This is a genomic window from Thioclava sp. F42-5, assembly GCF_002213195.1.
GTDB lineage: Bacteria > Pseudomonadota > Alphaproteobacteria > Rhodobacterales > Rhodobacteraceae > Thioclava > Thioclava nitratireducens.
In genome coordinates, this window is the sequence record NZ_NBNZ01000002.1 from 1 (window position 1) to 111,278 (window position 111,278).

Consider the following 111,278-nt stretch of genomic DNA (forward strand, 5'->3'; position numbering starts at 1 on the left):
GCCGTCGCCTTCATGACCGGCGCCAAAACGCCCGACGGCGCGACAGAGGCGGCCTGAGCGATGAGCACGACCGAGGCGCCCGGTCGGAATGGCCGGGCGTTTTCGTTTGGGGTTGCGTCCTTGACTTGGGGCGACCACCCCGGGCCTCGCCCGCCCCTTCCCCGGGAGGGCGCATTGGCGAGGACAGAGCGGACACGAGTGACCGACGGGTTTGCAAGATAAAGCGCCCGGGCACCGGCCGGACGAAGCGCCCACCCAAGGCTCTGACGCACCCGGAAGACCCCACACCAGAACACCCGCGCCCCTCGCGAGCGCGGGTTTCTCGTGAAACATAAATGGGTCGTCAGTCGCGGCGGCCCGCTTCCAGCGCATCCTCGAAGGTGCGCAAACCGGTTCTCGGAGCCTGAACCAGCACCGCCATATTGCCCGGCTTATGCTCGTTGCGCAGCATCTTGGTATGGGCCTGCGGGATCTGATCCCACGGGAAGACTTCGGACATGCAGGGGTCCAGACGCCGCTCTACCATCAGCTTGTTGGCCGAGGCCGCCTGCTTGAGGTTAGCGAAGTGCGAGCCCTGCAGACGCTTCTGGTGCATCCACATGTAACGCACGTCGAAGGTGCAGTTGAAGCCGGAGGTGCCGGCGCAGATCACGACCATGCCGCCCTTCTTCACCACCAGCGTCGAGACCGGGAAGGTCGCCTCGCCAGGGTGTTCGAAGACCATGTCCACGTTCACGCCCTTGCCGGTGATGTCCCAGATCGCCTTGCCGAACTTGCGAGCCTCTTTCAGCCATTCGTTATATTCCGGCGTGTTGACCGTGGGCAGCTGCCCCCAGCAATTGAACTCCTTGCGGTTGATCACGCCCTTGGCGCCCTGATCCATCACGAACTGGCGCTTGCTCTCGTCCGAGATCACGCCGATCGCATTTGCGCCCGCGGTGTTCGCGAGCTGGATCGCGTAGGAGCCGAGACCGCCAGAGGCACCCCAGACCAACACGTTCTGGCCGGGCTTGAGCTCATGCGGGTGGTGACCGAACAGCATCCGGTAGGCGGTGGCCAGCGTCAGCGTGTAGCAGGCGGCCTCTTCCCAGGTCAGGTGTTTCGGGCGCGGCATCAGCTGTTGCGCCTGCACGCGGGTGAATTGCGAGAACGAGCCGTCATGCGTCTCGTAGCCCCAGATCCGCTGGCTGGGCGAGAACATCGGATCGCCACCGTTGCATTCCTCGTCGTCGCCGTCGTCCTGGTTGCAGTGAATCACGACCTCGTCGCCGACCTTCCAGCGTTTGACCTTGTCGCCCACCTTCCAGACGATGCCCGAAGCGTCCGAGCCCGCGATGTGATAGGGCTGCTTGTGCCCGTCGAAGGGCGAGATCGGCACGCCGAGGCCTGCCCAGACGCCGTTATAGTTCACGCCAGCGGCCATCACGAGCACCAGCACTTCGTGGCTGTCGATCTCCCAGGTGTCGACGACTTCCTGCTGGAACGACTGCTCGGGCTCGCCATGGCGTTCGCGGCGGATCGCCCACGCGTACATTTTCGGGGGGACGTAGCCGAGGGGCGGCATCTCGCCGATCTCGTAAAGGTCCTTCTCCGGCGCGTCGTAGGGCGCGATCCCGGTTTCCTGATCAAGGGCCATGGCTCTCTCCTGTCAAAATCTCGCCGCGCCGCAGAATCGGGGCGGGTTGAGTAGGAGAGTTACGCATGGCCGAGTAACTTTGCAATAGTTGTAATGTATAGTTTTGAAATAATATGTCCCTGCCGTTTCGCGCGGCGCGGATCATAGATCAAAGTTCGGGGCAGCTGTAACTCCCGTCCTTGGCTCTTTTCGCTTTGACGAAACTGCCATCGCCGACGCTGCAGAGAAGCGCCCCGTCGGGGAAAGCTTCGCCTTCCTGGTTGCGCGCGTTCCTCACTGCGCCATAGGCTGCCTTGCCCCCTTCATAGGCAAGGTTTGTTGCTCCAACGGCGGTGTTGACCACCACCCGACCGCCGAGCTTGGCAGCATCCCTGGAGTTGTCGGTGACCTGCTCTCGGGTGCAGGCGGGCAGAGTGGCAGCAAGGGCGAGGGCGGGAACGATCAGCAGTTTCAAAGGGCTCTCCTAAGGTGGTCTCCCCGTCAAAACCCCGCCCTGCTACGATGCGTTCCCTTGGGGCCGCCGCCTCGCCGCGACGCAGCGAATTGACAGGATCACAAAATTGAATTTAAACCATCCCAACGCGCAACAATATTGCGCAGACAAGATTCGCACCCCGATGGAGGCCGCAATGACCGACACGATGCCCGCCAAAGACCGCCCCTGGCTGTTTCGCACCTATGCGGGCCATTCCACGGCTGCCGCCTCGAACGCGCTCTATCGCAACAACCTCGCCAAAGGACAGACGGGGCTCTCCGTGGCTTTCGATCTGCCGACCCAGACCGGCTATGACAGCGACCATGTCCTGTCGCGCGGGGAGGTGGGCAAGGTCGGTGTGCCGGTCTGCCATCTGGGCGACATGCGCGCGCTGTTCGATGAGATCCCTCTCGAGCAGATGAACACCTCGATGACGATCAACGCGACCGCGCCGTGGCTCTTGTCGCTCTATATCGCTGTGGCCGAGGAGCAGGGCGCGGATGTCTCGAAGCTGCAGGGCACGGTGCAGAACGATCTGGTGAAAGAATACCTGTCGCGCGGCACCTATATCTGCCCGCCGAAGCCGAGCCTCGCGATGATCACCGATGTCGCGGCCTATACCCGCGAGCACCTGCCGAAATGGAACCCGATGAATGTGTGCTCCTATCACCTGCAGGAAGCCGGGGCGACGCCGCAGCAGGAACTGGCCTTCGCGCTGGCGACGGCGATTGCAGTGCTCGACGATCTGAAAACCAAAGTACCGGAAGAGGCCTTCCCGGCGATGGTCGGCCGCATCTCCTTCTTCGTGAATGCGGGCATCCGCTTTGTCACCGAGATGTGCAAAATGCGCGCATTCACAGAGCTTTGGGACGAAATCTGCCGTGACCGCTACGGCGTCGAGGATGAGAAATTCCGCCGTTTCCGCTATGGTGTGCAGGTGAACTCCCTGGGCCTGACGGAGCAGCAGCCGGAGAACAACGTCTACCGTATCCTGATCGAGATGCTGGCCGTGACGCTGTCGAAGAACGCGCGCGCCCGCGCGGTGCAGTTGCCTGCGTGGAACGAGGCGCTGGGTCTACCGCGCCCGTGGGATCAGCAATGGTCGCTCAGGATGCAGCAGATCATGGCCTATGAGACCGACCTGCTGGAATATGGCGACCTCTTCGACGGTAATCCGGCGGTGACCGCCAAGGTCGAGGCACTGAAAGATGGCGCCCGCGCCGAACTCGAAACGCTCGACGGGATGGGCGGGGCGATCGCCGCGATCGACTACATGAAGTCGCGTCTGGTGGAATCGAACGCCGCCCGGATCAACCGCATCGAGGCCGAGGAGACCATCGTCGTCGGCGTGAACCGCTGGCAGCAGGGCGAGCCCTCTCCGCTGACCGCAGGCGATGGCGGGATCATGGTCGTCGACCCGGCGGTGGAGCAGGAGCAGATCGACCGGCTGAATGCATGGCGGGCCGAGCGCGACGAGGCTGCGGTGCAGGCTGCGCTGGCCCAGCTCAAGGCGGACGCGAAAGCCGGCAAGAACGTCATGGAAGCCTCGATTGCTGCCGCGAAAGCGGGCGCGACTACCGGCGAATGGGCGGGCGTGATGCGTGCGGTTCACGGCGAGTATCGCGGTCCGACGGGCGTCTCGCGTTCGCCCTCGAACCAGACCGAAGGGCTCGACGATATCCGCGAAGCCGTGGACGCGGTCAGCTCGCAGCTGGGCCGCCGCCTGAAATTCCTCGTCGGCAAGCCGGGCCTCGACGGCCACTCGAACGGCGCCGAGCAGATCGCCTTCCGTGCCCGCGATTGCGGCATGGACATCACCTATGACGGCATCCGCCTGACGCCGGAACAGATCGTCGCGAAAGCCATCGAGGACGAGGCGCATGTGGTGGGGCTGTCGATCCTGTCCGGCTCGCATATGCCGCTGATCGAGGAACTGATGGAGCGGATGCGCGCGGCGGGCCTCGACCATGTCCCGGTCGTCGTGGGCGGGATCATCCCGGATGAGGACGCGAAGAAGCTACTCAGCTTCGGCGTCGCCCGCGTCTACACGCCCAAAGATTTCGAGCTGAACCGGATCATGATGGATATCGTGACGCTCGCGACCCCGGCCGAGAAGGCGGCCTGAACGCGCAAGCCAATTGGGATCGGGAAGGGGCAGGCGTCTTCTTCTCGACCCAAATATCCCCGCCGGAGGCTCCCGGTGGCGGACCCCGCGAAAACCGCGCCCTTTCTCCCTTCCGCCCGCCAATGTGCGCGGGTAAGGTCGCGCCATGACGACCCCGATGATCCAGTTTTCCGAGGACCAGGCCGAGGCTTGGGATGCCGTTGCTTCCGCGCTCGAGGCGGCGGGGGTCGATATTCTCGAAGGCGCGATGACGCCTGAAAGCGGCAGCAAACGCGTGCTGTCGGTGATCGGCAAGGCGGGGTCGGGCAAGACGCTGCTTCTGGCGGAACTCTACAAGGCGCTGGAGGCGGCAGGGGTCGATCTGGTCTCGGGCGATTTCGAGGGCAAGCGGCGCAAGGAGAAGCGCACGCTGGCGATCCTCGCGCCGACGAACAAGGCGGCGAGCGTGTTGCGCTCGCGCGGGGTGCCCGCGACGACGATCCACCGCATTCTCTACACCCCCGTCTACGACCCGGAATACGAACGGATCGCGGAATGGCTCACCGGTCAGGGCGAGCGTCCGAAGCCTGAATTGCTGATCGAGATGGGGCTCACCGAAGAGACGCTCGACCGGGCGAAGGCCTTCTACGATCTGCACAAATCGATCCCGGCGGCGCTGGCTTCGGCGGGGTTGCGCGGCTCGGATTTCATCAATGGCTGGAAACGTCGCGAAGACCCGCTCGATATCGGTTTTGTCGACGAAGCCTCGATGCTCGACGAGCGGCAGTTCGACGATCTGCGCGAGATTTTCCCGACGCTGGTTCTGTTTGGCGACCCGGCGCAGCTCGCTCCGGTGAACCAGTCGGGCGAGATGGTGTTCGAACGGCTGCCCGACGAGCGCAAACACATTCTGCACCGCATCCACCGGCAGGCCGAGGATAACCCGATCCTCGATCTGGCGCATATGCTGGGCGACGACAGCCTGACCTTCGAGCAGTTCGAGCGCGAGATCGAGAAGGCGGCGGCGAAGGATGACCGCGTCGTCTGGGCCGAGCGGGTGGAGAGCGATCTGATGGCGCGCTCGCCGGTGCTCGTCTGGCGCAACGCGACGCGCATCCGGTTGATCCATGCCTTCCGCGCGGCCCATTCCGCGCCCGCCGACATGATGCTGCCGGGCGAGCCCTTGATCTGCGACGGGATCGAACTGCCGGTGAAGCATCGCAAGAAGCGGATCGATCTGGAGGCGCGCGGCCTGATCAAGGGTGCGCAGGTGATCTATCTCGGCCCCGGCAAGAAGCCCGGTTTTTCGCGGCTGCACGTGATGGGGGCGGAAGATCCGCGGCTTTCGGCGGCCTCGATCGTGAAGATCGAGATGCCGGACGAGGAAGAGCCGTTCATTCCGTTCGCGGCCCGGATGGGCGCCACCTTCCTGCATGGGGCGGCAGTGACCATCCACAAGGCGCAAGGCTCGCAATGGGAGGATGTGCAGGTTTTCGCGCCGGATATCTACGCGGCTTACAGGGCAGGGCGCATCGAGGCGGGTATCCCGCTGTGGAAGCGGCTGGCCTATGTCGCGATCACCCGGGCGCAGCATCGCCTGCTCTGGGTGGTGCGGGCGCGGCTGGCACGGCCCTCGGCGCCGCTGACAATTGACGACCTGCCGAAAGGCGGCGGTAAGCTGGAACTGAAAGCCGAACCGCAGGACGGATAGGGCAGGAGCCTCCGGCGGGGATATTTGAGCCAAGGCGAAGGAGGGGTGACATGGGCGTTATGATGGTGACCGGGGCGAGTGCCGGGATCGGGCGCGCGGTGGCAGAGGCCGCGCTGGCCGAGGGCTGGCAGGTCGCCTGTCTGGCACGTTCGGAAGACAAGCTGGCGGAGGTCGCCGCGAAGGGCGACGGGCTGGCGGTGGCCTGCGACGTGAGCGATGCGCAAGCGGTGGAGCGTGCCTTTGCCGAGGTGGTCGCCAGGTTCGGCCGGATCGACGTGCTGTTCAACAATGCCGGGATGTTCCCGCCTGCGGCCTTGCCCGACGAGGTTACGCTCGAGGATTGGGATGCCTGTATCGCGGTGAACCTGACGGGGATGTTTCTTTGCGCCCGCGCCGCTTTCGCGCAGATGCGCAGGCAGGCCCCGCGCGGCGGACGGATCATCAATAACGGCTCGATCTCGGGGCAGGTGCCGCGCGCGAAATCGCTCGCCTATACGACCACGAAACACGCGATCAACGGCATGACCAAGCAGATCGCGCTGGACGGGCGCGACTTCGACATCGCCTGCGGGCAGATCGACGTGGGCAACGCGCGCACCGGGCTTCTGGCGAATATGGATGCGGCGGCGGCGAAGACGGCGGAGCCTACGATGGATGTGGCGAATGTCGCGCGCTCGGTGCTGTACATGGCGTCGCTGCCGCTGGATGCGAATGTGCTCAACATGACGGTGATGGCGAGCGGAATGCCCTTCGTCGGGCGTGGTTAACGCACGAAGCGGAAGATCGCAGCGGCGGCCCAGCCAGCGAAGACCGCAAGCGCCAGTGACAAAAGCCCGTAGAGCGGCGCGTTCTCATGGGCGAGCGAGTAGAGCCACCGCTCAAGCCCGACTTTGCGCACTTCGATCGCCGATTGGTATTTGTCCACCAGCTTGCCGCCGCGCAGTAGGAAGATGCGGGTCTTGTAATCGCCCTCGATGAGGTTCGCCGGCAGCGCGAAGTCGGCGCGGAACAGTGTGTCGTCGACGATATGCACGCCGCCCGACTCCATCTTGTAGAGGCCTTGCTGCTTGCGGATATCGACCATCGCCTCGGTGAAGGGGATCGAATCCTCGACCGTGATCGGCCCGGAGAAGGCCCGCATCGCGAGCGGGATCGAGATGCGCTGCTGGATATCGGTGCGCCGCGAGAGGATGTCCTCCATCGGACCGGAGGTGGCGACGGCGTAATAACTGGGCGCGGCGGCCACGCCGACGGAGGCCGTGTTCACCCAGATGCCGAATTCGCGCGATTTGCGGCGGATCGTGACCGGGCCGAGCGGACCTTCCAGCGTCACGATCACCGCGAGTTTCTGCCCGTCGGGCTGCGGGGCCTCGCGCTTGATGGCGCCGTAGATCAGGATTTGTGACCCGTCGAAGGACGTTGTGATGCCGATATTGTCACGGCTCAGTCCCGCGACGATCTGCTCGTCTGGCTCGGGGCGATTGGTGATCGGCATCCCGGGGCGCGCGGGGAGTACTTGCCGGGTCTGCGCCAAAGCGGGCAGGGCGGCTGCGCAAAGGCCGAGGACGAGAAGAGCGGCACGGATCATCATTCGCCCCCCGATGCTATGGAGTAGAGATTGGCCGGATGCAGCACGAGGTCGAGGCCGAGCTTGCCTGCGACGATGATCACGAGAAGCGCCAGCAAAATACGAAGCTGTTCTGCCTTCAGCCGCGCGCCCAGACGCGAGCCGATCTGTGCGCCGATCACGCCGCCGACGATCAGCAGCAGCGCCAGCATCACGTCGACCGTCTGATTGGTGATCGCGTGCATCAGCGTCGTGAAGGCCGAGACGAATAGAATCTGAAACAGCGAGGTGCCGATCACGACCTTGGTCGGCATGTTCAGCAGGTAGATCATCGCCGGAACCATGATGAAACCGCCGCCGACGCCCATGATCGCCGCGAGAATCCCGACCAAGGTGCCGACCAGCAGCGGCGGGATCACCGAGATATACAGGCCCGAGGCCCGGAACTTGAACTTGAAGGGCAGCTTGTGGACCCAGGTGTGCTGCACGCGTTTCTTGCGCGCGCCACCGCCCTTGCGCTGCTTTTGCAGAGTGCGGATGCCCTCCTGCAGCATAAGTAGTCCGATCAGGCCGAGAAAGACGACGTAGCAAAGCTGCACCGCGAGGTCGATCTGGCCGAGCGCGGTGAGCAGGTTGAAGACGTAGATACCGCTTGCCGAGCCAAGAAGGCCGCCCACCAGCAGCACGAGCCCCATCGGGATGTCGACCGCCTTGCGTTTGAGCTGCGCAAGAACCCCCGAGACCGAGGAGGCGACGACCTGGTTGGCGCCGGTCGCCACCGCGACGGAAGGCGGGATGCCGATGAAGAACAGAAGCGGCGTGATCAGGAAGCCGCCGCCCACGCCGAACAGGCCTGAGAGCAGCCCCACGATGCCGCCGAGCCCCAGCAGGGTGAAGATATTGACCGAGACTTCGGCGATGGGCAGGTAGATCTGCATGGACTGCACCCGCTGAGGAGGTTGCATCGTTAGTGTCCCCGAAGGACAGGCGAAGTCAAACCCCGCCGTGCCGCAGGGTTACAACTGTTGCAGATATCGTCGCAAAACCTGCTCGAGCTTGGCTGCGCCCATGGGGGCGATCGCCTTGGTCTGCTCGTGGCTGATATTCTCCTGCGCCATGCCCGCCCCCATATTGGTGATGACGGAGACGGCGGCGACGCGCAGCCCGAGGAAACGCGCAAGGATCACTTCCGGCACGGTCGACATGCCCACCGCATCGGCGCCGAAGATCTTGGCGGCGCGGATTTCGGCGGGGGTCTCGAAGGTCGGGCCGGAGAACCAGCAATAGACGCCTTCGGGCAGTTCGATCCCTTCGGCCCGGGCCGCGGCTTTGAGCCCGGCACGGATGTTCGGGTCGTGCGCCTCGGTCAGCGGCACGAAACGCGCATCCGAAGGCTCGCCGATCAGGGGGTTGTTGCCCGAGAAGTTGATATGATCGTTCAGCATCATCAGCCCGCCGGGCTGGATGTCCTCACGCAGGCTTCCGGCCGCATTGGTCAGCAGCAGGCTTTCGCAACCGAGCTCATTGAGGATCTCCAGCGGGAGGCGCATCTCGGCGGGGTTGCCGTGTTCATAATAGTGAACCCGACCGCCGAAGACCGCGACGCGGACGCCTTCGAGCGTGCCGATCACCAGCTTCGGATTGTGGCCCGAGACGCCCGCATGGGGAAAGCCCGGAAGCTCCGAATAGGGGATCGCGACACCCTCGACCTCCTCGGCCAGATGGCCGAGGCCGGAGCCGAGGATCAGGCCGAGGCGCGGGGCCTCGTCGCCCGCGCGTTCGCGGATCAGTTGCGCGAGTTCAGCGCTCTTTGACATAGGGCTGCCCCCCTGCACGCGGCGGGATCGCCTTGCCGATGAAGCCGGCGAGGATGATCACGGTGAGGATGTAGGGCACCGCCTGCATGAACTGGATCGGCAGCGTGATTACGCCCAGATCGATGTTCGGATAGCGGTTCGAGATCGCTTCCAGCAGGCCGAAGAGCATCGTCGCGCCAAGCGCCGGAACCGGCCGCCATTTCGCGAAAATCAGAGCGGCCAGAGCGATATAGCCGCGGCCGGCGGTCATTTCCTTCACGAAGCCAGCCGCCAGACCGGTTGCCAGATAGACGCCACCCAGGCCCGCCAGAACGCCGGTGATGGCGACGGCGGTGTAGCGCATCCGGATGACCGAGATGCCCGCGGTGTCGACCGATTCCGGGTTCTCGCCGACCGCGCGCAGGCGCAGGCCGAAGCGGGTGCGGAACAGCACCCACCAGGTGATCGGCACCATCGCGAAGGCGACATAGACGAGGATCGAGTGGCCCGAGATCAGGTTCGAGTAGATCGGCCCGAAGAAGGGAACATCCTTTATCGCGTCCGCACCGGGCAGGGTGATCGGATCGAAGCGCCCGTTGCCCGAAAGCTGCGGCGTGCGGCCGCCCTGCTGGAACCAGCTTTGTGCGATCAGAACGGTAAAGCCCGAGGCAAGGAAGTTTACTGCGACGCCGGAGATCAGCTGATTGCCGCGGAAGGTGATCGAGGCGAGGCCGTGCACGAAGGCGAGGCTCATCGAGCCCGCGACACCCGCCAGAAGACCGAGCCACGCATTGCCCGTCACCGCCGCGACCGCGCCGGAGAAGAAGGCGGCCATCAACATCTTGCCTTCGAGGCCGATGTCGAAGATGCCTGCGCGTTCCGAGAACAGGCCTGCGAGGCAGGCCAGCAGCAGCGGCGTGCCGAGACGAACGGCGCTATCGAGAATTTCGATGATCGTTCCGAAATCCATCTCAGGCCTCCTTCCGGGCGTTGGCGCGCGCGACGAAGAAGCTCTCGATCGGTGCGCGCAGCATGTTGTCGAAGGCCCCGGTGAACAGGATCACCAGCGCCTGGATCACGGTAATCAGCTCGCGCGGGATCGTGGTTTCCAGCGCCAGCTCGCCGCCGCCTTGGTAGAGAAAGCCGAAGAGAAGTGCTGCAAGGAACACGCCGAACGGGTGGTTGCGGCCCATCAGCGCGACGGCGATCCCGATGAAGCCTGCGCCCTCGACCGAATTCAGCACGAGACGATGCGCTTCGCCCATCACGTTGTTGATCGCCATCAGCCCGGCGAGAGCGCCAGAGATCAGCATCGCGGCCATCACGATCTTCACCGGCGAAATGCCTGCATAGCGCGCCGCGCTTTCCGACCGCCCGAAGGCGCGAATCTCGAAGCCCAGCTTCGTGCGCCAGATCAGCACCCAGACGAGGTAGCAGGCGAGGATCGCCACGAAGAACGACACGTTCGCCGGGACCGATTTCGAGAAGAACTGTCCGACCAACGGGAAATCATGGAAGGTCGGCAGATGGGTTGCGGGCCCGAAGCGCGCGGTGGCCGGGTCCATCGAGCCGCGCGGACGCAGCACGTTGACCAGCATGTAGTTCAGCACCGCAGCGCCGATAAAGTTGAACATGATCGTGGTGATCACGATATGGCTGCCGCGCCTGGCCTGCAGATAGGCCGGGATCGCCGCCCAGGCCGCACCGAAGATCGCGCCGCCCGCCATCGCCGCGATCAGCGCGATGGTCCAATGTGGCCACGGGAAGGCCAGCAGCACCAGCGCAACGCCAAGCCCGCCCAGCGTCGCCTGCCCCTCGCCGCCGATATTGAACTGGCTGGCGTGATAGGCGACCGCGACGGCGAGGCCGGTGAAGATGAAGTTCGTGGCGTAATATAGCGTGTAGCCCCAGCCATAGGGCGAGCCGAGCGCGCCCGAGACCATGACCTTGATCGCCTTGATCGGGTCTTCACCGATCAGCAGCACCACGATCCCCGAGATCACGAAGGCGATCAGCAGGTTGAGGAGCGGGATCAGGGCCACGTCGACCCATTTCGGTGTCTTTTCCATTATTGGCTCTCCTCGGGCGCGGCGATGGTCCAGCCGTCCATGCCGCGCACGTCCTCGCCGCCCATGCCCGCCATCAGGCAGCCCATGCCGGTCTGCGTGGCGGTCTCGACGGGGCCGATGCCCATGATCTGCCCGTCGAACATGACCGCGACCCGGTCCGAGAGCGCCCGGATCTCGTCAAGCTCGACCGAGACCAGCAGGATCGCAGCGCCTTGGTCGCGCAGTTCGATGATGCGTTTGTGGATGAATTCGATCGCGCCGATATCGACGCCGCGGGTCGGTTGCCCCACCAGCAGCAGGGCCGGATCTCTTTCGATCTCTCGCGCCAGCACGATTTTCTGCTGGTTGCCGCCCGAGAAGCTTTTTGCCGGAAGGGTCGGGATCGGCGGGCGCACGTCGAAACGCTCCATCGCCTCGGCGGTGTGGGCGACGATCCCCGTATTGTCCATCACGAAGCGGTTCTTCTGATAGGCCGGATCCGAGTGATAGCCGAAGATCATGTTCTCCCACGCGGCAAAATCGAGGATCAGCCCGAGACTGTGGCGATCTTCGGGAACGTGCGAGATGCCCCGACGCCGCCGCGACTGGCCGTCGCTATGCTTGCCGGTGAGGTCGATCTCTTCGCCGTTGATGCGGATGTTGCCGGTGCCCTTGGCGAAACCGCCGAGGATTTCCAGCAGTTCGGACTGGCCATTGCCCGCCACGCCCGCAATGCCGAGGATCTCGCCCGCGCGGATTTCGAGATTGATGCCCTTGAGGCGTTCGATCCCGTCTTCGTCCTTCACGCGGAGGTTCTCGATCTCCAGTACGGTCTTGCCGGGCTGGGCTGCCGTCTTGTCGACGTTCAGCAGAACCTTGCGGCCCACCATCAGCTCGGCGAGTTGCTCGGGCGAGGTCTCGGCGGTCTTCACGGTCGCCGTCATCTCGCCGCGGCGCATCACAGAAACAGTGTCGGTGATCTCCATGATCTCGCGCAGCTTGTGCGTGATCAGAATGATCGTCTTTCCTTCCTTGCGCAGGAAATCGAGAATGCGGAACAGGTGGTCGGCCTCGGCGGGCGTCAGCACCCCGGTCGGCTCGTCGAGGATCAGGATATCCGCCTGACGATACAGCGCCTTGAGGATTTCCACGCGCTGCTGGTGGCCGACGGAAAGCTCTTCGATCTTCTCGTCGGGATCGACGTTGAGCTCGTATTCCTCGGCGAGGCGCTTGAGTTCCTTGCGCGCCTTCGACAGCGAGGGGCGCAGAAGCGCGCCATCCTCGGCGCCAAGGATGATGTTCTCGAGCACGGTGAAATTCTGCACCAGCTTGAAATGCTGGAAGACCATGCCGATGCCGGCGCTGATCGCAGCCTGGCTGTCGGGGATATGAGTGTGCTTGCCCTTGATCCAGATCTCGCCCGCATCCGCCTTGTAGAAGCCGTAGAGGATCGACATCAGCGTGGATTTCCCCGCGCCGTTCTCGCCGATGATGCCGTGGATCGTGCCGGGCATGACCCGGATCGAAATGTCCTTGTTGGCCTGCACCGTGCCGAAGGCTTTCGAGATGCCTTTAAGCTCGATCGCGGGCGCGCCCGTGGGCGTTGCGGCAGCGTGGGCCGCCTCGGCCGCATCGCTGGCGTTTTCAGTGGCAAGGGCGGCAGTTGCCTGCCGCCCCGCGTTGTTCGACTCTGTTCCGTTCATCACTCGACCGGGCAGCTGTCATCCGACATGTAGTCATGCACTTCGATCTTGCCCGAAGCGATGTCGGCTTTCGCCTGCTCCACCGCTTTTTCCATCTCGGGGGTGACGAGCGACTTGTTGTTGTCGTCCATTGCGACGCCAACGCCGTTATCGGCGAGACCCATCACCTTAATGCCCGGCTTCAGATCGGGACCGGCCGAGAACGCGTCATAGACGGCGTTGTCGACGCGCTTGAGCATCGAGGTCAGAACCTTGCCCGGGTGCAGATAGTTCTGGTTGCTGTCCACGCCGATCGACAGGACGTCGGCGTCGGCAGCCGCTTGCAGAACACCGATGCCGGTGCCGCCGGCAGCGGCGTAGATCACGTCGGCGCCTTGGCTGATCTGGGCCTTGGCGATCTCGCCGCCCTTCACGGGGTCGTTCCAAGCCGCCGGGGTGGTGCCGGTCATGTTCTGGATGACTTTCGCGTCCGGATTGGCCGCTTTCACGCCCTGCACGTAGCCGCAGGCGAACTTGCGGATCAGCGGGATGTCCATGCCGCCGACGAAACCGACGGTACCGGTTTTCGAGGCCATGCCAGCCATCAGGCCGACGAGATACGAGCCTTGCTCTTCCTTGAAGACGATCGACTCGACATTGGGCTGGTCGACGACCATGTCGACGATCGCGAATTTCGTGTCGGGATAGTCGGGGGCGACGGTGTTGAGCGTGTCGCCGAAGGCGAAGCCGGTCATCACGATCGGATTGGCACCCGACTCGGCGAGTTTGCGCAGGGCCTGCTCACGCTGAGCTTCCGACTGCATTTCCAGTTCCTTGTAGGAGCCGCCGGTCTCTTCCGCCCAACGCTTCGCGCCGTTGAAGGCGGCTTCGTTGAAGCTCTTGTCGAACTTGCCGCCCAGATCATAAATGATCGCGGGATCGGCCAGCGCGGCCCCGGCGCTCAGCGCGAGCGCGGTCGCGGCGCCGAGGAACTTGGTGAAATAGGTCATGGATTACTCCCGAGTCGTTATGGCCCTGTTGGAAAAGCCTGTTGGCGCGCTCTGTTCGGCGCGCGGACACAGCGATTTGGGCAGAGCTTGCCGAGGGGGTCAAGCGTCAAGTTGCGGATGACGCGAGGTCGCGAGACAAATTTGATTGAACGGTCAGCTTCCCGCTCTAGAGAGTGGCAGCGTAAGAACCAGCGCGTCGATGCGTTCGCCCTCCGGACCGCGGTAATAGCCCTTGCGACGGCCTGATTCCTTCCAGCCGGTCGCTGCGTAAAGCGCGCGTGCAGCATCATTCTCGGCGGAGACTTCTAGGAAGGCGCTCTCGGCCCCCAGCTCTGCGGCTTCTTGCGCGAAACGCTCGACCAACGCGCGTCCCGTGCCGTTGCGTCGCGCTTTCGGGTCGACGGCGAGGGTCAGAAGCTCGGCTTCGCCCGCGATGACGCGTCCCAGCAGGAAGCCTCGGTTCTCGTTTAGCAGAAAGGTGCCGGGACCGCGCATCAGATCCCGGAACTCAGCTTCGTTCCAAGGGCGTGGCGTGGTGAAACAGGCGGCGTGCAGTTCGGCAAGAGCTTCGGCGCGCATCAGTCGAGGATCCTTGGCGGCGGATCGGAGGGCGGGGCGGCATCTGCGGCACGCAGGTAGAGCGGCGCGGGCCGTTCGCCGGCAACCACTTCGCGCTTCGCCGCGATGCGTGCGATCGCTTCGGCCGGCGAAAAAGCCGCAGGCGCGACAGCGGCGCCGATCCGTTGGGCGACCGCTTCGGCTGCGGAGCCGATGCACGTCAGCGCGGGTTCGGTCAGCCCTTCGGGCAGCGCATCGAGATCGTGCAGATCGAGCGAAACGGGCCGGGCCATGCGAAATCCTTCGAGATAGACACGCTCGCGCGGGGCTGCGACCGCCGCAAGCACCGGGCCCTTACTACCGAATTGTGTGGCCTCGGTGATCGAGACGCCCAGAGCCGGGGCCCTCAGGCTCAGTGAAAGCCCGCGTGCGGCGGATACGGCGATACGGACGCCGGTGAAATTTCCCGGTCCGATCCCGACGCCGATTCGCGTCACGTCGCGCCAGCAAACGTCCGCCTCGGCGAGGAGTTCTTCCAGAAGCGGCACAAGCCGTTCCGCCTGACCACGTCCCATCTCTTCGTGGCGGGAAGCGAGGCAGTCTTCACCCGACAGCAAAGCGGCCGCGCAATGCGCGGCCGATGTGTCGAAGCCTAACGTCAGATCAGGCATTGACCGGACGCACCTCTGAAACCTCGGGGATGTAATGTCTGAGCAGGTTCTCGATCCCCATCTTGAGCGTCAGCGTCGACGACGGGCAGCCTGCGCAGGCGCCCTGCATGTGCAGGTAGACCACGCCACGCTCGAAGCCGTGGAAGGTGATGTCGCCACCGTCCTGCGCCACGGCCGGGCGCACGCGGGTGTCGAGCAACTCCTTGATCTGCGAGACGATCGCACCGTCCTCGCCGTCATGCTCGGCATGGCCCGAGGGCGCAGCTTCGCCTTCAATCACCGGGGCGCCGGACTGGAAATGCTCCATGATCGCGCCGAGGATCGCCGGTTTCGCATGATCCCAGCTGGTCGTGTCATCCTTCGTCACGGTCACGAAATCCGAACCGAAGAACACTCCGGTCACGCCGGGTACTGCGAAAACGCGCTTGGCCAGCGGCGATTTGGCCGCCGTCTCGGCGGAGGGGAAATCAGCGGTGCCGCTCTCCAGCACGGTCTGGCCGGGCAGGAATTTCAGCGTCGCGGGGTTCGGGGTCGTCTCGGTCTGAATAAACATCGCGTGCCTCCTTGGCTTGCCGCTGATATGCGCCTTCCGACTGAATTAATCAAGTAATCGCGGCTATGCGCTAGATGATGCGCGGCGCGATCTCGGCGGGATCGGCCACCTCCGGGCGCCAGAATGCTTCCGCTTCCGGCCCGATCCGCGCGAGAGCGGCCCCGAAGTCACGATGATTGACATGGCGCCAGAGCGCAAAGGCGGTGGCCTCGATGGCGTTATCGGGGGTCAGGTTGTGATGTGGGCGCAACGCCTGCGCTTCGCGCGTCATCTCGGTCCGGCTGCCGAACGGGCGCGGCGCTGCCATCACATCCCAGTGATACAGGAAAACCGCACGTACCACCGCAGGCAGGCAATCGGCGAAGGCGATGGCCTCGACAGGGCGCAGCCGCGCGCGGAAGGTCACGAAAACCCCCTCGATCGCCGTGTAGGTCATGTTGTCGGAATCGAGGCCCATCCGATCGCGCGCATCTGCGAGGAAAGAGGCGAACTCCTTCTGCGCATGGCGATAGGTCCAGGGCATCGGCATCGGTCAGGTGATCTGTTCGAGCTTTTCCTTCGACATCTCGCCCGGCACGATCGTCAACGGGCAGGGCAGCGTCCCCGCCTGCTTGACCATCTGCGTCACTAGCGGACCCGCGCCGCCCTTGCCTGAGCCCGCGCCGAGTACCAGAACGCCGATCTCGGGATGCTCGTCCATCACGGCGATGATCTCGGGCACCGGCTCGCCTTCGCGGATCACCAGTTCCGGCTCTACGCCCTGCCGGTCGCGCATCCATTTCGCGAAAACCTCGAAATGCGCCTCGATCCGCTCGCGGGCTTCGTCGCGCATGATCTCGGCTACGCCGATCCAATGCTGATACTCGTCGGGTGGAATCACCGAAAGGATGATCACGCCGCCGCCGGTATGGTTCGCGCGCATCGCCGCGAACCGCATCGCGTTGAGGCATTCGCGGGTATCGTCGAGCACAACCAGAAACTTGCGCATGGCTCCTCCGGGACGGGGTGTCTGCGGATCATCGCCCGGCGAGGGGCCTTTGGCAACCGCAGGGGTGTCGAGGCTCAAAGCGGCGAGCCTTGCGCCCAGTCCATATAGGCTTCGCGCGCCCGCTGTGTGCCCTTGCCGGGCGTGTAGCTGACATCGTCGAAGCCCGCGACCGGGGTGACCTTGGCGAAGTTGCCGGTCAGGAAGACCTCGTCGGCATTGCGGAAATCGTCGAGGGTCAGCACCGCTTCATGCACCGTCTCGCCGCCCTCGCGCAGAAGGCCCATGATCCGCTTGCGCGTGAGGCCTGCGAGGAAGGTGCCGTTCGGCATCGGCGTGAAATACTCGCCATCCTTTACCATCCAGACATTCGCGGTCGCGCTTTCGGCGACGTTACCCATGGCGTCCTGCACCAGCGCATTGCCGAAGCCCTTGCGCTGCGCCTCGACCAGCATTCGGGCGTTGTTCGGATAGAGGCAGCCCGCCTTCGCGTCGGTGACGTTGTCGGCAAGAACGGGACGGCGGAACTGCGTCGTGGTCAGCGTCGTCGACTTGCCGGGGTCGGGCATTGCCACCTCTTCGAGGCACAGCGCGAATCCGGTTTCGCCGGGCTTCGGCGCGACGCCCAGATCCGAGCCCGCGATCGCCCAGTACATAGGGCGCACGTAGACAGCAGCACCCTTGTCATATTTCCGCAGCCCCTCGCGCGCGATTTCGACCATCTCCTCGGGTGCGATGGTCGGTGTGATCATCAGCGCCTCGGCGGAGCGGTTGGTGCGTGCGCAATGCAGGTCTAGATCGGGCACGACCCCGTCGAAAAGTCGCGCCCCGTCAAAGACCGAGCTGCCCTGCCAAAGCCCGTGATCGGCGGCGTGCATCACGGCGATATCGCCCTCGTGCCATGCGCCTTCGAACCATGTGCGGATGTTTTTGCCGAATGCCATCGGTGCCTCCTTCGTATCGGGCGCGATCCAACCACTGGCGTCCGGCGAAGTCCATACAGCCGATTGTATCGGTGTCAGGTGCCGTGAGGTCCGGTCACATCTCATGACGGTTTGGCGTTAACCGCATCGCAACTGGAAGAGGCATAGGCTCGCGAAGGTTTCGTTTCTTCGGTGATGATCCACAGCAGGAGAATTGGCATGATCCAGGTCCGGCGCAGGCGTAAACGTCTCTTCGATCTGACACTGGCGATGCTCGCGCTACCCATGGTGGTGCCGCTGATCGCGCTGGTCTGGCTGGTCATCGCGATGGTGCAGGGGCGACCGTGGTTCCACGGGGGTGAGCGGATGCACAGTCCCACGCGTAGCTTCCGCATGTGGAAGTTTCGCACGATGGCGGCGGATCCCGGCGATTACGGCGTCTCCGGCGGACATAAAGCCGGACGGATTACGCCGCTTGGCCGGCTGTTGCGCCGCTGCCACGCGGATGAATTGCCGCAAATATGGAACGTGCTGCGCGGCGACATGAGCTTCGTCGGACCGCGCCCGCCGCTGCGCGAGGTGGTGGAGCGATTTCCCGAGCTTTACGCACAGGTGCTTACAAGTCCGCCGGGGATCACCGGGCTTGCGAGCGTGCAGTTCGCCGCGAAAGAGGCGCGGCTGATGGCATCTTGTCGTTCCGCGGAGGAGGCGCGGCGGATCTATGACCGCGTCTGCGTTCCACAGAAAGCGCGGCTTGATCTGCTGTACCAACGTCGGGCCTCGTGCTGGCTCGATCTCGCGCTGATCTGGCAAACCCTGCGCGGAGCGCGCGCATGAGTTCGGTGCTCACCGACAAGATCGCGACGCGGCTGATCGCATTGTCGCGCCCGCGAAAGGCGGCTGTCATCGCGGCGCTCGATGCGCTTCTGGCGATAGGATGCCTTGCCGCAGCAATACATTTCGCAACCACGTCGCCGGGATGGAGCCTTGGGCTCCCTTCGCCGATCTTTCTGACGGTGGGGGGTATTGTCGCCGCATCAGTGAGCCTCGGCACCGGTCTTGCCCGCTTGCCCCTGAAGGACTTCGCAAGGGACGGGGCGGGGAAGGCATTGGGTGTCTCCTGCCTTCTGGTATTTGCCCTCTGGATCAGTCCTGGATGGCGAGGTGGCGCGACCGCATTCTTCTTCGGGGGCGTGTTCCTGTCTGGCCTCGTGGCTCAACGCTGGGCTCTTCTGGGGCTGACCGCAGTGCTGTATCGCCGCTCGTACGTCGTCTCGCGCATCGCAATCTACGGCGCGACCCCGGAGGGGCTCGCGCTGGCGCGGGCGTTGCGCGATCGATCCGGTTTCCTGACCTGCGCGTTTCTCGATGACAGCCCGGTTCTGCGCGGTGCGACCTTGGACGGGGTTCCGGTTCTCGGCCACGTGACGCGCGAGGCATTGATCCGCAAGTTCAACGTCGATCGCGTCGTTCTCGCCGACCCGCTCCTGTCCACGCCGCGCAAGGCCGCGCTGGCGCGAGACATCTCGGCCCTCGGACTGCGCTGCGAGGCATTGCCGGATTTCGCGCTTCTGGTCGGTGGCGCCGATCTCGCCGCGCGGCTGCAGCCGGTGCGCTCCGAACGGTGGCTTGGTCGTTCCGAGATCACGGAAGACGATCCGCCCGACGCGGAGTTCTACTGCGGCAAAACCATGCTCATCTCGGGGGCGGGCGGTTCCATCGGGGCGGAGCTTTGCCACCAGATACTCGCCTGTCGTCCGGCGAAACTGGTCCTTCTCGAGCTATCGGAAAAGGCGCTCTTCACAATCCTCTCCGACCTGAGCCCGCTGGCGGAGCGCGCGGGCACCGAACTTGTCACGCGGCTCGGCTCTGCAGCGGATGCGGCGCTGGTGCATGAGATATTCGCGCGCGAAACGATCGACGTCGTATTCCACGCCGCCGCCTACAAACATGTCGTTCTGGTCGAGCAGAATCCCTTCTCGGGATGCGCGAATAACGTCGCCGCCACGGTCTGTCTCGCGCGCGCCGCCCGCGCCGCGAAAGTTGCGCGTTTCGTGCTGATTTCGAGCGACAAGGCGATCGCGCCCCGCTCGGTCATGGGGGCGTCTAAACGAATGGCCGAATTGGTCGTGCAGGATCTTGCGCGCCGTGCGGGCGCGACCGTCTTCTCCATCGTGCGCTTCGGGAATGTGCTCGGCTCATCCGGGTCGGTCGTGCCGATATTCGAGCAACAGATCGCGCAGGGCGGGCCGATCACGCTCACCGATCCCGAGGCCACGCGCTACTTCATGACGATCGCCGAGGCCGCGCGGCTTGTGCTGATCGCAGGGCGTTGGGAGGGCGCAGGACGGGTCTATGCACTCGACATGGGCGCGCCGATCCGGATCGGCGATCTCGCCCGGCAGATGGTCGAAGCGCGCGGGTTGCGCCTTCGCGGACCGGACTGTCCAGAAGGCGATATCGAGCTTTTGCCTATCGGCCTGCGTCCGGGCGAGAAATTGCATGAAGCTCCGGTGACCGGCGCGCGTAGCCAAGCGACCGCACATCCGAAGATTCGAGATGTCCCCGTCCCCCATCTCTCGAGACGCGAGACCGCCATGTTTCTGCGCTATCTCGACGCTGCCTTGGGGCAGCGTTGCGCGGCGCGGCTGGATGAGATCATCTCGCGTCTGCAACGGTTGGAGGGCGACGACCCTGCTTCGCCTGTCGTTCAGGTGCCCGGAGGGCCTGACGCTGATATTCAAAAAGCGCGGAATTTCGAGATCACGCCGCGCAGGCGAAGCGGAGCAATGGCAAGCCAGGTCACGCGCGCGATGAAGGAAAGTCGGAGCTTCGCCCCGATGGAAAAGCGCAAGACCTCGCTTCCAACTCAGCTGCCGATGCCGCGCGCCCCGGCCGGGGGCCAGACCGTGTCAGCCGAAGGGATCGCGGGGATAGCCGACGGCGCTTAGATAGAGGCCCTGCGGCGGACAGACCGGACCGCATGCGGCGCGGTCGCGGGCGACGAGCGCTTCGGCGACGCGCTCGGCCGGCCAAGATCCAGCACCGACCCGCTCCAGCGTGCCGACGATCGAACGGACCTGATTGTGCAGGAAGCTGCGAGCGCGCAAATGAAACCGTACCTCGCGCCCATGCAGAATATCATGTTCTTCGATCCGGATCTCGTCGAGCGTTTTGACCGGCGATTTCGATTGGCACATGGTCGAACGAAACGTCGTGAAATCATGGTGCCCGATCAGATACGACGCGCCTTCGCGCATCGCCTCCACGTCCAGCGGGTTCTGCACGCGCCAGACCAGACCGCGGTCATGGGTCGTCGGCGCACGACGTTGCACGAGCCGGAACAGGTAGCGCCGCTCCTGCGCCGAGAACCGGGCGTGGAACTCGTCGTCGACCCGGGCACAGGCGAGTATCGCCACCGGCGCGGGACGGAGATGATAATTCAGCGCTTCCGAAAGTCGGAACGGGTCCCAGTCCTTCTTCAGATCGGCATGGGCCACCTGCCCGGTCGCATGTACGCCCGCATCGGTGCGTCCCGCCGCGGCGATCGTGTGGGGGCCGGGTTCGAGCTTCGCCAAAGCGTCCTCGATCGCGCCTTGTACCGAAGGCTGATCGGCCTGACGTTGCCACCCGGCAAAGGGGCCCCCGTCATATTCGATTTTCAAGGCGAATCTGGGCATGGATCGCCCATAGCCCGAGTGCGCTGCGTTCCGCAATCCCTTCGCGCGCCCCTTCTTGCAACCTGGGAGTTCGGCGGACGGCACCGCTTTCCAGACCCGCGGCGGGGTTGCCGCCTTGGGACGAAGTATCCGATTCACTGTATCATTCGGTCGCATTCCTCGCATGTCGGTTGACTCGAGAGCGCCGTAGCCCCTTCCCCAGTTTCTTCGTGCGCCCCGCGCGGAGAGAAGCCGTTGCGGCGAGGCCAGACATCTCAGCACGGTGCGAGGCCGCTTGCCCTTGTCGTGGCCCGGAGCTACCGATTGTCGGTCGGGCAGGGAAGGGCGCGGAAATGAGTTTGACGATCATGGCGGCGGTGCTGGGCGCGGCCTTTCTGCACGCCCTGTGGAACGCGCTGATCCGGCTTGGTGGCTCGAAAATCCGTGCGATGGTGATGCTGTCGATTGCCGAGGCGGTGATCGGCCTGGCGGTCGCCCTGTCGCGACCGCTGCCGGACAGTGCCGCGCTGGGCTGGATCCTCGCCGCGGGCGTCATCCATTTTGGCTACAAGTTCTTCCTCGCCCATGCCTATGAGCAGGGCGACCTGAGCCGGGTCTATCCGATCGCGCGTGGAACCGCGCCGATGATGGTGGCGGTCGTCTCCGCCGCCTTGGCGATCGACGCGATGAGCGGGCTCGAATATGCCGGGATCGCGGTGCTGGGCCTCGGCATCGCCTTGATGGCGCGCGGCGTGTTCACCGATGGCGAGAGTCGCCGTCTGCTGCCCTACGCGATGGGCTCGGCACTCGCGACCGCGACCTACACGCTGGTCGACGGGATGGGCGCGCGCATATCGGGCGAGCCGGTGGGCTACGTCGGGTGGATAATGGTGCTGGGCGGCGTGTTCTTCGTCTCAGGTATGCTGGCGCAGCGCGGCACCGCGATGCTGCGCGCCGTGCCGCGCGAATGGGGAATCGCGACGCTCGGGGCTGCGGCGTCTTACGGGGCTTACGCGATCTCGATCTGGGCGATGACCCGCGCGCCGATCGCGCTGGTCGCGACGCTGCGCGAGACCTCGATCCTGTTCGCGGTGCTCATCGGTTGGCTCGTTTTCGGCGAGAAGATGCGGGTTACGAAGGCGCTTGCCGCGCTGCTGATCGTCTCGGGCGTGGTGCTGACGCGGGTCTGAGTGCTTAGAACCGCGGTCGACCGTCGGCGTCGCAGCTTGCGGGCATGGCCTCGTCCGAAGATCGCGCCATGAGGTGCCCGTCCGTGATCTGCAGCGGCGTGAAGGGCGGTTCCTGGATCGCGGGTTGAATCTGGCGCACCACGTAACAGCCCCCGAAGCTCTCGGTCTTTCCGTCACGTGTCCGGGCGGTCACCGTCACCGCGAGAGTCGTGTAGATAGAGCCGGCAGCGCCTTCCGACGTCATGGGGCCGACCGTGACCGAGGCCTCCGCCGTGTCGGCGTAGCCTCTCGCGAAATCCGCATAATCGCCATCCTCTTCCGGATCGGCGTAATAGCTCCAGGCGCGGGCGTATTGATGCAGCGAGATCGCATTGTAGAGCGAGCGGACCAGCGCAGCGGGGGTGGAGCGGTCGTCGAGATAGCGCGGCGCGGCGATGGCCGACTGCGCCGAGAACACGACGGCAATGAGCGCGAAAGCGTGACGCATGAGGCCTCCTGAAAACTGTTGCCGCGGACCGCCGGAGCGGCCGTCGCAGGTCAACGCCGTTCAGGGACGATTTGTTGCACGATGCCGACGAGCAGCAGGTAGAACGAGGTCACGACCAGCCCCCAATGCGCCCAGCTCGCCGGGTCGAAATCGACCCATGCGGCCCAGCCCGCGAAGAAGGTCCACAGAAGCGCCACAGGCAGAGAGACCACGCGCCAGCGCTTCGTGCGCACGGGGTGGATGAACTTCAGCGGCAGGAACATCGCGATGGCAAGCGCCACGACCACCACGAGGATCGTCCAATAGCCGGGCTTCAGCGCGAACAGCACCAGCACCAGCATGTTCCACGCGCCCGGAAAACCCTGAAACGAGTTGTCCTTCGTCTTCATCCGGGTGTCGGAGAAATAGACCACGCTGCCATATGTGATCGCGATGATCGCGAGCCAGCCCGTCCATCCCGGTAGCAGGCTCGACTGGAACAGCGCGAAGGCAGGGATGAAGACATAGGTCAGGTAGTCGATGATCAGGTCCATCAGGACGCCGTCATAGAGCGGAAAATTCGCCTTCACATCGTAGCGCCGCGCGAGCGGACCATCGATCCCGTCAACGAAGAACGCGGTGACGAGCCAAAGGAACATCATCGACCATTGGCCTTCCGCAGCCGCGAGAAGCGCGAGCATCGACAACACCGCGCCGGTGGCGGTCAGAAGGTGGACGAAAAGGGCTTTGATGCGGATATCCATTTGTCCGTGATGCCGGATTTGCGACGCAGGGGCAAGCGAACTTCAGGCGCGCGGATGGCTCTTGTCGTAGATTTCCATAAGTCGCGCCGCGTCGACGGCAGTGTAGATCTGGGTGGTGCCGAGGCTCGCATGGCCCAGCAGTTCCTGAATGGCGCGCAGATCGCCGCCAGCGGCCAGCAAATGCGTGGCAAAGCTGTGGCGCATCGCATGTGGCGTCGCGGTCGAAGGCAGGCCAAGCGACATGCGCGCCCGCTCCATCGCCTTGGAAATCATCCGCGGATTGAGCGGCTTTCCGCGTGCGCCGTAGAACAAGGGGGCGTCCGGCTCGGCCGGGTAGGGGCACAGGCGTATGTATTCGGCCACCGCCTCGCGGGCGGCGGGGACGACCGGGACCAGCCGTTCTTTGTCGCCCTTGCCGCGGATGCGCAGCACCTCTGGCAGCGGATGGGCGTCGGCGCGCAGCGCGAGCGCCTCGGATATCCGCAGCCCGCAGCCATAAAGCAGCGTCAGCACGGCGGCATCGCGCGCGGCGATCCACGGCTCCATCGCTTGCGTGTCGACCTGTTCGATCATCTCGGCGGCGGCGTCTTCGTTCAGCGGTCGCGGCAGCTTGCGTTGATATTTCGGGCTGCGGGTCGAGAGGATATGGCTCGCGTCGAACCCGTCGCGATCGGCGAGCCAGCGGATGAAGCTTTTGACCGAGGACAGAGCGCGGGCGAGCGAGCGCGACGAGACCTCGCGCGACCGCTCATGCGCCATCCATGCCCGCATGTCGGAAGGGCCGAGCTGCGCGATCCGGGCGGTGCCGAGGCTCTCGCCATGATGATTTTGCAGAAATCCCAGGAAGACCGCCACGTCGCGCCGATAGGCGGTGATCGTATGCTCGGACGCGTCGCGTAAACCGCGCAGATGGCTCAGCCACTCGGCGAGCGCGTCTTGCAGCCCTGCGGACGGCTCCGCCATCAATCCAGCCAGCGGCGCATCGTGCGTTCGAATACGCCTGCGAAGAAGGCCAGAAGATCGGTGCCCTGCGAGGGTTTGAACTGATGCGGATCCTCGGCGGCCATGACCAGCATGCCCGGCAGCCGGCCCTCGCCCAGATCGAGCTGCATCAGCGCCTCGGAGCGCACCCAGTTCGCGGCCTCGCCGAAGATCGCCTCGGAGCCGGGAACGGTCTGGCGCAGCACGACCTGTCGCGGCTGCCCGCCGCGCCCGCCGCGCATGTATTCGGTGATGAAGCCGGGTTCGGCCACGCAAAGCACCTCACCCAGCTGGCGAAGTGCCGGGTCGTCCTCGTTCTGGTGGCTCTCGAGCACCAGACGCACCGCATCGACGCGCAGGATCTCGGCCACTTCGGAAGCCAAATTCGACAGGAAGGACTGAAAGTCATGCGGGTCGAGCATCCGCAGAACCGCGCGGTGAATCTGGTTGGTACCTGCGAGGTTCTCATAGGCGGCGGCGATGACAGACCGGTGGGTGTCTTCCAGCCGGTCGAGCCGCGCCTCCAGCCGGGACATGGCCGCGCCGCGCAGATCGACGATATTGCCGCCCATCGCCGCTTCGTTCGCGGCGATCAGCGCCCGCATCAGGTCGCGGTCCTCGAGAATCACGTCAGGGTCGGAAATGATCTTGTCGCGGAGTTGCTCCACGAGGGCCGGTTCGGTCATGCCTGTCTCGTCGCTCATCGATGCGTCATTTTTTCCGAGCATACACGATGCGCATCGCGACGCAGTCCAAAAATCGGCCCCCGCGACGAAAAAGGCCCGCCGGATAGGCGGGCCTGTGCCGTTTCGGACTCACGCCGGAAGATCAGATCTTCTGGCCGGTCGCTTCCCAATCCTTGAGGAACTGGGCCAGACCCTTGTCGGTCAGCGGATGGTTCGCCATCGACTTGATAACCGCCGGCGGGGCGGTGATCACGTCGGCGCCGATGCGCGCGGCGTCGCTGATGTGGTTCACCGAGCGGATCGAGGCGGCGAGGATCTGGGTCGAGAAATCGTAGTTGTCATAGACCGTGCGGATGTCTTCGATCAGATCCATCCCGTCGAGGTTGATGTCGTCGAGGCGGCCGATGAAGGGCGAGATGAAGGTCGCGCCCGCCTTCGCGGCGAGGATCGCCTGCGCGGTCGAGAAGCACAGCGTGACATTGACCATGTGGCCTTCGGATGCGAAAGCCTTGCAAGCGGTCAGGCCGTCCCAGGTCAGCGGCACCTTGATCGCGATATTGGGGGCGATCTTGGCGAGCTTCATACCTTCTTCGATCATGTCCTTGGCTTCGGTGGCCACGACTTCGGCCGAGACCGGCCCGTGGACCATGTCGCAGATTTCCTTGGTGACTTCGAGAATGTTGCGGCCCGATTTCAGGATCAGCGACGGGTTGGTGGTCACGCCATCGACCATACCCAGATCGTTGAGTTCCTTGATCGCGGCGGTGTCAGCGGTATCGACGAAGAATTTCATGGCAGCTCTCCTTGGCGGCAGTCGCGAGCGTGTTAGCGCAAAAGCGGCGAGGGTGAAAGAGGTCGCAACGCCAGAGGGGCTCAGCCCCGCGGCTTCGCCGCTCCCGGGAATATTTAGTGCAGTTGGAAGGCATGGCGATGTCTGAACCCGGTTGGTTCGAAGAGGGCGCGCGGGTCGCGGTGCTGACAGCGGAGCCGATCGGGCGGCCGCTCGATTACCGCGCGCCGGAGGGCGGCTGCTACAACGGCGCTTTCGTCGAGGTGCCGCTGGGGCCGCGCAAGGTGCTGGGTGTGGTCTGGGGGCCAGGAGAGGGCGGCTTCGACGCGGCCAAGCTGCGCGCGGTGAACCGGGTCTTCGACGTGCCGCCGATGCGCGACGAACTGCGCGTTTTTCTGGAGCGGATGGCGGAGTACACGATGACGCCCCTGCCGCAGGTTTTGCGCCTCGCGACGCGGGCGCCGGGCTTGGGCGATCCGCCGGGGATGCGCAAGATCTACCGCTTGGGCGATCGTGAGCCGTCGCGGATGACCGATGCGCGGGCGCGGGTGCTCGAGGTGCTGGAAGAGCATGGCGGCGCGGGGTTTTACCTGAGCGAGTTGGCGCATCTGGCGGGGGTGACGACGCAGGTGGTGAAAGGGCTGGTGAAGACCGGTGCGCTGATCGAGGCGGAGGTCCCGCGCGATCAGCCCTTCCCGCGGCTCGATCCGGCGCGGCCCGGCAAGGCGCTGTCGGAGGCGCAGGCCGCCGCGGCGGAGGCGTTGCGGGCAGGCTCCGGCGCGTATTCGACGACGCTGCTTAAGGGCGTGACCGGATCGGGCAAGACGGAGGTTTATCTCGAGGCCGTCGCGGAATGTCTGCGCAAGGGGCGGCAGGCCTTGGTGCTGTTGCCCGAGATCGCTCTGAGTTCCGAGTTCCTTTCGCGGGTCGAGGCGCGGTTCGGCGCGCGCCCCGGCGAGTGGCATTCCGGCGTCACGCAGAGCGAGCGGCGCAGGCTGTGGAAGGCCTGCGGTGCGGGCGAGGTGCAGCTTGTCGTCGGCGCGCGCTCTGCGCTGTTCCTGCCGTTCCGCGATCTGGGGCTGATCGTCGTCGATGAGGAGCATGACAGCTCCTACAAGCAGGAGGAAGGCGTTCTCTATAATGCGCGCGATATGGCGGTGCTGCGCGCCTCGGGTTGTTCGGCGCAGGTGGTGCTGGCCTCGGCGACGCCGAGTCTCGAGACATGGGCCAACGCGGAGGCGGGGAAGTATCAGCGGCTCGATCTGGGCGCACGGTTCGGCACGGCGGAACTGCCCGAGATGGGCACGATCGACATGCGTGACGAGGCGATCGAGAGCGCGCATTGGATCGGGCCGACGCTGGTGAAGGAGGTGCTGGCGCGGGTGGCCGAGGGGCAGCAGGCGATGCTGTTTCTCAACCGTCGCGGCTATGCGCCGGTCACGATCTGCCGCGCCTGCGGGCATCAGATCGGCTGCGATCACTGCGACGCGCGGATGGTCGAGCACCGTTTCCTGAAGCGCCTCGTCTGCCACCAATGCGGCGAGACGAAGCCGATCCCGGTGAAATGCCCGAGCTGCGAAGTGGAAGGGAAGCTTGCGCCGGTCGGGCCGGGGGTCGAGCGGCTGGCCGAGGAGGTTGCGGAGCGCTTCCCCGACGCGCGCCTGGCGGTGCTGTCTTCTGACCTGTTCGGTTCAGCCCGCGCGCTGAAGGAGAAGATCGCCGAGATCGCACAGGGCGAGGCGGATATCATCATCGGCACCCAGATCGTGGCGAAGGGGCATAACTTCCCACGGCTGACCTTGGTGGGCGTGATCGACGCGGATCTGGGCCTGCAGGGCTCGGACCTGCGCGCGGCGGAGAAGACATTCCAACTGATGCGGCAGGTGGCGGGCCGGGCGGGCCGCGCCGAGGAGAAGGGCGCTGCGCTGTTGCAGACCTATCAGCCCGAGCACCCGGTGATCCGGGCGATTCTGGGCGGCGACGAGGAGGCGTTCTGGGCGCAGGAGGCGGCCGCGCGGCAGGCGCAGGGCGTACCGCCTTACGGGCGGATGGCCGGGATCATCCTGTCGGGGCCGGACCTGCAGCCGCTTTTCGAGATCGGCAATCACCTGGCGCGCAACGACGCCGCGCTGCGCCGGATCGGCGCGCAGGTCTTCGGGCCCGCGCCTGCGCCGATCGCGCGGGTGCGCGGGCGGCATCGGGTGCGGATGCTGGTGAAGGCAGAGAAAAGCGCGCCGCTGCAGGGCGCGCTCAAGGCTTGGCTCAAGGGGCTGAAGCTGCCGACGAATGCGCGGCTCGCAGTCGATATCGATCCGCAGAGCTTCCTTTGAGCGCGCCTAGCGGCTGCCTCTTCCCTTCGCCGGTGGTTTCTGGAAGCTCCGCCACTGCCTTCGTTAGCGGTTCGCTCCGGGAACCCATAACACATCATCCTTGCCATCGTTATTCGCGATCCGGGCTGCGACGAAGAACCAGTCGGACAGGCGGTTTAGATATTTCACTGCCCATTCGTTGACGCCTTCGATCGCGGCGAGGGACACGGCTTCGCGCTCGGCACGACGCGCGACGGTGCGCGACATGTGAAGGTGCGCCGCGAGCGCTGTGCCGCCCGGCAGGATGAAGCTGCGCAGCGGCTCGAGCTTCTTGTTCATCGCGTCGATCTCGGTCTCGAGCCGGGTCACTTGGGACTCGACCATGCGCAGGACCGGGTAGCCCGCCTCGTCGTCATGTTCCATGTCCGGGCGCGCCAGATCGGCGCCCAGATCGAAGAGGTCGTTCTGGATCACGGAAAGCTGCTTTTGCAGCGCCTCGTCGGCATGCAGGCGCGCGATACCCACGGTCGCGTTCAGCTCGTCCACCGTGCCATAGGCGGTCACGCGCGCGGAATGTTTGGCGACGCGCACCCCGTTCGAGAGCGCGGTTTCCCCGGTGTCGCCGGTGCGCGTGTAGATGCGATTGAGAACGACCATCAGCCACCCTTTCTGAGATAAACGAACAACAGGATCAACGCGATCGCGACCGCCTGGGCGGCAATGCGCAACCGCATCAGCTTGTTGGCATGTTTCTTGTTGAAATCGCCCCCGCGTCCGAAGCCCGCGATGCCGATCATCAAGATCACCAGAACCGCCAGACTTGCCACGGCGACGATGTAGAATAACGGGTCGTTGCGCATGTAGTCTCTCTCCCTCTGGGCTCAAGACATAGCTGGAGATCACGAAAATGCGAAAGGATTTTCAGCCCTTGGCCAGCACCCAGTCGAGCATCCGGTCCGGCAGGAAGCGGCGCACGACACTGATCGTCTTCGTGGGCGTGGTGATCTTGTAGCGCGGCTTCGGGTTCGGGGCCTCGAGCGCCTTGAGGATCGCCTTCGTCACCTCGGAGGGCGGCAGTTCGAACGTGTCGGGCTTGCCGCGGCCTTGGTAGAGACGCTTTAGCAAGCTGCCCTCGTATTGCGCGCGGCGGGCGGAGTTCTCCCAATCCACCCATTTCTCGAAAGGCGGGATCGAATTGACCCGGATTTTCGAGGTGATAGGGCCCGGCTGGATCAGCACGATCTTGATGTCCGTATCTGCCATCTCGAGCCGCATCACGTCGGTCAGCCCTTCCAGCGCGAATTTCGTCGAGGCGTAGGCTGCGCGCCATTTCAGACCGACGAAGCCCAGCACCGAGGAGCATTGCAGGATGCGTCCTTCGCCGTTGTCGCCCTGTGCGCGCATCACCTTGATCGCGCGGGTCGTCAGGTCGTGCAGGCCAAACAGGTTGGTCTCGAAAATCTCGCGCAGCGCGCCGGGCGGAATGTCCTCGGCAGCGCCGGGGCAGGCGAAGGCGGCGTTGTTGTAGAGCGCATCAAGCCGGCCATGCCCGCGCGCGAGCGCCTCGTTGAAGCCAGCCTCGATGCTTTCGGGATCGGCCACGTCGAGTTGGAACGAGACCAAGCCCTCGGAGCGCAGACGTTCGCAATCCTCTTCGCGGCGGCAGGTGGCGAAGACTTTCCAGCCCGCGGCCTTCAGCCCGTGGGCCGCGTCGTAGCCGATGCCCGAGGAGCATCCGGTGATCAGAATCGTCTTGGCCATGCGCGCGCCTTCCCTCTGATCCGGCGAGGCAAAGAAAAACCCGCCGGAGATATGCCTCCGGCGGGAATATTTTGACCCGGGTGGAAAAACAAGAATTTAGCGGTGCACCGCCTGTGAAAGCTCAGTTCGCCGGGCGCAGATATTTCTTCGAGACCCAGCCTTCGGTGCCGCCGCCTTCGATCTTCACATGCGCCCAACCGCCGCTCTCGGCCACAACGAGCACTTGATCGCCTTTGCGGACGCTGTCGATCGCGGCATTGCTGGTCGAGGGGCCCGAGCGCACGTTGAGGGCATTGGCCGAGACGCTCCAGAGCGTGCCGCCGTCGACTTCCGGCGCAGCGTTCTTGCGATGTTCGGGCGAGGGTTTGAGCTCAGGGCCCGGCATCCGCGTGTTCGGCGTGATGCGCGTGATCAGCGACGCCTTCTCGACTTTCGGCGTATCGGTCGGCGATGTGGCGGCCGCCTTCGCGACAATTTGAGGCGCTTCGCTGGCCGAAAGTTCTTGACTGTCGGTCGCGGCGCGTGACACCTGTACCGTGTCATTTGACGTAGCCGCAGAGGCCTGTTCGACGTCCCCGGGGACGTCGCGACCGGCGATGGCCATAACGGCGTAAATACCCGCCAAAGTGGTCAGCAACAACTTACCCATGTTCAACCCCCTGATTCCGAATTGGCAGCTGGGGAATCATTGAAATGTTAACACGATTCCGCCTGCTCTACGTCGGTGAAATTCCGCCGACGGGGGAAAAGTTCCTTGGAAATTCTTATTCCTGCTTTTCCCGCTGGACCGGGATCGGGCTCGGCTTTAGTAAATCGGCATGAGCAGTGACGAAGAAAATCCCCTCTCCACCAGTTCCGAACCGCTGAGCCGCGCGATTGGCGAGCGCTATCTGACCTATGCGCTCTCGACGATCATGCACCGGGCGCTGCCCGATGCGCGCGACGGGTTGAAGCCGGTGCATCGGCGCATCCTCTTCGCGATGCGCGAACTGAAGCTGTCGCCCACGGGCGGCTTTCGGAAATCCGCGAAGATCTCGGGTGACGTGATGGGGAACTACCACCCCCATGGCGACGCCGCGATCTACGACGCGATGGCGCGTCTCGCGCAGGATTTCGCGATGCGCTACAAGCTCGTCGACGGGCAGGGCAACTTCGGCAATATCGACGGCGATAACCCGGCAGCCTCGCGTTACACCGAGGCACGTCTGGCCTCACCGTCCGAGTCGCTTCTGGAAGGTCTGGCCGAGAACGCGGTCGATTACCGCCCGAACTACGACGGCACGCTGACCGAGCCGGTCGTGCTGCCCGCCGCCTTTCCGAACCTGCTGGCCAATGGCGCGAGCGGCATCGCGGTCGGCATGGCGACGAACATCCCCCCGCATAACCTCGGTGAGTTGGTCGAGGCGCTCTTGGAGATGATCAAGCGCCCCGCCATCACTGATGACGAGCTGGTCGAGCATATCCCCGGCCCCGACTTCCCGACCGGCGGCGTGCTGGTCGAGCCGCCCGAGAATATCCGCGACGCCTATCGCACCGGGCGCGGTGCGTTCCGTCTGCGGGCGCGCTGGGAGAAAGAGGATCTGGGTCGCGGCCAGTGGCAGATCGTCGTCACCGAGATCCCGTATCAGGTGCAGAAATCGAAGCTGATCGAGCGTCTGGCCGAGGTCATCCAGACCCGCAAAGTGCCCGCGCTGGCCGATGTGCGCGACGAGAGTGCCGACGATATCCGCATCGTGCTGGAGCCGAAATCGCGCACCGTCGAGCCCGAGATGCTGATGGGGATGCTGTTCAAGAACTCCGATCTGGAGGTCCGCTTCTCGCTCAACATGAACGTGCTGATCGACGGGCGGGTGCCGAAGGTCTGCTCGCTCAAGGAGGTGCTGCGCGCCTTCCTCGATCACCGGCGCGAGGTGCTGTTGCGCCGTTCGCAGCATCGGATGGACAAGATCGACGCGCGTCTGGAAGTGCTCGAAGGCTACATTATCGCCTTCCTGAACCTCGACCGGGTGATCGAGATCATTCGCTACGAGGACGAACCCAAAGCGATGCTGATGGCCGAGTTCGAGCTGTCGGACGTGCAGGCCGAAGCTATCCTAAACATGCGCCTGCGCAGTCTGCGCAAGCTCGAGGAGATGGAGCTCAAGCGCGAGCGTGATGCACTGATCGAAGAGCGCTCGGGACTGGAAGACCTTCTCGCCTCCGAAAAGCTGCAATGGAAGACGATCGGCGGTGAGCTGAAAGAGATCGACAAGAAATTCGGCCGCAACGCCGAGGGCGGCGCGCGACGCACCGGCTTCGCCGAGGCCGGTGAGGTCGAGGAAGTGCCGATCGAGGCGATGATCGAACGCGAACCGATTACCGTGATCCTGTCGAAGATGGGCTGGATCCGGGCGATGAAGGGCCACAACGCGCTCGACGCCGAGGTGAAGTTCAAGGATGGCGACGGGCCGATGTTCGCCATGCATGCCGAGACCACGGACCGGATCGTCGCGATGGGCTCCAACGGGCGCGCCTATACGGTGCTCGGGGCGAATCTGCCCGGCGGGCGCGGCATGGGCGAGCCGCTGCGGCTGATGGTCGACCTGCCCAACGAGGCGGAGGTGACGCATCTGCTGCTGCCGAAGGCGGGCGAGAAATACCTTCTAGCCTCCTCGGATGGCGACGGGTTCGTCTGCCCGGGCGAAGAGCTCGTGGCGCAGACCAAATCGGGCAAGCAGGTTCTGAACATGAAGGGGGCGGCGAAAACCACCGTCTGTTCGAAGATCGACGGCGACACGGTTGCCTGCGTCGGTCAGAACCGCAAGCTGCTGGTATTCCCGCTGGAAGAGCTGCCCGAAATGGCGCGCGGCAAAGGCGTCCGTTTGCAGAAATACAAGGACGGGGGGCTGAGCGACGCGAAGACCTTCACCTTGGCCGATGGTCTGAGCTGGAAGGATCCGGCGGGCCGCACGCGGACCGAGACCGATCTCGCCGAATGGACCGGCAAGCGCGCCTCGGCGGGCCGCATGGCCCCGCGTGGCTTCCCGCGGGACAACAGGTTCACCTGAGGCTTTACCTGAGGGATCGTCCGGACAGGCCCGGGCGATCCGGCAGGGGGCGCTGCCCCCTCTTGCCCTGTCGGGCAATTCACCCCCGGGATATTTTCGCCAAGGCGAAGCATGAGTGTTCGCTCTCGCCCGTTACGCGTGCTCTACCGTCAGCCAGATACCGCCCTTTGGGCGTGTGGTCAGGATCATCTCCGGCACAGGCTCGCGGCCCGGCACGGCGGTGAAGCGGAACCGGGCGAGGAGCGTGGCGAGGATGATCTGTGCTTCCTGCATCGCGAAGCCCGCGCCGATGCAAATGCGTGGCCCAGCCCCGAAGGGCAGGAAGGCGAAGCGGTCATGCGTCGGATCGGCGAAACGATCCGGGCGGAAAGCATGCGGGTTGTCCCAGAGCGCGTGGTGACGGTGGAGCGCGTAGATCGGCAGCATCACCGTGTCGCCTGCGCGCACCTCGCGGCCCAGAAGCGTGTCGGGTTTGCGCGCCGTGCGCGACAGGAAACCCGCAGGCGGGTAGAGCCGCAGGCTCTCGTTCACGATCTGCGCGACGAGGGGCATTTTCGGCAGGTCATCGACGGTCGCCGCATGCGCGCCGAGCGTGGCCTGCGCCTCGCTGCGAGCGGCCTCCTGCACCTGCGGATCGAAGGCGCAGAGGTAGAGCGCCCAGGCGAGCGTCAGGGCGGTCGTCTCGTGGCCTGCGACGATGAAGGTCAGCAGGTTGTCGCGTAGCTCGGCCGGGCTCATCTCGCGGCCGGTTTCGGGGTCCTGCGCGCCGTCGAGTAGGTCCAGAAGGTCGGGCACCGCCTTCGCCTCGCTCGCGCGCCGTGCCTCGATCGCGCGGTCCGCATGGCGCTTGAGGTCGCGCACGACGCCCGAGGAGATCACCCGATGCGGGCGCGGCACCCAGGCAGGCAGGGCGAAAAGATCCAGAAGCGAGACCTTTGCCGTCTGCGCGATATAGGCGTCGATCGCCCGATGGATCGCGGCGCGGTCGAAGCCTTCGTCGCCCGAGAAGGTCACGTCCGAGATCACCTCGAAGGTCGCGGCCACCATTTCCTGATGCAGATCCACGGCGCGACCGGTATCGGCGGCGGTGCTGATGCGCGCGGCAGAGGCCTCCGCTGCGGCCCCCATGACGGGGGCGAGCGCCTCCATGTTGCGCGCGGCGAAGACCGGCGAGGCGGCGCGACGCTGCCAGCGCCATTCGGCTCCTTCGGCGACGAACAGACCTTCCCCAACGGCAGGGCCGAGAATGAGCTTGGTCACCACCGATTTCGGATAATCCTCGACGCGCGTCTTGAGGATGTGACGCAGGCTGTCAGGGTCCATGACCATATGCCAGCGCGCGCCTGTATTGCCCGAGATGATCGGTGCATGCGTCGCCAGTTCCGGTATGATTTCCAACAGGTTGCGCCGCGCAGCCCGGAAGCTCGCGAGGATCCCCAGCGGGTGCTCGGCAAGCGGTGCGCGGGCGGGAAGGCGGTGGGTGTCGTCTGTCGCAGCGTAATCCATGACGGGATGGTAGTGCGGAGCGGGTCGCTGCCCAAGCGAAACCGCGAACACAGACAGGGGAAACCCTGCATTCCGGGCTTGATTTTTCCCCGCCAGGGCAATAGGTAGCGCGCGATATTGACTCGGGCTCGCTGCTAGCGGCCCCCTAACCAGAGGCGCCCCGCGAGATGGCAAAGGAAAAGTTTGAACGTAACAAACCGCACGTCAACATCGGCACGATTGGCCACGTTGACCACGGCAAGACGACGCTGACGGCTGCGATCACGAAGTATTTCGGTGATTTCCGCGCGTATGACCAGATCGACGGCGCGCCGGAAGAGAAAGCCCGCGGCATCACGATCTCGACCGCGCACGTGGAGTACGAGACCGAGTCGCGTCACTACGCGCACGTCGACTGCCCCGGCCACGCCGACTACGTGAAGAACATGATCACGGGTGCCGCGCAGATGGACGGCGCGATCCTGGTCGTGAACGCAGCTGACGGCCCGATGCCGCAGACGCGCGAGCACATCCTGCTCGGCCGTCAGGTCGGCATCCCGGCGATGGTCGTGTACCTGAACAAGGTTGACCAGGTCGACGACGAGGAGCTGCTCGAGCTCGTGGAAATGGAAGTTCGCGAACTTCTGTCGTCCTACGACTTCCCCGGCGACGATATCCCGATCATCAAGGGTTCGGCTCTGGCCGCGATGGAAGGCCGTGATCCGGAAATCGGCGAGAACTCGATCCGTGCTCTGATGGAAGCTGTCGACAGCTACATCCCGACGCCGGAGCGCGCCGTGGACCAGCCCTTCCTGATGCCGATCGAAGACGTGTTCTCGATCTCGGGTCGTGGTACGGTTGTGACCGGCCGCGTCGAGCGTGGCGTGATCAACGTCGGCGACGAGCTGGAAATCGTGGGCATCCGCGACACCTCGAAGACGACCTGCACGGGCGTCGAGATGTTCCGCAAGCTGCTGGACCGTGGTGAAGCTGGCGACAACATCGGCGCGCTGCTGCGCGGCATCGACCGTGACGGCGTCGAGCGTGGTCAGGTTCTGTGCAAGCCGGGTTCGGTGAAGCCGCACACGAAGTTCGAAGCTGAAGCCTACATCCTCACCAAAGAGGAAGGTGGCCGTCACACCCCGTTCTTCGCGAACTACCGTCCGCAGTTCTACTTCCGCACGACGGACGTGACCGGCACCGTGACGCTGCCCGAGGGCACCGAGATGGTGATGCCGGGCGACAACCTGAAGTTCGAAGTCGAACTGATCGCTCCGATCGCGATGGAAGACGGTCTGCGCTTCGCAATCCGCGAAGGCGGCCGCACTGTCGGCGCCGGCGTGGTGTCGAAAATCATCGAGTGATCTTCGGATCATTTGGACTTGCGAAGGGCCGCCCGCTTGGGCGGCCCTTTTGCTTTGCGTGAAAGACGCGGTGCCGGTGGTCGCAATCGCGGGTGTCTCGCGCTAGATCTTCTGCGGATCGGGTGGCGCGGGAGGACAAGACATGGTGGAGACGAACGGTGCGCGTGAGCGGCACTGGGACGTGGACGGGCTACGGATCGCCGGGCTCGAATGGGGCTCCGAGGAGGGGCTGCCGGTCTTGGCGCTGCATGGTTGGATGGATCATGCAGCAAGCTTTGCCGAGCTCGCGCCGCGGCTGAATGGCTGCCATGTCGTCGCGCTCGATTTGAGCGGGCAGGGGCTGAGCGGGCATCGCGCGGCCCATGCGAGCTACAATATCTGGGACGACTTGCCGCAGATCCTGCGGGTGCTCGACGCTCTGGGCTGGAAGGAGTGCGTGCTGCTGGGCCATTCGCGCGGCGCCAATATCTCGGCGTTGCTGGCGGCGGCGATGCCGGAGCGGGTGCGGGGTTTCATCGCGCTCGATTCGCTGGCCCCCGAGCCGGTGGCGCAGGATTTCGTCACAACTCTGCGCGCCTATCTGACCGAAGTGCCAACGCAGGCGGCGCGACCTCCGCGCCGTTTCCCGACGCGCGAGGCCTATATCGCGCGCCGCGCGGGGCAGGGCAATGCGCGCGCGGTGGCCGAGGCGCTGGCGGAGCGTGCGCTGGAAGACGGCCCGGAGGGCTGGCATCTGCGCGGCGACCGGCGGCTGTTCGCAAGCTCTGCAGCGAAACTCGATCGCGACGATGTGGAGGCGGTGCTGCGGGCGATCCGGGCACCGGTGCTCAATATCTGGGCTGCGGACGGGATCCGGGCGCGGCGCGAGGGCACGGCGGAGCTGGCGCGATGGGGGGCCGAGCTGATCGCCGATTATGAGAGCGTGGAGATCGCAGGCGACCACCATTTCCACCTCGACCCTGACGCGGCGGAGCAGATCGCGAAGGCGATGACGGAGTGGCGCGCGCGTAAGCTGTGACCGGACGGCTGGCGCGGACCCGTCGCTTGCGCTAGACTGGACGAGCACGCAATGGAGGCGCCGATGGACAAGACCCTTTTCTGATCCCGTTTCCCTGAAACTCTGATCGAGAGAGGTCTCTCCATGTCTGCCCATCCGCTGCCGCGGCGCTTTCCTGCGCCCGATACCCGCAATCCTGTACTGCTGCCCGATGGCATGCCGCATGAACCCACCGTGTTCCTGCAGGCGGTGATCGATCATCCCAATATCGAGGTCGGGCGCTATGCTTATTACAGTCCTCTCGTTCCCGTGCCGGACGCGGCGGCGGAGCTGGCGCCGTATCTGTTTCCCGGCTGCCCCGAGCGGCTGGTGATCGGCCCCTTCGCGCAGATCGCTCATGGGGTGCGCTTCATCACCGCCTCCGCAAATCACCCGATGGGCGGGATTACGACCTATCCGTTCCGGATTTTCGACATGGAGACAGCGGGGAAATATCTCGAGGAGAACGCCGCGACTGGGGACACTGTCATCGGGCCGGATGTCTGGCTAGGCTTCAATGCAATGGCGATGCCCGGGGTGCGCATCAGCGCGGGGGCGATCGTGGCGGCTGGCTCGGTTGTGGCGCAGGACGTGCCGCCCTTTGCCATCGTTGCTGGCAATCCGGCGCGGGTGGTGCGGTTCCGGTTCAGCCCGGGGGAGGTCGCGCGGCTGCTCGATCTCGCATGGTGGGATTGGCCCGTGGAAGCGATCCGCGCCGCGCTTCCGGCGCTGGAAGCAGGGGATGTCGCGACGCTGGCCGAACACGCGCCTTGAGCGAGAGGCTTGCCGCTGCGCGCAACGACGCTAGGCTCTGGGCAACGCTACGATTTCGCCCGGAGCCCGGATGACCAACAGCCCGATCCTCTTCTCGCATATCCTCTCGGGCGCGCCCGATCCTGACGGGCCTGCCGATATCGTCGAGGCGCTACGGGACGAACGGCTCGCCTGGGCGCATCTGGACGGGACGCACCCGCAGGCGCAGCGCTGGATTCGCGAGGAGCTGGATTACCTCGACCCGCAGGCGGTGGAGGCGTTGCTAGATGTCGATACGCGCCCGCGCATGAGCCAGATCGGCGAGGGGCTTCTGGTGATCCTGCGCGCGATCAACTTCAACGAGGGCGAAGACCCCGAGGATATGGTCTCGCTGCGGATGTATCTCGACCGGCAGCGCATCCTGACGATCTCGCGCAAGCGCGTGCGCGCGATCGAGCACATGAACACGGCGATCCGCGACGGCCAAGGGCCCAGCGACGCGGGCAGCTTCCTCGTGCAACTCACCGAGGATATCGTCGGCAATATCGGAGTGTTCCAGAGCGAATTGGACGAACGGGCCGAAACGCTAGAGGATCAGGTCTATGGCGGGCACGCCGATCACATGCGCCGCGACGTTCTCGACCTGCGGCTGCAGGTGATCGCGGCGCGGCGTTACCTCGCGCCGCAACGCGAAGCCCTGATCCGTCTGACGCAGGCGGAGAGCCCGATCATCGACGAGGTCACGCGGCGCGAGATCGAGGAAGAAGCGTTGAAGATGACGCGGATTTCGGAAGATATGGACGAGCTGCGCGATCAGGCGCAGGTGCTCCGCGAGGAACTCTCGAGCCAGCTGTCGGATCGGGTGAACCGCAACACCTTCGTGCTGTCGGTGGTCTCCACGATCTTCCTGCCGCTCGGGTTTCTTACCGGCCTCTTCGGGGTCAACATCGGCGGGATGCCGGGGCTGAATTCCGACAATGCGTTCAATTATCTGGTGATCGTCTGCGTGGTGATCGTCGCCGTGCAGTTGATGGTCATGGGCCTCCTGCGCCTCTATTCGAAGCGCAGGAAGCGGTAATTCACGCGATCAGGCGGCGTCGCGCATGTGGCGACCTTCCTGCACCTCCTCGATGATCTTTGCGACGAAATCGTCGAGATCCTTCGGGTTGCGCGAGGTGACGACGCCATTGTCGGAAACCACGGATTCGTTGACCCATTCGCCACCGGCGTTTTCGACATCGGTGCGCACCGAGTGATACGAGGTCATCTTGCGCCCCTTGGCGATCCCGGTTTCGATCAGAAGCCAAGGTGCGTGGCAAACCGCGGCTACAACCTTCCCCTGGTCATAGAAATTGCGCAGCAGGTCCAGCGCGCTTTTCTCGACACGAAGAAGGTCGGGGTTGATCTGACCGCCGGGTAGAACGATCGCATCGTAATTTGACGCATCGACATCGGAGATCTTGCGCTGCACCGAAACGGTTTCGCCCCAGTCGGTTTCGTCCCAACCGCAGATATCTTCGCCGTCGAGCGAGGCGATGTCGATCTGCGCGCCTGCTTCGATCAGCTTGTCGCGCGGAACGGTCAATTCGGCCTGCTCGAAACCATCGGTGGCCATGATCAGAATGCGGGCTTCGGTAATCTTTGGCATATGCTTTCCTTTCCAGAGGCGCAGCTTGCGCGGGTTCGGAGGAAAAACGATCTGTGCTCGGCTTGCGTTCCACGGCGATTTCTTCGGCGGGGAAATGCGAGAGATCGATGGAAAGGTACTTGATTTCGGTCGCGCGAGACTTTAGCACCCACGCCACGGCCTAGGGGTATAGCTCAGTTGGTAGAGCATCGGTCTCCAAAACCGAGGGTCGCGGGTTCGAGTCCCTCTGCCCCTGCCAGCCGTTTCCTGAAAATTTACGTTCGTTCGCGTAACGTTCCGAAAGATGGCGTCACCTGACGCCGATTTCGGACGCTATCGCGAGGAATCGTTGTGCTGGGCAGAATTTTCCGGGTCTTTCATCGATATGCCGACGCGAATCTCCGAATCTCTCGGACTGTGGGCGGTTTAGGCGCGCGCGCGGAAGCTTGGGGCCTGCATGTCACGCGATATGAGTATAGCGGAAACCGTCTTCGGCTGGAGGGGCGAATCGCCGCTCCGGAGCTGGTCTTGCGGTTGGACAGCGTGACGCAACGATGCGCCCTTGAACCCGACGCTTCAGGGGTGGCGAAATTCGCCTTCGATCTGCCGTTTTGGCCCGCTCGGGTAGAACTGGCCATTCCCGGTAAAGGAGCTGAAGGGCAAGGAAACGAAAGCTGGACCTTGCCGCCGATCGGACGCCTTCGTCTCACTTTCGGGCAGCTGCGTATTGCGCCGATATTTCTTTGGCGGCTCGCCTCTCATGCCGGCGACATCTGGCGATGGCGAAGCCGCGGCGACAGTTCCGCGGGGATGAGGGTGAAGTCGGCACTGGGGTTTGTGGCGCAATCGCGAGGTGCGCTTCTACCGTCCGACTTGTTGCGCACCGGACCGCCTGACGAACCGCCGGCTTCCCCCGCGATCGTGATTGTCTTGCCAGTTTTCAACGCGCGGAATCTGCTGCGCGAGACGCTCGATCGCATCGTTCGGCATACGGATCTCGATTGGCACATGATCGTGGTCGAAGATCGCTCGACCGATCCCGAGATGCGGCCGTTTTTGCGCGATTGGTGTAAGGCCAAAGCCAACGTGACGCTTCTGGAAAATGCAGCGAATCTGGGCTTCGTCGCCTCCGTCAATCGCGGGTATGAGGAGGTCCTGAATCGCTTCCCAGACCGTCCCGTGGTCTTGCTGAATTCGGATGTCTTCGTGCCTGCGGGCTGGGCGTCGCGGCTTGTGGAGCCGCTCACCGACCCTGAGGTGGCAAGCGTGACGCCAATGTCGAATGACGCGCAGATATTGTCGGTGCCGTTGCCTGGTACGCGGAGCGATCTGCCGCCCGGGGCCGTCGATCAGATCGATGCCGTCGCCGCGAAGTTGGAACCTTCGCAAGCGCGCGCCGATCTGCCCACCGGGATCGGTTTTTGCATGGCGCTCGCACCCCGCTTTCTTTCCCAACTCCCGTGCTTCGATCCGGGGTTCGGGCGCGGCTACGGAGAGGAGACGGATTGGTGCCAAAGGGTACGGCGGCTCGGGGGGCGCCATGTCGGGATAAGCTCGCTTTTCGTCGAGCATCGGGGCAGTGCCTCCTTCGGTCCGTCGGCGCGCCAGAAACTGGTGGAACGCAATCACGCGAAGATCGAGCGGCGCTATCCGAGCTATCCGCGCGCGGTCGATCGGTTTCTTGGCCGCGACCCGCTCGCAGCTCCTCGTTTTGTGCTTGCCTTGGCGCGTGCGGGCGCATTGCAGGCCGCGCCGCTCAAAATCTGGCTCGGGCATTCCCTTGGTGGCGGCGCAGAGATTCGGCTGCGTGAGGAAATCGCCGCGGAGCTTCGCGCCGGGCGGCGCGGCGTCGTTCTGCGTGTCGGCGGTACGGCTCGCTGGTCCATCGAGCTTCACGACCCGCTCGGCCCATGCATCACAGAGACAGCGGATCGGGCAGCGATCCTTTCTCTGCTGCAGGTCCTTCCAGAACGCCACGTAATCTATTCCTGCGGCGTCGGTCATTCGACGCCGCTCGAAATCCCAGAGCTGTTAGTCGATCTGTCTCGGGGACACCAACTCGACATTCTTTTCCACGACTATTTCCCTCTCAGTGAGGCATACACCCTCCTGGAAGAGGGGCCCAGTCTGCGCGACATCCCGGCGCGTATCGATCTGCGCCCCGGATTCCGAAAGCCGCCTCGCGTGCATTCAAGCGGCGACCGATCGGAATGGGAAGATGCATGGGGTGCGGCAATGACCGCCGCGACGTGCTTGCGAGTTTTCTCGCGCAGTTCCGCTAGCATCGTTGCGTCGGTTCGCCCCGACCTTGCGGATAAGATCGACTGCAAGCCGCATGACAGGAGGCGACCTGCACGTCTGACCTATCCGCATCACAGGCAACTGGCGAACTCCGGCACCTCCTCGAATGCTGACAGATCTGCGCAGCCCGTTATTGGCGTGCTTGGCCATATCGGCCTGCACAAGGGAGCCTCGGTCGTGGAAGCCGTAGGCGATGCGTGCATCGCTGACGGGCGCGCGCGGCTCGTGCTACTGGGGACTCTCGATCCGCGGTTTCATCTCGACGCGCCGAACCACATCCATGGGCCGTTCGAGCGGTCTGACTTGCCGATACTGGTTGCGCATCACGGAATCGATCGGTGGTTGATCCCGTCGCTCTGGCCGGAGACCTTTTCGTTCACGACGCACGAGGCCCTCGGCACCGGCCTGCCGGTGACCTGTTTCGATCTAGGCGCACAGGCTGAGGCGGTCAGGGCTGCGGGCAGACAGGGATGCGTTTTGCCACTGCCACGGTATCCATCGGATGTCGACATGGGTCGCCTGCTCGGACAGCCCGACTGCGAAAGGTGGGTGGCGTGACATTCGAGGACAGTCTTGCCGTCTTCCACGTCGGCGCTCCGAAATGCGGCAGTTCGGCCCTTCAATCGGCATGGAGCGTACACCCGGACAGGGCGTCACGCACCGGACATCGCGTGCGCTATATCGGCGCGGCGAAGGTCAGGGGATTGGTGATGCCGCTGCGCGGCAGGGCCGTGTCACATGCCGCGGCGCTTTCTCCTTACGGATATGTCTCGATGCCAGATCCGGGTCGCGAGGTCGGGGCAAGACCCTTCGCCGCTTTCCTCCAGAGAGAAATGGCGCGCGCCCACAGAGGCGGCTACATCCCGTTTTTCTCTAATGAGGGATGGATTCGGCGCCCCGAAATTTTTGCGTCGCTGCTCGCCGACCTTGGCCATCCGCCCGTCACCGTGTTGGCCTTCCTGCGGCCGCCTTTGACATGGATGAATGCGGCGTTCTGGCAGTGGGGCGTCTGGAGCCGTCCCTGCTTTGACGATTGGCTGCGCGCCTGGCGGTGTCCTTATAGCTTCGGTGCCGATCTCGCGGCTTGGGTGCGTATTCCCAATGTTCGCTTGCAGGTCGCCCCAGCAGGGCATGACGCGGTCGCTTGCACCGATGCTCTCTTTCAAACATCGAGCCAGCCGTCCCGGCAGCGTCACAGAACTGGCAGCGCGGCGCAGATTGGTTTCCTACTGCGCAATCGGCGCTTCCGCCCAGATACCCATCGCGCCGAAATCGAGTTCCTGTTGCAGAGGCGTTTGGCGGCGGGGCCTATGCTTCGCCGCGGGTGGGCAATCGCGCCGCATCATGTGGAGATGCTGCAGGAGATCGCGCAGACCCAGCGCCAAAAGCTCGAGCGCGTGTTACCCGCTAACCAGGCGGAGGCCATATGCGACGATCCGTTCTGGGCTTCACCCTATCCCTATCATCCCGAAATAGAGAAAGGTCCTGCACAGCTAGACGATCTCGACGAATTGCGCGTCTTTGCGGGGCGGCTCCTCTCTGGGTCAGGGCCAGCGGACGCAACGCTTGGAGAACTCGATCGGTTGATCGCAAAGCGTCTCGATACCCTTCTGCACAAGGACCGTTGTGGTCGGTGGCGCGCCGCGCTGTTCGGTGCGCCTTCGCGCCGGTCCGCAACGCTCACCTTGCGAGGAGATCCCGGTAACGCGTCCTGAGCGCCAGAAGGCCGATGGCCAGCGCTACGAGTGATACGCCGATGACCCAAGGCGCGGAAAGATGATCGGGCTCGTAGGTCGGGAAGAACCCGTGCCTCAGATAGCCGATGACATGTACGAGCGGGTTGAACCACAGGACGTCTGCGGCCCACGTCGGCAGGTGATCGGTGAGGAAAAACACACCGGATATCAGGAACATAGGTCGCATCAGGATCGACCATATCTGCTGCCAGACAGGGATACGCAGGAAGAGAAAACAGTTGAGCGTTCCGATGCCGAAGGACAACAGCACGGCAAGACTCGCCGCCTCGAATATCCGCAGCGGATCAGGGCTCGCGCGGGAGTCGAAGATCAGCAGGCAGCCCTGAAGAACTAGGTAAGAGACGATGAGTTTCGTGAGTGCATTCAAAACGAGTCGCGCGATGAGTGCATCGAGAAAGCTCACCGTTGGATAGGCCAGAAGGGCGCGCGAGTAGGTGAGCGCGTTGGCGACTTTCGATTGGACCTCCGAAAACAGCATGAAGGGCAGTAGCCCTGTCGCATAGAAAAGCTCGAAACTGGCTCCGAGCGGCGGAGCATGGAAGGTCAACGAAAAGAAAAGAGTGAGCAAGGCGATGCCGCCGACCGGCTCGAGGAGAGCCCAGAGATAGCCCCCCGGCGAGCGGCCGTAGCTGGCGGACATCTCGCGCAAGATGAGCGCGCCGATCGCACGAAGAGCCGGGAAGGACCGGTTCGGGGGACTGGGCGCATGTGAGAAAAACATTTCGAGCCTCGTTTACCGGTTTTCAATTCGGATCGTGTTCGCTGGGATCCGATGCGATCAATAGTGGAGCCAATTGTGAAACACGCGGTTAACGAGCCTGCGCGGGCCGCGCCCGTTCTCGCGACGGGGGCGGGGTTGCACGAAGTCTCCCAGCCGCTACGACCAGTGCCGAGCGCTTACGCCCCCCCTGCCCGCAAGGCGCGTTGGCGGCGGCGCCATCATGCGGTGGGGTTGAGCTTCGTGGCGCTGGTGGTCGCGCCGGTTCTGGCCGCTGCCTGTTTTCTTTACGCGCAGGCTGCAGATCAGTTCGTCTCCCGCGTCGGCTTTACGGTTCAGCGCAAGGAGGCCGGCCCGGCATTCGATATTTTCGGCGGGCTATCCAGCCTGTCGGGGGCGTCTTCGGACGATACGGATATTCTGTATGAGTTTATTCAAAGCCCCAGCCTTGTCGCCGAGATCGACGATGCGCTCGATCTGAGAGCGATTTGGTCGCGCAAGCGATCAGATCCGGTGTTCGGGCTGTCGACCGACGCCAATCTGGAGGATCTTGTCGCCCATTGGCGGCGCATGGTCCATGTGCGGCACGGCGCGGGTGCCGGGCTGCTCGACATCGAGGTGCGGGCTTTCGACCCGGTCTCAGCGCAGCGGATCGCGCAGACCTTGATGGCCCGCAGCTCGACGATGATTAATCGGCTCAGCAACGCGGCGCGCGAAGACGCGATCCGCCATGCGCGCGGCGAGTTGCGGCGCGCGGAGGGGCGACTGAAGGCGGCGCGCATGGCACTCACCACCTTCCGCAATCGCCATCAACTGATCAGCCCGGAGATGGATTTGCAAAGCCAAGCTGGGGTTCTGGGATCGCTGCTCGAGCAGCAGGCGCATGTGATGATCGAGAGCGATCTACTACGCGGCACCGTGCGCAGCGGTACGGATCCGCGGTTGAAGCAGGCCGAGCGGCGGCTGGCGGTGATCGAGAAACGGATCGTGGCGGAACGGCGCAAGCTTGGCATCGAGGGCGGCACGAAGGACGAAGCCTATGCAAGCATCGTGGGCGAATTCGAGCGGCTCATGACGGAGCGCGAATTCGCAGAGCGTGCCTATGCGGCAACGCGTGCGAGCTTTGAGGCGGCGGAGGCCGAGGCGCGCCGCAAGAGCCGTTTTCTCGCGACATTCATGGCGCCGACCCTCGCTGAGAGCGCCGAATATCCACGCCGCGAAACGCTTCTTGCGCTGATCGCGGGCAGCTTGATTTTGCTTTGGGCGATTGGCGTGCTGGCGGGCTATGCGATCCGGGACCGTCGGTAACGGCGATGATCCGGCTGCAAAATCTCGGCAAGAGCTTCCGCGTTCCCGGTGGCGAGAAAATCGTGGCGCTCGATATCTGCGCGAGCTTTCCCAGCGGGCGATCCGTCGCACTGCTGGGGCGCAACGGGGCGGGGAAATCAACGCTTCTGCAAATGATAGCGGGGACCGCACGGCCCGATCGGGGCCGGGTGATCACGCGGGGCAGCGTCTCCTTTCCTGTCGGCTTCGCAGGGTCGTTTCACAATGACCTGACAGGCGCGCAGAATTGCCGCTTCATCGCGAGGATCTACGGGGTGGATACGGATGAGATGGTGGCCTTCGTGGAGGAGACTGCAGAGCTCGGGCTGCATTTCCGAATGCCGCTGCGCAGCTATTCTTCCGGGATGCGCGCGCGATTGGCCTTTGCGGCGTCGATGGCGATCAGTTTTGACACCTATCTCGTCGACGAGATCACGGCGGTCGGCGATGCGGCGTTTCGCAAGAAGAGCGCAGCCCTGTTTCGCGACCGGCTGAAAGAAGCCGGAGCGATTGTGGTCAGCCACTCGATGAACCAGTTGCGCGAGATTTGCGATTGCGGCGCGGTGCTCGAGCGTGGACGGCTTGAGTTTTTCGACGATCTCAATGCCGCGATTGCCTGCCACGAACGCAATATGCTTTGAGTTGGGCGATGTCAGCCGTTGAATTCTATTAAAATATTGAGAAAAAACCATTTTCGGGCCGCTTTCCCTCCGCGCTCTGAGCCCAGCCGCGCCTCATGCTTGAGACAGTGAGAACGTTGAAAGCAGGGGTGGCTATGCCTCAATTGACGCCGGTCGCGACCGTAACGAATGGTGCGGAAAATTTCATGACGTCGATCACCGACCTGCTTCTCGTGCAGGGTGAGACGGGGCCAACGCTTTACTCGATTTCCAATGCGCCGGGCGGCATCGCGCAGCTTCCGCTGAGCGCGCAGCTGAATTCGAGCGATCTGGCTTATCTGAGCGAAAGTGCGGGACTGGATGCAGCCGGGACGCTGACCGAGATCTCGATCGACGGCAGTCCTGCCTTGATGGCGACCGGTTCGGCATCGGGCGCGTTTCAAGCGGTCTGGCTAAACCAGAATGACGGTGGAATCAGCGATGTGTTTACGCTGCCGGGGGCGGTTGCGCCGGGTGCGGTGCTTGCGATCGCGCCGCTGCAACTCGACGCGCAGAGCTTTTTCGTCGGCGCCCTGGCGCATGGGAGCGGGCTGCATGTCTGGCAGATGGGTGCCGGAGGCCGGATGACAGAGATCGCGCAGGGCACTGCGGGCGCCACTTGGTCAGCGAATGATGTCCATACTCTCGGCACGGTCGAGATCGACGGGGCGCAATACGTTCTGGCCGCCTCGGCTACGGATAATTCGCTGACCACGCTCGCGCTCGATACGCAGGGACAGCTGAAGATCGCCAGTCAGATCGATGCGCGCGACGGCCTCTTCATCAACACCCCTAATTCGATCGAGACGGTCCATGTGGGCGGTCAGGCTTATGCGCTTCTGGGAGCGGCGGGCACAAGCTCGATCTCTGTCGTGGCGCTTGGTCCGGGCGGGCGGATGGAGGTCACCGATCAGATCAATGACGACCTCGGCACGCGGTTCGAGGGCGTGACGACGCTCGAAACCGTGACGATGGGCGATCAGGTCTATGTGCTGGCCGGAGGCGCCGATGACGGGGTCAGCCTGCTTACGCTGCTGCCCGGCGGCAAACTGGTCCAGATCGGGACCTTGGCGGACGAGATCGAAACCGCGCTGACCGATCCGGCGGCGGCGGCGATGATCGCGGATGCGACCGGGCTCGATATTTTCGTGGCGGGCGACGTGTCAGCGAGCGCGAGCGATCAGGGGATGGGGATCAGCCATATCAAGGTAGAGTTGGGCCCTGCCGGTCTGGCGCTGAAGCTTGGCGATGGCGGCGATACCGTGAAAGGTGGGGCGGGAAACGATCAGATTTCCGGCGGCGCAGGCGATGACGAAATCCACGGTGGGGCAGGGGCGGACATCGTGCAAGACGGCGGCGGTGTGGATACGCTTTGGGGGGGCGAAGGGGGGGACGTCTTCGTGCTCGATGCGGATGGGCGCACGGATTTCATCATGGATTACGAGCCCGGCATCGATCGGCTCGACCTCTCGAGCATGGCCTGGTTCTACACCAAGGAGGCTTTGGACATTACCCCGACCGCGACGGGGGCGGATATTCGGATCGGCGACGAACGTGTGATCGTGAATACCGCGAATGGCTCAAGCCTGAGCGCCGCGGATTTCGAAACCTCGGAGCTGCGCGATCTGTGGCATTCCGCGATCAACCCGCTCGAGGTCGGCGATATCCACAAAGAAGGTACAGCGCAGGGCGATATCATAGATGGGCGCGGCGGGGACGATCTGCTGGTCGGCAATGACGGGGCGGATATCCTGCAAGGCATGGGCGGGGATGACCTGCTAAATGGCGGACGGATCGATCGCAGCTACGATCCGTTCGCGGCACAGGTGTTCCGGGTCTATCAGGCGACGCTTGACCGGGCGCCCGATGGAAATGGTCTGCACTATTGGACGGACCTTCTGTCGAGTGGCGCGATCGATCTGCAGGAAGTCGCGGACCGATTCATCAACTCGCCGGAATTCCAGTCGAACTACGCGCAGACGAGCGACGCGGAGTTTCTGACGCTACTGTACCAGAACGTGCTGGATCGAAACCCCGATAGCGGGGGGCTGAGCTATTGGCTCGACCAGCTCGATCGGGGGGAACGAAGCCGGGAGGAGGTTGTCTTGGGATTTTCGGAAAGCCCGGAATTTCGGAAGGCGACGGAAATCGATACGCTTCTCCTGAGCCAGGCCAGCACTCAGACGGATTTCACCGACGACGTGTTTCGCCTGTATCAGGCGACGCTCGGGCGCGAGCCGAATCTCGGCGGGATGATGTATTGGAGCGAGATGCAGGCCGACGGAATGGAGTTTCTCGACGTGGTCTCGGGCTTCGTCAACTCGCCGGAATTTACCGCAACTTACGGCAGTCTCGACGATGCCGGTTTCGTCTCGCTGCTCTATCAGAATGTCTTTGGGCGGGCGCCGGATAGCGAAGGGCTGACATGGTGGGTCGATCAACTCGACAGCGGGGGCTACACTCGCGAGAAGGTCGTCGCCGCCTTCGCGCAAAGCCCCGAGATGATAACCCAGACGGCGCAGTCGCAGATCGATTGGTTCCGTTCTTTCGGCTTCGAGGATCAACTCGATGGCGGCGAGGGGTACAACCTGCTCCAGGGTGGCGTGATGGCGGATCAGTTCGTGTTCCGCGCTGATGAAGACGGGCATCACGTCATCATCGATATCGAACCCTGGGATGAGCTGAGCTTCGAGGGGTTCAACTACAGCTCTGCCGCAGAGGCCCGCCACCATATGATCGAGACCGGCTCCGGCGTGACGTTCTCGGATCAGGGCGTCACGGTCGAATTCATCGACACCGATCTCGGCCTGTTCTCCGACGGGATGTTCGACCTCTCGGGCTAGGTGAGTTCCGTTCGTAGTGCGGCGAGGTAGCTTGCGACAAGGCTCTCTGCGCGCTCGGGCGTCGCGGCTTCGGCGTAGCAGCGGCATTCAGGAGCGTTGCCAGAGGGCCGCAGATGGACGATCTCGCCCGAGGGGAAGGTTAGGCGCAGACCGTCGGTCTGGTCGATCCGCTCGGCCGGGTCGAAATCGCTGAAGAATTCCCTCCGTGCGACGGGATCGGCCGCGAGGCGATCAATGAAGGCGCGCGAGCGGTCGGTCGAGACTTCGGCGACCCGGTCGGCTGCGGTGAAGCGGGCGGGCAGCTGGGCGACAAGTCCGCTGAAGGCGGTGCCGGCCTTTTTCGCTGCGACCAGCGGAGCGACGATCGGTAGCAGACAATCGCGCGTTGCGAGCGGCGCGATCTGCCCGACAGGGCCCGTTGCGGTGAAGCCCAGAAGGAAGCCGCCATTGGGCTCATAGCCTACGACCTTCGCGGCTGGATCGGCAGCGCGCGCGGCCCCCATCGCGGCGATCACGAAGGGCGATCCGATCTTAGTGCGATGAATGCTGTCAAATTCTGGCATCGCGTCGACCATCGTATTGGCGGAGACCGGGGTGCAGAGGATTTTCGCCCCGAGAAGCCGCGCGGTCAGCGCCCCCAGCACGTCGCCGGGGATCAGCGTGCCGGTCTCGTCGGTCAACATCGGGCGGTCGGCATCGCCATCGGTCGAGATCACCGCATCCAGCCGTTGCTCGGTGCACCAGCCTTGCAATGTTTCGCGAGTCTCGGGGGCGACCGCCTCGGTGTCGACGGGGATGAACTCGTCCGATCGGGCGAGCGGAACAGCGGTCGCGCCCATCGCCTCGATCGCGGTGACCAGGATGTCGCGAGCGACGGAGCTGTGTTGATAGACGCCGATGCGCAGGCCCTCGAGAGCCTCCGAGCCGAAGGCGTCGACATAGCGGGCGATGTAGTGCGCCGCGGTATCTGCCCCGGGGATTTCGGAGCCGCACTTCTCGGTCACGGGATGGTCCTGACCGAGCCGGTCGAGGATGGCGGCCTCGTCCTCTTTCGCGATCTCGCCATGCGGGACGTAGAATTTCAGCCCGTTGCGATCGGCGGGGATGTGGCTGCCGGTGACCATGATCGCGGCGTTGCCCGCCCCCATCGATGCGAGCGCGAGCGCGGGGGTAGGGAGCGCGCCCTCGCGGATCGCGGTGAGACCGGCGTCGCGGATTGCGGCGATGACGGTCTCGGCGATCGCTGGGGAGGAAGGGCGCAAGTCCCAGCCCACATGGACGGCTCTGCCCTGCGGGCAGGCAGACAGGAACGCGCGGGTGTAATCGGTGACCAGCGCGTCGGTCAGTTCGGTGACAAGGCCGCGCAGCCCGCTGGTGCCAAATTTCGGTGCCATAAGTCCTCGATTGTCGCGCCGTTGCAATCGCGTCGACCCTAGGGGGAGGGGTGGGGACAGGCAAGCACCGTGCGCCGCTCTCAGATACAGTTAACGCCAGATTCCTATCGTCGGTCCCATCGCAACCATCGCAGGAAATCCCGATGCCCGATCAGACCGCCAATCTCGCGCTGCCGCTCATCCTTGGCAGCCAGACCCAGAAACACGTCACCCATAACGAGGCGCTGCAACGGCTCGATACGCTTGTGCAGCTTGCGGTGATTTCGCGCAGTGTAAGCGAACCTCCGACCGGTCCATCCGAGGGGGCGAGGTATCTCGTGCCAGCCGGTGCGCTGGGCGCATGGGCGGGGCACGACGGCGCGCTTGCGATCTTCTCGACCGGGGCTTGGCAATTTCTGAGCCCGCGTGCGGGCTGGCGCGCTTTCGTGCTGGATGAGGCGGTAGAACTGGTCTTCGCAGCAGGCGCCTGGGACGTGCCGCCTTTGCCGGAGTTGAGCCAACTCGACGGTGTCGGGATCATGACTGGCTATGATGCGGTGAACCGGTTTTCGGTTGCCGCCGAGGCTACGCTGCTGAGCCATGCCGGGGCGGGTCATCAGCTCAAGCTGAACAAGGCAGCGGCGGCGGAGACGGCGAGCCTGCTGTTCCAGTCGAACTGGTCTGGCCGGGCCGAAATGGGACTGGCGGACAGCGACGACTTCGCGATCAAGGCGAGTGCGGATGGCGCGACATGGTTCGAGGGTCTGCGCATCGACGCGGCCACCGGGCGGGCGACGATGTCGCAAGGCGCGGTGATCGACGGAGCGCTGACAGGCAGCGGCGTCGTCGGCACGGTCGCGCAGGTCGGCGGCGTATCGGCGGGTGCCGTGATCGAGCAGGGCAGCACCGCCTCGGGCGATTACATCCGCTTTGCCGATGGCACGCAGATTTGTTCGGCGCAGCTGAGCCTTAGTTACGTCGCGGATTGGGCGCTCAAGGAGGACTGGGCTTATCCGGCGCAATTCGCGCAGGCGCCCTGTCTGAGTGTCGCGCTCGATGCGGACAGCCTCGCGGCGGGCAGTGCCATTAGTGCGGGTGCGCTCTCCTTCGCGGGAGTCGAGGCCGTCACGAGTTCGGGCGCGCGCGCCGTGGTCTATGCCGCGAATGGCGCGAGTTTCCTCAGCGGTGAGAGTTGCGATCTGTGCGTCACCGCGATCGGGCGCTGGGTGTGACGCTTACTCGGCGGGGCGAGCGAGCGGTTTGTGCGCCCCGTCGAGTCGGATGAAAATCTCGGACAGGCGGTCACTGTAGCGCGCGGCGATCGCATCGGCGGAGAAATGGCGGCGCACGAAGGCTTCGGCCTGCGCCGCCTTTTTCTTGCGCGTATCCGGGTGGCTGCGCGCCGCTTGTAACTGGGCGACCGCGGCGGCGTGATCGGGCTCGCCCCAGCGCATCCCCGGTTCGACATAGAGATAGTCCTGCGGCGCGACTTCGACTTCGGTCGCAGGCACAAGCCACGCGGTCTCTTCGTTGCAGAATTCCAGATTGCCGGAATAACCCGTGCATAGGACCGGCACGCCAAGCACCATCGCCTCGAGCATACCGAACCCCCAGCCCTCGGAGCGATGCAGCGACACGTAGAGGTCCGCACCGGTCATCAGCTCCAGCACTTCCGCGTGATCGAGCGTCTCGTCGAGCAAAGAGATGCGCGGTTCCGCCGCCAGGAGTCGCTCGATTTCGGACCAAAGCATGGCTTGCGCCGGATCGCAGATACGGCCGCGATTCTGCGTCTTGATCAGTAGGCGCACCTCCGCATCCTCGGCAAAGGCCGCGCGGAAGGCGTGGATCGTGCCGAGCGGGTTCTTCCGTTGTATGAACGAGAAACTGTCGAAACTGGCGAGGCAGACGAAGCATTGCTCGGGCCAATCGTTGCGTCGGCGCAGGGCGCTGCGCGCGTGGCCCCGGTCGATGGCGGGCGGTTCACGATAGCACATCCCGACATTCACCACCGGCTTATCAGTCGCGTTGCGGTAAATCTCGGCGCAATATTCCGAGGGCACCCAGACCTCGTCGATCAGATCGAGGGCGAGGCGATGGCAGGTAGGGGCGCGGTTCAATTCCCAATGCATATAGGCGATATTGTAGGCGTCGGAATAACAGTCGGCGTCGAAGGAGAAGGCCGGGGGGATCGCGTCTGCATTCAGGTGCAGGAGGTTGATCCGCGCGGGGCGGGATACGGCGGTCTTGGCTCCGCCTTGCGCCGGCGTCGGATTGTCGCGCGCGCTTTCCACCGCGTTGAGCGTGACGTCGCAGCGGGACAAAATGTCATGCGAGAGCCGCGTCGATTGGCCCAGTCCGGAGGCTTTCGCGAAGGGGCCAAGGACTTGAACATCGACCGGGGCGCCCTTCGGGGCAGAGCGGGTGGCAGCCGCGAGACGATGGCCGTCGGGTGCGCGCAGGAACGCCATGCTGTCGAGGTCGAACCCATTCTCGCGCAGCGCCGCTGCATAGTGCGCGCGGGTGATCGGCGGGCCGGGATGCAGCCGCGCGCAGACATCCGAGAGGCGACCGCCTTCGAGAAGCATCTTCGTTTCACTTCGACGCAGGAACAGCAGGATCTCGGGCCGCTCGACCGCGAGGATCATCGCGAGCACATGCAGCATCCGGCGGTGGCGCTCGATTTCCGGCGAAAACTGCGCGAGCGGCGGGATGATCTCGCGCAGGGCCAGAAGGCCGCGGGTCATCGGCCAGGGGCCGGGGGTTTCCGACTGGGACAAAGACTCGATCAGGCTGTTGGGGAGGAGGCAATCGGCGATGCCGAGCGACGGGGCCCCGCGAAGTGCCCATGCGGTCGTGGTGTCGCGATCGTCCCCGGTCTTGCCGAGGATATGCATCGCTCGGCTCGGGCCGCCGGGATGGATCTCCGTATTGAGCCAGTCGATCGCGGCGCGACTCAGCGGGATTTGCTGTGCCGGGTCCTGCGCGGCGTGGCTCACAAGATACCAGCGGAGAATGTTCGATACCGCCCTGTCGCTGCCATCAAGAGGAAGCTGCTTCGCCATCCCCGCACGATGGCGCGCGTAGTCGATGTAGGAAAAGAGCGGTGCGGGCAGCGCCTCTTCCCCCGCGCGCGAGGTGAAAAGCGGGTGCTGCGCGCTCAGATGGGGAGTGCGGGGCCGCTCTGTCCCGGCGGTGCGTAGCGTGACGATCGGGCCAAGCATATGGCGCCGCAGAGCGTCTCTCTCTTTCGGACACGGTGCCGCTTCGGGGTCGAAGCGCAGCGTGGCGATCGGGCCACCGCCGGGAAGGTGCAGGCTGATCGCACCGCCTGCGGCGTCCTTCATCGCCGGCGAGAGAGGGAGCGCGAAGCCGTGGTTGCCCGCGCCGATGCCTGCCTGCACAAGATCGGCGCGAGACATTGCCGCGCGCCCCGACCCGAGCCGCCCGGCGTTACAGTGGATCTCGATATCGAGCGAGGCGCTGTTGCCTGTCTTAGCGAGCCAACCGATTACCCTTCCGTTCTCGAGCCGCTCGAGCGCGCCGCGATAGCCGCGCAGGCGGTGGAGGAACGAGACGGCGGACGGGGGCGGGGCGAAAGTCGACATGCCAAAATTGTCTTTGAGAAAAGTCAATTTTTGATGGATAAGCCCCTGTCCATCGCCGGCGATAATCGCAACACTCCGCGCCGCCCGGAAATTGGCGGGTGACGCGGCCGGCGTCATTACGGCTGCACCATCAATTGTTCGGCCAGCGCCGCGGCGGAGCTGTCCTGCGCCGTGGCGATCTCAGTCAGGCTTTGCGTCACGGTGGCGCCCAGTTTGGCGGCGGCATCCGTTCCCGACATTCCAAGCACCGGGGCGGCCTCGGACAGCGGTGCGTCGAACAGCGCTTGGGCGATCGCGAATTGCGGCGGACCCCGGCGCGCGCCGTTCTCCGGCCCGATGACGGAGGGAAGCGCGAAGGCGAGTGCCGCGACGAGGGAGAGGGCAAGCGCCAGCGCCATGGGTGCGCGCTTCAGGTAGCAGCTCATCGGTCGCCAGTTCTTCCAGATGTGCAGTCCGAAAGGCACGATCAAAACCATCGAGAGCCATTCATGCATCCCGTGAAACCACGCGCTGCCCCAATGGAAGAAAAGGGCGATTCCCGAGACCAGCGATACGAGAAAAAGACCGGTGATGAGCGGCGTGGCGTAGCGGTTGAGGATGGCGGGCATTGAAGGCTCCTGTGAAACTGCGACTGCGTGCGTTTGCGGACATCGACTTCCACGCGGGACGAGCAAATTTCCGTCCTCAAAGCCGCCTTGCAGCCCGCGCATGACGCTTGCGCGGGGGCAGGAAGGCGCAACAGCCTTGAAATCCGCGAGGGGAGCAAGTATCTGGCGGCAGTTGCGCCGAATGCGGCGCGGTTTTTTCGGCTCAAGGGCGCCGCATTGGGCGCGTAAGGAACGACGACGATGGCAAACCCACTCCAGTTTCTCCAGCAGGTGCGCTCGGAAGCGGGCAAGGTGGCTTGGCCGAGCCGCCGCGAAGTTCTGCTGACGACCGGCATGGTGCTGGCGATGGCGGCACTGACGGCAATCTTCTTCTCGCTGGTGGACTGGGTGATCCGTCTCGGCGTGACGCAGGTGATCGGGAGCTGATAGGCCCCCGGGCGCTCGCCGCCAGACCTAATTCGCAGTTGCGGCGAGGAAGTGATCGCGCTCCAGCCTTACGCTCTTGAAATCACAGGGCTCCGGCGGTAAAGGGGCGGGACTTTCCCAGAGGCGGCGTGCATCGATTCGCGTGGTGCGCGCTGTTTTTTATTCTGGGAAACGCGGGTAATCCCGTGAAATAACAGGAATTTTCGGCGCCCCCGGCGTCGGTGGCAAGAGGCAAAGAATCGGCATGGCGAAGCGTTGGTATTCGGTAAGCGTTCTCTCGAACTTCGAGAAGAAAGTGGCCGAGCAAATCCGTCAGGCCGTGATCGATCAAGGTCTGGAAGACCAGATCGAAGAGGTTCTGGTGCCGACCGAAGAAGTGATCGAGGTGCGTCGCGGCAAGAAAGTGACCTCCGAACGTCGCTTCATGCCGGGCTACGTGCTGGTGCGGATGGAGATGACCGACAAGGGTTATCACCTGATCAACTCGACGAACCGGGTCACCGGGTTCCTCGGGCCGCAGGGTCGGCCGATGCCGATGGGCGATGCGGAAGTGAACCGCATCCTCAGCCGTGTCGACGAATCGGGTGAGCAGGCGGCACCGCGCAGTCTCATCACCTTCGAGGTCGGCGAGAACGTGAATGTGACCGACGGGCCCTTCGAGGGCTTCTCGGGCATGGTCGAGGAAGTGGACGAGGCGGCGAGCCGCCTGAAAGTCACCGTCTCGATCTTCGGCCGGCCGACCCCGGTCGAGCTGGAATACACGCAGGTGCAGAAAACCGCCTGAGTGGGAGCCGTGGGAGGCGAGGGGCCCTGCGCGACAGGGAGGTCCGGACCGAACCACTAAACTTCGCGACCCCCTAGGGGCGTGACAGTGATAAGGAGAGGGCCACATGGCCAAGAAAGTTGTTGGGCAGCTCAAGCTGCAAATTCCGGCAGGCGGCGCGAACCCGTCCCCGCCGGTCGGTCCGGCGCTGGGTCAGCGCGGGATCAACATCATGGAATTCTGCAAGGCGTTCAACGCCAAGACGCAGGAAATGGACAAGCAGGCGAAGATCCCGACGATCATCACCTACTACGCCGACAAGTCGTTCACCTTCGAGATCAAGCAGCCCACGGCTAGCTTCATGATCAAGCAGGCGGCCGGTCTCAAGCCGGTCGGCAAGCGTAACCGTCCGAAGGGTTCGGAAGCTCCGGGCCGCGTCACCGCCGCGACCATCACCGCCGCACAGGTGCGTGAGATCGCCGAAGCGAAGATGAAGGACCTGAACGCCAACGACATCGAAGGCGCGATGAACATCATCCTCGGCTCCGCGAAGTCGATCGGCATCGAGGTGAAAGGCTAAGTCATGGCAAAGCTCGGTAAACGCACCAAAGCCGCCCGCGAAGCCTTCGCCGGCAAGTCGAACGTCTCCGTCGAGGAAGCCGTTTCGCTGATCAAGTCGAACGCGAACGCGAAATTCGACGAGACCCTCGAGATCGCGATGAACCTCGGTGTTGACCCCCGTCACGCCGACCAGATGGTTCGTGGCGTCGTCGCTCTGCCGAACGGCACCGGCAAGACCGTCCGCGTGGCTGTCTTCGCTCGTGGCGCGAAAGCGGATGAGGCCAAGGAAGCCGGTGCCGATATCGTCGGCGCCGAGGACCTGATGGAAACCATTCAGGGCGGCACGATCGAATTCGATCGCTGCATCGCGACCCCGGACATGATGCCGATCGTCGGCCGTCTGGGTAAGGTCCTGGGCCCGCGCAACCTGATGCCGAACCCGAAGGTCGGCACCGTGACGATGGACGTGAAAGCGGCTGTCGAAGCGGCGAAAGGTGGCCAGGTCCAGTTCAAGGTCGAAAAGGCCGGCGTCATTCATGGCGGCATCGGCAAGGTCTCCTTCTCGGAGGAGCAGCTGGCCGAAAACATCCGCGCCTTCGTGGATGCCGTGACCAAAGCCAAGCCCGCCGGCGCCAAGGGCACCTACATGAAGAAGGTGTCCCTGAGCTCGACGATGGGTCCGGGCGTTGCAGTCGACATCACGTCGGCGACCGGCAACTAAGAGAATTCCACCGGGGGAAACCTCGGTGGGTGGTGGGGCGGCGGCCTAAAGTCTCCGCCCTGACCTGTCCGAGACGGAGGGTGCCAGATCCCGCAGGGTGACGGCTTAATTTCCTTCCTGAGATGGGGATCGAGACCAATTCCGGGTTTGGGCCTTCGGGCCGATCTCGGGCGATCTGGCCTCGGGCCCTTCGGACCCGACCCCGGGAAACCGGGACAATGAGAGCCGGGGGGAAACCCCCATACTTGGAGTGTAACTGTGGATAGAGCCCAAAAAGAGAAAGTGGTCGAGGAACTCGGCCAGATCTTCGCAAGCTCTGGCGTCGTAGTGGTTGCTCACTACGAAGGCATGACGGTTGCTAACATGCAGGACCTCCGCGCACGCATGCGTGAAGCGGGTGGTTCGGTTCGTGTTGCCAAGAACAAGCTCGCCAAGATCGCCCTTGAAGGTCAGCCCTGCGAAAGCATCGCTGAATACCTGACGGGCATGACCGTGCTTTCCTATTCCGAGGACCCTGTCGCTGCGGCGAAAGTGGTCGTCAACTATGCCAAAGAGAACGAGAAGCTCTCGATCCTCGGCGGCGCAATGGGAGACTCGGCACTCGACATCGCTGGTGTCAAAGCTGTCGCTGACATGCCGTCGCGTGAAGAGCTCATCGCTCAGATCGTGTCGCAGATCGGCGCACCCGCTTCGAACATCGCCGGTGCCGTTGGCGCGCCTGCTTCGAACATCGCGAGCATCCTTTCCACCATCGAGGAAAAGGCTGCGTAAGCAATCGACTTGTCCCGTAGCGGCTTGAAACCGCGACGTTGGAAACCCAAATCTAGGAACTGAAAAATGGCTGATCTGAAAAAACTCGCCGAAGAAATCGTGGGTCTGACCCTCCTGGAAGCCCAGGAACTGAAAACCATCCTGAAAGACGAATACGGCATCGAGCCGGCTGCTGGTGGCGCCGTCATGATGGCTGGTCCGGCTGCTGGTGGCGAAGAAGCTGCTGAAGAGAAAGACGAATTTGACGTCGTTCTCGTCGAAGCTGGCGCTCAGAAGATCAACGTGATCAAAGAAGTCCGTGGCATCACCGGCCTGGGCCTGAAAGAAGCCAAAGAGCTCGTTGAAGCTGGCGGCAAGGTCAAGGAAGGCGCTGCGAAAGCGGAAGCCGAAGAGATCAAGAAAAAGCTCGAAGACGCTGGCGCGAAAGTCGAGCTCAAGTAAGCGAGCCGGATGCGTCCGCATCCGATCTGAAAAATGGGCTGGGTCCGGGGTTTTCCCGGGCCCAGCCGAACCTGTCTCGGAGAGGGCTTTGGCGCCCTGAAGCCCTCTCCAAGGCGGTGTTCGCGGTTCGGGAGCCTTCCGGTGGGACGGAAGGCAGGTATGGAACCGCCCCCCCTTCATTCGCCTTGCGGCGTGCAATGGGCCCCGACATTGCATGTGCCGCGAAGAGACGAAAGGTCACGCAGAGCATGGCTCAAGCTTACGTTGGTCAGAAACGCATCCGTCGCTATTACGGCAAAATCCACGAAGTCCTCGAAATGCCGAACCTCATCGAGGTTCAGAAATCCTCCTACGATCTGTTCCTGCGCTCCGGCGAAGTGGATCAGCCCACCGATGGCGAGGGTATCCAGGGCGTTTTCCAGTCGGTCTTCCCGATCAAGGATTTCAACGACAACGCCATCCTGGAGTTCGTGAAGTACGAGCTCGAAAAACCAAAATACGATGTCGACGAGTGCCAGGCTCGTGACATGACCTATTCGGCGCCGCTCAAGGTGACCCTGCGCCTCATCGTGTTCGATGTGGACGAGGAAACAGGCGCGCGCTCGGTCAAGGACATCAAGGAACAAGACGTATTCATGGGGGATATGCCCCTCATGACCAAGAACGGTACGTTCATCGTGAACGGCACCGAGCGGGTCATCGTGAGCCAGATGCACCGCTCGCCGGGCGTTTTCTTCGACCATGACCGCGGCAAGACCCACTCCTCGGGCAAGCTGCTGTTCGCCTGCCGCATCATTCCCTATCGCGGCTCGTGGCTGGACTTCGAATTCGACGCCAAGGACCTCGTGTTCGCGCGTATCGACCGCCGCCGGAAACTGCCGGTGACGACGCTGCTTTATGCGCTGGGGCTCGACCAGGAAGGCATCATGGATGCCTATTACGAGACCGTCACCTACACCGCGAAGGGCAAGTCGGGCTGGGTCACCAAGTTCTTCCCCGACCGCGTGCGCGGCACCCGTCCGACCTTCGATCTCGTCGACGCGGCGTCGGGCGAAGTGATCCTGAAGGCGGGCGACAAGGCGACCCCGCGCATGGTCAAGAAATGGCGTGACGACAACTCGGTTCCCGAGCTGCTCGTGCCGTTCGATCACATCATGGGCCGTTTCTGCGCCAAGGATATCATCAACGAGGAAACCGGCTTCATCTACATCGAAGCCGGCGACGAGCTGACGGCGGAATACGACAAGAACGGGGAACTCTCGGGCGGTTCGATCAAGACCCTGATCGACAACGGCATCACCGAGATCCCGGTGCTCGACATCGATAACGTCAATGTCGGTCCCTACATCCGCAACACCATGGCGTCGGACAAGAACATGAACCGCGAAACCGCGCTCATGGATATCTACCGCGTCATGCGTCCGGGCGAACCGCCGACCGTCGAGGCCGCGGAAACCCTGTTCAACAGCCTGTTCTTCGACTCCGAGCGCTACGACCTTTCGGCCGTGGGCCGCGTCAAGATGAACATGCGTCTCGACCTCGATGCGCCGGACACCCAGCGCACGCTGCGCCGCGAAGACATCATCGCCTGCATCAAGGGCCTGGTGGAGCTGCGCGACGGCAAGGGCGAGATCGACGACATCGACCACCTCGGCAACCGCCGTGTGCGTTCGGTCGGCGAACTGATGGAAAACCAGTATCGCGTCGGCCTGCTGCGTATGGAGCGCGCCATCAAGGAGCGTATGTCCTCGGTCGAGATCGACACGGTCATGCCGCAGGATCTGATCAACGCGAAACCGGCCGCGGCCGCGGTGCGTGAATTCTTCGGTTCCTCGCAGCTGTCGCAGTTCATGGACCAAACCAACCCGCTGTCGGAAGTCACGCACAAGCGTCGTCTGTCGGCGCTCGGTCCGGGCGGTCTGACCCGTGAGCGCGCCGGCTTCGAGGTGCGCGACGTTCACCCGACCCACTACGGTCGGATGTGTCCGATCGAGACGCCGGAAGGGCAGAACATCGGCCTGATCAACTCGCTGGCCACCTTCGCCCGCGTGAACAAGTATGGCTTCATCGAAACCCCGTACCGCAAGGTCACCGACGGTCAGGTCACCGACGAGGTGGTCTACATGTCCGCGACCGAGGAAATGCGTCACACCGTGGCGCAGGCGAACGCGACTCTCGATGAGAACGGCAAGTTCATCAACGATCTCGTCTCGACCCGCCAGTCGGGCGAATACGCGCTCAACCCGCCGGAAATGGTGGACCTGATCGACGTGTCGCCGAAGCAGCTGGTCTCGGTCGGTGCAGCGCTCATTCCGTTCCTCGAAAACGACGACGCCAACCGCGCTCTGATGGGTGCGAACATGCAACGTCAGGCCGTGCCGCTTCTGCGCTCGGAAGCTCCCTATGTCGGCACCGGCATGGAAGCGACCGTCGCACGCGACTCCGGCGCTGCGATCATGGCGAACCGCGGCGGCATCATCGACCAGGTCGATGCGCAGCGTATCGTTATCCGCGTGACCGACGATCTCGAAGCGGGCGATGTGGGCGTGGACATCTATCGTCTGCGCAAGTTCAAGCGTTCGAACCAGTCCTCGACCATCAACCAGCGTCCGATCGTGAAAGTGGGCGACCGGGTGGTGAAGGGGCAGATCGTCGCTGACGGTCCGTCGACCGACATGGGCGAACTGGCTATCGGTCGCAACGTGGTCGTCGCCTTCATGCCGTGGAACGGCTATAACTACGAAGACTCGATCCTGATCTCCGAGCGGATCCACCGCGACGACGTGTTCACCTCGATCCATATCGACGAATACGAAGTGGCGGCGCGCGATACCAAGCTCGGCCCGGAAGAGATCACCCGCGATATCCCGAACGTCGGCGAGGAAGCCCTGCGCAACCTCGACGAGGCCGGTATCGTCTATATCGGCGCCGAAGTGGGGCCGGGTGACATTCTCGTCGGTAAGATCACGCCGAAGGGCGAAAGCCCGATGACGCCGGAAGAGAAACTCCTCCGCGCCATCTTCGGCGAGAAGGCATCGGACGTGCGCGACACCTCGCTGCGTCTGCCGCCGGGGGCTTACGGCACGATCGTGGAAGTCCGCGTCTTCAACCGTCACGGCGTCGACAAGGACGAGCGTGCGCTGCAGATCGAGCGTGAGGAAGTCGAGCGTCTGGCCCGTGACCGGGACGACGAGCTCGCCATTCTCGAGCGCAACATCTACGCGCGTCTCAAGACCCTGATCACCGGCAAGACCGCCGTGAAGGGGCCGAAAGGCGTCAAGGCTGGTTCGACCATCGACGAAGAACTGCTGGGCACCCTGTCGAAGGGCCAGTGGTGGCAGCTCGCGCTCGAAGACGAGGGCGACGCCAAGGAAGTCGAAGCCCTCAACGACCAGTTCGAGGCGCAGAAGCGCGCGCTCGACCTGCGCTTCGAGGACAAGGTCGAGAAGGTCCGTCAGGGCGACGATCTGCCTCCGGGCGTGATGAAGATGGTCAAGGTCTTCGTGGCTGTGAAGCGCAAGCTTCAGGCTGGCGACAAGATGGCTGGCCGTCACGGCAACAAGGGCGTTGTGTCGAAAGTCGTTCCGATGGAAGACATGCCGTTCCTCGCCGATGGCACCCCTGTCGATCTCGTGCTGAATCCGCTGGGCGTGCCGTCGCGCATGAACGTCGGTCAGATTCTCGAGACGCACATGGGCTGGGCTTCGCGCGGTCTGGGCAACCAGATCGACGAGGCGCTGAAAGCCTATCGTCGTAACGGCGACCTGACCCCGGTTCGCGAGGCGATGAAGATCGGCTATGGCGACGAGACCTACGGTGAGATCATCGAAGGTATGGATGACGAAGCGTTCATCGAGAGCGCCGAAGCCGTCCGCACCGGCGTTCCGATCGCGACCCCGGTCTTCGACGGCGCCAAGGAGGCCGACATCAACGACGCGCTCAAGCGTGCGGGCTTCAACGAATCCGGTCAGTCGATCGTGTTCGATGGCCGCACCGGCGAGCAGTTCGCGCGGCAGGTCACGGTGGGTGTGAAGTACTTCCTGAAGCTTCACCACCTCGTCGATGACAAGATGCACGCCCGTTCGACCGGTCCGTACTCGCTCGTCACGCAGCAGCCGCTGGGTGGTAAGGCGCAGTTCGGCGGTCAGCGTCTCGGGGAGATGGAGGTCTGGGCTCTGGAAGCTTACGGCGCCGCCTACACCCTGCAGGAGATGCTGACGGTGAAGTCGGATGACGTGGCAGGCCGGACGAAGGTCTACGAGTCGATCGTCAAAGGTGAGGACAACTTCGAAGCCGGCGTGCCGGAGTCGTTCAACGTTCTCGTCAAAGAGGTCCGGGGCCTCGGCCTCAACATGGAACTCCTGGACGCGGAGGATGAGGAGTGAGGGCTTCGGCCCTCCTCTAAGCCCTTCCGCCCTCATTCAAGGATTTACAGATGAACCAGGAACTGACCCAAAACCCGTTCAACCCGCTCGCGCAGCCGAAGGCGTTTGACGAGATCAAGATCTCGCTCGCCTCGCCGGAGCGGATCCTGAGCTGGTCCTTCGGTGAAATCAAAAAGCCGGAAACCATCAACTACCGTACGTTCAAGCCCGAGCGTGACGGTCTGTTCTGCGCGCGCATCTTTGGCCCGATCAAAGACTACGAATGCCTGTGCGGCAAATATAAGCGCATGAAGTATCGCGGCGTCGTCTGCGAGAAATGCGGCGTCGAAGTCACCCTCCAGAAAGTGCGCCGCGAGCGTATGGGCCACATCGAACTGGCCTCGCCCGTCGCTCACATCTGGTTCCTCAAGTCGCTGCCTTCGCGCATCGGCCTGATGTTGGACATGACGCTGCGCGACCTTGAGCGTATCCTCTACTTCGAAAACTTCGTGGTGATCGAGCCGGGTCTGACCGACCTGCAATACGGTCAGCTGATGTCCGAAGAAGAGTATCTCGACGCGCAGGACACCTACGGCGCGGATGCTTTCACCGCCAATATCGGCGCGGAAGCGATCCGTGAAATGCTCGCTGGCATCGATCTCGAAGCCACGGCCGAGCAGCTCCGCGAGGAGCTGAAGGAAGCCACCGGCGAGCTGAAGCCGAAGAAGATCATCAAGCGTCTGAAGATCGTCGAGTCGTTCCTCGAGTCGGGCAACCGTCCCGAGTGGATGGTGCTGACCGTGCTTCCGGTGATCCCGCCGGAACTACGTCCGCTCGTCCCGCTCGACGGTGGCCGTTTCGCGACCTCGGATCTCAACGATCTCTATCGTCGCGTGATCAACCGGAACAACCGTCTGAAGCGTCTGATCGAACTGCGTGCGCCCGACATCATCGTGCGCAACGAAAAGCGGATGCTGCAGGAATCGGTCGATGCGCTGTTCGACAACGGCCGTCGCGGCCGCGTCATCACGGGCACCAACAAGCGCCCGCTAAAGTCGCTCTCGGACATGCTGAAAGGTAAGCAGGGTCGCTTCCGTCAGAACCTTCTGGGTAAGCGCGTCGACTTCTCGGGTCGTTCGGTCATCGTGACCGGCCCGGAACTCAAGCTGCACCAGTGCGGTCTGCCGAAGAAGATGGCGCTCGAACTTTTCAAGCCCTTCATCTACTCGCGCCTCGAGGCCAAAGGCCTGTCGAGCACCGTGAAGCAGGCGAAGAAGCTGGTCGAGAAAGAGCGTCCCGAAGTGTGGGATATCCTCGACGAGGTCATCCGCGAGCACCCGGTTCTGCTGAACCGTGCGCCGACGCTGCACCGTCTGGGTATCCAGGCGTTCGAACCGATGCTGATCGAAGGCAAGGCGATCCAGCTGCACCCGCTCGTCTGTTCGGCGTTCAACGCTGACTTCGACGGTGACCAGATGGCCGTCCACGTCCCGCTCTCGCTGGAAGCCCAGCTGGAAGCGCGCGTGCTGATGATGTCGACGAACAACGTTCTGTCGCCCGCCAACGGCGCGCCGATCATCGTTCCTTCGCAGGATATGATTCTGGGTCTCTACTACGTGACCATGGAACGCGAAGGCATGAAGGGCGAAGGCATGTCCTTCTCCTCGGTCGAGGAAGTGGAGCACGCGCTCAACTCTGGCGAAGTGCATCTGCACGCCAAGATCACCGCGCGGATCAAGCAGATCGACGAAACAGGTAACGAGGTCTACCAGCGTTTCGAGACCACGCCCGGCCGGGTGCGCCTCGGCGCGCTGCTGCCGCTGAACGCGAAAGCTCCGTTCGAGCTGGTGAACCGTCTTCTGCGTAAGAAAGACGTTCAGAACACGATCGACACCGTCTACCGCTATTGCGGTCAGAAAGAGTCGGTCATCTTCTGTGACCAGATCATGGGCATGGGCTTCAAGGAAGCGTTCAAGGCGGGCATCTCGTTCGGCAAGGACGACATGGTGATCCCGGACAACAAGTGGGACATCGTCGAAACCGTCCGCGACCAGGTCAAGGACTTCGAACAGCAATACATGGACGGTCTGATCACCCAGGGTGAGAAGTACAACAAGGTCGTCGATGCATGGTCGAAGTGTAACGACAAGGTCACCGACGCGATGATGAACACCATCTCGGCGCCGAAATACGACGAGAACGGTGCCGAGCAGGAACCGAACTCGGTCTACATGATGGCCCACTCGGGTGCGCGTGGCTCGGTGACGCAGATGAAGCAGCTGGGCGGCATGCGTGGCCTCATGGCCAAGCCGAACGGCGAGATCATCGAGACGCCGATCATCTCGAACTTCAAGGAAGGTCTGACCGTTCTTGAATACTTCAACTCGACCCACGGCGCCCGTAAGGGTCTGTCGGATACCGCACTGAAGACGGCGAACTCGGGGTACCTGACCCGTCGTCTGGTGGACGTCGCTCAGGACTGCATCGTGCGTACGCATGATTGCGGCACCGACCGCGCGATCACCGCGTCGGCGGCTGTGAACGACGGCGAAGTCGTCGCTCCGATCTCGGAGCGCGTGCTGGGCCGTGTCGCAGCGGATGACGTGACGGTTCCGGGCGAGGACGAAGTGATCGTCCGCGCCGGCGAGCTGATCGACGAGCGCAAGGCCGACCTGATCGAGCAGGCGGGCGTCCAATCCGTCCGTATCCGCTCGGCGCTGACCTGTGAGGCCGAAGAGGGCGTTTGCGCGCTCTGCTATGGTCGCGACCTCGCACGCGGTACGCTGGTGAACCAGGGCGAAGCGGTGGGTATCATCGCCGCGCAGTCCATCGGTGAACCCGGTACGCAGCTGACGATGCGGACCTTCCACCTGGGCGGTGTTGCTCAGGGTGGCTCGCAGTCGTTCCTCGAGGCCAGCCAGGAAGGCAAGATCGAGTTCCGCAACGCCAACATCATCCTCAACGAGATGGACGAGCAGATCGTCATGGGCCGGAACATGCAGATCGTGATCGTGAACGATCAGGGTGACGAGCTTGCCTCGCACAAGATCGGCTACGGCACCAAGGTCTTCGTGAAGGATGGCGAAACGGTCAAGCGCGGCGACAAGCTGATCGAATGGGATCCCTACACCCTGCCGATCATTGCTGAGAAGCCCGGTAAGGTGCGCTTCGTGGACCTCATCTCGGGTATCTCCGTTCGCGAGGATACCGACGATGCGACCGGCATGACCCAGAAGATCGTGTCCGACTGGCGCGCTGCGCCCAAGGGCAACGATCTGAAGCCGGAAGTTCTGATCCTCGGCGAGGATGGCGAACCGGTCCGCAACGAAGCGGGCAACCCGGTGACTTATACCATGTCGGTGGACGCGATCCTCTCGGTGGAAGACGGTCAGGACGTGAAGGCGGGCGACGTCGTTGCGCGTATTCCGCGCGAAGGCGCGAAGACGAAGGACATCACCGGCGGTCTGCCGCGTGTGGCCGAACTCTTCGAGGCACGCCGTCCCAAGGATCACGCGATCATCGCCGAAATCGATGGCTATGTGCGCTTCGGCAAGGACTACAAGAACAAGCGTCGGATCGCGATCGATCCGCGTGACGAGGGTCTGGAGCCGGCAGAGTACATGGTGCCGAAAGGCAAGCACATCCCGGTGCAGGAAGGCGACTTCGTGCAGAAGGGTGACTACATCATGGACGGCAACCCGGCGCCGCACGACATCCTGCGCATCATGGGGATCGAGGCTCTGGCCGACTACCTCATCAACGAGGTGCAGGACGTCTATCGACTGCAGGGCGTGAAGATCAACGACAAGCACATCGAGGTGATCGTTCGCCAGATGCTGCAGAAGATCGAGATCCTCGACTCCGGCGATACGACGCTCCTCAAGGGCGAACATGTCGACAAGGTCGAGTTCGACGAGGAGAACGACAAGGTCGCGGCCCGTGGTGGGCGTCCGGCGCATGGCGAACCCGTGCTGCTCGGCATCACCAAGGCGTCGCTGCAGACCCGGTCGTTCATCTCGGCGGCCTCCTTCCAGGAGACGACCCGCGTCCTCACCGAAGCCTCGGTGCAGGGCAAGCGCGACAAGCTCGTGGGCCTCAAGGAGAACGTCATCGTCGGCCGTCTGATCCCGGCGGGTACCGGTGGCGCGACGACCAAGGTCCGCAAGATCGCGACCGAGCGCGACTCCAAGGTCATCCAGCAGCGTCAGGCCGAGGCGGAAGCCGCGGCAGCGCTGGCGGCTCCGACCGAGGAAGAAGCCGATTTCGGTCCGGTCGAGACGCCCGAAAGCCGCGATTGATCCAACTCCGGTTGGAGACGATATGACACACCCCCGCGCGATCGCTCGCGCGGGGGTTTTTCTTTGCGCGAACCCGATCCGTGGGGCAGTGTAACGTCGAAAGGCGAAAGCCTGTTTGCCGGAGGAGGGACCCCGATGATCCGCTTTGTCACCGCGTTTGCGCTGAGCGCGTTAATCGCGTTGCCTGCTTTCGCAGGAGCCTATCAGGATGCGGAGGCCCAGCTGCGCAAGGCCTATGGGGCCTATCGTGCGGCGCTGTTCCTGTCGAACCAGGGCAAGCAGGCGGAAACCAAGGCCGCGCTCGATCGCTTCGTCGGAGAGTGGCAGACCCTGTCGAACGAATGGACCGCTTCGCCGCCGCCGCAATATGCCGATGACGCGGTTCTCGGCGCGACTTTCGACAAAGTCAGCGAGCTTGCGGCGAAGGCCAAGGAAGAGGTCGCCGCCGGCAAGTTGCCCGAGGCGCATGAGACCCTCGAAGGGGTGCGTGAGAGCATCGGCGATCTGCACCTGCGCAACGGTGTCGTCGGCTTCTCGGACCGGATGAATGCCTATCACGCGGAAATGGAAAAGGTGCTCGCCCGCGATTACGTCGGGATGGGCGGCGAGGGCGCGCGCCAGTTGATCGCGGATGCCTCGCTTCTGAGCTACCTCGCGGCGCAGGTCGTCAAGCATCCGGCGCCGGAGGCCGACGCCGATATGAGCTATCAAAAACTCGTGGACGGCTTCGCGGTCTCCGTCGCGTTTTTCTATGATGCGGCGATGGCGGGCGACATGGAGCGCGCGATGGAGATGCGAAACGCCCTCAAAGCGAGCTACGCGCAGCTTTTCGCGAAATTCGGCTGATCGGCCACAGGGGGGCGGCTGTCCCGGCATGATCCGTTTACAAGACCGGGTCGCAGGTCTAATAGAGCCGCACCTTCGGCGCTACCGTGGCGCAGCGACAAAAGAGTTCTGGCACCCATGCCCGAGATTTCCATCGTCATCCCGGCAAAGAACGAGGCGCCCAACATCGCGGGGCTCCTCGATGAGATCGACGCCGCCTGCGCGCCGGTTTGCGACTACGAGGTGATCGTGGTCGATGACGGCTCGGATGACGGGATGGACCAGATTCTGCGCGAGCGCATGGAGACCCATCCGAACCTGCGTCTGCTGCAGCATTTGAACGCCGCCGGTCAGCGGGCTTCGGGCGGTCAGAGCGCGGGCGTGCATTCGGGCGTTCGGGCCGCGAAGGGCCACATCATCTGCACGCTCGATGGTGACGGTCAGAACCCGCCGTCGGAACTGCCTGCGCTGATGGCGCCGCTGCGCGCCGAGGGCTCCGAGATGATCGGGCTGGTCGCGGGGCAACGCGTCGGGCGGCAGGACACGATGTCGAAGAAGCTGGCGTCCAAGCTCGCGAACAAGATCCGCGGCGCGATCCTCAAGGATGGAACCCGCGACACCGGTTGCGGCCTTAAGGCGTTCCGGCGCGAGGCGTTCCTGGCGCTGCCCTATTTCGACCATATGCATCGCTACCTCCCCGCGCTGTTCTCGCGCGATGGGTGGCAGGTGGCCCATGTCGACGTGGCCCACCGCTCGCGCGGCGGCGGCAGCTCGAATTACAACAATCTGCAGCGCGGTCTTGTCGGCATCGTCGACCTGATGGGCGTTGCGTGGCTTCTCCGTCGGCGCAAGAAAGCGCAGCCCGGAGAAGTGGCGCGCGAGGAGTGACGCCGATGGACTGGCTGATGGATATGCTTCACGTGGAAAGCATAGTCGAGCTGTGGTGGGTCCTGTTCGGCCTGCTTGCGCAGCTGATGTTCACCGGACGGTTTCTCGTCCAGTGGATTGCCTCCGAGCGCAAGGGCGAATCCGTAGTGCCCATTTCGTTCTGGTATTTCTCGGTCGCGGGCGGTGCGATGCTGCTGACCTATGCGCTCTATCGCAGAGACCCGGTTTTCGTTCTCGGCCAGTCGCTCGGGGTGTTCATCTACGGGCGCAATCTGTGGCTGATCTATGCCAAGCGTCGGCGCGAAGCTTGATCGCGGGGCGGATCGGGACGGCTGGTTCCTCCCGACCCTGATCGTCGTCGCCGCAGCCACTGCATTGCGGCTCGTATTCCTGGCGTTCAACAAAACCGATCTCTTCGTCGACGAGGCGCAATACTGGCTTTGGGGCCAGCATCTCGACTTCGGCTATTATTCCAAGCCGCCGCTGATCGGCTGGCTGCTTCGGGCGGTGACCGATCTGGCGGGCTCCGATGCGCCGTTCTGGGTGCGGATGCCGGGCGCCATTCTGCACGGAATCACGGCGCTGGTACTTGGCGCCTTGGGAGCCCGGATCGCATCGCGTCGGGTGGCGATCTGGTCGGCTGCGATCTATGTGACGCTGCCCTTCGTCGCGCTCGGCTCGGTGCTGATCTCGACCGATACGGTGATGGCGCCCTTCTACGCGTTGAGCTTGCTGTTCCTGCACCGCGCGGGCGGTAGCCGCCATTGGTCGGACGCGCTGGCCGCGGGGCTGACGGCAGGGCTGGCCTTCATGGCGAAATACGCTGCAATCTACCTGATGCCCGGTCTGGCGCTGGCTGCACTTGTCGCGCCGGCATGGCGGATCGGCTGGCGCAATACGGTGATTGCGGCGCTGGCGTTCGGGCTCGTGATCGCGCCGAACGTGGTCTGGAACCTCACCCATGGCCTGACCACGGTCTCGCATACGATGGACAATGTTGGCTGGGTCCGCGAAGGGGCCGAGCTGAATTTCAGCTCGATGCTCGAGTTCGTCGCCTCGCAATTCGCCGTCTTCGGGCCGGTGACGATGGTGGCATTGCTGATCGGCTATGCGTGTTGGGGCGACCCGGCGAAGCGCGGGCTGGCGATGCTCTCGGTGCCGCCGCTGGTCGCGGTGACGCTCGAGGCGCTCTTGGACCGGGCCTATGCCAATTGGGCGGTTGCCGCCTATTTCGCCGGAACCGTTCTGGCGGCGATGGTTCTGCGCGACATCTGGCGCTGGATTGCGATCCTGATCAACGGTCTGATCGCGCTGTCGATCCCGCTGCTGACCGTCCTCGCACCCTATCCGCAAAAAGACGGCGCGCCGCTCCTGAAGCGGTGGTTGGGGCAGGCCGATCTGAGCCGCCAGATCCTGACGCTCGCGAAAGAGGCCGATGTTCCGGTGTATGCCAGCAATCGCGCAATCCTAGCCGATCTGTTCTATACGGGTCAGGGCGCGGGCGTGACCGTCTACGCACCGAGGCCCGTCGTGCGGGCCGACAGCTACTACGAGCAGATGTGGCCCTTGCCACAGGACTACAAAGGTCGCCTACTTCTGATCGCCAACAGCCCGCCCGATTGCGGCAGCGGCCCGGTCTCGCCGGCGGCGCAGCTCGACGCGACGGGGACTTGGGCCGATAAGGGGTATGCGGCTTATCTGGTGGAGGCGCGCTGTGTCCGTTCCGAAAATTGATATGAGCTTTGCGGTCCGGCTGCTGCTGGCGGCGTGGATCGGAGGCTTCCTGCTGTTCCGCCTGGTGCCGGAACTCGATCTGGGCACCGCCGGGCTGTTCTACCGGGCAGGGGAGGGGTTCACGGTCATCACCAACCCGCTCTGGGAATGGCTACGCCAGCGGATCTGGGATATCTCCATCGTGCTGTTCGTCGTCTCGCTCGTGGCGTGGCCATGGGCGGGGTTGCGCCATCGCACGGTGCTGCGTTTGCCTGCGCGGATCTGGGCCTTCATCTGCCTTCTCTATCTGCTTGGTCCGATCGTGGTCGTGAACGGCGTGCTGAAGGCGAATTCCGGGCGAGCGCGACCTGCGAATGTTGATCTCTTCGGCGGCGCGCATCACTTCAGCCTGCCGGGCACCTTCACCGATCAATGCTCGCGGAACTGCTCGTTCGTGTCGGGCGAGGTCGCGGCGGCAGTTGCGCTGGGGCTGCTAATATGGCTCGGCGCAGAGCTGCGGCGGGCGCACCTGCCACGCTGGGGCGTGCTCTATTTGCGCGCAGTCGGCGTCTTCGTCGCGGTCTTCATCATCGTGCAGCGGATCGGCACCGGACGGCACTTTCTGTCCGACACCTATTTCGCCGGATTGGTAAGCCTTACGGTGGCCTGGCTGCTCTGGGGAATCCTCTTCGCAGGGTGGGGCGCGCGGCTTGTGGCGCAAGTGCGCGGCGAGGCCCGGCGCGAGAGTTGACAACCCAGACGACTCCCCCTATACGCCGCGCTACCTGACGGGTGAAGTCTGCCCGAAGGGTCGCCGATTTCTAGTGGTCATGATCCGGGCCTTCGCCCCGATCCTCTGGAATTCAACGCATTCGCCGCGGTCCTCGGGCCGGGGAGGAATGCGATTTGGCGTTTTCGCGAATCCGCGCGGAAACGCGTCGAGAAGTGGCGCCTCCGGAAACGGGGCGAGTATTGACAGCAGAACGGGGAACCGAATGCCGACGATCCAACAGCTGATCCGCAAACCGCGGCAGCCCAAGGTGAAGCGCTCTAAGTCGCAGCACCTCCAAGAATGCCCGCAAAAGCGTGGCGTGTGCACGCGCGTCTACACCACGACGCCGAAGAAACCGAACTCCGCTATGCGTAAGGTCGCCAAGGTGCGCCTGACGAATGGCTTCGAGGTCATCTCCTACATCCCGGGCGAGAAGCACAACCTCCAGGAGCACTCCGTTGTGCTCATTCGTGGCGGCCGTGTGAAAGACCTTCCGGGCGTTCGTTACCACATCCTGCGCGGTGTGCTCGATACGCAAGGTGTTAAAGACCGTCGTCAACGCCGTTCGAAATACGGCGCGAAGCGTCCGAAGTAAGGAGATCTCGAGATGTCTCGTCGTCACGCCGCTGAGAAGCGCGAAGTCCTGCCCGACGCCAAATATGGCGATCGCGTGCTGACCAAATTCATGAACAACCTGATGATCGACGGCAAGAAGTCCGCCGCCGAGAAAATCGTGTACAACGCGCTCAACCGCGTTGAGGGCAAGCTCAAGCGTGAGCCCATCGAGGTGTTCCACGAAGCCCTCGACAACGTGAAGCCTTCGGTCGAAGTGCGTTCGCGTCGTGTGGGTGGTGCCACCTATCAGGTTCCGGTCGAGGTGCGCCCGACCCGCCGCGAAGCGCTGGCCATCCGCTGGCTCATCGCTGCCGCCAAGTCCCGCAACGAGAACACCATGGAAGAGCGCCTCGCCGGCGAACTCCTCGATGCCGTGAACTCGCGTGGTTCCGCGGTCAAGAAGCGCGAAGACACCCACAAGATGGCCGACGCGAACAAAGCGTTCAGCCATTATCGCTGGTAATAACGGAAGGACGCCACCATGGCTCGCGAATATCCCCTAAAGCGTTATCGCAACTTCGGGATCATGGCGCATATCGACGCTGGTAAAACCACGACGACCGAGCGCATCCTGTTCTACACCGGCAAGTCGCACAAGATCGGCGAAGTGCACGACGGTGCTGCTACCATGGACTGGATGGAGCAAGAGGCCGAGCGCGGCATCACCATCACCTCGGCAGCTACCACGACTTTCTGGCAGTGGCAGGAAGATCCGACCGCCGAAGGTACGGATGATACCAAGTTCCGTATGAACATCATCGACACCCCCGGCCACGTCGACTTCACCATCGAGGTGGAGCGTTCGCTGGCCGTGCTCGACGGCGCTGTCGCGCTGCTCGACGGGAACGCCGGTGTTGAGCCGCAGACCGAGACCGTGTGGCGTCAGGCTGACCGCTACAAGGTTCCGCGCCTCGTCTTCGTCAACAAGATGGACAAGATCGGCGCGGACTTCTTCAACTGCGTGAAGATGATCAAGGACCGCACCGGTGCGACTCCGGTTCCGGTGAACTTCCCGATCGGTGCCGAAGATCAACTCGAAGGCATCGTCGACCTGGTCACCATGGAAGAGTGGGTCTGGAAAGGCGAAGATCTGGGCGCTGCCTGGGTGCGTCAGCCGATCCGTGACGAGCTGAAGGCGACCGCGGACGAATGGCGTTCGCACCTCATCGAGAACGCCGTCGAGCAAGACGACGACGCGATGATGGCCTATCTCGAAGGCGAAGAGCCCGATATCCCGACGCTGCGCAACCTGATCCGCAAGGGCACGCTGTCGCTGTCCTTCGTTCCGGTTCTCGGTGGTTCGGCCTTCAAGAACAAGGGTGTCCAGCCGCTGCTCAACGCCGTGGTCGACTTCCTGCCCTCGCCGCTCGACGTGCCCGCCTACATGGGCTTCTCGCCGGACGACGAGACGGAAACCCGCAACATCGCACGTCATGCCTCGGACGAAGAGCCCCTGTCGGGTCTCGCGTTCAAGATCATGAACGACCCCTTCGTGGGTTCGCTCACCTTCACGCGCCTCTACTCGGGCACGCTGAAGAAGGGCGACTCGATCCTGAACTCGACCAAAGGTCGTAAAGAGCGCATCGGTCGTATGATGATGATGCACTCGAACAACCGGACCGAGATCGAAGAAGCCTATGCGGGCGACATCATCGCGCTGGCCGGTCTCAAAGAGACCACCACCGGTGACACGCTGTGCGACCCGAACAACCAGGTCGTTCTCGAAACGATGACCTTCCCCGATCCGGTGATCGAGATCGCCGTGGAGCCGAAGTCGAAAGCCGACCAGGAAAAGATGGGCCTCGCCCTTCAGCGCCTGGCAGCCGAAGACCCGTCCTTCCGCGTCGAAACCGACCTCGAGTCGGGCCAGACCATCATGAAGGGCATGGGCGAACTTCACCTCGACATCCTGGTCGACCGCATGAAGCGCGAGTTCAAGGTCGAGGCGAATATCGGTGCGCCGCAGGTGGCCTATCGCGAGACGATCAGCCACGCGACCGAGATCGACTACACGCACAAGAAGCAGACCGGCGGTACCGGTCAGTTCGCGCGCGTCAAGCTCGAGATCTCGCCGACCGAGCCGGGCGAAGGTTATTCGTTCGAGAGCCGCATCGTTGGTGGTGCTGTTCCGAAGGAATACATCCCGGGCGTCGAAAAGGGCATCAAGTCGGTCATGGACTCCGGTCCGCTGGCAGGCTTCCCGGTGATCGACTTCAAGGTTGCGCTGGTTGACGGTGCATTCCACGACGTCGACTCCTCGGTGCTCGCCTTCGAAATCGCGTCGCGGGCCGCGATGCGTGAAGGTCTGCGCAAGGCTGGCGCGAAGCTGCTCGAGCCGATGATGAAAGTCGAAGTGGTGACCCCGGAAGAATATACCGGTGGCATCATTGGCGACCTGACCTCGCGTCGGGGCCAGGTGCAAGGTCAGGACACCCGCGGCAACGCGGTCGTCGTGAACGCCTTCGTGCCGCTCGCCAACATGTTCGGCTACATCAACAACCTGCGTTCGATGTCCTCGGGCCGTGCGGTCTTCACGATGCTCTTCAGCCATTACGAAGCCGTGCCGCAGAACATCTCGGACGAGATTCAGAAGAAATACGCGTAAGGGACGCGCGCCGGGGAGACCCGGCGCCTTTCCCACCCAACGCACTGACAGGAGGCCATCATGGCAAAGGAAAAGTTTGAACGTAACAAACCGCACGTCAACATCGGCACGATTGGCCACGTTGACCACGGCAAGACGACGCTGACGGCTGCGATCACGAAGTATTTCGGTGATTTCCGCGCGTATGACCAGATCGACGGCGCGCCGGAAGAGAAAGCCCGCGGCATCACGATCTCGACCGCGCACGTGGAGTACGAGACCGAGTCGCGTCACTACGCGCACGTCGACTGCCCCGGCCACGCCGACTACGTGAAGAACATGATCACGGGTGCCGCGCAGATGGACGGCGCGATCCTGGTCGTGAACGCAGCTGACGGCCCGATGCCGCAGACGCGCGAGCACATCCTGCTCGGCCGTCAGGTCGGCATCCCGGCGATGGTCGTGTACCTGAACAAGGTTGACCAGGTCGACGACGAGGAGCTGCTCGAGCTCGTGGAAATGGAAGTTCGTGAACTTCTGTCGTCCTACGACTTCCCCGGCGACGATATCCCGATCATCAAGGGTTCGGCTCTGGCCGCGATGGAAGGCCGTGATCCGGAAATCGGCGAGAACTCGATCCGTGCTCTGATGGAAGCTGTCGACAGCTACATCCCGACGCCGGAGCGCGCCGTGGACCAGCCCTTCCTGATGCCGATCGAAGACGTGTTCTCGATCTCGGGTCGTGGTACGGTTGTGACCGGCCGCGTCGAGCGTGGCGTGATCAACGTCGGCGACGAGCTGGAAATCGTGGGCATCCGCGACACCTCGAAGACGACCTGCACGGGCGTCGAGATGTTCCGCAAGCTGCTGGACCGTGGTGAAGCTGGCGACAACATCGGCGCGCTGCTGCGCGGCATCGACCGTGACGGCGTCGAGCGTGGTCAGGTTCTGTGCAAGCCGGGTTCGGTGAAGCCGCACACGAAGTTCGAAGCTGAAGCCTACATCCTCACCAAAGAGGAAGGTGGCCGTCACACCCCGTTCTTCGCGAACTACCGTCCGCAGTTCTACTTCCGCACGACGGACGTGACCGGCACCGTGACGCTGCCCGAGGGCACCGAGATGGTGATGCCGGGCGACAACCTGAAGTTCGAAGTCGAACTGATCGCTCCGATCGCGATGGAAGACGGTCTGCGCTTCGCAATCCGCGAAGGCGGCCGCACCGTCGGCGCCGGCGTGGTGTCGAAAATCATCGAGTGATCGGTGATTTCGGGGCCCTCTCCGGGGCCCCGAAAACGACAGTTGGAAAGAATCTGAATGGTGCGCCGAAAGGCGCGCCATTCGCTCTTGACAGACTCAGGGTGACGCCATAGAGGACGCGCCTGATCTGCCAAGATTTATAGGTTCGATGCAGGCGCTACATTCGGTGCCGTCTGCCTCTCAACCTTCACGCCATGCGAAGAGGCATGACATATGACCGGCCAAAATATCCGCATCCGGCTCAAGGCGTTCGATTACCGCGTGCTGGACGCCAGCACCCAGGAAATCGTGAACACCGCGAAGCGCACGGGTGCCCAGGTTCGCGGGCCCATCCCGCTCCCGAACAAGATCGAGAAATTCACGGTTCTGCGTGGTCCGCACATCGACAAGAAGTCGCGCGACCAGTGGGAAATCCGGACGCATAAGCGTCTTCTCGACATCGTCGATCCGACCCCCCAGACCGTGGACGCGCTGATGAAGCTCGACCTCGCAGCGGGCGTCGACGTCGAGATCAAGGTGTAAGGAGGGCATTATGCTGCGGACTGGTGTTATCGCCAAGAAGCTGGGCATGACCCGGCTCTTCCTTGAGGACGGCAAGCAGGTTCCTGTGACCGTTCTCCAACTCGACAAGCTTCAGGTGGTGGCTCAGCGCACTTCCGAGACCGACGGCTACACGGCCGTTCAGCTCGGCGCTGGTGAAGCCAAGGCCAAGCGTACGACCGCCGCCCTGCGTGGTCACTTCGCGAAAGCCAATGTCGCCCCGAAGCGCAAGGTCGCGGAATTCCGCGTCGCTGAAGAAAACCTGATCGAAGTGGGCGAGGAAATCACCGCGAACCACTATTTCGAAGGTCAGTTCGTCGATATCGCGGGCACCTCGATCGGTAAGGGTTTCGCCGGTGCGATGAAGCGTCACAACTTCGGCGGTCTGCGCGCCACGCACGGCGTGTCGATCTCGCACCGCTCGCACGGTTCGACCGGTCAGTGTCAGGACCCGGGTAAAGTGTTCAAGGGCAAGAAGATGGCCGGTCACCTCGGTGCCGTCCGTGTCACGACCCAGAACCTTCAGGTCGTCAAGACCGATGCCGACCGTGGCCTGATCATGGTCAAGGGTTCGGTTCCGGGCGCCAAAGGTGGCTGGGTGACGGTCAAGGATGCGGTCAAGAAACCGCTTTCCGAGAACATCATCTACCCCGCCGCGCTGAAGTCGGCTGCCGAAGCCGCTGCGAAAGCTGCCGAAGAAGCCGCTGCCGCCGCTGCCGCCGAGGCCGAAGCCGAAGCTCAGCGTCTCGCCGAGGAGCAGGCCGCTCAGGAAGCTGCCGCGCTGAAGGAAGCCGAAGCGTCGATCGAAGCCGATAAAGGCGAAGACGGCGGCGAAGCGCCCGAAGGAGACAAAGAATGAAACTCGATGTGATCAAGCTCGACGCCGGCAAGGCCGGTTCGATCGACCTCGCCGACGAGATCTTCGGGCTCGAGCCGCGTGCGGACATCCTGCATCGCGTCGTGCGCTGGCAGCGCGCGAAGGCTCAGCAGGGCACCCACTCGGTTCTCACCCGCTCGGAGGTCAGCTACTCGACCAAGAAGATCTACCGTCAGAAGGGCACCGGTGGCGCACGTCACGGTTCCCGCAAGGCGCCGATCTTCCGCAAGGGTGGTGTCTACAAGGGTCCGACCCCGCGCAGCCACGCTCATGACCTGCCCAAGAAGTTCCGGGCTCTAGGTCTGAAGCACGCGCTGTCGTCGAAAGCCGCCGCTGGCAAACTGATCGTCCTGGAGGACGCGCAGCTCGCCGAAGCCAAGACCAAGCTGCTGGCGAAAGCCGCCAAGGAGCTGGGCTGGAAGAAGGTGCTGGTGATCGACGGGGCCGAGGTGAACGAGAACTTCGCCCAAGCCGCGCGCAACATCGACGGCATCGATGTGCTGCCTTCGATGGGCGCCAACGTGTATGACATCCTCAAGCGTGACACGCTCGTGCTCACGAAGGCGGGTGTCGAAGCTCTGGAGGCTCGTCTGAAATGAGCGCGAAACCCGAACATTACGACGTGATCGTCAAGCCGGTCATCACCGAGAAGGCCACCATGGCCTCGGAGAACGGCGCTGTTGTTTTCGAAGTGGCGAAAGACGCTTCGAAGCCGCAGATCAAAGAAGCTGTCGAGACTCTCTTCGGCGTCAAGGTGAAGGCGGTCAACACCACCATCACCAAGGGCAAGACCAAGCGCTTCCGGGGCACCCCCGGCCGTCGCTCGGACTTCAAGAAAGCCTACGTGACGCTGGAAGAAGGCAACACGATCGACGTCACCACCGGCCTGTAATCCGGTACGACCGAGACATTGGAAAGGCCCTCGTGATCGCGGGGGCCTTTTCGTTTGCGGAGTTGGATTAGGGGCTTGTCTCTCATGGGGCGCCCGGGTGGCCAGCCCGGGCAGCGCACACCACTCACTTCTCCCGCAAGTAGCTCTCCGAGACATAGCCGCGCAGGTTGCGCGCGACGTCGAGCGAGACGTTGCACCAGCGGGTATTGCCGCTGCGCTCGCAGCTGCGCACATGGACGATTGCGCCGTTGGGAAGCCCCAGGATTACCTTGTAGCCGGTGCCGGGGCCTGCGCGCAGTTTCAGCATGTCCTGGCCCTTCACGCCTGCGACCTCGTAGGTTCCGCGCCAAGCGTCGGCGAGGGTGGGGGTGGCGAGGGTGGCTGCCGCGCAGAGCGTAGCGGCGAGCAGAATTGCTCGGGTTGGACGCATCGATTTTCTCCTGTTATGTCGTCTGCCTCGGGGCCATTTTGCCTGCCCGGACCGCGAAGCGCCAGTTGCTTGGGCCATCGCGTGTAAAAACAGGCCAAGGCTATAGACTCACCCCCATAAGCCTGCTACATCGCGCCAGTCTCGCGGCCTCGGATTCGTTCCGGGGCCCGTGATTTTTGAATTCGGGGACCTTCGGGGCCCTATACACACAGACAGGCGAGGCAACTCGCCGCAAACCAACGGAAGACAGAAAGCATGGCACTCAAGTCGTATAAGCCGACGACGCCGGGCCAGCGTGGGCTGGTTCTGATCGACCGTTCGGAGCTTTGGAAAGGCCGTCCGGTCAAAGCCCTCACTGAGGGTTTGACCAAGTCGGGTGGCCGGAACAACACCGGGCGGATCACGATGTGGCACAAGGGTGGTGGCGCGAAGCGTCTCTACCGCATCGTCGATTTCAAGCGTCGCAAGTTCGATGTTCATGGCACCGTCGAGCGGATCGAATACGATCCGAACCGGACCGCCTTCATCGCGCTGATCAACTATGAAGATGGTGAGCAGGCCTACATCCTCGCACCCCAGCGTCTCGCTGTTGGTGACAAGGTCGTTTCGGGCTCGCGTCACGACGTTAAGCCGGGCAACGCGATGCCGTTCTCGGGCATGCCGATCGGTACCATCGTCCACAACGTCGAACTGAAGCCCGGCAAGGGTGGCCAGATCGCACGCGCCGCGGGCACCTACGCCCAGTTCGTCGGTCGTGACGGCGGCTACGCTCAGCTGCGTCTTTCGTCGGGCGAACTGCGCCTCGTGCGTCAGGAATGCATGGCGACCATCGGTGCCGTGTCGAACGCCGACCACTCGAACCAGAACCTCGGTAAAGCCGGTCGTAAGCGCCACATGGGTGTTCGTCCGACCGTCCGCGGTGTCGCGATGAACCCGATCGACCACCCGCACGGTGGTGGTGAAGGCCGCACCTCGGGTGGCCGTCATCCGGTTACGCCGTGGGGCAAGCCCACCAAGGGCAAGCGCACGCGCGTCAACAAGAAGACGGACCAGTACATCCTGCGTTCGCGTCACGCGAAGAAGAAGGGTCGCTAACATATGTCTCGTTCTGTTTGGAAAGGCCCCTTCGTTGATGCCTACCTGCTGAAAAAAGCAGAGAAGGCTCGCGAGTCGGGCAAAGGCGACGTCATCAAGATCTGGTCGCGTCGCTCCACCATCCTGCCGCAATTCGTCGGCCTCACCTTTGGGGTCTACAACGGTCAGAAACACATCCCGGTCAACGTCACCGAGGAAATGATCGGCCAGAAGTTCGGTGAATATTCGCCGACCCGCACCTATTACGGGCATGCGGCCGATAAAAAAGCCAAGAGGAAGTAATCGTCATGGGTAAGGAAAAGAATCCGCGCCGCGTGGCGGAGAACGAAGCGATGGCGAAGACCCGTATGCTTCGCACCTCGCCGCAGAAACTGAACCTCGTCGCCGCGATGATCCGTGGAAAGAAGGTCGACAAGGCCCTTTCGGACCTGACCTTCTCGAAGAAGCGCATCGCGCTCGACGTGAAGAAGTGCCTCCAGTCGGCGATCGCCAACGCAGAGAACAACCACGGCCTGGACGTGGACGAACTCGTCGTGGCGGAAGCCTGGGTCGGCAAGAACCTGGTGATGAAGCGTGGCCGTCCGCGGGCGCGTGGTCGCTTCGGCAAGATCATGAAGCCGTTCTCGGAAATCACCATCAAGGTGCGTCAGGTTGAGGAGCAAGCGTAATGGGTCAGAAGGTTAATCCGATTGGCATGCGCCTCCAGGTCAACCGCACCTGGGATAGCCGCTGGTATGCCGACAGCAAGGACTACGGCGACCTGCTGCTCGAGGACATCAAGATCCGCGAGTTCATCCACGAGGAAGCCAAGCAGGCCGGCGTCAGCCGTGTCATCATCGAGCGTCCGCACAAGAAATGCCGCGTGACCATTCACGCTGCGCGTCCGGGCGTCATCATCGGCAAGAAGGGCGCTGACATCGAAGCGCTCCGCAAGAAGCTGGCGAACTTCACCGACAGCGAGCTGCACCTGAACATCGTCGAAGTCCGCAAGCCGGAACTCGACGCGCAGCTGGTTGCCGAGTCGATCGCTCAGCAGCTCGAGCGTCGTGTCTCGTTCCGTCGCGCCATGAAGCGCGCGGTGCAGAACGCGATGCGCATGGGTGGTCTTGGTATCCGCGTGAACGTCGCTGGCCGTCTGGGCGGCGCCGAGATCGCACGGACCGAGTGGTATCGCGAAGGTCGCGTTCCGCTGCACACCCTGCGTGCCGACATCGACTACGCGCTGTCCGAAGCGTCGACCCCCTACGGGATCATCGGCGTGAAGGTCTGGATCTTCAAAGGCGAGATCATGGAACATGATCCGCAAGCTCGTGACCGCAAGCACGCCGAAGCCCAAGAGGGCCCGGCACCGCGCGGCCCGCGTCGCGATCGCTGAGGGAGTAGATAGTTATGCTGCAACCGAAACGGACGAAGTTCCGCAAGATGCACAAAGGCCGGATTCATGGTGAAGCCAAAGGTGGTTTCGACCTGAACTTCGGTCACTTCGGCCTCAAGGCAGAGGCGCCCGAGCGCGTCACCGCCCGTCAGATCGAAGCTGCGCGTCGTGCGATCACCCGCCACATGAAGCGTCAAGGCCGTGTCTGGATCCGGATCTTCCCGGATACCCCGATCACCGCAAAACCCACCGAAGTCCGTATGGGTAAAGGTAAGGGTTCGGTCGACCGTTGGGCCGCCAAGGTCAAGCCCGGCCGCGTGATGTTCGAGATCGACGGCGTCAACGAAGTGACCGCTCGCGAGGCTCTGCGCCTTGGCGCGGCCAAGCTTCCGGTGGCCTGCCGCATCGTCGAGCGTCAGGACTGGTAATCCCGGTCTGACTGCTGAAGACAAACGAAAGCCCCGCCAGAGATGGCGGGGCTTTTGCGTATCTGGTGCCGAGATCAGGCGCCGTCGGAAATCCAGCCGTCGATCAGCGCGTCCAGTGCCTTCCAGTCGGTATATTCGATATCAGCATCGAGATCGGCATCGGGATTTTTCTTCGCCACGATCCGGCGCATCACGAACCGGCGGAAGATATCGTATCTCGACGGCAGATAGGCGCCCGCGATCTGTTCCGTCAGATCCGGCGTCCAGCCGGTCGCCGCTTCGAAGTCCTTCAGGATTTTGTCGAGGGCGCGCCAATCCTCTGCGTCATGACCGGCGGCGGCCAGCGAGACCGAGAGAAAGAGGTTCGGGCGGTTCTTGATGATATCGCGTTGTTCGGCGACGAAATCCGCGAAGCGACCCTGATAATGTCCGACATGGATCGAGGCCGCGAGGACGATCCGGTCGAACCGGCCGAGATCCATCCCCTCGGCCTCATCGGTGGAAATCAATTCCGCGGAGTGACCCAGATCCGCGATGCGGTCGGCGACGTGCCGCGCGATTTTGCGGGTTTGCCCCTCGGTCGAGGCATAGGCGACGAGTGTTTTCATGCTGCGCTCCCGGTGTCTGGTTGCGCAGCAAGAAAATCAGGTGAGATGCGGCTTGGCTATGATGGCGATCAAAGCGCCGGGCTCAGTCGACCCATTTGTAATTGAAGCTGACCGAGATCCGCTCGTCTTCGGCCGTGTTCATCGGCACCTCGTGGCGCAGCCAGCTTTCCCAGAGCAGCACCTCACCCGGTTCGGGGGCGATGTAGATGAAGGGCTGCAGCTCGCGCCGGGCGGTCTTGAGGCGGGTAGGGGCCGCCATCATCCGGGCGCTGCGCGGGTCTTCCAGCTTCAGCGCCGAGGCGCCGTCGGGCATCGCGACATAGGTCGTGCCCGAGATCACCGAATGGGGGTGCAGGTGCGAGCTGTGGGTGCCGCCTTCGGGCAGGATGTTGATCCAGAGGTCTTCCAGCACCAGCTTACCCTCGCCCAGATCGAATTCGAGATCTTTGGCAAAGGCCGCAACGTGCTTGTCGAGCGCCTTCACCATGTCCGCGAAGATCGGGAAGCGCCAAGGCAGGTCGGTGAGCGAGGCGTAGGAGGTATAGCCCGGATAGCCGTTCTCCTCGCACCAGTCCTGACCGGCTTCGTCATCCTCGGCGATGGCGTAGCACGAGGTCTCCAGCTCGTTCGTATCGACCTTGGGGCCGAATTCGGATAGGGAAGCGCGGTAGAGGCGGGTGACGAAAAGGGACTCGATCTGGGATTTGGACTCGGGCATTGGGGGCTCTCGCAACTGGGCGTGGATTTACCCCCTGTTACGCGAAAGCGGGCCGGAGGCCAAACAATCCTTGCCATATTCGATTCGCTCTGATATTGGCCCCAAGTTCCTGAAATCAGGACCGACATAACCCATCAGAAGTAGGGTCACCCGCGAGGGGCCCTCTGATGCCAAGAAAGGACCCGGGATGAACGCCCAAGAACTCAAGGCGAAGACGCCTGATGAGCTGCGTGACCAGCTCGTCTCGCTGAAGAAAGAAGCCTTCAACCTCCGCTTTCAGCAGGCCACGAACCAGCTCGAGAACACCGCGCGCATGCGTACCGTTCGTCGGGACGTTGCACGGATCAAGACCGTGCTGAACCAAAAAGCCGCTGAAGCCGCGAAGTAAGGAGAGCTTCCTATGCCCAAACGCATCCTGCAAGGTACCGTGACGTCGGACAAGAACGACCAGACCATCACCGTTTCGGTCGAGCGCCGCTTCACGCATCCGGTTCTCAAGAAAACGATCCGGAAGTCCAAGAAATACCGCGCCCACGACGCGGAAAACCAGTTCAAGACCGGTGACATTGTTCGCATCGAAGAGTGCGCGCCGATCTCGAAGACCAAGCGCTGGCGGGTTGTGGTCACGGCGTAAGCCGCGGCCATTTCGCCAGTATTCGAAACCCTGGGGCCCTTACTGCATAGGCGTCCCCAAAGGTCGGGAGTAACCCCATGATCCAGATGCAGACCAATCTGGATGTTGCTGACAACTCCGGCGCTCGCCGGGTTCAGTGCATCAAGGTCCTCGGCGGCTCGCACCGCCGTTACGCATCCGTGGGCGACATCATTGTGGTGTCGGTCAAGGAAGCGATCCCGCGCGGCCGCGTGAAGAAAGGTGACGTCCGCAAGGCCGTCGTCGTGCGCACCGCCAAAGAAGTTCGTCGCGACGATGGCACCGCCATCCGTTTCGACCGCAACGCCGCCGTCATCCTGAACAACGCGGGCGAGCCGGTCGGCACCCGTATCTTCGGGCCGGTCGTGCGTGAGCTGCGTGCGAAGAACTTCATGAAGATCATCTCGCTTGCTCCGGAGGTGCTGTAATGGCTGCTAAGCTCCGCAAAGGCGACAAGGTCGTCGTTCTCGCTGGCAAGGACAAGGGCAAGCAGGGTGAGATCACCTCTGTTGACCCGAAAGCCGGCAAAGCTGTCGTCGACGGCGTGAACGTTGCGATCCGCCACCAGCGTCAGACCCAGTCCAACCAGGGCGGTCGCCAGCCCAAGGCGATGCCGATCGACCTGTCGAACCTGGCTCTGATGGACGCAAACGGCAAAGCCACCCGCGTCGGCTTCCGCGAGGAAGACGGCAAGAAGGTGCGTTACGCCAAGACCACGGGGGATGCGATCTGATGCTCGATCAAGCTACCTACACTCCGCGTCTTCGCGCTCTTTACCGCGACTCGATCAAAGCCGCGCTGAAAGAAGAGTTCGGCTACAAGAACGACATGATGATCCCGCGGCTCGACAAAATCGTGCTGAACATGGGCGTCGGCGAAGCCGTGAAAGACACCAAGAAGGTCAAGCAGGCCGCCGAAGAGCTCTCGCTCATCGCTGGTCAGAAGGCCGTGATGACCAAGGCGAAGAAGTCGATCGCAGGCTTCCGCGTCCGTGAAGAAATGCCGCTGGGCGCGAAAGTGACCCTGCGCGGTGACCGGATGTACGAATTCCTCGATCGCCTGATCAACGTTGCCCTGCCGCGCGTTCGCGACTTCCGCGGCGTGAAGCCGGCCTTTGACGGTCGTGGCAACTTCGCAATGGGCCTCAAGGAACACATCGTGTTCCCGGAAATCGACTTCGATAAGGTCGATGAGGTTCTGGGTATGGACATCATCATGGTGACCACGTCTGACGTGGATGCCGAAGCGAAGGCGCTGTTGAAGCATTTCAACATGCCTTTCAACGCCTGATCGCGGAGGAACGAAACTTATGGCTAAGAAATCCATGGTTGCGCGCGAAGCGAAGCGCCAGCGTCTTGTGAACAAGTACGCTGACAAGCGGGCCGCGCTCAAGGAAATCATCAACGACCAGGAGCGCCCGATGGAAGAGCGCTTCAAGGCGTCGCTGAAACTCGCGGAACTCCCGCGCAACTCGTCGGCGGTCCGGCTGCACAATCGTTGCCAGCTCACGGGTCGTCCCCACGCTTACTACCGTAAGCTCAAACTCTCGCGGATCATGCTGCGTGACCTGGCCTCCTACGGTCAGATCCCCGGCATGGTGAAGTCGAGCTGGTAAGGAGGGCGACATGTCTGTGAACGATCCTCTCGGCGATATGCTGACCCGCATCCGCAACGCACAACTGCGTGGCAAATCCACCGTCCGCACCCCGGCCTCCAAGCTCCGCGCTTGGGTTCTCGACGTGCTGGCTGACGAAGGCTACATCCGTGGTTACGAGCAGACGACGTCTGCTGCCGGCCATCCGGAGCTGGAAATCAGCCTCAAGTACTACGAGGGCACCCCGGTCATCCGCGAGCTGCAGCGCGTCTCGACCCCCGGTCGTCGCGTGTACATGGCCGCGAAAGACGTCCCGTCGGTCCGTCAGGGCCTCGGCGTCTCGATCGTCTCGACCTCGAAGGGCGTGATGTCGGATGCAAACGCACGCTCCGCCAATGTCGGCGGCGAAGTGCTCTGCACCGTATTCTAAGGAGGGCTCAATGTCTCGTATTGGTAAGAAACCGGTCGAGCTTCCCAGCGGCGTTTCGGCGCAGCTGTCGGGCCAGACCATCGAAGTGAAGGGGCCGAAAGGCACCCGTTCCTTCACCGCGACCGACGATGTGACCCTCAAGGTCGAGGACAACCTCGTCACCATCACCCCGCGTGGCCTCTCGAAGCGCGCGCGCCAGCAGTGGGGCATGACCCGCTCGCAGGTCGCGAACCTCGTGCAGGGCGTGACCGAAGGCTTCAAGAAGGAGCTGGAGATCCAGGGTGTTGGTTATCGTGCGCAGATGCAGGGCAACGTCCTGAAGCTGTCGCTCGGTTATTCGCACGAAGTCAACTTCGAGGTTCCGGAGGGCGTGACTGTCACCGCTCCGAAGCAGACCGAGATCGTTGTGGAAGGTTCCGACCAGCAGCAGGTGGGCCAAGTCGCGGCAAATATCCGCGAATGGCGTGCTCCTGAGCCCTATAAGGGCAAGGGCATCCGCTACAAGGGCGAGTATATCTTCCGCAAAGAAGGTAAGAAGAAGTAAGGAACGCGAAAATGGCAAACAGCAAACGGGATCTGTTCCTCAAGCGCCGCCTGCGCGTCCGGAACAAGCTTCGCAAGATGGCCGCTGGTCGCGCCCGTCTTTCGGTGCATCGTTCGTCGAAAAACATCAGCGTTCAGCTGATCGACGACGTCAACGGTCGCACTCTGGCCGCCGCTTCCACGCTCGAGAAGGATCTCGGTGTGGTCGGCAAGAACAACGTCGAAGCGGCAGCCAAGGTTGGCGCCGCGATCGCCGAGCGTGCGAAGAAGGCCGGTGTCGAAACCTGCTACTTCGACCGCGGTGGCTTCCTGTTCCACGGGAAGATCAAGGCGCTCGCCGACGCAGCCCGCGAAGGCGGTCTGAAGTTCTAAGACTGGTGGGGGACGTTCGCGTCCCCCCGATGATCCGGGCCGCGCCCTTCGGGGCGGGGCACCTGGATTGAGACAAACGGCGTGAGACCACGCCATCACGAGAAGGAATGCCTCATGGCAGAACGTGACAACCGCCGGGGCCGCCGCGACGACCGCGACGAAAACCCGGAATTCGCCGATCGCCTCGTCGCGATCAACCGCGTGTCGAAAACCGTGAAGGGTGGTAAGCGCTTTGGCTTCGCAGCCCTCGTGGTCGTCGGCGACCAGCGTGGCCGTGTCGGCTTCGGCAAAGGCAAGGCCAAAGAGGTTCCGGAAGCGATCCGCAAAGCCACCGAGCAAGCGAAGCGCAACCTGATCCGCGTCCCGCTGCGCGATGGCCGCACGCTGCACCACGACATCGAGGGCCGTCACGGCGCTGGTAAGGTCGTGATGCGCACCGCACCGGAAGGTACCGGGATCATCGCCGGTGGTCCGATGCGTGCCGTGTTCGAGATGCTGGGCGTGAAGGACGTCGTGTCGAAATCGACCGGCACCCAGAACCCCTACAACATGATCCGTGCCACGCTGAACGGTCTGACCCGCGAAGCAAGCCCCCGTCAGGTGGCTGCGCGCCGCGGCAAGAAAGTGGCCGACATCCTCAAGAAGCCCGAGGCCGAGGCACCTGCCGAAGCCACGGAAGCGTAAGGAGAGCGATCAATGGCTACCATCGTCGTCAAGCAGATCGGTTCGCCGATCCGTCGTCCCGCCATCCAGCGTGCCACGCTGAAAGGCCTGGGTCTGGACAAGATGAACCGTACCCGTGAGCTGGAAGATACCCCGGCCGTGCGCGGTATGGTCGCGAAGATCCCGCACCTCGTCGAAATCGTCGAAGAGCGTGGCTGAACCGACCGGTTCATCTGAGTAACGAAGCGCCCCGACCGAAAGGCCGGGGCGTTTTGCATTTGTAGCGCTTGGCTTCTGGCGGGGCAGGTGCGGAGAGGCCGCCCGCGTGTGACGGATCGTCCGCCTGATACGCGTCCTCCAAGGCCGAGAGACGGGCCGCATGTTTCGCCGGAATGAACGCCGCCTGCGGAGGTGACGTCGAGGCGCCTCCGACCGCGATCACGGTGTTGGTGCCGCTGAAATCTGTTCCATATCGGCGGTGAAAACGTCTCGCCCTCTCCGGTCTGAGGCGATCGGACATGGTACATCCGCGTATGGCGGTTTTGGGCGAAATTGGGGCCGTCGCGCGCCGCACCCGATAACGGCATGTCATTTCTTTAATATTTATTCACGATTTCCGGAACCGATTGTGACACACTGGGTTGGTTGGATATCGTTGCATCCTGCAATAGGGTGCTGCGCTTCAAGACTGAGGGACGGATCGAGATGTTTGAGAAAATCATGGTTCCGGTCGACCTGCGTCACGTCGAGAAGATGGACAAGACGTTGAGAGTCGCTTCGGAAATCGCAGCGAAACACGACGCGGAAGTCGTTTTCATAGGTGTTACGAGTCAGGAGCCGAGCGAATTCGGCCATAATGCCAAGGAATATGCCGCGAAGCTGGACGCTTTCGCGGATAGTCATGCCAACGAATTCGGGCACAAGGCCTCGGGGAAGGCGGTCGTCGTGCCCGATCCTGCCGTGGATCTCGACAAGACGTTGCTGAAGGTGGCCGACGATCTCGAGGCCGATCTCGTCGTGATGGCCACGCACGTGCCCAACGCGGCCAACTATCTCTTTGCCTCGCATGGGGGACATCTGGCCGCGCACAGCGATGCGTCGGTCTTCCTCGTACGCGGATAAGCGGACCAACATAACCAATAAGGACAGGAGGACGGCATATGGCCGAACCTGAAGAAGTTCAGGGTATCCCTGCCCCCGAAGGGGACACGCAACTCATCGAAACCGATTACGAAATCGGTCAGGACAACCTGGAAGGCCAAGTCGGGCCCTTCGGTTTCGACATTCACAACCCGGTTTTCATGATCTCGGCGCTGACGATCGTGGCCTTCGTCTTCTATGCGCTAGCCCTGCCCGAACAGGCGAGCGAGATCTTCGGCGCAATGCGTCCGTGGCTGACCTCGACTTTCGACTGGTTCTTCATGAGCGCCGCGAACATCTTCGTCATCTTCTGTCTCGCCCTGATCGTCTCGCCCTATGGCGCGGTGCGTCTGGGGGGCACGGATGCCGAGCCGGACTTCACCTATATGGGCTGGTTCGCGATGCTCTTCGCGGCCGGTATGGGCATCGGTCTGATGTTCTTCGGCGTGCTCGAGCCGGTCTATCACATGGCGGTATCGCAGCCGTTGGGCACACCTTCGCCCTTCGATGCGGATGGCAACCTGATCCCGGAGAATGTCGCACGGGCCAAGGAAATGGGCCTCGCCGCGACGATCTATCACTGGGGTCTGCACCCTTGGGCGATCTATGCGGTCGTGGCGCTCGCGCTGGCGCTGTTCTCCTATAACAAGGGCCTGCCGCTGACGATCCGCTCGGCTTTCTATCCGATCTTCGGTGAGAAGGTCTGGGGCTGGACCGGCCACATCATCGACATCATCGCGGTGTTTGCGACACTGTTCGGTCTTGCGACCTCGCTCGGTTTCGGCGCGCAGCAGGCGAATGCGGGTCTCAATCACGTCTTCGGCGTTCCGATCAACACGACGGTGCAGATCATTCTGATCACCATCATCACCGGCGTTGCGTTGTTCTCGGTGCTGCGCGGCCTCGACGGCGGCGTGAAGCTGCTCTCGGAGATCAACATGGGCATCGCGGCGCTGCTGCTGCTCTTCGTTCTCTTCGCGGGTCCGACCCTGATGATCTTCACCGATTTCGGTCAGGGTCTTCTGGCCTATGCCAAGGACATCATTCCGCTGTCGAACCCGATCGGGCGCACGGATGACAGCTATCGCGACGGCTGGACCGCGTTCTACTGGGCGTGGTGGATTTCCTGGTCGCCCTTCGTCGGTATGTTCATCGCCCGGGTGTCGCGTGGCCGTACCGTGCGCGAGTTCATCATCTGCGTGCTGCTGATCCCCTCGCTCGTCTGCGTGCTGTGGATGGCGGTTTTCGGTGGCGTCGCGATCGACCAGGTGATTTCGGACCCGGCAGGCTCGCTGGTGAAGGCGCAGGTCATCGATAGCTACAACCCGCCGCTGTCGCTGTTCGCGATGCTGGAGGGTCTCCCGCTGACCTCGATCACCTCGGTCATCGCGATCATCCTGGTGATCGTGTTCTTCGTGACCTCCTCGGACTCCGGCTCGCTCGTGATCGACACGATTACCGCAGGCGGCAAAGTCGACGCTCCGGTGCCGCAGCGTGTGTTCTGGGCCACCTTCGAGGGCGCGGTCGCGATCGTGCTGTTGATCGGCGGCGGTCTGAGCGCGCTACAGGCGATGGTGATCTCGACCGGTCTTCCCTTCACGCTGGTTCTGCTGGTGATGTGCTGGGCGATCTGGAAGGGTCTTCGGACCGAGCCTCGGTAAACTGAGGGACACTTGAGACAGAGAGGCGCGCGGGGGAAACCTCGCGCGCCTTTCGCTATGCGCAGGGCGTCTGGAAACGCGGCGCGACTGCGTATATGACCCGGCGCATGTCTGACGGCGCGACCCTTACTTCTGCGAGCCATATCGCGATTTCCGATCTGGGCCACGATCTCGACGGTCGCCCGGTGCTGGAGGGGATTTCGCTTGAGACCCGTGCCCGCCGCATCGGCGTGGTGGGGCGCAACGGATCGGGCAAATCTACCCTCTCGCGGCTGATGGCCGGGCTGATTGCGCCGAGCCGGGGTAGCCTGCGGATCAACGGCCACGATCTGGCCGCCGACCGCAAGGCCGCGCTGCGCGAGGTCGGCATCCTGTTCCAGAACCCCGATCATCAGATCATCTTCCCCACCGTGATCGAGGAGATTTCCTTCGGGCTGCGCCAGCAGGGGATGAGGAAAACCGAAGCCGAGGCTGCGGCGGAAGAGACGCTCGCGCAGTTCGGCAAGGCGGCGTGGCGCGATGCCTATGTCACGACGCTCAGCCAGGGCCAGAAGCAGCTTCTATGCCTGATGGCGGTGAGCGCGATGGCCCCGAACCTGCTGATCTTGGACGAGCCCTTCTCCGGTCTCGACATCCCGACCAAGGCGCAGCTGGGTCGCGCGCTGACGCTCTATCGCGGGACGCTGGTGCACGTGACCCACGACCCGCGCGAGTTGGAGCATTACGACGAAATCCTCTGGCTCGACCAAGGGCGGCTGCAAATGCATGGCGCGGCGCGCGAGGTGCTGCCCGCCTACGTCGAAGAGATGACCCGTGCGGGAGAGGCCGATGATATCGCTCAGCTCTCCCGTTAAGACCGCCGCCCATGACTGGCCTGCGGGTTTGAAACTCGCAGCGCTCTGCCTCGCGACCGTGGGTCTGTTCTATATAGAAAGCCCGCTGATCCTCGCGGGCGTCGTCACGGCGATCCTGATCGCCTATGCCTTGCCCGGTCGCGCCTTCCTGCGCGCGGGCCTGTCGGCGCTGAAGCTGCTCTGGCCGTTTATCGTCATCGTCGCGATCTGGCAGGTGGTTATCGGCGAGATCGCGGAAGGCGCGGTGATCGTGATGCGGATGATCTCGGCGGTGGCGCTGGCGAACCTCGTGTCGATGACGACGCGGCTCAGTGATATGATCGCGGTTGTGCGCTGGCTGACGACACCGTTGCGTCGCTTCGGGCTGTCGACCGCCGCGCTGGAGGTCGCGATCGCTTTGGTGATCCGCATGGTGCCGGTGCTGACCAACAAGGGTGCGCGCCTGACCGAGAGCTGGCGCGCCCGGGCCACGCGGCGGCCGAGCTGGCGGCTGGTGCTGCCCTTCACGCTTCTTGCGCTTGACGATGCCGACCATGTCGGCGATGCGCTACGGGCCCGGGGAGGGCTCACATCCGAGAGGGAGACTTGAGATGGAAAAGAATGTCGCGCTGATCGCGCTGTTTGCGGCCCTGATCGCGGTACTCGCGCTGATCCCGAAGATCACGCTGGGCTTCGGTGTGCCGATCACGGCGCAGAGCCTTGGGATCATGCTGGCCGGCGCCGTGCTGGGCTCGAAGCGTGGTGCTCTGGCGGTCCTGCTGTTCCTGCTGCTGGTGGCCGTTGGTCTGCCGCTGCTGGCCGGCGGTCGTGGGGGCCTCGGCGTCTTCTTCGGTCCGACGGGCGGGTTCCTGTTCAGCTGGCCGCTGGCCGCGTGGCTGACTGGCTTCGTCGTCGAGAAATGGCGCTCGGTTCCGCTGGGCGCATCGGTCTTCGTGGGCTCGATCCTTGGTGGGATCGTGTTGTCCTACGCGATGGGAATCGTCGGGCTGTCGCTTGCGCTCGGCAAGAGCCTGATCGAAAGCACCTCGCTAATGGTCGTCTTCATCCCCGGCGATCTGATCAAGGCGCTGATCGTTGCGGCGCTGACCGTCTCTCTGGCCCGCGCACGGCCTTCCAGCGTCCTGTCGCGGAACTGAGGGACGCGGCGTGGCACTGCTTCTGATCCATACGGGCGGGACGATCGGCATGGTCGCCTCTGATGCGGGTTTCGTACCGCAGCAGGGCGTGGTCGAGGATTTCCTCGCGACCCTGCCCGAGGGGCGCGAGGTTGAGACCCTACGTCTCGATCCGCTGATCGACAGCGCCAATGCCACACCCGCCGATTGGGATCGGATCGCCGAGACCATCGCCGCGCATCACGACCGTTGCGACGGGGTGATCGTGACCCACGGCACCGATACGCTCGCCTATACGGCGGGGGCTTTATGCTTCGCGCTCGAAGGGCTGGGCAAGCCGGTGATCGTGACCGGCTCGATGCTGCCGCTTTCGGTCGAGGGCAATGACGGCGCGCGCAATCTGCGCGACGCGATTGCGGCGGCGCGGACAGCTACGCCAGGCATATGGGTGCAATTCGCCGGACGCCTGTTGCACGGCGCGCGGGTCCGCAAAAGCCACTCGCGCGCTTTCGATGCCTTCGCCGCCGATCCTTCCGACATCCCGCCCTGCCAGCCGGGGCCGCGCCTGATCCGTCATCCGGTCAGGCCCGCGCGGATCGCCGTTCTGGCCGTGGCGCCGGGGGCGGAGGAGAGCCTGCTCGACCATGCAGCCAAGACCTGTGACGGTCTGGTGCTGCGCTGCTACGGCTCGGGGACTGCGCCCGACACGCCCGGCCTGCGCGCGGCGCTTGCCACGACGCAGGCCCGCGTGGTCCCGGTCATCGGGGTCAGCCAATGTCCCGAGGGAGGGATGGCGCTTGGCACCTATGCGGCGGGGGCGGTCCTGCGCGATCACGGGGTGATCGACGGGCGCGACATGACGCCGGAGTCGGCCTATACAAAGCTCTCCCATGTCCTTTCGCTCGGCGATCCGCAGACGCGGGCGGCGCGCCTCTCCCGGTCGCTCTGCGGAGAATACACGCCCTGAGCCTTGGGGCTCACGCCGGTTTTTCGGAACGCCTTCGCCCGTCCTCCCGTTAGGAGAGCGAACCCCGAAAAGGAGCACCCCCATGGCGGAAGGCAATAACAAGCCGAAATCTTCCAATTCGAAAGCGTCGAGCCAGAAACGGTCGCGCAAGGCCACCGGGGTTGCGCCCGTCCAACAGCTCCAGAGCCGCGTCGAGGCCTATCGCGAGCTCGCTGAGGCCTATGTGAAATACCCCTGCGTGATGCGTCCGGGCGATCTGACCGGGCTTGCGCGTCGCCTGCATGTGCGCTCGACGATCATCGAGGACCACGCGGTGCGCATCGACGAGAAGGCCGAGGGCGCGAGCGAGAAATTCGAGGAACTGGCGGATTCGCTGTTCTCCTTCTTCCGCGGCACCTCGCTGCTGTTTCACCGCGACATGCTGGGCGAGGATGAGCGGATGCCGACGGTGCTCGCGCTCGGGGATGTCCATCCGGAGAATTTCGGGATCATGCCCAATGCCGATAACGTGCCGATCTTCGGCGTGAACGATTTCGACGACGTGCTCTACGGGCCCTTCACCTGGGATCTGAAGCGCGGCATCACTGGCTTTCTGATCGCCGCCAAGGAGGAGGGAGACCAGAAGAAGAAGCACCGTGAGAAGATCGTGCGCAAATTCGTCGAAGGCTATCGTGACGGGATGGAATTCTATGCCCGCCACGACAAGGAGGCGAGCCAGCAGATGCGCCCCGATAACAGTCCGAAAGTGATCCGGCGGATGTTCAAGAAGGCGCGCAATAGTCGGAAGGAATGGCTCTGGGATCGCTATCTCAACGAGACCGGTCGGGGCTTCCGGGCGAATGACGAACTGACGCCGATCTCCAGTCGGATCTCGGAGTTTCAGGGTTACATCAACGACGTGGCCAAGCAGAACGGGATCGATCCCGGTGGGCGCGCAGGGCAGCTGAAGGTGAAGGATGTGTGCATCCGCCATGGGCAGGGCACGGCCTCGCTGGGGCTGCCGCGCTACTATTGCCTGATCGAAGGTCCGAGCAAGAATGCCAGCGACGATCTGATCATCGAGTTCAAGCGTGCCCGGCAGTCCGCGCTCGAAGGTCTGGTCCCGGAGAACGATTTTGTCGCCGGTGAAAAGGGCGACCGGATCGCGCATGGCCAGCGGGTGCATCTGGCGCATGGCGATGTCTTTTACGGCAGCGTGGATATCGACGATATGAGCTTCATGTCGCGCGAACGTGCGCCGTTCCGCGACGATATCGACCTCGACGATCTGTCGAAGGACAGCTGGCGTGACTATGCCCATGCCTGCGGGCAGGCGCTGGCGCAGGCCCACGCGCGCTCCGACGATGCGGGCGAGCTGGACTACCGGATCGAGCCGCGCATCATCGAGGCGATGCAGCCCTTCGATCTGTTCGTCGACGATCTGCTGTGTTTCGGGCGAGAGGCGGTGAAGCGCCTCAAGCGTGACCACAAGTTCTTCAAGATGGATCTGAAACGCGGCGCTTTCGACATGACGCAGAAGCACTACCGCTAAGCTCTCGTGCCCGCGTTGACACGGTCTCCCCAGACGGGGCGGCCGTTTCCCAATGAGCGCAGCTAGTCGCGTGACGGAGGTGTCGTGCTTGCGCGAGCGCCTTCCTGTCGTTACTCCGCGATTATGGCGGTGAAGCGTACGACATTGATGGATGTGGCGCGGGCGGCGGGCGTGTCCCGCGCGACGGCCTCGCTCGTCATTCGCGGCTCGGACCTCGTGGCGGCGAAGACGCGCGAGAAGGTCGAGAAGGTCATCGCCGAGCTCGACTACGTGCCCAATAGCGGCGCGGCACGTCTGCGCGGTCAGAAAAGCCGCACTATCGGCGTGATCATTCCGAACCTCGTGAACAGCTTCTTCTCGGAATTCGTCGAGGGGATCGAGGCCGAGCTGGACGAGCAGGGCTATCAGGTCATGCTCGCCAGTTCGCGGGACGACCCGGAACGGCAATCGGGTCTGCTCCGCCGGTTGCGCGAGCATGACGCGGAGGGGATCATCCTGTTTCCCGCCGAAGGGACCGCGCCGGATACGATAGAGAAGCTGGTCGCGGCTGGCGTGCCGCTGGTGCAGGCGATGCGCCACGTGGGCCGCGATCTCAGCGATTTCGCAGGCTCCGATCACGGCCTCGCGGTGCGGCTGAGCGTGCGGCATTTGCGCGATCTCGGCCATCGACGGATATCCTTCGTCGCGCTCGCGGGGGAGGTTTCCACGCGGGATGAACGTCTCGCGGCCTTCGAGGAGGAGATGCGGGCTCAGGAGCTCATCAATGCTGGGGTGATCGACGTGCCGCTCGCATGGGATGGCTCGCCGCAATCGGCCGCGATGCTGATGGCGCTCGAGCCACGCCCGACCGCAGCGATCTGCTTCAACGACATCCTCGCCTCGGGCCTGCTGCGGGGACTGTTCGATCTGGGACTGATGCCCGGCCGCGATCTTTCGGTGGTGGGCCACGACAACCTGTCCTTCATCGATCTCGGTGCGCCGCCGCGCCTGACCACAGTGCAGGTCTTCCCGCGCCAGATCGGCGCGGCTTCGGCGCGCCTGCTGCTGCGACGGATCGCAGATCCGGGCGCAGAGCGGAAAACCGAGATCGTGACGCCGCGCCTGCGGGTGCGCGACACCACCGGTCCCGCCGACTGATCCCAACTTACCCCGACGTCTTCCACTCACGCATCCGTGATTTGCGACTCGGAATTTAGATCGTTCTAATTAGATCGATCTAAATGAGCATGCCCGACCGTTGAGGAGCGTGAGGGCATGTGGTTACACGCAGGGAGGCGACGTGTATCACTTCAACTTCACGCCCGTATTCGAGAACCTGGACCTGCTGCTTTACGGCGCATGGCTGACCATCCGCCTGTCTTTCGCGGCGATGCTTCTGGGCCTGATCGTGTCGGTCCTCGGGGCTGCTGCGCGCACCTCGCATTCGAAGGTGCTGCACGCGATCGTCGGCGCCTATGTCGAGATCATCCGCAACACGCCCTTCCTCGTGCAGATTTTCTTTCTGTATTTCGGGCTGCCCGCGATCGGGATTTCTCTCGATCCGAATGTCGCGGCGCTGATCGCTCTGGTGATCAATGTCGGCGCGTACGGGACCGAAATCACCCGCGCCGGGATCGAATCCGTGCCCCATGGCCAGATCGAGGCAGGGCGTGCGCTGGGTCTCGGGCCGATCCAGATTTTCCGCTACGTGATCCTGAAACCGGCGCTGCGCAACGTCTATCCGGCGATGACGAGCCAGTTCATCTACCTGATGCTGACCTCGTCGGTCGTCTCGACTATCTCCGCAAACGATCTGGCCTCGGTAGGGGCGGATCTGAACGCCAAGACCTTCGCCAGCTTCGAGATCTACCTCGTCGTGACCGCGTTCTACCTCGTTCTCTCGCTGCTGTTCTCGGGCCTCTTCAAGCTCGTTCAGAACGCCATTTTCAACTATCCTGCGAGCCGCTGACATGATCCGCCAATTCGGTCCCTCCGACATCCTGTTCATCATCGAGGCCGTGCGCTGGACGCTTCTGCTGTCGGTCATCGCCTTCATCGGCGGCGCAATCGGCGGGCTGTTCGTGGCACTCGCGCGCAGCTCGGGCTCGAAGGCTCTGCGCCGGATCAGCGCCGGGTTCATCCGGATCTTCCAGGGCACCCCGCTCCTGATGCAGCTGTTCCTGTTCTATTTCGGTCTGACCGTGCTGAACCTGCCGATCAACCCGCTGCTGGCGGCGGCGATCGCGCTGACCTTCCATGCCAGCGCCTATCTGGGCGAGATCTGGCGCGGCTCGATCGACGCGGTGCCGTCGGGGCAGACCGAGGCCGCGACTGCGCTTTCGCTGAGCTATCGCGACCGGATGCAGCATGTGGTTCTGCCGCAGGCGGCGCGGATCGCCGTAGCCCCGACCGTCGGCTTCCTTGTGCAGCTGATCAAGGGCACCTCGCTTACCTCGATCATCGGCTTCACCGAGCTGACGCGCGCCGGTCAGATCGTCAACAACGCGACCTTCGACCCCTTCGTGGTCTTCGGGCTGGTGGCCGCGATCTACTTCATCATCTGCTGGCCGCTGTCGCTTTATGCGCGCCGGCTGGAAGGGCGGATGCGCCTCGCATTCACCCGCTGATTTTTCACCCGCTTCAGGTTTAGGAGGAGTAAAACATGAAGTTTCTCAAGACAGTCGCAACGGCGGCCCTGACGGTCGGCGCATTGATGGCAGGCCACGCGCAAGCCACCACGCTCGATCAGGTCGAGAAGGCCGGCGTGCTCAAGGTCGGCATGCTCGTCGATTTCCCGCCCTTCGGTCTGATGGGCACCAGCGGCAAGCCCGAAGGCTATGACGCGGATACCGCCAAGGCGCTTGCCGACTACCTGGGCACCAAGATCGAGATCGTGCCGGTGACCGGCCCGAACCGTATCCCCTACCTGCTCTCAGGTCAGGTCGATGTGCTGGTCGCCTCGTTGGGCATCACGCCAGAGCGCGCCAAGCGGGTCGATTTCTCGCGCCCCTATGCCGGGATCGAGATTATGGTCTACGGCAAGAAAGAGGAAAAGGTCTCGAAGCCGGCTGATCTGTCTGGTGAATCGGTCGGCGTCGTGCGTGCCTCGACTCAGGACGCGGGCGTGACCAAGGTCGCCCCCGACGACACCACGATCCGCCGCTTCGACGACGACGCGGCCGCAGTGCAGGCACTCCTCTCGGGGCAGGTGCCGCTGATCGGTGTGTCCAACGTCGTGGCCGCGCAGATCGCGAAGGCTGCGCCAGGTCGCTTCGACGAGAAGTTCCCGCTTTCGAGCCAGGTCCAGGGCATCGCGGTCGAGCCGGGCGCAGACAAGCTTCTGGCCAAGATCAACGCGTTCGTCGGCTCCGCAATGAAAGACGGCACGATGGACAAGATCTCGCAGCAGTGGCTGGCGACGGACATCCCCGATTTCGTCCGCAACGGATCGGCCGAGGAAGCCGCGACGCCGAAATCGGCCTCGAACTGATCTCACCCCACATCCGGCGCAGCCCCGCGCTGCGCCGGGTCACCCTACAAGGCATCCCATGACACAAGCACAGCAGCCCGCCGTCGAGATGCGCGGCGTCACCAAGTTCTTCGGTGCGTTTCAGGCGCTGAAGTCGATCGATCTGACGGTCGAACAAGGCGAGCGGATCGTGATCTGCGGTCCGTCCGGCTCCGGCAAGTCGACCCTGATCCGCACGCTCAACCAGCTCGAAGAGATTCAGGATGGCACGATCACCGTCGACGGGATCGAGCTGACGGCAGGCGGCGAGAACGTCGCCAAGGTGCGCCGCGAAGTCGGGATGGTCTTCCAGCAATTCAACCTGTTTCCCCACCTGACCGTGCTGCAGAACTGCACGCTCGCGCCACTCAAGACGCGGCGGGCGGACAAGGCCGGGGCGGAGGCGACCGCGCGCAAGTATCTGGAGCGCGTGAAGATCCCCGAGCAGGCGGACAAATTTCCCGCCCAGCTTTCGGGCGGTCAGCAGCAGCGGGTCGCGATTGCGCGGGCGCTCTGCATGGAGCCGCGGATCATGCTGTTCGACGAGCCGACCTCGGCGCTCGACCCTGAGATGGTCAAGGAGGTGCTCGACACGATGATCGACCTCGCCCGTGAAGGCATGACGATGCTCTGCGTCACCCACGAGATGGATTTCGCCCGTGCCGTCGCCGATCGTGTGATCTTCATGGAGCAGGGCGCGATCATCGAAGAGGGGCCGCCGGCAGAGTTCTTCGGCAATCCGAAGTCGGAGCGTCTGCGCAACTTCCTGGGGCAGATCTCATGAGTGATGATGCCAAACCCACCCCGTCGATCCTCGCGCTGATCGAACTGAAGCCCGCCGACATGATGGAAGCGTTCTGTGCCGAGCATTCGGTCACCCGCGATGCCACAGCGCGCGAGGGCATCGAGATCGTGCTGACCAGCGGCGCGCGCGGCCTCTCCGGCGAGGAGATCGCCGAATTTCCCGACCTGCGTCTGATCGCGGTCAATGGCGTCGGCACCGATGCGGTCGATCTGGATGCGGCGGCCGCGCGCGGCATCCATGTGACGACCACGCCCGACGTGCTGTCGGAGGCAGTGGCCGAACTGGCGCTGGGTCTCGCTATCTCGGTGCGGCGGCGGATCGGTGAGGGCGAGCGGTTGCTTCGCTCGGGCGGTTGGTCGAACGGACAGAAACCGCGGCTCGGTCAGGCGCTGACCGGTTGCCGTGCGGGTATTCTCGGCTATGGCCGGATCGGGCGCGTACTGGCGGATATGCTGCGCGCGCTGGGGGTTGATGTGATCTATCATGCCCGCAAGCCCCATGATGACGCCCCCGAGGCATGGCGCCCCGACGCCCGGACGCTGGCCGCCGAAAGTGACGTCCTGTTCGTCACGCTCTCGGCCACGCCTGAGACGCGGTATATTGTCGATGCGCCGGTGTTAGAGGCGCTCGGCTCCGAAGGCACCTTGGTCAATGTCGCGCGCGGCTCGGTCGTCGACAGCGCGGCGCTGGCTGCGGCCTTGCATGGCGGCACGCTCGGCTCTGCCGCGCTCGATGTATTCGAGGTCGAACCTGTCGCGCCCGATGGGGCGGAGGACGGTCTTTTGCGCGCGCCGAACACGCTTTTCACGCCACATATCGCTTCGGCCACGAACGAGGCGCGACGCGCGATGGCGCAGCTGGTGATCGCGAATATCGACGCCTATCTGGCCGGAGCCCCGCTTCCGAGCCCGGTAGGGCCCGCCTGATCGGAGCCTTGCATGCTGGACTTTCTCTGCATCGGCGAGCCTCTCGCCGAGTTCACAAACGACCCTGCAACGCCCGATCTGTTCCACCGCCGGCTTGGGGGCGACACGCTGAATGCGGCGATCTACCTCGCGCGGCTGCGGCCCGATCTGCGGGTGGGCTACCTTTCGCGGCTCGGTTCGGACGGGATGAGCCGCTGGATGCGCGATACGATCGCGCAGGAGGGGGTCGAGATCGAGGCGATCGGGTCCGAGGCCGATGGCAGCCCGGGGCTGAGCTTCATCGCCACCGATGCCACGGGCGAGCGCAGCTTTACCTATTGGCGCGATCAGGCGCCGGCGCGCCGGATGTTCGGCGCCGACGGGGATGAGGTCGCGGCGCTCGGTCAGGCACGCGTCCTTTTGTTCTCGGGCATCACCTTGGCGATCCTTCCCGACACGGCGCGCAGCCGTTTGCTGGCGGAGTTGGACGCGCTGCGCCAGCGCGGGATCACCGTCGCCTATGACACGAATTACCGCCCGCGGCTCTGGCGTGACAGGGCCGAGGCGGCGGAGTGGACCGAGCGCGCCTTGGCAGTGACGAGCCTCGCGCTGCCCTCGCTCGACGATCTCGCGGCGCTTTGGAACGAGACCGACCCCGAGGCGATCATGGCGCGCTGCGAGAAACACGCAGCGGGCGCCATCGTGCTGACGACGGGCGGCGGCGCGGTGCTCGCGCGCGACGCATCGGGGGCGACGCTGCGCGTTGCGCTGCCCGATCCCGTCGCGGCTGTCGACACGACTGCGGCAGGCGACAGTTTCGATGCCGCTCTCCTCTCGGCCCTGCAGCGCGGTAAAACGCTGGAGGCCGCAATTCTCGACGGTGCGCGTCTCGCAAGCCGAGTCGTCCGTCATCCCGGCGCGATCATCCCGCGCGATGCCATGAAAGAAGAGGTTGCACACCATGCAGCGTGACCAGATCGCAAGCGCCGCAGAGGCGCTGGCTGCCGCGAATGACGGCGAGACGCTCGAGGCGCTGACCCCGCTGCCGGTCACGCCGGCGGAAGCCTATGCCGTGCAGGCCGAGAGCCTGCGCCATCTCGGCCCCGTGGGGGGCTGGAAACACGCGCTGCTGGGCGGGCAGGACCTGTCCTGCGCCCCGGTTCTGGGTCGTGCGATCCATCGCTCGGGTGCGACCCTTGCCGTCGCGCCCCATGCGCGGCTCGAACTGGAAATCGCGGTGCGGCTGCGTGCCGATATTTCGCCCGAGGCCAAATCTCACGAGATTCTGGAAGCGATCGGCAGCGTTCATGTCGCCTTCGAAGTGCTTCAGTCGCGCTTCACCACGCTCGAAAAGCAGCCGCCGCTGGCACAGATGGCGGATCGGTTCTCGAACCGGGCGATCGTCATTGGAGATGAGATGCCCGATTGGCAAACCCGTGACCTGTCGCGCCTGCCGCTTGCGATCGGCGTGCCTGCCGAGCCGCCTGAAATGGCCGCTGGGATGTCACTTTCCGAGATCGTGTCCTTCCTCGGCTTCCTCGCCGAGCGCGCCGCCGTGATCGGGCCGGGGCTGCGGGCGGAGCATTGCATCGTCACCGGCGCGCGCATCGGCCCGCAGCCTCTGCCGGTGGGGGTGCAACTGCACGGGGGGCTCGAAGGCTGTCAGGTTTCGCTGACCACGTGCGCGCTCTGAAAACTCATCGGTTTAACGGAGAGATAGCCGGCCCTGCTTCGAAAGAGGCGGGGCCTTCGTATTCCGCCCTCGTCGCCGCGATCGGGGGCAGGCTCTGTCGGGAGTCGCCCCGTGGGCGAAAACTGAATTTTTCGGGGAAAGGTGGAGGCGAGTACCGGAATCGAACCGGTGTACACGGATTTGCAATCCGCTGCGTCACCACTCCGCCAACTCGCCACCGTGGTGTGGCCGTCAGATACGGTATCGCAAGCGCCCGCGCAAGAGGCGAGTTGCGCCCGAGATGCATTGTGCGCGGGCGCCATCGCCCCTGAGCGCGACGGCAGGTCGGATCTGGCTCTCGCATAACTTGCTCAGGCCCTGCTTCTGTGGCAAAACCGCCCACAAGGGTTTGCTACCGAAGAGTTCTCGACATGCAAGATTTCGCTACGCGCCGCACCGTGATGGTCGACACGCAGGTCCGCCCCAACGACGTGACCAAATTCCCGATCATCGCGGCGATGCTGCATGTGCCGCGCGAGCAATTCGTGCCCGCGGCCAAGCGCGAAGCCGCCTATATCGGGGAAAACCTCGAACTGGCACCGGGCCGGGTTCTGCTCGAGCCGCGCAATTTCGCGAAGATGCTCGACGCGCTCGACATTCAGCCCGACGATCTGGTGCTCGATGTGGGCGCGGGGCTCGGCTATTCCTCGGCGGTGATCGCGCGGATGGCCGAGGCAGTCGTCGCGCTGGAAGACGGGGACATGGCGTCGCAGGCGGAGGCCGCGCTGGCCGAGGCCGGGGCCGACAATGTCGCCGTCGTGACCGGCGCGCTGACCGAGGGTGCGGCGCAGCACGGCCCCTATGACGCAATTCTGATCGAAGGCGCAGTGGAAGCCATTCCGCCCGCGCTGATCGAGCAGCTCAAGGAAGGCGGTCGGATCGCCGCGATTTTCATGGAAGGCGCCCTCGGCATCGCTCGGATCGGCTACAAGATCGACGGAGCGATGAGCTGGCGCGACCTGTTCAATGGCACCGCACCGGTCCTTCCGGGCTTCGTGCAGCCGCGTGAATTCGTGCTCTGAAAGGCACATCGAATAGGCTAGCTGTTTTGCAGGATATGCAATCGAGCGGCGAGCCGATAAACTTAAAGTAATTGCGCCCGGCGGCAGAGGGACTCCTGCATCTGTGGCGATACAGGAAAACGAGGGGCATTCGATGCTGCGCAAGACACTGACATGGACCGCTTTGGTCGCGGCGACCGCCATGGCGCCGATCACGGCCGGGGCCGAGACGCTGGCCGACGCGCTGGTCTCTGCTTATCGCCATTCGAACCTGCTGGAGCAGAACCGTGCTGCGCTGCGGGCCGCGGATGAAGACGTCGCGCAAGCCGTCGCGAATCTGCGCCCGGTCCTGCAATGGACCGCGAGCTACGATTACCTCAATGCCGACGCCACGCGCACGATCTCGCAAAAAGCCTCGACCACGCTCGGCGCGTCGATGACGCTGTTCGATTTCGGCCGTAACAAGCTGAATGTCTCGATGAAGAAAGAGACCGTGCTCGCCACCCGCGAGGGGCTGCGTTCGGTCGAGCAGAACGTGCTTCTGGCAGCGATCCAGGCCTATTCGGATGTGAAGTCGGCCTCCGAGCAGGTTGCGATCAACCAGAATTCCGCGCGCGTCCTGAACGAGGAACTCAAGGCGTCGAACGACCGGTTCGAAGTGGGTGAAGTCACCAAGACCGACGTCTCGCTCGCACAGGCGCAGCTGGCTTCCGCCCGCGCGTCGCTCGCCGCGGCACAGGGCAAGCTGCGTTCCGCGCGCGAGGCCTACAAGGCCGCGACCGGGCACTACCCGAGCAATCTCGCGGCGTTCCCGAAGCGGCCCTCGCTGCCGGGCTCGCTGGATGCCGCGCGCGATATCGCCCTACGCAGCCATCCGAGCATCAAGCAACTGCAGCACACTGTTGCGGTCTATGACCTCGGCGTTGATTACGCCCGCGCCAATCGTCTGCCGAAAATCACCGGTTCGCTCGGCCTGAAGCAGGAAGAGCAGGGCATCCAGACGCAGTCCGCCGGGATCGAAATGAGCCAGACGCTCTATTCCGGCGGTGCGCTTCTCTCGGCACAGCGCCAAGCCGTGGCGAACGACCAGTCGGCCCGTGCACAACTCAGCCAGGCCGGCGTGACGGTCGCGCAGAACGTGGCCAATGCCTGGTCGGCGATCGACATCGCGAAGGCGCAGATCTCGGCTTATGACCAGCAGATCACCGCAGCGCGTACCGCCTATCAGGGCGTCAAGGAAGAGGCGCTTCTGGGCGCCCGTACCACGCTCGACGTGCTCTCGGCAGAACAGGATCTGCTTGATGCGCAGGCCGGACGGATCGACGCGGCCGCCACGCTGCAGGTAGCTGATTATCAACTTTTGTCCGCTATGGGGCTGTTGACGGTAGAAAACCTGAAGCTTGGAATTCCGACCTATGATCCCGCGGCTTATTACAATGCGGTCCGCACCGCGCCCCTTACGCTCAGCCCGCAGGGCAAGCGTCTGGATCGTGTGCTCAAGGCCATCGGCCAGTAACGACCAACCGGTGTTCCGGCGGGCTCTTGGGGCCCGCCCGCCGCGCCATAGTGGCGCGGGTATCGCAGCCTCCGGGTGTCCCTCGCAGTTTCGGATCCGTCACGGCTGGACAGGCGCGCGTGCGCGCTGCAGGATGGAGTGATTATGGCTGATACCCGACCCAGACCTGAAATCGAAGATGTGCTGGCATCGATCCGGCGACTGGTGTCGCAGGACAGCCCGCGTATGGCCGAGAGTTATCCGGCCTCCAAGGCCGAGCGTGCGGCCCCCGATCCGCTGGTTCTGACGCCCGCGCATCTCGTCTCCGACACGCAGGCGGAGCCGAAGGGCGACATCCATGATCTCGAATGGTCCGCGCCGGGAGTGACGCCTGAAGAAGAGGCGGCCGAACCGCAGGATTTCGCGCAGGACCAGCCGGAGAAGGCCGCCGCGCCTGCCGGGGCCGAGGCGCCCGCGCCACTGTCCGAGGCACGACGGAAGCCGCAGAATTTCGAACCCGAATTCGACGATGCCGAGGCCGAGCCCTGGCCGTCGGAGGCGGAACTGCAGCAGGGCGGGTTCGACGATGAGCTCAAGCGGCTTGAAGGGTCGCTCGCGCAACTCGAGGCGGAAGTCGCGCGCGATGGCTCAGATTTCGAATCCGAGACAGGCGACAGGTTCGAACCTGCCGGCACTGCACCCCTGACCGAACTTCCCGAGAGCTTCACGCCGGTCTGGTCCCAAGGTGCGGATCCGGAGCAGACTTTTGCCACTGCCGATTGGGAGGACGTGGCCGGGTTCGTCGCGCCGCAATCGCCGGATCAGTTTGGGGCCGCGGACGAAGGTATCACAGAGCCGCTCCCGGCAGAGGATGCCGACGCGCCTGCCGAAACCGATCCCTTGGCCGGGCTTGATTTCGCTGCGGCCGACACAGACGAAGGGGAGCCGGAAGACGTTCGTCCCGGCGAAACGCCGATCGGGGCAGACGCCCTCTTGGGCTTCGATGTCCCGCCGGGAGCTGAGACACCGGAGGAGGCGCCTTCGGCACAGGATTGGGAAGATCTTGCACCGGAACCGGACGCGGGTGGCGCTGCCGCGCCGGAGGCGACAACCGCGCCACCGACCGATTCCGCTCCGCCACGCCGCCTGCATCTCAGCGATGCCGGGGCGCGCATCCCGGAGCCGGAGCCACGTATTTCGAGCTATGCCGAATTGCGTGCGACGCTGGAAGAGGATTCCGAAGCCGACGAGATCGCCGCGCTCGAGGCTGAACTCGCGTCGACGCCGGACCAACCCGAAGCGCCGCTGCATCCGGCGGTGCAATCGATGAACGAAACCCAACTTCGTCGGCTCGTCTCGGCGATGCTGCGCGAAGAGTTGCAAGGCGCACTTGGCGCGAAGATCACACGTAATCTGCGCAAGATGGTGCGCCGCGAAGTGCAGCGCGCGCTGATGAGTCGCGACCTGGACTGACTCGCGCCATCGCCAAGACAGCCGGGGCAGGGGCGACGATCGCGCGCTGTTTGCCCCCGCGAACATGCGCTTCAGCCCCGATTGCGGTAATCTCGGCGCAAAGCTGCCCTTGAAAATTCAAAACGGCGCGCCCAGAGGGACGCGCCGTTTTGGGTACTCAACTGTCGCCGTGGCGCCTGACAGGATCAGGCCGCTTCGGCCTCGTGCTCATCCGAGATCGCGGCGAGGCGGCGTTCGCTTTCTTCGCGCGACAGCGCGACCGACGTACGGACACCCTTGCCGACGAATTCCATCAAACCCCGGACGACGCGCTCGTTCGGATCGATGCCGGCGCAGGACAGAACTTCACGGCCATCGCGCGAGCGTGCCCAGCGGGCGATCTGCTCGGGGCCATTGCCGTATTTCTTGTCGTCTGCAATCGCATCGTCCAAGGCCGCGAGGACCACAGCGGCGAACAGTTTGCGGGCTCGTTGGCCCTGCTCGTAATTGAAGGCCGAGCCGTCAACGAAATCGCGCATTCTTCCGTCCTTTGTTATTGCTCTTGCGTTTCCTGGCGTGAGGGCCATCTAGGCCTTTCGGCCCCCGATTCGATATGGCTTGGGTCACATGGCAGCTATGCGCTTGACGCATAGCACCTTTGCCCGTTTCCAAAACCTGGTCCTTCGCGAAGGATCGCATTGAACGCGAATTAAGCGCGGGCGCCCGAAATTCAAGGGCTGTCATTCGCGAAGCGCGAAACCCGTATCGCATCAAGATCCGGTTAATATTCTGTAAACATTACAAGTTTACGGAATGGGCGCAGCGAAAAAACCTTTGGTGCCCCAGGTGCGGCCGATCGTCGTTTCCTCTGCGTCACGATGTTCCGCAAATCTCCGCCGTGGGGCTTGCGCTTTTCGAAACAGTTGATCCGCGGCGGTCATAAATAAGTGACCACGGCCTCGCCAGCCGACAACTCGCCATTGGCGCGCCCGAAGCGCAGATAGGCGATCGCGCGATCGCCCGAACGCGTGAAAAGACGCCCCACGCTGCGATCTTCGGAGGTAATCTCGGTACCCGGTTCCGCGGGCCCTTCGACACCTACGGTGACGAAGCCTTTGCGCAGCTCTGTTTTGTGCTTCATCCGCGCCGTGACCTCTTGCCCGACATAGCAGCCCTTGCGGAAATCGACGCCATTCAGCTGAGCGAACCCGGCTTCGAGGATGAAAGTGTCGGGGGTCAGTTCGATACCGGTCTCGGGGATGCAGTGCTCGACCCGGATCGCATCCCAATCGGTGCCGTCATCGCCCGCCTCGTCGCCGTAAAGCCGCCAGCCCATGTCGGGATGGCGTGGATCGGTTAGCGCGCCCTCGGGTGCCGGACCTGTGCCGCGGTAGACCTTGAGATCCGAGGGCGCGATCGCGACGTCGGCGCGGAGCTTGTACATGCCCAGTCGTTTGATCGTCGCCTCGGCGATGCTTTCGTCGATATCGATGACGATCGCGTCGCCTCGCGCAAGCAAGAAGAAATCGGCAAGGTATTTTCCCTGCGGCGTCAGCAGGGCGGTATAGACCAGCCCGTCTTTCACGTGGCGCACGTCGTTCGTCACCAGCCCTTGCAGGAAGTGCTCGCGATCCGTGCCAGTGATCTCGTAGAGAATGCGCTCGGCCATGGAGGTCTCCTTTCCCCGCCCATGTAGGCAGCCGGGGCGGGAATGCCAACTCAATCGAGAAGCTGCATCCGGCACAGCCCCGCATAGGGCCCGTTCTTGGCCAGCAGTTCGTCATGCGTGCCCTGTTCGACGACCTGACCTTCAACCACCACGACGATCTTGTCGGCGTTGCGCACGGTCGACAGGCGGTGGGCGATGACCAGCGTCGTGCGGCCCTCGCTGAGCTCCGAGAGCGCCTGCGCCACCTTTGCCTCGGAGACGGTGTCAAGCGCCGAGGTCGCCTCGTCGAGCAGCAGGATCGGCGCGTCGCGCAGCACGGCGCGCGCAATCGCGACCCTTTGCCGTTGTCCGCCCGAGAGCGCCGAGCCGCGCGGGCCTGCGCCGGTATTGATGCCGTTCTGCAGAAGGTCTGTGAACTCGGTCACGTGCGCGGCTTCGAGCGCGGTCTGGATATGGTCGGGATCGACCTCCTGCCGGCCGAGCAGGACGTTCTCGCGGATCGTCTCGTCGAAGAGAGCCGAGTCCTGCGACACGGTCGAGAAATGCTGGCGCAGTTCGGCAAGGCCGAGATCGCTCAGCGGCGTGCCGCCCAGAGTGATGCGTCCGCTATCGGGATCGACGAGCCGGGTCAGCAGGTTGAACACGGTGGTCTTGCCCGCGCCCGAAGGGCCGACGAGTGCGGTGGTCTGGCCGGGCTCCGCCACGAAGCTGAGGCCGCGCAGGACATGCTTGTCGCCGTAATGCAGATGTACGCCGTCGAACTCGATCCGCGTGGTCTCGGGCAGGGCGGCGGGGTGCGCGGGCGAGGTGATCGACGGTTCGGTATCGAACAGGCGATAGATCCGCTCGAGGCTCGCCGCCGCCGTCTGCCAAGAGCCCGCCGAATTCGCGAGGCGGCGAAGCGGCTGGAAGGCCAGCGCCATTGCGGTGAAGAAGGACATGAAATCGCCGACCGAACGCTCGCCCGCCATGATTTCCTGACCGCCGAGGATCAGTACCAAGAAGAAGCCAAGCCCGGTGATGATGTCGATCATCGCGGGCACCAGCCCCGAGATGAAGGTGGTCTTGATCTGCGCGATGCGGACCTCGTCCACCAGCCGCGCGAAGCGCCCCGCTTGATAGTCCTCGATCCCGTTGAGCTTCACCGCAGCGATACCGTGGAACACCTCGTCGAGCCGAGTCGCGCGGTCGGAGGAGCTTTCGCGCATCTGCCGGGTTTTGCGGCGAATGTAGCGCTGCGCCATCGCGACCGGCAGGATCAGAAGCGGCGCGCCGATCACGGCGCCCATGGTCCAGCCCGGATCGATGGCGACCGCAACGGCGAACAGCGAGATCAGCGAGACCGCATCGCGCCCGGTGCTGGAAATGAAGATCTTCCAGACGTTCTGCACTGCGCTCGTATCGCCTTGCACCCGTTCGATCAGCGCGCCGGGCGGATTGGCCTGGTAGAAGCGCTGGTCGAGCCGCAGCATGTGGCGGAACAGATCGGTCTGCATGTCGCTCGAGGTGCGAAGCGAGACGCTGGTCATCACCGTGCGCGAGGCCACCGAAGTCGTCGCCCGGACCACGAACAGCCCGAAGATCGCGGCGCCGACCCACCAGATCAACTCGCTCTCGCCCTGCACGAAGACCTTGTCGAAGAGCGGTTTGAGCATCCAGCTCAGTGCGCCCAGCGTTGAGCCTTCGATCATCAGAAGGACCATCGACACCCCGATCATCGGCCAGTGCTTGCGCAGATAATCGCGCCACATCCGGCCGGCGAGGTGTTTCGACGTGTAAGGGTTTGCAGTCTTGGCCACGAGGCACCATGCGATAGGCGCGCCTCTCGAGCGCGCGGTTAAGTCCGTGAATTACCGCGAGACGGGGCCTGCGTGCAAGCCGGGCGCGAGATTGACGCCGCACGCGGACGGCATTACCGATTATTCGTTGTGCCAGACGGAGATACCCGATGAGCCTTGCCCAAGGTCGCCCCTACCTCGCAATTCCCGGACCCTCGACGATGCCCGACCGCGTTTTGGCCGCGATGCATCGCCCGGCGCCCAACATCTATGAGGGCGAGATCGAGGAGATCTCGGTGCGGGTCGCGGCGAATCTGCGGCGGGTGGCAATGTCGTCGTCCCATGTCGCGATCTACATCGCCAACGGCCACGGTGCATGGGAGGCCTCGATCGCGAACGTCTTTTCGCGCGGGGATAAGGCGCTGAGCCTCGTGACAGGGCGCTTCGGCAATATCTGGGCGCGTAACGCGGCGACGATGGGCGTTCATGTGGAGCGGCTGGAATTCGGCCTGAAGGCGCCCGCCGATCCGGCCCGCGTCGAAGAGGCCCTGCGCGCCGACAAGGATCACGAGATCAAGGCCGTGCTGCTGACCCATGTCGATACCGCGACTTCCGTGGTCAACGACGTGGCGGCGATCCGTGCGGCGATCGACGCAGCGGGGCATCCGGCGCTGCTGATGGTCGATTGCATCGCCTCGCTCGCCTGCGACGAGTTCCGGATGGACGATTGGGGCGTCGATGTGATGGTCGCCGCTAGCCAGAAGGGGCTGATGGTGCCGCCGGGTCTGGGCTTTGTGTGGTTCTCCGACAAGGCGCTGGCGGCGAGCCGCGAGGCCGATATGGTCACGCCTTATTGGGACTGGCAGCCGCGCGCCTTCCCCGAGATGGTCTACCAGTATTTCGGAGGCACCGCCCCGACGCATCACCTCTTCGGCCTCGACGAGTCGCTCAAGATGATCCTCGAGGAAGAGGGGCTCACCCATGTCTGGGCGCGTCACGCGACGCTCGCCTCCGCCGTCTGGGCTGCTTTCGAGACCTGGGGGCAGGAAGGGGATATCGCGCTCAACATCGCCAACCCGGCCCATCGCGCCCATTCGGTGACGGCAGCGCGGATCGGCGCGGGCAATGCGCAGCGGCTGCGCAGCTGGTTGGAGCGCGAGGCGGGGGTGACGCTCGGCATCGGGCTCGGCATGGCCGAACCCGGCACGCCCGAGGCCAACGATTTCCTGCGGGTCGCCCATATGGGCCATGTGAACGCCCATATGACGCTGGGCGCGCTGGCGACGATGGAGGCCGGGATGCAGGCGCTGAAAATCCCGCACAACCCCGGCGGCATCGCCGCGGCGGCTGGTGCGATCGCGAAAGGCGCCGGTCAGGCCTGACCGTGACGCTCCAGCCAGTCGGTGAGCTGTTCGACCTCTTCCGAGGCTTCCCGCGAGACCTGCGGCGCCTCGGTGCGCGAGGACGACAGCCGCATCTCGCGGCTGGTCTGGGTGTTGCCTGCATAGGCGCCGAAGGCCAACGCGAAGGCCAGCGGGCTCAACATTGCGATACGGGCGTTGCGGATCTTGCGGCTCATGTGTCTGCTCCTGTTGTCGAGCAAAACATGGGCCCGGCCTCGAGTCGGCGCAATTCACCTTGCGGCGAGACGTGCTGACGCCGGTGCTTTTTTGCCGATTTGGTAGGCGGATTTGTGTCCGGGAGGGCGCGCAGATCAGCGCGCGCGGGCGGCTTTCAGCGCGTCAGGGAGGGCCGCGGCAAAGGCGTCGAGCTCGGCTTCGGGCCCGACCGAGACGCGGATGCAGCGGTTTTGCGGGGCGACGAAGGGCATCCGCACGAACACCGCGCGCGCGTCCAGTTCCTGCAGCACGGCCCGCGCGAAATCACCATCTTGTCCGCAGTCCACGGCGACGAAATTCGTGGCCGAGGGCAGGGTGCTCAGCCCGTTCTCGCGCGCGATCTCGTCGATCCGGTCGCGTGCGCCTGCCACGAGGAGACGCATGTAGGCCTGCCACGTCTTGTCCTGCAGCGCGGCCAGCGCGCCTGCCTGAGAGATGCGGCACATGCCGAAATGATTGCGAATCTTGTCGAAAGCCGCGATCAGGCCGGGGGCCGCAAGCGCATAGCCCACGCGCGCGCCCGCCAGACCATGGGCCTTCGAGAAGGTCCGCATCCGGATCACTCGGGGATCGTCGGCCGCGATGCGCGCCTCGGTCCCGTCGTCGGCGAATTCCACATAGGCCTCGTCCAGCACCATCAGCGTGCCATCCGGCACCGCGTCGATCATCGCCTCGATCGTCTCGCGCGGATGATGCGTGCCCATCGGGTTATCGGGATTGGCGATATAGACGAGCTTCGCGCCCACCTCGGCGGCCTTCGCGATCAGCGCATGCGGGTCTTCGTGATCCCCGGCATAGGGCACTTTGTGAAGCACCCCGCCGAAGCCCGCGACATGGTAGTTGAACGTCGGGTAGGCACCTTCCGAGGTGACAACGGGATCGCCCGGTTCGATCATCAGGCGGCACAGGTAGCCCAGAAGCCCGTCGATCCCTTCGCCGACCAGAACGTTCTCGACCGCGACATCGTGATGCGCGGCAATCGCCGTACGCAGATCGAAGCTCGTCGAGTCGCCGTATTTCCAGG

The 111,278-nt window shown here is 63.7% G+C and carries 113 protein-coding genes and 2 tRNA genes (1 of these 115 running past the window's edge); 75 read left to right on the forward strand and 40 right to left on the reverse strand.

What is annotated here, in order from left to right; all coding sequences use genetic code 11:
- Nucleotides 1–343 precede the first annotated feature (343 nt).
- A complete protein-coding gene (ccrA, locus tag B6V74_RS05215) occupies nt 344–1,636 on the reverse strand; it encodes a crotonyl-CoA carboxylase/reductase (RefSeq protein ID WP_075773779.1) in 1,293 nt (430 codons plus the stop codon).
- A gap of 148 nt (nt 1,637–1,784) precedes the next feature.
- Nucleotides 1,785–2,090: a hypothetical protein gene (locus B6V74_RS05220; protein WP_088722208.1), complete on the reverse strand. Its 306-nt coding sequence runs from the start codon at nt 2,088–2,090 to the stop codon at nt 1,785–1,787.
- Between the two features lie 163 nt (nt 2,091–2,253).
- On the opposite strand from B6V74_RS05220, the gene B6V74_RS05225 reads away from it, so the two are divergent.
- From B6V74_RS05225 to B6V74_RS05235, 3 genes are all read left to right on the forward strand, one after another.
- The gene (locus B6V74_RS05225) at nt 2,254–4,236 is read left to right on the forward strand and encodes a protein meaA (RefSeq protein ID WP_276206141.1); all 1,983 of its coding nucleotides are present in this window, start codon (nt 2,254–2,256) and stop codon (nt 4,234–4,236) included.
- A 145-nt stretch (nt 4,237–4,381) separates the two neighbouring features.
- Complete coding sequence (locus tag B6V74_RS05230; protein WP_075773782.1) at nt 4,382–5,926, forward strand: AAA family ATPase; 1,545 nt, start codon at nt 4,382–4,384, stop codon at nt 5,924–5,926.
- 50 nt (nt 5,927–5,976) lie between these two features.
- Nucleotides 5,977–6,693 carry an SDR family oxidoreductase gene (locus B6V74_RS05235; RefSeq protein ID WP_088722209.1) on the forward strand — a complete coding sequence of 239 codons (717 nt, stop codon included), beginning with the start codon at nt 5,977–5,979 and terminating at the stop codon, nt 6,691–6,693.
- Here B6V74_RS05235 and B6V74_RS05240 read toward each other — a convergent pair.
- The 13 genes from B6V74_RS05240 to B6V74_RS05300 form a co-directional block, all read right to left on the reverse strand.
- Complete coding sequence (locus B6V74_RS05240; RefSeq protein ID WP_166504624.1) at nt 6,690–7,514, reverse strand: TIGR02186 family protein; 825 nt, start codon at nt 7,512–7,514, stop codon at nt 6,690–6,692. The genes B6V74_RS05235 and B6V74_RS05240 overlap by 4 nt on opposite strands.
- Nucleotides 7,514–8,431: a sulfite exporter TauE/SafE family protein gene (locus B6V74_RS05245; protein WP_075773784.1), complete on the reverse strand. Its 918-nt coding sequence runs from the start codon at nt 8,429–8,431 to the stop codon at nt 7,514–7,516. Before B6V74_RS05245 ends, B6V74_RS05240 begins: the two co-directional genes overlap by 1 nt.
- A 78-nt stretch (nt 8,432–8,509) precedes the next feature.
- Nucleotides 8,510–9,310, reverse strand: a complete 801-nt coding sequence (locus B6V74_RS05250) for a purine-nucleoside phosphorylase (RefSeq protein WP_088722210.1) — start codon at nt 9,308–9,310, stop codon at nt 8,510–8,512.
- Nucleotides 9,294–10,259: an ABC transporter permease gene (locus B6V74_RS05255; RefSeq protein WP_075773786.1), complete on the reverse strand. Its 966-nt coding sequence runs from the start codon at nt 10,257–10,259 to the stop codon at nt 9,294–9,296. The genes B6V74_RS05250 and B6V74_RS05255 overlap by 17 nt, the downstream gene beginning before the upstream one ends.
- A gap of 1 nt (nt 10,260) precedes the next feature.
- Nucleotides 10,261–11,358, reverse strand: a complete 1,098-nt coding sequence (locus B6V74_RS05260; protein ID WP_088722211.1) for an ABC transporter permease — start codon at nt 11,356–11,358, stop codon at nt 10,261–10,263.
- Complete coding sequence (locus B6V74_RS05265) at nt 11,358–13,040, reverse strand: ABC transporter ATP-binding protein (RefSeq protein WP_077701331.1); 1,683 nt, start codon at nt 13,038–13,040, stop codon at nt 11,358–11,360. The genes B6V74_RS05260 and B6V74_RS05265 overlap by 1 nt, the downstream gene beginning before the upstream one ends.
- Nucleotides 13,040–14,029: a BMP family ABC transporter substrate-binding protein gene (locus tag B6V74_RS05270; RefSeq protein ID WP_075773788.1), complete on the reverse strand. Its 990-nt coding sequence runs from the start codon at nt 14,027–14,029 to the stop codon at nt 13,040–13,042. Before B6V74_RS05270 ends, B6V74_RS05265 begins: the two co-directional genes overlap by 1 nt.
- A 153-nt stretch (nt 14,030–14,182) precedes the next feature.
- A complete protein-coding gene (gene rimI, locus B6V74_RS05275) occupies nt 14,183–14,608 on the reverse strand; it encodes a ribosomal protein S18-alanine N-acetyltransferase (protein ID WP_088719439.1) in 426 nt (141 codons plus the stop codon).
- A complete protein-coding gene (gene tsaB, locus B6V74_RS05280) occupies nt 14,608–15,258 on the reverse strand; it encodes a tRNA (adenosine(37)-N6)-threonylcarbamoyltransferase complex dimerization subunit type 1 TsaB (RefSeq protein ID WP_088722212.1) in 651 nt (216 codons plus the stop codon). Before tsaB ends, rimI begins: the two co-directional genes overlap by 1 nt.
- Complete coding sequence (locus B6V74_RS05285) at nt 15,251–15,811, reverse strand: NifU family protein (protein WP_088722213.1); 561 nt, start codon at nt 15,809–15,811, stop codon at nt 15,251–15,253. The genes tsaB and B6V74_RS05285 overlap by 8 nt, the downstream gene beginning before the upstream one ends.
- A gap of 70 nt (nt 15,812–15,881) precedes the next feature.
- Complete coding sequence (locus tag B6V74_RS05290) at nt 15,882–16,340, reverse strand: DUF2267 domain-containing protein (RefSeq protein WP_088722214.1); 459 nt, start codon at nt 16,338–16,340, stop codon at nt 15,882–15,884.
- Between the two features lie 3 nt (nt 16,341–16,343).
- Entirely contained in the window at nt 16,344–16,799 is a 456-nt protein-coding gene (locus B6V74_RS05295; RefSeq protein WP_075773793.1) for a universal stress protein, read from the reverse strand.
- Between the two features lie 74 nt (nt 16,800–16,873).
- Entirely contained in the window at nt 16,874–17,740 is an 867-nt protein-coding gene (locus B6V74_RS05300; protein ID WP_088722215.1) for a branched-chain amino acid aminotransferase, read from the reverse strand.
- Nucleotides 17,741–17,938: 198 nt separating this feature from the next.
- Here B6V74_RS05300 and B6V74_RS05305 point away from each other — a divergent pair, with 198 nt between their 5' ends.
- Nucleotides 17,939–18,556, forward strand: a complete 618-nt coding sequence (locus B6V74_RS05305; protein ID WP_088722216.1) for a sugar transferase — start codon at nt 17,939–17,941, stop codon at nt 18,554–18,556.
- Nucleotides 18,553–20,670 (forward strand): polysaccharide biosynthesis protein, encoded by a 2,118-nt coding sequence (locus tag B6V74_RS05310; RefSeq protein ID WP_088722217.1) that lies wholly within the window; start codon nt 18,553–18,555, stop codon nt 20,668–20,670. Before B6V74_RS05305 ends, B6V74_RS05310 begins: the two co-directional genes overlap by 4 nt.
- Here B6V74_RS05310 and truA read toward each other — a convergent pair.
- Nucleotides 20,632–21,399, reverse strand: coding sequence for a tRNA pseudouridine(38-40) synthase TruA (gene truA / locus B6V74_RS05315; RefSeq protein WP_088722218.1), 768 nt, complete (start codon nt 21,397–21,399; stop codon nt 20,632–20,634). The genes B6V74_RS05310 and truA overlap by 39 nt on opposite strands.
- 332 nt (nt 21,400–21,731) lie before the next feature.
- Between truA and B6V74_RS05320 the strand changes: the two genes are divergently transcribed.
- Entirely contained in the window at nt 21,732–22,568 is an 837-nt protein-coding gene (locus B6V74_RS05320) for a DMT family transporter (protein ID WP_088722219.1), read from the forward strand.
- Nucleotides 22,569–22,572: 4 nt separating this feature from the next.
- Here B6V74_RS05320 and B6V74_RS05325 read toward each other — a convergent pair whose 3' ends face one another.
- The 5 genes from B6V74_RS05325 to fsa form a co-directional block, all read right to left on the reverse strand.
- The gene (locus B6V74_RS05325; RefSeq protein WP_088722220.1) at nt 22,573–23,055 is read right to left on the reverse strand and encodes a hypothetical protein; all 483 of its coding nucleotides are present in this window, start codon (nt 23,053–23,055) and stop codon (nt 22,573–22,575) included.
- 50 nt (nt 23,056–23,105) lie between these two features.
- Entirely contained in the window at nt 23,106–23,798 is a 693-nt protein-coding gene (locus B6V74_RS05330) for a CDP-alcohol phosphatidyltransferase family protein (RefSeq protein WP_088719445.1), read from the reverse strand.
- Between the two features lie 42 nt (nt 23,799–23,840).
- Entirely contained in the window at nt 23,841–24,761 is a 921-nt protein-coding gene (locus B6V74_RS05335) for a tyrosine recombinase XerC (RefSeq protein WP_088722221.1), read from the reverse strand.
- Nucleotides 24,761–25,465: a DUF484 family protein gene (locus B6V74_RS05340; protein ID WP_075774302.1), complete on the reverse strand. Its 705-nt coding sequence runs from the start codon at nt 25,463–25,465 to the stop codon at nt 24,761–24,763. The genes B6V74_RS05335 and B6V74_RS05340 overlap by 1 nt, the downstream gene beginning before the upstream one ends.
- A gap of 142 nt (nt 25,466–25,607) precedes the next feature.
- The gene (fsa, locus tag B6V74_RS05345; RefSeq protein WP_088719447.1) at nt 25,608–26,258 is read right to left on the reverse strand and encodes a fructose-6-phosphate aldolase; all 651 of its coding nucleotides are present in this window, start codon (nt 26,256–26,258) and stop codon (nt 25,608–25,610) included.
- Between the two features lie 137 nt (nt 26,259–26,395).
- On the opposite strand from fsa, the gene B6V74_RS05350 reads away from it, so the two are divergent.
- On the forward strand, nt 26,396–28,585 hold the full coding sequence (locus B6V74_RS05350) for a primosomal protein N' (RefSeq protein ID WP_088722618.1): 2,190 nt from the start codon (nt 26,396–26,398) through the stop codon (nt 28,583–28,585).
- A gap of 63 nt (nt 28,586–28,648) precedes the next feature.
- Here B6V74_RS05350 and B6V74_RS05355 read toward each other — a convergent pair whose 3' ends face one another.
- The 4 genes from B6V74_RS05355 to B6V74_RS05370 all read right to left on the reverse strand — a co-directional run bounded on the left by B6V74_RS05355 (nt 28,649) and on the right by B6V74_RS05370 (nt 30,974).
- On the reverse strand, nt 28,649–29,221 hold the full coding sequence (locus tag B6V74_RS05355; protein ID WP_088722222.1) for a cob(I)yrinic acid a,c-diamide adenosyltransferase: 573 nt from the start codon (nt 29,219–29,221) through the stop codon (nt 28,649–28,651).
- Nucleotides 29,221–29,424 (reverse strand): twin transmembrane helix small protein, encoded by a 204-nt coding sequence (locus B6V74_RS05360; protein ID WP_075773805.1) that lies wholly within the window; start codon nt 29,422–29,424, stop codon nt 29,221–29,223. The genes B6V74_RS05355 and B6V74_RS05360 overlap by 1 nt, the downstream gene beginning before the upstream one ends.
- 61 nt (nt 29,425–29,485) lie before the next feature.
- Nucleotides 29,486–30,325 carry an SDR family NAD(P)-dependent oxidoreductase gene (locus B6V74_RS05365; protein WP_088722223.1) on the reverse strand — a complete coding sequence of 280 codons (840 nt, stop codon included), beginning with the start codon at nt 30,323–30,325 and terminating at the stop codon, nt 29,486–29,488.
- A 121-nt stretch (nt 30,326–30,446) separates the two neighbouring features.
- Nucleotides 30,447–30,974 (reverse strand): SH3 domain-containing protein, encoded by a 528-nt coding sequence (locus B6V74_RS05370; protein ID WP_088722224.1) that lies wholly within the window; start codon nt 30,972–30,974, stop codon nt 30,447–30,449.
- Nucleotides 30,975–31,143: 169 nt separating this feature from the next.
- Between B6V74_RS05370 and parC the strand changes: the two genes are divergently transcribed.
- The gene (gene parC / locus B6V74_RS05375) at nt 31,144–33,372 is read left to right on the forward strand and encodes a DNA topoisomerase IV subunit A (protein WP_075773808.1); all 2,229 of its coding nucleotides are present in this window, start codon (nt 31,144–31,146) and stop codon (nt 33,370–33,372) included.
- Between the two features lie 132 nt (nt 33,373–33,504).
- Here the strand turns inward: parC and B6V74_RS05380 are convergent, their stop codons facing one another.
- Entirely contained in the window at nt 33,505–34,878 is a 1,374-nt protein-coding gene (locus B6V74_RS05380; RefSeq protein WP_088722225.1) for a cytochrome P450, read from the reverse strand.
- A 167-nt stretch (nt 34,879–35,045) separates the two neighbouring features.
- On the opposite strand from B6V74_RS05380, the gene tuf (B6V74_RS05385) reads away from it, so the two are divergent.
- The 4 genes from tuf (B6V74_RS05385) to B6V74_RS05400 all read left to right on the forward strand — a co-directional run bounded on the left by tuf (B6V74_RS05385) (nt 35,046) and on the right by B6V74_RS05400 (nt 39,088).
- Complete coding sequence (gene tuf / locus B6V74_RS05385) at nt 35,046–36,221, forward strand: elongation factor Tu (RefSeq protein ID WP_077701325.1); 1,176 nt, start codon at nt 35,046–35,048, stop codon at nt 36,219–36,221.
- 142 nt (nt 36,222–36,363) lie between these two features.
- Complete coding sequence (locus B6V74_RS05390; RefSeq protein WP_088722226.1) at nt 36,364–37,239, forward strand: alpha/beta fold hydrolase; 876 nt, start codon at nt 36,364–36,366, stop codon at nt 37,237–37,239.
- Between the two features lie 195 nt (nt 37,240–37,434).
- Nucleotides 37,435–38,031, forward strand: a complete 597-nt coding sequence (locus B6V74_RS05395) for a CatB-related O-acetyltransferase (protein ID WP_240497084.1) — start codon at nt 37,435–37,437, stop codon at nt 38,029–38,031.
- A 70-nt stretch (nt 38,032–38,101) separates the two neighbouring features.
- On the forward strand, nt 38,102–39,088 hold the full coding sequence (locus B6V74_RS05400) for a zinc transporter ZntB (RefSeq protein WP_088722228.1): 987 nt from the start codon (nt 38,102–38,104) through the stop codon (nt 39,086–39,088).
- A 9-nt stretch (nt 39,089–39,097) separates the two neighbouring features.
- Here B6V74_RS05400 and B6V74_RS05405 read toward each other — a convergent pair whose 3' ends face one another.
- On the reverse strand, nt 39,098–39,658 hold the full coding sequence (locus B6V74_RS05405; RefSeq protein WP_088719454.1) for a type 1 glutamine amidotransferase domain-containing protein: 561 nt from the start codon (nt 39,656–39,658) through the stop codon (nt 39,098–39,100).
- 162 nt (nt 39,659–39,820) lie between these two features.
- On the opposite strand from B6V74_RS05405, the gene B6V74_RS05410 reads away from it, so the two are divergent.
- The 3 genes from B6V74_RS05410 to B6V74_RS05420 all read left to right on the forward strand — a co-directional run bounded on the left by B6V74_RS05410 (nt 39,821) and on the right by B6V74_RS05420 (nt 43,653).
- Nucleotides 39,821–39,896 (forward strand) — tRNA-Trp (locus B6V74_RS05410).
- A 269-nt stretch (nt 39,897–40,165) separates the two neighbouring features.
- The gene (locus B6V74_RS05415) at nt 40,166–42,496 is read left to right on the forward strand and encodes a glycosyltransferase (RefSeq protein ID WP_146694519.1); all 2,331 of its coding nucleotides are present in this window, start codon (nt 40,166–40,168) and stop codon (nt 42,494–42,496) included.
- On the forward strand, nt 42,493–43,653 hold the full coding sequence (locus tag B6V74_RS05420) for a hypothetical protein (RefSeq protein WP_146694520.1): 1,161 nt from the start codon (nt 42,493–42,495) through the stop codon (nt 43,651–43,653). The genes B6V74_RS05415 and B6V74_RS05420 overlap by 4 nt, the downstream gene beginning before the upstream one ends.
- Here B6V74_RS05420 and B6V74_RS05425 read toward each other — a convergent pair.
- Complete coding sequence (locus B6V74_RS05425; RefSeq protein ID WP_088722231.1) at nt 43,619–44,416, reverse strand: ABC transporter permease; 798 nt, start codon at nt 44,414–44,416, stop codon at nt 43,619–43,621. The two genes, B6V74_RS05420 and B6V74_RS05425, sit on opposite strands and share 35 nt — an antisense overlap.
- Before the next feature lie 75 nt (nt 44,417–44,491).
- On the opposite strand from B6V74_RS05425, the gene B6V74_RS05430 reads away from it, so the two are divergent.
- The 3 genes from B6V74_RS05430 (at nt 44,492) to B6V74_RS05440 (ending at nt 49,241) form a co-directional block, all read left to right on the forward strand.
- Complete coding sequence (locus B6V74_RS05430; RefSeq protein ID WP_146694521.1) at nt 44,492–45,721, forward strand: hypothetical protein; 1,230 nt, start codon at nt 44,492–44,494, stop codon at nt 45,719–45,721.
- A 5-nt stretch (nt 45,722–45,726) separates the two neighbouring features.
- The gene (locus B6V74_RS05435) at nt 45,727–46,380 is read left to right on the forward strand and encodes an ABC transporter ATP-binding protein (protein ID WP_088722233.1); all 654 of its coding nucleotides are present in this window, start codon (nt 45,727–45,729) and stop codon (nt 46,378–46,380) included.
- Between the two features lie 185 nt (nt 46,381–46,565).
- Nucleotides 46,566–49,241 carry a DUF4214 domain-containing protein gene (locus tag B6V74_RS05440; RefSeq protein WP_168184185.1) on the forward strand — a complete coding sequence of 892 codons (2,676 nt, stop codon included), beginning with the start codon at nt 46,566–46,568 and terminating at the stop codon, nt 49,239–49,241.
- Here B6V74_RS05440 and B6V74_RS05445 read toward each other — a convergent pair.
- Nucleotides 49,238–50,635, reverse strand: coding sequence for a phosphomannomutase (locus B6V74_RS05445; RefSeq protein WP_088722235.1), 1,398 nt, complete (start codon nt 50,633–50,635; stop codon nt 49,238–49,240). The genes B6V74_RS05440 and B6V74_RS05445 overlap by 4 nt on opposite strands.
- Nucleotides 50,636–50,778: 143 nt before the next feature.
- Between B6V74_RS05445 and B6V74_RS05450 the strand changes: the two genes are divergently transcribed.
- Complete coding sequence (locus B6V74_RS05450) at nt 50,779–51,846, forward strand: DUF2793 domain-containing protein (RefSeq protein ID WP_088722236.1); 1,068 nt, start codon at nt 50,779–50,781, stop codon at nt 51,844–51,846.
- Between the two features lie 3 nt (nt 51,847–51,849).
- Here B6V74_RS05450 and B6V74_RS05455 read toward each other — a convergent pair whose 3' ends face one another.
- The gene (locus tag B6V74_RS05455) at nt 51,850–54,219 is read right to left on the reverse strand and encodes a glycosyltransferase (protein ID WP_168184186.1); all 2,370 of its coding nucleotides are present in this window, start codon (nt 54,217–54,219) and stop codon (nt 51,850–51,852) included.
- A 116-nt stretch (nt 54,220–54,335) separates the two neighbouring features.
- Entirely contained in the window at nt 54,336–54,827 is a 492-nt protein-coding gene (locus B6V74_RS05460; protein ID WP_088722238.1) for a DUF4405 domain-containing protein, read from the reverse strand.
- A gap of 240 nt (nt 54,828–55,067) precedes the next feature.
- Between B6V74_RS05460 and secE the strand changes: the two genes are divergently transcribed.
- The 21 genes from secE to B6V74_RS05565 all read left to right on the forward strand — a co-directional run bounded on the left by secE (nt 55,068) and on the right by B6V74_RS05565 (nt 78,135).
- Nucleotides 55,068–55,253 (forward strand): preprotein translocase subunit SecE, encoded by a 186-nt coding sequence (gene secE / locus B6V74_RS05465; RefSeq protein WP_075773824.1) that lies wholly within the window; start codon nt 55,068–55,070, stop codon nt 55,251–55,253.
- 244 nt (nt 55,254–55,497) lie between these two features.
- Entirely contained in the window at nt 55,498–56,037 is a 540-nt protein-coding gene (nusG, locus tag B6V74_RS05470) for a transcription termination/antitermination protein NusG (protein ID WP_075773825.1), read from the forward strand.
- A gap of 106 nt (nt 56,038–56,143) precedes the next feature.
- Nucleotides 56,144–56,596 carry a 50S ribosomal protein L11 gene (rplK, locus tag B6V74_RS05475; RefSeq protein ID WP_075773826.1) on the forward strand — a complete coding sequence of 151 codons (453 nt, stop codon included), beginning with the start codon at nt 56,144–56,146 and terminating at the stop codon, nt 56,594–56,596.
- Nucleotides 56,597–56,599: 3 nt separating this feature from the next.
- A complete protein-coding gene (gene rplA, locus B6V74_RS05480; RefSeq protein WP_075773827.1) occupies nt 56,600–57,298 on the forward strand; it encodes a 50S ribosomal protein L1 in 699 nt (232 codons plus the stop codon).
- A 258-nt stretch (nt 57,299–57,556) separates the two neighbouring features.
- Nucleotides 57,557–58,069 carry a 50S ribosomal protein L10 gene (gene rplJ / locus B6V74_RS05485; protein ID WP_075773828.1) on the forward strand — a complete coding sequence of 171 codons (513 nt, stop codon included), beginning with the start codon at nt 57,557–57,559 and terminating at the stop codon, nt 58,067–58,069.
- A 66-nt stretch (nt 58,070–58,135) separates the two neighbouring features.
- Complete coding sequence (gene rplL / locus B6V74_RS05490; protein ID WP_075773829.1) at nt 58,136–58,510, forward strand: 50S ribosomal protein L7/L12; 375 nt, start codon at nt 58,136–58,138, stop codon at nt 58,508–58,510.
- 248 nt (nt 58,511–58,758) lie between these two features.
- Nucleotides 58,759–62,895, forward strand: coding sequence for a DNA-directed RNA polymerase subunit beta (rpoB, locus tag B6V74_RS05495; protein ID WP_075773830.1), 4,137 nt, complete (start codon nt 58,759–58,761; stop codon nt 62,893–62,895).
- Between the two features lie 50 nt (nt 62,896–62,945).
- Nucleotides 62,946–67,172 (forward strand): DNA-directed RNA polymerase subunit beta', encoded by a 4,227-nt coding sequence (gene rpoC, locus B6V74_RS05500; protein WP_088722239.1) that lies wholly within the window; start codon nt 62,946–62,948, stop codon nt 67,170–67,172.
- A 135-nt stretch (nt 67,173–67,307) separates the two neighbouring features.
- The gene (locus B6V74_RS05505; protein ID WP_088722240.1) at nt 67,308–68,018 is read left to right on the forward strand and encodes a hypothetical protein; all 711 of its coding nucleotides are present in this window, start codon (nt 67,308–67,310) and stop codon (nt 68,016–68,018) included.
- Between the two features lie 117 nt (nt 68,019–68,135).
- Entirely contained in the window at nt 68,136–68,885 is a 750-nt protein-coding gene (locus B6V74_RS05510; protein WP_075773833.1) for a glycosyltransferase family 2 protein, read from the forward strand.
- Between the two features lie 5 nt (nt 68,886–68,890).
- Entirely contained in the window at nt 68,891–69,196 is a 306-nt protein-coding gene (locus B6V74_RS05515; RefSeq protein ID WP_075773834.1) for a lipid-A-disaccharide synthase N-terminal domain-containing protein, read from the forward strand.
- Complete coding sequence (locus tag B6V74_RS05520) at nt 69,171–70,619, forward strand: glycosyltransferase family 39 protein (RefSeq protein ID WP_088722241.1); 1,449 nt, start codon at nt 69,171–69,173, stop codon at nt 70,617–70,619. Before B6V74_RS05515 ends, B6V74_RS05520 begins: the two co-directional genes overlap by 26 nt.
- A gap of 1 nt (nt 70,620) precedes the next feature.
- Nucleotides 70,621–71,349, forward strand: a complete 729-nt coding sequence (locus B6V74_RS05525; RefSeq protein ID WP_168184187.1) for a phosphatase PAP2 family protein — start codon at nt 70,621–70,623, stop codon at nt 71,347–71,349.
- Between the two features lie 244 nt (nt 71,350–71,593).
- Complete coding sequence (gene rpsL, locus B6V74_RS05530; RefSeq protein WP_038074720.1) at nt 71,594–71,965, forward strand: 30S ribosomal protein S12; 372 nt, start codon at nt 71,594–71,596, stop codon at nt 71,963–71,965.
- Nucleotides 71,966–71,977: 12 nt separating this feature from the next.
- Nucleotides 71,978–72,448: a 30S ribosomal protein S7 gene (gene rpsG, locus B6V74_RS05535; RefSeq protein ID WP_075773836.1), complete on the forward strand. Its 471-nt coding sequence runs from the start codon at nt 71,978–71,980 to the stop codon at nt 72,446–72,448.
- Between the two features lie 18 nt (nt 72,449–72,466).
- On the forward strand, nt 72,467–74,590 hold the full coding sequence (gene fusA, locus B6V74_RS05540; RefSeq protein ID WP_088719467.1) for an elongation factor G: 2,124 nt from the start codon (nt 72,467–72,469) through the stop codon (nt 74,588–74,590).
- A gap of 60 nt (nt 74,591–74,650) precedes the next feature.
- A complete protein-coding gene (gene tuf, locus B6V74_RS05545; protein ID WP_077701325.1) occupies nt 74,651–75,826 on the forward strand; it encodes an elongation factor Tu in 1,176 nt (391 codons plus the stop codon).
- A gap of 213 nt (nt 75,827–76,039) precedes the next feature.
- A complete protein-coding gene (rpsJ, locus tag B6V74_RS05550; RefSeq protein WP_036639457.1) occupies nt 76,040–76,348 on the forward strand; it encodes a 30S ribosomal protein S10 in 309 nt (102 codons plus the stop codon).
- Between the two features lie 10 nt (nt 76,349–76,358).
- On the forward strand, nt 76,359–77,225 hold the full coding sequence (gene rplC / locus B6V74_RS05555) for a 50S ribosomal protein L3 (RefSeq protein ID WP_075773838.1): 867 nt from the start codon (nt 76,359–76,361) through the stop codon (nt 77,223–77,225).
- Nucleotides 77,222–77,842, forward strand: a complete 621-nt coding sequence (rplD, locus tag B6V74_RS05560; protein WP_075773839.1) for a 50S ribosomal protein L4 — start codon at nt 77,222–77,224, stop codon at nt 77,840–77,842. The genes rplC and rplD overlap by 4 nt, the downstream gene beginning before the upstream one ends.
- The gene (locus tag B6V74_RS05565; protein WP_075773840.1) at nt 77,839–78,135 is read left to right on the forward strand and encodes a 50S ribosomal protein L23; all 297 of its coding nucleotides are present in this window, start codon (nt 77,839–77,841) and stop codon (nt 78,133–78,135) included. Before rplD ends, B6V74_RS05565 begins: the two co-directional genes overlap by 4 nt.
- 124 nt (nt 78,136–78,259) lie before the next feature.
- Here the strand turns inward: B6V74_RS05565 and B6V74_RS05570 are convergent, their stop codons facing one another.
- Nucleotides 78,260–78,565 carry an SH3 domain-containing protein gene (locus tag B6V74_RS05570; protein ID WP_088722243.1) on the reverse strand — a complete coding sequence of 102 codons (306 nt, stop codon included), beginning with the start codon at nt 78,563–78,565 and terminating at the stop codon, nt 78,260–78,262.
- A gap of 255 nt (nt 78,566–78,820) precedes the next feature.
- Here B6V74_RS05570 and rplB point away from each other — a divergent pair, with 255 nt between their 5' ends.
- From rplB to rplP, 5 genes are read left to right on the forward strand one after another with little or no spacing between them, the layout of a single operon-like run.
- Nucleotides 78,821–79,660 carry a 50S ribosomal protein L2 gene (rplB, locus tag B6V74_RS05575; protein WP_075773842.1) on the forward strand — a complete coding sequence of 280 codons (840 nt, stop codon included), beginning with the start codon at nt 78,821–78,823 and terminating at the stop codon, nt 79,658–79,660.
- A 3-nt stretch (nt 79,661–79,663) separates the two neighbouring features.
- On the forward strand, nt 79,664–79,942 hold the full coding sequence (rpsS, locus tag B6V74_RS05580) for a 30S ribosomal protein S19 (protein ID WP_075773843.1): 279 nt from the start codon (nt 79,664–79,666) through the stop codon (nt 79,940–79,942).
- 5 nt (nt 79,943–79,947) lie between these two features.
- A complete protein-coding gene (rplV, locus tag B6V74_RS05585; protein ID WP_078521290.1) occupies nt 79,948–80,328 on the forward strand; it encodes a 50S ribosomal protein L22 in 381 nt (126 codons plus the stop codon).
- Nucleotides 80,328–81,035: a 30S ribosomal protein S3 gene (gene rpsC / locus B6V74_RS05590; RefSeq protein ID WP_075773845.1), complete on the forward strand. Its 708-nt coding sequence runs from the start codon at nt 80,328–80,330 to the stop codon at nt 81,033–81,035. The genes rplV and rpsC overlap by 1 nt, the downstream gene beginning before the upstream one ends.
- A 14-nt stretch (nt 81,036–81,049) precedes the next feature.
- On the forward strand, nt 81,050–81,463 hold the full coding sequence (rplP, locus tag B6V74_RS05595; protein ID WP_075773846.1) for a 50S ribosomal protein L16: 414 nt from the start codon (nt 81,050–81,052) through the stop codon (nt 81,461–81,463).
- A 74-nt stretch (nt 81,464–81,537) separates the two neighbouring features.
- Here rplP and B6V74_RS05600 read toward each other — a convergent pair whose 3' ends face one another.
- Both B6V74_RS05600 and B6V74_RS05605 read right to left on the reverse strand, forming a co-directional pair.
- Entirely contained in the window at nt 81,538–82,071 is a 534-nt protein-coding gene (locus tag B6V74_RS05600) for a flavodoxin domain-containing protein (RefSeq protein WP_075773847.1), read from the reverse strand.
- Nucleotides 82,072–82,153: 82 nt separating this feature from the next.
- The gene (locus tag B6V74_RS05605) at nt 82,154–82,789 is read right to left on the reverse strand and encodes a 2OG-Fe(II) oxygenase family protein (RefSeq protein WP_088722244.1); all 636 of its coding nucleotides are present in this window, start codon (nt 82,787–82,789) and stop codon (nt 82,154–82,156) included.
- A gap of 187 nt (nt 82,790–82,976) precedes the next feature.
- Between B6V74_RS05605 and rpmC the strand changes: the two genes are divergently transcribed.
- The 26 genes from rpmC (at nt 82,977) to B6V74_RS05735 (ending at nt 101,201) form a co-directional block, all read left to right on the forward strand.
- Complete coding sequence (rpmC, locus tag B6V74_RS05610) at nt 82,977–83,177, forward strand: 50S ribosomal protein L29 (protein WP_075773849.1); 201 nt, start codon at nt 82,977–82,979, stop codon at nt 83,175–83,177.
- A gap of 12 nt (nt 83,178–83,189) precedes the next feature.
- Nucleotides 83,190–83,423, forward strand: a complete 234-nt coding sequence (gene rpsQ, locus B6V74_RS05615) for a 30S ribosomal protein S17 (RefSeq protein WP_075773850.1) — start codon at nt 83,190–83,192, stop codon at nt 83,421–83,423.
- Between the two features lie 77 nt (nt 83,424–83,500).
- The gene (gene rplN / locus B6V74_RS05620) at nt 83,501–83,869 is read left to right on the forward strand and encodes a 50S ribosomal protein L14 (protein ID WP_075773851.1); all 369 of its coding nucleotides are present in this window, start codon (nt 83,501–83,503) and stop codon (nt 83,867–83,869) included.
- On the forward strand, nt 83,869–84,174 hold the full coding sequence (gene rplX, locus B6V74_RS05625) for a 50S ribosomal protein L24 (RefSeq protein WP_075773852.1): 306 nt from the start codon (nt 83,869–83,871) through the stop codon (nt 84,172–84,174). The genes rplN and rplX overlap by 1 nt, the downstream gene beginning before the upstream one ends.
- Complete coding sequence (gene rplE, locus B6V74_RS05630; RefSeq protein WP_075773853.1) at nt 84,174–84,731, forward strand: 50S ribosomal protein L5; 558 nt, start codon at nt 84,174–84,176, stop codon at nt 84,729–84,731. The genes rplX and rplE overlap by 1 nt, the downstream gene beginning before the upstream one ends.
- A gap of 19 nt (nt 84,732–84,750) precedes the next feature.
- A complete protein-coding gene (gene rpsN, locus B6V74_RS05635; protein ID WP_075773854.1) occupies nt 84,751–85,056 on the forward strand; it encodes a 30S ribosomal protein S14 in 306 nt (101 codons plus the stop codon).
- Nucleotides 85,057–85,066: 10 nt separating this feature from the next.
- Nucleotides 85,067–85,465: a 30S ribosomal protein S8 gene (rpsH, locus tag B6V74_RS05640; protein ID WP_088719470.1), complete on the forward strand. Its 399-nt coding sequence runs from the start codon at nt 85,067–85,069 to the stop codon at nt 85,463–85,465.
- 10 nt (nt 85,466–85,475) lie between these two features.
- On the forward strand, nt 85,476–86,009 hold the full coding sequence (gene rplF, locus B6V74_RS05645) for a 50S ribosomal protein L6 (protein WP_088722245.1): 534 nt from the start codon (nt 85,476–85,478) through the stop codon (nt 86,007–86,009).
- Between the two features lie 11 nt (nt 86,010–86,020).
- The gene (gene rplR / locus B6V74_RS05650; RefSeq protein WP_075773856.1) at nt 86,021–86,380 is read left to right on the forward strand and encodes a 50S ribosomal protein L18; all 360 of its coding nucleotides are present in this window, start codon (nt 86,021–86,023) and stop codon (nt 86,378–86,380) included.
- 114 nt (nt 86,381–86,494) lie between these two features.
- The gene (gene rpsE, locus B6V74_RS05655; protein WP_075773857.1) at nt 86,495–87,064 is read left to right on the forward strand and encodes a 30S ribosomal protein S5; all 570 of its coding nucleotides are present in this window, start codon (nt 86,495–86,497) and stop codon (nt 87,062–87,064) included.
- A gap of 12 nt (nt 87,065–87,076) precedes the next feature.
- Nucleotides 87,077–87,262: a 50S ribosomal protein L30 gene (gene rpmD, locus B6V74_RS05660; protein ID WP_075773858.1), complete on the forward strand. Its 186-nt coding sequence runs from the start codon at nt 87,077–87,079 to the stop codon at nt 87,260–87,262.
- A gap of 486 nt (nt 87,263–87,748) precedes the next feature.
- Nucleotides 87,749–88,165 (forward strand): universal stress protein, encoded by a 417-nt coding sequence (locus tag B6V74_RS05665; protein WP_075773859.1) that lies wholly within the window; start codon nt 87,749–87,751, stop codon nt 88,163–88,165.
- A 38-nt stretch (nt 88,166–88,203) separates the two neighbouring features.
- Nucleotides 88,204–89,844, forward strand: coding sequence for a BCCT family transporter (locus B6V74_RS05670; protein WP_075773860.1), 1,641 nt, complete (start codon nt 88,204–88,206; stop codon nt 89,842–89,844).
- Nucleotides 89,845–89,951: 107 nt separating this feature from the next.
- Nucleotides 89,952–90,698 (forward strand): ABC transporter ATP-binding protein, encoded by a 747-nt coding sequence (locus tag B6V74_RS05675; protein WP_240497062.1) that lies wholly within the window; start codon nt 89,952–89,954, stop codon nt 90,696–90,698.
- Nucleotides 90,673–91,287 carry an energy-coupling factor transporter transmembrane protein EcfT gene (locus B6V74_RS05680; protein ID WP_088722247.1) on the forward strand — a complete coding sequence of 205 codons (615 nt, stop codon included), beginning with the start codon at nt 90,673–90,675 and terminating at the stop codon, nt 91,285–91,287. The genes B6V74_RS05675 and B6V74_RS05680 overlap by 26 nt, the downstream gene beginning before the upstream one ends.
- A gap of 1 nt (nt 91,288) precedes the next feature.
- Entirely contained in the window at nt 91,289–91,834 is a 546-nt protein-coding gene (locus B6V74_RS05685) for a biotin transporter BioY (protein ID WP_075773862.1), read from the forward strand.
- A gap of 10 nt (nt 91,835–91,844) precedes the next feature.
- Nucleotides 91,845–92,780, forward strand: coding sequence for an asparaginase (locus B6V74_RS05690; RefSeq protein WP_088722248.1), 936 nt, complete (start codon nt 91,845–91,847; stop codon nt 92,778–92,780).
- An 82-nt stretch (nt 92,781–92,862) separates the two neighbouring features.
- Nucleotides 92,863–94,311: a DUF2252 family protein gene (locus B6V74_RS05695; protein WP_088722249.1), complete on the forward strand. Its 1,449-nt coding sequence runs from the start codon at nt 92,863–92,865 to the stop codon at nt 94,309–94,311.
- 123 nt (nt 94,312–94,434) lie between these two features.
- Entirely contained in the window at nt 94,435–95,448 is a 1,014-nt protein-coding gene (locus B6V74_RS05700) for a LacI family DNA-binding transcriptional regulator (protein ID WP_088722250.1), read from the forward strand.
- Between the two features lie 142 nt (nt 95,449–95,590).
- Nucleotides 95,591–96,259: an amino acid ABC transporter permease gene (locus B6V74_RS05705; RefSeq protein WP_088719475.1), complete on the forward strand. Its 669-nt coding sequence runs from the start codon at nt 95,591–95,593 to the stop codon at nt 96,257–96,259.
- A gap of 1 nt (nt 96,260) precedes the next feature.
- Entirely contained in the window at nt 96,261–96,917 is a 657-nt protein-coding gene (locus B6V74_RS05710) for an amino acid ABC transporter permease (protein WP_075773867.1), read from the forward strand.
- A gap of 35 nt (nt 96,918–96,952) precedes the next feature.
- The gene (locus B6V74_RS05715; protein WP_088719476.1) at nt 96,953–97,780 is read left to right on the forward strand and encodes a transporter substrate-binding domain-containing protein; all 828 of its coding nucleotides are present in this window, start codon (nt 96,953–96,955) and stop codon (nt 97,778–97,780) included.
- 58 nt (nt 97,781–97,838) lie between these two features.
- Nucleotides 97,839–98,582, forward strand: coding sequence for an amino acid ABC transporter ATP-binding protein (locus B6V74_RS05720; RefSeq protein ID WP_075773869.1), 744 nt, complete (start codon nt 97,839–97,841; stop codon nt 98,580–98,582).
- Complete coding sequence (locus tag B6V74_RS05725) at nt 98,579–99,529, forward strand: NAD(P)-dependent oxidoreductase (RefSeq protein WP_088722251.1); 951 nt, start codon at nt 98,579–98,581, stop codon at nt 99,527–99,529. Before B6V74_RS05720 ends, B6V74_RS05725 begins: the two co-directional genes overlap by 4 nt.
- A gap of 12 nt (nt 99,530–99,541) precedes the next feature.
- Nucleotides 99,542–100,480 (forward strand): sugar kinase, encoded by a 939-nt coding sequence (locus tag B6V74_RS05730; RefSeq protein WP_240497063.1) that lies wholly within the window; start codon nt 99,542–99,544, stop codon nt 100,478–100,480.
- Entirely contained in the window at nt 100,470–101,201 is a 732-nt protein-coding gene (locus tag B6V74_RS05735; RefSeq protein WP_088722252.1) for a hydratase, read from the forward strand. The genes B6V74_RS05730 and B6V74_RS05735 overlap by 11 nt, the downstream gene beginning before the upstream one ends.
- A 142-nt stretch (nt 101,202–101,343) precedes the next feature.
- Here B6V74_RS05735 and B6V74_RS05740 read toward each other — a convergent pair.
- Nucleotides 101,344–101,417: transfer RNA gene (locus tag B6V74_RS05740), tRNA-Cys, on the reverse strand.
- A gap of 194 nt (nt 101,418–101,611) precedes the next feature.
- Between B6V74_RS05740 and B6V74_RS05745 the strand changes: the two genes are divergently transcribed.
- From B6V74_RS05745 to B6V74_RS05755, 3 genes are all read left to right on the forward strand, one after another.
- The gene (locus B6V74_RS05745; protein ID WP_088719483.1) at nt 101,612–102,262 is read left to right on the forward strand and encodes a protein-L-isoaspartate O-methyltransferase; all 651 of its coding nucleotides are present in this window, start codon (nt 101,612–101,614) and stop codon (nt 102,260–102,262) included.
- Between the two features lie 133 nt (nt 102,263–102,395).
- Complete coding sequence (locus B6V74_RS05750; RefSeq protein ID WP_206185186.1) at nt 102,396–103,757, forward strand: TolC family outer membrane protein; 1,362 nt, start codon at nt 102,396–102,398, stop codon at nt 103,755–103,757.
- A 144-nt stretch (nt 103,758–103,901) separates the two neighbouring features.
- Nucleotides 103,902–105,209: a hypothetical protein gene (locus B6V74_RS05755; RefSeq protein ID WP_146694522.1), complete on the forward strand. Its 1,308-nt coding sequence runs from the start codon at nt 103,902–103,904 to the stop codon at nt 105,207–105,209.
- Nucleotides 105,210–105,394: 185 nt separating this feature from the next.
- On the opposite strand, the gene B6V74_RS05760 is transcribed toward B6V74_RS05755, so the two are convergent.
- From B6V74_RS05760 to B6V74_RS05770, 3 genes are all read right to left on the reverse strand, one after another.
- Entirely contained in the window at nt 105,395–105,727 is a 333-nt protein-coding gene (locus B6V74_RS05760) for a DUF6280 family protein (protein ID WP_075773874.1), read from the reverse strand.
- Between the two features lie 398 nt (nt 105,728–106,125).
- On the reverse strand, nt 106,126–106,857 hold the full coding sequence (locus B6V74_RS05765) for a folate-binding protein YgfZ (RefSeq protein ID WP_088722254.1): 732 nt from the start codon (nt 106,855–106,857) through the stop codon (nt 106,126–106,128).
- Between the two features lie 50 nt (nt 106,858–106,907).
- Entirely contained in the window at nt 106,908–108,608 is a 1,701-nt protein-coding gene (locus B6V74_RS05770; protein WP_088719486.1) for an ABC transporter ATP-binding protein, read from the reverse strand.
- 197 nt (nt 108,609–108,805) lie between these two features.
- On the opposite strand from B6V74_RS05770, the gene B6V74_RS05775 reads away from it, so the two are divergent.
- Nucleotides 108,806–110,017 carry an aminotransferase class V-fold PLP-dependent enzyme gene (locus B6V74_RS05775; protein ID WP_088722255.1) on the forward strand — a complete coding sequence of 404 codons (1,212 nt, stop codon included), beginning with the start codon at nt 108,806–108,808 and terminating at the stop codon, nt 110,015–110,017.
- On the opposite strand, the gene B6V74_RS05780 is transcribed toward B6V74_RS05775, so the two are convergent.
- Both B6V74_RS05780 and B6V74_RS05785 read right to left on the reverse strand, forming a co-directional pair.
- Nucleotides 110,008–110,214 (reverse strand): hypothetical protein, encoded by a 207-nt coding sequence (locus tag B6V74_RS05780; RefSeq protein ID WP_075773878.1) that lies wholly within the window; start codon nt 110,212–110,214, stop codon nt 110,008–110,010. The two genes, B6V74_RS05775 and B6V74_RS05780, sit on opposite strands and share 10 nt — an antisense overlap.
- Nucleotides 110,215–110,349: 135 nt before the next feature.
- Nucleotides 110,350–111,278 carry the 3' portion of a pyridoxal phosphate-dependent aminotransferase gene (locus B6V74_RS05785; RefSeq protein ID WP_075773879.1) on the reverse strand. The gene runs 181 nt beyond the window's last position, so 929 of the gene's 1,110 nt are visible here — the last part of the coding sequence; the start codon falls outside the window, past its right edge; it ends in the stop codon at nt 110,350–110,352.

Excerpts from the sequence above, each read along its gene's own strand:
- ccrA (WP_075773779.1), bottom strand. The coding sequence starts at position 1,636 with ATGGCCCTTGATCAGGAAACCGGGATCGCGCCCTACGACGCGCCGGAG.
- B6V74_RS05225 (WP_276206141.1), top strand. The coding sequence starts at position 2,254 with ATGGAGGCCGCAATGACCGACACGATGCCCGCCAAAGACCGCCCCTGG.
- B6V74_RS05230 (WP_075773782.1), top strand. The coding sequence starts at position 4,382 with ATGACGACCCCGATGATCCAGTTTTCCGAGGACCAGGCCGAGGCTTGG.
- B6V74_RS05235 (WP_088722209.1), top strand. The coding sequence starts at position 5,977 with ATGGGCGTTATGATGGTGACCGGGGCGAGTGCCGGGATCGGGCGCGCG.
- B6V74_RS05240 (WP_166504624.1), bottom strand. The coding sequence starts at position 7,514 with ATGATCCGTGCCGCTCTTCTCGTCCTCGGCCTTTGCGCAGCCGCCCTG.
- B6V74_RS05245 (WP_075773784.1), bottom strand. The coding sequence starts at position 8,431 with ATGCAGATCTACCTGCCCATCGCCGAAGTCTCGGTCAATATCTTCACC.
- B6V74_RS05250 (WP_088722210.1), bottom strand. The coding sequence starts at position 9,310 with ATGTCAAAGAGCGCTGAACTCGCGCAACTGATCCGCGAACGCGCGGGC.
- B6V74_RS05255 (WP_075773786.1), bottom strand. The coding sequence starts at position 10,259 with ATGGATTTCGGAACGATCATCGAAATTCTCGATAGCGCCGTTCGTCTC.
- B6V74_RS05260 (WP_088722211.1), bottom strand. The coding sequence starts at position 11,358 with ATGGAAAAGACACCGAAATGGGTCGACGTGGCCCTGATCCCGCTCCTC.
- B6V74_RS05265 (WP_077701331.1), bottom strand. The coding sequence starts at position 13,040 with ATGAACGGAACAGAGTCGAACAACGCGGGGCGGCAGGCAACTGCCGCC.
- B6V74_RS05270 (WP_075773788.1), bottom strand. The coding sequence starts at position 14,029 with ATGACCTATTTCACCAAGTTCCTCGGCGCCGCGACCGCGCTCGCGCTG.
- rimI (WP_088719439.1), bottom strand. The coding sequence starts at position 14,608 with ATGCGCGCCGAAGCTCTTGCCGAACTGCACGCCGCCTGTTTCACCACG.
- tsaB (WP_088722212.1), bottom strand. The coding sequence starts at position 15,258 with ATGCCTGATCTGACGTTAGGCTTCGACACATCGGCCGCGCATTGCGCG.
- B6V74_RS05285 (WP_088722213.1), bottom strand. The coding sequence starts at position 15,811 with ATGTTTATTCAGACCGAGACGACCCCGAACCCCGCGACGCTGAAATTC.
- B6V74_RS05290 (WP_088722214.1), bottom strand. The coding sequence starts at position 16,340 with ATGCCGATGCCCTGGACCTATCGCCATGCGCAGAAGGAGTTCGCCTCT.
- B6V74_RS05295 (WP_075773793.1), bottom strand. The coding sequence starts at position 16,799 with ATGCGCAAGTTTCTGGTTGTGCTCGACGATACCCGCGAATGCCTCAAC.
- B6V74_RS05300 (WP_088722215.1), bottom strand. The coding sequence starts at position 17,740 with ATGGCATTCGGCAAAAACATCCGCACATGGTTCGAAGGCGCATGGCAC.
- B6V74_RS05305 (WP_088722216.1), top strand. The coding sequence starts at position 17,939 with ATGATCCAGGTCCGGCGCAGGCGTAAACGTCTCTTCGATCTGACACTG.
- B6V74_RS05310 (WP_088722217.1), top strand. The coding sequence starts at position 18,553 with ATGAGTTCGGTGCTCACCGACAAGATCGCGACGCGGCTGATCGCATTG.
- truA (WP_088722218.1), bottom strand. The coding sequence starts at position 21,399 with ATGCCCAGATTCGCCTTGAAAATCGAATATGACGGGGGCCCCTTTGCC.
- B6V74_RS05320 (WP_088722219.1), top strand. The coding sequence starts at position 21,732 with ATGAGTTTGACGATCATGGCGGCGGTGCTGGGCGCGGCCTTTCTGCAC.
- B6V74_RS05325 (WP_088722220.1), bottom strand. The coding sequence starts at position 23,055 with ATGCGTCACGCTTTCGCGCTCATTGCCGTCGTGTTCTCGGCGCAGTCG.
- B6V74_RS05330 (WP_088719445.1), bottom strand. The coding sequence starts at position 23,798 with ATGGATATCCGCATCAAAGCCCTTTTCGTCCACCTTCTGACCGCCACC.
- B6V74_RS05335 (WP_088722221.1), bottom strand. The coding sequence starts at position 24,761 with ATGGCGGAGCCGTCCGCAGGGCTGCAAGACGCGCTCGCCGAGTGGCTG.
- B6V74_RS05340 (WP_075774302.1), bottom strand. The coding sequence starts at position 25,465 with ATGACCGAACCGGCCCTCGTGGAGCAACTCCGCGACAAGATCATTTCC.
- fsa (WP_088719447.1), bottom strand. The coding sequence starts at position 26,258 with ATGAAATTCTTCGTCGATACCGCTGACACCGCCGCGATCAAGGAACTC.
- B6V74_RS05350 (WP_088722618.1), top strand. The coding sequence starts at position 26,396 with ATGTCTGAACCCGGTTGGTTCGAAGAGGGCGCGCGGGTCGCGGTGCTG.
- B6V74_RS05355 (WP_088722222.1), bottom strand. The coding sequence starts at position 29,221 with ATGGTCGTTCTCAATCGCATCTACACGCGCACCGGCGACACCGGGGAA.
- B6V74_RS05360 (WP_075773805.1), bottom strand. The coding sequence starts at position 29,424 with ATGCGCAACGACCCGTTATTCTACATCGTCGCCGTGGCAAGTCTGGCG.
- B6V74_RS05365 (WP_088722223.1), bottom strand. The coding sequence starts at position 30,325 with ATGGCCAAGACGATTCTGATCACCGGATGCTCCTCGGGCATCGGCTAC.
- B6V74_RS05370 (WP_088722224.1), bottom strand. The coding sequence starts at position 30,974 with ATGGGTAAGTTGTTGCTGACCACTTTGGCGGGTATTTACGCCGTTATG.
- parC (WP_075773808.1), top strand. The coding sequence starts at position 31,144 with ATGAGCAGTGACGAAGAAAATCCCCTCTCCACCAGTTCCGAACCGCTG.
- B6V74_RS05380 (WP_088722225.1), bottom strand. The coding sequence starts at position 34,878 with ATGGATTACGCTGCGACAGACGACACCCACCGCCTTCCCGCCCGCGCA.
- tuf (WP_077701325.1), top strand. The coding sequence starts at position 35,046 with ATGGCAAAGGAAAAGTTTGAACGTAACAAACCGCACGTCAACATCGGC.
- B6V74_RS05390 (WP_088722226.1), top strand. The coding sequence starts at position 36,364 with ATGGTGGAGACGAACGGTGCGCGTGAGCGGCACTGGGACGTGGACGGG.
- B6V74_RS05395 (WP_240497084.1), top strand. The coding sequence starts at position 37,435 with ATGCCGCATGAACCCACCGTGTTCCTGCAGGCGGTGATCGATCATCCC.
- B6V74_RS05400 (WP_088722228.1), top strand. The coding sequence starts at position 38,102 with ATGACCAACAGCCCGATCCTCTTCTCGCATATCCTCTCGGGCGCGCCC.
- B6V74_RS05405 (WP_088719454.1), bottom strand. The coding sequence starts at position 39,658 with ATGCCAAAGATTACCGAAGCCCGCATTCTGATCATGGCCACCGATGGT.
- B6V74_RS05425 (WP_088722231.1), bottom strand. The coding sequence starts at position 44,416 with ATGTTTTTCTCACATGCGCCCAGTCCCCCGAACCGGTCCTTCCCGGCT.
- B6V74_RS05435 (WP_088722233.1), top strand. The coding sequence starts at position 45,727 with ATGATCCGGCTGCAAAATCTCGGCAAGAGCTTCCGCGTTCCCGGTGGC.
- B6V74_RS05440 (WP_168184185.1), top strand. The coding sequence starts at position 46,566 with ATGACGTCGATCACCGACCTGCTTCTCGTGCAGGGTGAGACGGGGCCA.
- B6V74_RS05445 (WP_088722235.1), bottom strand. The coding sequence starts at position 50,635 with ATGGCACCGAAATTTGGCACCAGCGGGCTGCGCGGCCTTGTCACCGAA.
- B6V74_RS05450 (WP_088722236.1), top strand. The coding sequence starts at position 50,779 with ATGCCCGATCAGACCGCCAATCTCGCGCTGCCGCTCATCCTTGGCAGC.
- B6V74_RS05455 (WP_168184186.1), bottom strand. The coding sequence starts at position 54,219 with ATGTCGACTTTCGCCCCGCCCCCGTCCGCCGTCTCGTTCCTCCACCGC.
- B6V74_RS05460 (WP_088722238.1), bottom strand. The coding sequence starts at position 54,827 with ATGCCCGCCATCCTCAACCGCTACGCCACGCCGCTCATCACCGGTCTT.
- secE (WP_075773824.1), top strand. The coding sequence starts at position 55,068 with ATGGCAAACCCACTCCAGTTTCTCCAGCAGGTGCGCTCGGAAGCGGGC.
- nusG (WP_075773825.1), top strand. The coding sequence starts at position 55,498 with ATGGCGAAGCGTTGGTATTCGGTAAGCGTTCTCTCGAACTTCGAGAAG.
- rplK (WP_075773826.1), top strand. The coding sequence starts at position 56,144 with ATGGCCAAGAAAGTTGTTGGGCAGCTCAAGCTGCAAATTCCGGCAGGC.
- rplA (WP_075773827.1), top strand. The coding sequence starts at position 56,600 with ATGGCAAAGCTCGGTAAACGCACCAAAGCCGCCCGCGAAGCCTTCGCC.
- rplL (WP_075773829.1), top strand. The coding sequence starts at position 58,136 with ATGGCTGATCTGAAAAAACTCGCCGAAGAAATCGTGGGTCTGACCCTC.
- rpoB (WP_075773830.1), top strand. The coding sequence starts at position 58,759 with ATGGCTCAAGCTTACGTTGGTCAGAAACGCATCCGTCGCTATTACGGC.
- rpoC (WP_088722239.1), top strand. The coding sequence starts at position 62,946 with ATGAACCAGGAACTGACCCAAAACCCGTTCAACCCGCTCGCGCAGCCG.
- B6V74_RS05505 (WP_088722240.1), top strand. The coding sequence starts at position 67,308 with ATGATCCGCTTTGTCACCGCGTTTGCGCTGAGCGCGTTAATCGCGTTG.
- B6V74_RS05510 (WP_075773833.1), top strand. The coding sequence starts at position 68,136 with ATGCCCGAGATTTCCATCGTCATCCCGGCAAAGAACGAGGCGCCCAAC.
- B6V74_RS05515 (WP_075773834.1), top strand. The coding sequence starts at position 68,891 with ATGGACTGGCTGATGGATATGCTTCACGTGGAAAGCATAGTCGAGCTG.
- B6V74_RS05520 (WP_088722241.1), top strand. The coding sequence starts at position 69,171 with ATGCCAAGCGTCGGCGCGAAGCTTGATCGCGGGGCGGATCGGGACGGC.
- B6V74_RS05525 (WP_168184187.1), top strand. The coding sequence starts at position 70,621 with ATGAGCTTTGCGGTCCGGCTGCTGCTGGCGGCGTGGATCGGAGGCTTC.
- rpsL (WP_038074720.1), top strand. The coding sequence starts at position 71,594 with ATGCCGACGATCCAACAGCTGATCCGCAAACCGCGGCAGCCCAAGGTG.
- rpsG (WP_075773836.1), top strand. The coding sequence starts at position 71,978 with ATGTCTCGTCGTCACGCCGCTGAGAAGCGCGAAGTCCTGCCCGACGCC.
- fusA (WP_088719467.1), top strand. The coding sequence starts at position 72,467 with ATGGCTCGCGAATATCCCCTAAAGCGTTATCGCAACTTCGGGATCATG.
- tuf (WP_077701325.1), top strand. The coding sequence starts at position 74,651 with ATGGCAAAGGAAAAGTTTGAACGTAACAAACCGCACGTCAACATCGGC.
- rpsJ (WP_036639457.1), top strand. The coding sequence starts at position 76,040 with ATGACCGGCCAAAATATCCGCATCCGGCTCAAGGCGTTCGATTACCGC.
- rplC (WP_075773838.1), top strand. The coding sequence starts at position 76,359 with ATGCTGCGGACTGGTGTTATCGCCAAGAAGCTGGGCATGACCCGGCTC.
- rplD (WP_075773839.1), top strand. The coding sequence starts at position 77,222 with ATGAAACTCGATGTGATCAAGCTCGACGCCGGCAAGGCCGGTTCGATC.
- B6V74_RS05565 (WP_075773840.1), top strand. The coding sequence starts at position 77,839 with ATGAGCGCGAAACCCGAACATTACGACGTGATCGTCAAGCCGGTCATC.
- B6V74_RS05570 (WP_088722243.1), bottom strand. The coding sequence starts at position 78,565 with ATGCGTCCAACCCGAGCAATTCTGCTCGCCGCTACGCTCTGCGCGGCA.
- rplB (WP_075773842.1), top strand. The coding sequence starts at position 78,821 with ATGGCACTCAAGTCGTATAAGCCGACGACGCCGGGCCAGCGTGGGCTG.
- rpsS (WP_075773843.1), top strand. The coding sequence starts at position 79,664 with ATGTCTCGTTCTGTTTGGAAAGGCCCCTTCGTTGATGCCTACCTGCTG.
- rplV (WP_078521290.1), top strand. The coding sequence starts at position 79,948 with ATGGGTAAGGAAAAGAATCCGCGCCGCGTGGCGGAGAACGAAGCGATG.
- rpsC (WP_075773845.1), top strand. The coding sequence starts at position 80,328 with ATGGGTCAGAAGGTTAATCCGATTGGCATGCGCCTCCAGGTCAACCGC.
- rplP (WP_075773846.1), top strand. The coding sequence starts at position 81,050 with ATGCTGCAACCGAAACGGACGAAGTTCCGCAAGATGCACAAAGGCCGG.
- B6V74_RS05600 (WP_075773847.1), bottom strand. The coding sequence starts at position 82,071 with ATGAAAACACTCGTCGCCTATGCCTCGACCGAGGGGCAAACCCGCAAA.
- B6V74_RS05605 (WP_088722244.1), bottom strand. The coding sequence starts at position 82,789 with ATGCCCGAGTCCAAATCCCAGATCGAGTCCCTTTTCGTCACCCGCCTC.
- rpmC (WP_075773849.1), top strand. The coding sequence starts at position 82,977 with ATGAACGCCCAAGAACTCAAGGCGAAGACGCCTGATGAGCTGCGTGAC.
- rpsQ (WP_075773850.1), top strand. The coding sequence starts at position 83,190 with ATGCCCAAACGCATCCTGCAAGGTACCGTGACGTCGGACAAGAACGAC.
- rplN (WP_075773851.1), top strand. The coding sequence starts at position 83,501 with ATGATCCAGATGCAGACCAATCTGGATGTTGCTGACAACTCCGGCGCT.
- rplX (WP_075773852.1), top strand. The coding sequence starts at position 83,869 with ATGGCTGCTAAGCTCCGCAAAGGCGACAAGGTCGTCGTTCTCGCTGGC.
- rplE (WP_075773853.1), top strand. The coding sequence starts at position 84,174 with ATGCTCGATCAAGCTACCTACACTCCGCGTCTTCGCGCTCTTTACCGC.
- rpsN (WP_075773854.1), top strand. The coding sequence starts at position 84,751 with ATGGCTAAGAAATCCATGGTTGCGCGCGAAGCGAAGCGCCAGCGTCTT.
- rpsH (WP_088719470.1), top strand. The coding sequence starts at position 85,067 with ATGTCTGTGAACGATCCTCTCGGCGATATGCTGACCCGCATCCGCAAC.
- rplF (WP_088722245.1), top strand. The coding sequence starts at position 85,476 with ATGTCTCGTATTGGTAAGAAACCGGTCGAGCTTCCCAGCGGCGTTTCG.
- rplR (WP_075773856.1), top strand. The coding sequence starts at position 86,021 with ATGGCAAACAGCAAACGGGATCTGTTCCTCAAGCGCCGCCTGCGCGTC.
- rpsE (WP_075773857.1), top strand. The coding sequence starts at position 86,495 with ATGGCAGAACGTGACAACCGCCGGGGCCGCCGCGACGACCGCGACGAA.
- rpmD (WP_075773858.1), top strand. The coding sequence starts at position 87,077 with ATGGCTACCATCGTCGTCAAGCAGATCGGTTCGCCGATCCGTCGTCCC.
- B6V74_RS05665 (WP_075773859.1), top strand. The coding sequence starts at position 87,749 with ATGTTTGAGAAAATCATGGTTCCGGTCGACCTGCGTCACGTCGAGAAG.
- B6V74_RS05670 (WP_075773860.1), top strand. The coding sequence starts at position 88,204 with ATGGCCGAACCTGAAGAAGTTCAGGGTATCCCTGCCCCCGAAGGGGAC.
- B6V74_RS05675 (WP_240497062.1), top strand. The coding sequence starts at position 89,952 with ATGTCTGACGGCGCGACCCTTACTTCTGCGAGCCATATCGCGATTTCC.
- B6V74_RS05680 (WP_088722247.1), top strand. The coding sequence starts at position 90,673 with ATGATATCGCTCAGCTCTCCCGTTAAGACCGCCGCCCATGACTGGCCT.
- B6V74_RS05685 (WP_075773862.1), top strand. The coding sequence starts at position 91,289 with ATGGAAAAGAATGTCGCGCTGATCGCGCTGTTTGCGGCCCTGATCGCG.
- B6V74_RS05695 (WP_088722249.1), top strand. The coding sequence starts at position 92,863 with ATGGCGGAAGGCAATAACAAGCCGAAATCTTCCAATTCGAAAGCGTCG.
- B6V74_RS05700 (WP_088722250.1), top strand. The coding sequence starts at position 94,435 with ATGGCGGTGAAGCGTACGACATTGATGGATGTGGCGCGGGCGGCGGGC.
- B6V74_RS05710 (WP_075773867.1), top strand. The coding sequence starts at position 96,261 with ATGATCCGCCAATTCGGTCCCTCCGACATCCTGTTCATCATCGAGGCC.
- B6V74_RS05715 (WP_088719476.1), top strand. The coding sequence starts at position 96,953 with ATGAAGTTTCTCAAGACAGTCGCAACGGCGGCCCTGACGGTCGGCGCA.
- B6V74_RS05720 (WP_075773869.1), top strand. The coding sequence starts at position 97,839 with ATGACACAAGCACAGCAGCCCGCCGTCGAGATGCGCGGCGTCACCAAG.
- B6V74_RS05725 (WP_088722251.1), top strand. The coding sequence starts at position 98,579 with ATGAGTGATGATGCCAAACCCACCCCGTCGATCCTCGCGCTGATCGAA.
- B6V74_RS05730 (WP_240497063.1), top strand. The coding sequence starts at position 99,542 with ATGCTGGACTTTCTCTGCATCGGCGAGCCTCTCGCCGAGTTCACAAAC.
- B6V74_RS05735 (WP_088722252.1), top strand. The coding sequence starts at position 100,470 with ATGCAGCGTGACCAGATCGCAAGCGCCGCAGAGGCGCTGGCTGCCGCG.
- B6V74_RS05745 (WP_088719483.1), top strand. The coding sequence starts at position 101,612 with ATGCAAGATTTCGCTACGCGCCGCACCGTGATGGTCGACACGCAGGTC.
- B6V74_RS05750 (WP_206185186.1), top strand. The coding sequence starts at position 102,396 with ATGCTGCGCAAGACACTGACATGGACCGCTTTGGTCGCGGCGACCGCC.
- B6V74_RS05755 (WP_146694522.1), top strand. The coding sequence starts at position 103,902 with ATGGCTGATACCCGACCCAGACCTGAAATCGAAGATGTGCTGGCATCG.
- B6V74_RS05760 (WP_075773874.1), bottom strand. The coding sequence starts at position 105,727 with ATGCGCGATTTCGTTGACGGCTCGGCCTTCAATTACGAGCAGGGCCAA.
- B6V74_RS05765 (WP_088722254.1), bottom strand. The coding sequence starts at position 106,857 with ATGGCCGAGCGCATTCTCTACGAGATCACTGGCACGGATCGCGAGCAC.
- B6V74_RS05770 (WP_088719486.1), bottom strand. The coding sequence starts at position 108,608 with ATGTGGCGCGATTATCTGCGCAAGCACTGGCCGATGATCGGGGTGTCG.
- B6V74_RS05775 (WP_088722255.1), top strand. The coding sequence starts at position 108,806 with ATGAGCCTTGCCCAAGGTCGCCCCTACCTCGCAATTCCCGGACCCTCG.
- B6V74_RS05780 (WP_075773878.1), bottom strand. The coding sequence starts at position 110,214 with ATGAGCCGCAAGATCCGCAACGCCCGTATCGCAATGTTGAGCCCGCTG.